The sequence below is a fragment of the Bradyrhizobium sp. Cp5.3 genome (assembly GCF_000426265.1).
Taxonomy (GTDB): domain Bacteria; phylum Pseudomonadota; class Alphaproteobacteria; order Rhizobiales; family Xanthobacteraceae; genus Bradyrhizobium; species Bradyrhizobium neotropicale.
The window spans coordinates 112,951-205,533 of the sequence record NZ_AUFA01000014.1; the positions used below are offsets into that span (position 1 = coordinate 112,951).

Below are 92,583 nucleotides of genomic sequence, written 5' to 3' on the forward strand. Positions count from 1 at the left end.
CGGCCCATGTCACCGCATCCGGCGAGCGTCGTGCCCAGCAAAAGGCATAGCGCGGCCGGCGCAGCTCGAAGGCCGCGGCGTTCGCTCTTTCCGTGCCGTTCTAGCACCCCGTTCACGTCGCTTAACCCGTGCCTGGCCCGCTTTAAGGCCTTACCCCTGCCGGCTCGCTTGCGCCCAGCAACTCAACCTGTCCCACGAGGCGCAATTCGATACGCGGCCCCGTATTCCCCTCGACCCAGCCTCGGACTCGAATCCGTCGATTCTCCAGAGACTTAAGGGCGATTCCGGCGCCCTCAAAGGCCGGTGCGATGCGCCTTGAAATAGTCGCGGTAAAGCCGCGTGTCCAGTTCCGTCCGAAGTTGAGGTAGGTCATTGCCCCAGCTTGCCGGACCGACAGGACTTTGCCTTCGACCACCATAAAGCGCCCAATCCCGGCCAAAATATCGTCCGGACTTTCCGCGTTTTTTATGGCCAACGGGTCAGCCCAGCTGCCCTTTCTTTGGCGCCGCGCCTCGGCTTCCGCCGCCATCAGGGCGGCCGCGCATTCCCTGTCCGCGATCTCGGCCGAGACGATCGCCTCGCCCTGGGCGAGCAGGAGCGCCTGCGCCGACGTTTCGCTGTCCCGGATGAAGATGAGCGCGGACTGGCGTCCATAACGATCGGGCGTGTCGTCGTTGGCGTGGAGCGTCACGTCGCGCCCGACGAGCAGCGATGTCAGCGCCTGCTTCGTCGTTGCGGTCGGCTCGATGCCGGTGAGACGCACCTCGCGGCCGTCATCGAGACGCAGGCTGCGTGCGTCCGTGATCGCAGCAACGCGGCCCTCGCCTTGAGACTCGAACTGGCAGGCCGCCGCGAACGCGGCGTCGCGCGATCCGATGAGGAGTGCCGCAGTGGCGATGAAAGTGAGCGGTCGCTTCACGTTGCCCGGAGAGGTTGCGTTGCGCGACACTTTTAACTCAAACGTGGCCGACGACGAAGGGAATTTGGCCGGGCGCCGCTGCCATAGGGTAGGCAAAGCGAAGCGTGCCCACCACTTTGCCGAGCGAAACAGATTGGTGGGCACGGCGCGCAAAGGGCGCGCCTTTGCCCACCCTACAACTGTCGTGCTCGGCCGCTTCCACATCCTCGGTCATTGCGAGCGCTGCGAAGCAATCCAGAGTCTTTCCTCGGTGACAGTCTGGATTGCTTCGCTGCGCTCGCAATGACGAATGTGGAAAGAGACTAGCCAATCGCGCCATTCCGTTTTGCGGAAAACGTGCGCTGCTCGCGTGGCGCTTCTGCTTGCTGCGCTCTCGCGCATGCGGCATGATTGCGGCAATAGCGATAACCAAGAGCAATAACCAAGCCGCCATTAGACTAAGGCGATCAAGGGAGGATTTTAATGAGGAAAATTTTGTCCGGCATTTTTGCCGCCGCGTTCGCGATCGGTGCGAGCGCCGTGCAGGCCCAGGACAAGCCACCCCTCAAGATCGGCGGCATCCTCGACATGTCGAGTCTCTACGCCGATATCACCGGGCCCGGCAGCGAGACCGCGGCCAAGATGGCGGTGGAGGATTTTGGCGGCGAGGTGCTGGGCCGCAAGATCCAGGTGCTCGCGGCCGACCACCTCAACAAGGCCGACCTTGCCGCCAACATCGCCCGCGACATGCTCGACAACCAGGGTGTCGAGATGATCTACGACGTTGCGGCCTCCGCAACCGCGCTCGCCGCCGGCGAGATCGCTAAAGCGCGCAACAAGATCATCATCTTCAACGGCCCCGGCTCGATCCGCCTCACCAACGAGGCCTGCGGTCCCTTGACCGTGCACTACGTGTTCGACACGTTCGCCCAGGCCAATGTGACTGGACTTGCCGCGGTGAAGTCGGGCCTCGACACGTGGTTCTTCCTGACCGCCGATTACGCCTTCGGGCAGGATCTGGAGAAGGACACCAGCGCCGTCGTGGTGAAGACCGGTGGCAAGGTGCTCGGCAATGTCCGTCATCCGCTCAATACGTCTGACTTCTCCTCCTTCCTGCTGCAGGCGCAGGCTTCCAAGGCCAAGGTGATTGGCCTTGCCAATGCCGGCGGCGACACCGTCAACGCCATCAAGCAGTCGGCGGAGTTCGGCCTCATGAAGGGCGGCCAGAAACTCTCGCCGCTGCTCGCCTTCGTCACCGACATCGACTCGATCGGGCTCGAGACCGCGCAGGGTCTGTTGCTTGCGGAGGCCTTCTACTGGGACCTCAACGACGACACCCGCGCATTCTCGAAGCGCTTCACCGAGCGCATGAAGCGCCCGCCGACCTCGGCGCAGGCCGGCGTCTATTCTTCGGTCACGCATTATCTCAAGGCCGTGAAGGCAGCCGGCACGACGGACTCTGCTGCTGTCATGAAGGTGATGAAGGAGACGCCGATCAACGACTTCTTCGCCCGCGATGGCAAGATCCGTGACGACGGCCGCATGATCCACGACATGTACCTGTTCGAGGTGAAGAAGCCGTCGGAATCGAAGGGCCGCTGGGACGACTACAAGCTGCTCGCCACCGTGCCCGGCAACGAGGCGTTCCAGTCGCTGGAGCAGTCACGCTGCCCGCTGGTGAAGAAGTGACGGCGTGAGCCGTCGTGGCGACAAGCAAGCGATGCGGCAGGTCGTCATCCCGGGGCGCGACGAAGTCGCGAGCCCGGGATCCATCGGGCCGCACTGACAGTTGAGAAATGGATTCCGGGCTCGCGCCAGGAGGCGCGCCCCGGAATGACGGAGCAAAACAACAACAACAAGGGAAACGTCTCATGAGCAACGACATGGTCCTGCAAAAGCTCGAAGACGGGCTGCTCACCATCACCATGAACCGCCCCGAGCGGAAGAATGCGCTCAACCCCGACATGGTGCGCGGTCTGGTCGAGGCCGCGCGGCGCGCGGCCGATGATCCCGAGGTGCGCGCGGTGCTGTTCAAGGGCGCCGGTGGCTCGTTCTGTGTCGGCGGCGACGTCAAATCGATGGCCGAGGGACGCGCGCCGCTGCCGTTCGAGACCAAGCTCGCCAACCTGCGCCGCGGCATGGAAGTTTCGCGCATCCTGCACCAGATGCCAAAGCCCGTGGTAGCGCAGCTCGATGGCGCAGCGGCCGGTGCCGGGCTTTCGATGGCGCTGTCCTGCGATCTGCGCGTTGCCTCTGAGTCCTGCAAGATCACGACCGCCTTCGCCAAGGTCGGTTTCTCCGGCGACTATGGCGGCACATATTTCCTCACCCAGCTGCTCGGCAGCGCGCGGGCGCGCGAGCTCTATCTGATGTCGCCGGTGCTGAGCGCGAAGGAGGCGCATGCGATCGGCATGGTGACGAAGGTCGTGCCCGACGCCGAGATCGATGCGGCAGCCCATGAGCTCGCGCTGTCGCTGGCCCAGGGCCCGTCGATCGCGCTCGGCTACATCAAGCGCAACATCAACAATGCCGAGCATCTGGCGCTGGAGGACTGCTTCGACGGCGAGGCGATCCATCACACCCGCTGCGGCGACACCGCGGATCACAAGGAGGCCGCAAAGGCCTTCGTCGAGAAGCGCAAGCCCGCTTTCAAGGGCGCGTGACGATGGCCGCCTATATGCGGCTGCGGCAGATCTGCCTGGTCGCGCCGCAGCTCGGCCCGGTGATCTCTGACATCGCCGAGATCATGGGCCTCGCCGTCTGCTATCGCGACGGCAATGTCGCAAAATACGGCCTGGAGAACGCGCTGCTCCCGGTCGACACGATCCTGCTCGAGGTGGTGGCGCCGTTCAGGGACGGCACCGCGGCCGGCCGCTTCATCGAGAAGACCGGCGGCCGCGGCGGCTACATGGCGATCTTCTGCTGCAACGATCCGGACGAGCGCGGCCGCAACGCCAATGCCTTGGGCGTGCGCACCGCGAATGTGATCGACCACCCACCGTATCATGGCGTGCAGCTTCATCCACGCGACTGCCGCGCTGCCTTCATCGAGTTCAACCACACCAAGGGCAGCGACGACATTCTGGGTCCGTATCCGCCGGCGGGGCCGGACTGGCAGAAGTTTATCCGGAAAGAGACGACGCAGGCGCTGACGGGCGTGGAGATGCAGAGTCCGGACCCGGAAGGGCTGGCCGAGCATTGGGGCAGGATCATCGGCCTCGCACCGGGCAATACCGGTGACGGTACGGCCGAGCTGAAACTGCCCAACTCCAGCTTCCGCTTCGTGAAGGGGCCGAACGAGATCATGAGCGCCCTGGAATTTCGTGTCACTGATGCCGCGCACGTGCTTCATGTTGCGCGCGAGAAGGGACACGCGGTGGCGGGGAGCGAGTTCTTGCTGGGCGGGGTGACGTTCCGGCTTGCTTCGTGAGCTCTTGCGTTCGCGGCTCTCAATCCGTCATCCTGAGGTGCGCCGCGCGGTGCACGCACCGCGCGGGGAGCCTCGAAGGATGAGCGGCCCGGCTGGTGGCGTTCATCCTTCGAGAGCTCCGCTGCGCTCCGGCACCTCAGGATGACGGGCTGACATAAGAACAAGGGGTCAAACACATGCCGCATCCGCTCGACAGCTTCTTCGCGCCGGCCAGCATCGCGCTGATCGGGGCCTCGCGCGATCATGAGAAGATCCCGGGGCGGCTGCTCGCGATGCTGCGCAAGAACGAGTATCCCGGAAAGATCTATCCGGTGAATCCGAACTATGCCGAGATCGACGGGCTCGCCTGCTACAAATCGATCGCCGATGTCGGCGCGCCGGTCGATCTCGCCGTCATCATCATTCCCGCGCGGGCGGTTCTCCCTGCGCTCGAGCAATGCGCGAGCGCCGGCGTGAAGAACGCCGTCATCATCTCCTCCGGCTTTGCCGAGGAGGGCGGCGACAGCGCGGCGATGCAGGACGCGATCGCGGCGCTCGCAAAACGCACGGGCATGCGGATTTCCGGGCCGAACGCCGAGGGCTTTTTCAGCCAGGTGCAGCGGGTGGCGGCGACCTTCAGTCCTGCGGTCGATGTCAAGCCGGACGTGGTGCCGCTCATTGCCACCACGCGGCGGATCGGCATCGTCGCGCAGAGCGGAGGTATCGGCTTTGCCTATTATCACCGCGCCAAGGCGCTTGGCATTGCCGTGAGCTATGTCGTCAGCGCCGGCAATGAGTCGGACCTCGGCGCCGGCGAGTTCCTGGACTACATGGTGCAGGACTCTTCGACCGACGTGATCCTGCTGTTCATCGAGGGCATCCGCGACGTCGGCAAATTCCTTGCCGCCGCGCGGCGCGCCGCGGAGGCGAAGAAGCCGGTCATCGTCACCAAGGTCGGCCGCTCCGGCGCGGGGATGCGCGCCGCCGCCTCGCACACCGCCAGCATGGCCGGCTGGTCCGCGGCCTATGATGCGGTGTTCGCAAGATACGGCTTCATCGTCTCCAACGATCTCGACGAGGCGCTGACGATCGCGGCGGTACTCGCGAGCAATCCGCTGCCGAAAGGCGATCGCGTCGCTGTCGTCACCGTCTCCGGCGGTGCCGGCATCTGGGGCGCGGATGCCGTGGCGCTGCGCGGCCTGCAGGTGCCGGAGCTGTCCGAATCCATCCAGGCCGGGATCGCGACGCTGATGCCGTCCTACGGCAGCGCGCGCAATCCGATCGATGTGACAGCGCAGGGCGTGACCTCGGGCGGTTTGCAGAAGAGCGTCGATCTGCTCACGGTCTCCGACGAGGTTGATGCGATTTTGGTCGTGCTGTCGCTGTCGAGCGACGTGCGGATGCCCTTTAAGGAGGCCGAGCTGCAGCCGGTGCTGGCAGCGCAGCACAAGCCCGTGGTGTTCTATTCCTACACGCTGCCCTCGGAGTTTGCGCGGCGTGAGCTTGCCAAATCCGGTGTGGTCGTGCTCTCCGGCCTCACCCATGTCGGGGTCGCGATGCGGCGGCTCGTCGACTATGCCGGCTTCAGGCTGCCGAAGCTTGCCGATGAGACGCGGCTGCCGGCACGCGATCTCTCTGCGCATCTGACGTCGCCCGTTCTGTCTGAAGCCGACAGCAAGGCGCTGCTCCGTGCCGCCGGGATTGCGCTGCCGGACGAAGTGCTGGCGAAGGACAAAAGCGGGCTCGACGAGGCAATCGCGCGCACAGGCTTTCCGCTGGTGATGAAGATCCAGTCGCCGGACATCGCGCACAAGAGCGAGGTCGGTGGTGTGCGGGTCAACATCACGACCAAGGGCGAGGTGTTTCTGGCCTTCGAGGCCCTGCTGAACAATGCGCGCAAGCATCGGCCCGAGTCGGATATTCAAGGCGTGCTGGTCGGGCCGATGGCGAAGAAGGGCGTCGAGATCATCGTCGGCACGATGACGGATGAGACGTTTGGCCCGATGGTGATGGTGGGGCTCGGCGGCATCACCACGGAACTGTTCCGCGACGTCGTCTATCGCCCTGCGCCGGTGAGCGCGGAGGAGGCCTGCGCGATGCTGGCGGCGCTGAAAGCGGCGCCGCTGCTGAACGGTTTTCGCGGGGCAGCAAAGACGGATGTCGCGGCGCTGGCGCAACTGATCGCCGACATCTCCGTGCTCGCCGCGCGGCACGCGAGCGAGATCGCGGAGATCGAGCTCAACCCGGTACTGGTGCACGCCGAGGGGCAGGGCGTGACGATCGTCGATGCACTGGTGGCGGGGCGGGGTTAAACCTCTCCTTGTGGGAGAGGGTGGCTGCGCGAAGCGCAGCGGGGTGAGGGGTCTCTCTCCGCGAGCCAACTGCTTCAGTTGAATCTCCGGAAACAACCCCTCATCCGGCGCTTCGCGCCACCTTCTCCCACAAGGGGAGAACGAAGAAAAAGGTTACCGCCCCTTGAAATTCGCCGCGCGACGTTCCTCGGTCGCCTTCACGCCTTCCTTGAAATCCTCCGTCGCACGCAGCCTTGTCTGCTCGCCGAGCTCGTGGTTGGTTGCGGCCATCACGCGGTCGGCGAGGCCTTGGCGCATCGTCGCGCGGGTGGACACGAGGCCGAGCGGCGAGCATTCGGCGATCTCGCCGGCGAGCTTCATCGCGGCCGATTTCACCTGGTCCTGCGGCACCAGCTCGTTGGCGAGGCCCCATTTGTAGGCCTCTTCGCCGGTGACGCGGCGGCTGGTGTAGAACATCAGCTCGGCGTTGTTCTTGCCGATCAGCTCCGGCAACGTCACCGTCAGGCCGAAGCCGGGATGGAAGCCGAGTTTTGTGAAGTTCGCGGAGAAGCGCGCTTCGGGGCAGGTGACGCGAAAATCCGCGGAGACCGCGAGGCCGAGCCCTCCGCCGATGGCAGCGCCCTGCACGGCGGCGACGATCGGCTTCTTGGCGCGGAAGATGCGCACGGCCTGGATATAGAGGTGATTGATCGGGCCGAGGCTGTCGGCGGGATCGCCCTTTGCAGTTTTATCGGCTGCGCGTGCCTCCTGCTCCTGCCGTGCGGGATCGTTGAAATTGGCGCCGGCGCAGAATGCCTTGCCCTGTGCCGAAAGCACGGAAGCGCGGATCTCGATGTCGCGATCGAACTCGTCGAGCGCGTCCGCGATCTGGTTGATCAGCGAAATGTCGAAGAAGTTGAGCGGCGGCCGGCGGATCTCGATGGTGCCGACGTGCCCGACCTTCTCGACGCCGATATCTTTGTAGGTACTCATGATGTTCCTCGATAATTAGCGCAGACCAAGCCCGCGGGCGATGATGCCGCGCAGCACCTCGGTGGTGCCGCCCTGGATGGTGAGTTTCGGCGCGGTCTTGATGGCGAAATCGAGCTGCCGCTCCAGCGTCTCGCGGTTGGTCGCGGTCTCCTCGACGAAGGCGGCGAGATCGCGCACGCGATGCGGAAGCTGCTGCTCCCACACCGTGCCGATGTCCTTGACGATGGAGGCTTCCACCACAGGCTCTTTGCCGGCCTGGAGCATGCCGGCGACCGACACCGACATGCGCCGCATGGTGTGGAGCTGCGCCACGAGCCGGCCGATGCCTTCGGCGCTGCGCGTGTCCGGGTTGGGACCGACCGCGCGCACGAGCTCGGTCAGCACGTAGTAGGTCTCGAGGAAACGCTCGGGGCCGCTGCGCTCATAGGCGAGCTCCGATGTCGCCTGCTTCCAGGCGCCGTCGACCTCGCCGAGCACGTGATCGTCGGGAACGAAGAAGTCGGTGAAGACGACCTCGTTGAACTCGTACTGGCCGGTGATCTGGCCGATCGGGTTCACCTTGATGCCCGGCTGCTTCATCTTGACCAGGAACTGCGTCAGGCCGTGTCGGCGGTTTTCCTTGGTCGGCTGTGACGTGCGGAAGATCGCGATCATGTAGTCGGCGATATGCGCCGAGGAGGTCCAGATCTTGGTGCCATTGATGAGGTAGCCGCCGTCGGTCCTGGTCGCGCGCGTCTTTGCCGCGAACAGATCCGAGCCGGAATTCGGCTCGCTCATGCCGATCGCGAAGCAGATCTCGCCACGACAGATGCGCGGCAGGATCTCCATCTTGATATGCTCGGGCGCGTACTTCAGAAGCACCGGCCCGCTCTGGCGGTCGGCGACGAAGAAGCGACGCGTCGGCGCGTTGGCGACGCGCATCTCCTCCGTCACCACATAGCGCTCGAGGAAGGAGCGCTCCTGGCCGCCATACTTTTTCGGCCAGGTCATCCCGAGCCAGCCTTTGGCGCCGACCCGGCGGGAAAATTCCGGCGCGTCGGTGTCCTCACGGTTAGGCTTGTGCGGATCGAAGGTGCCGGCGGCGATTTCTTCCGCGAGGAAGGCGCGCACTTCCTTGCGCAATTGCTCGCATTCGGGCGGCAGGCGGATCGGATCGAAACGGAGGGCAGCGGTCATAGATCTCGTCCCCTGATCAGCGCGAAGCCACGAGCGGCCACAATTCATCGGCGCCGCGACCCGCAACCAGCTTGCCGAGCTCGACGGCCCAGTGGCTCTCCGAGCCGAAATCGTCACGCCAGGCCAGCGCCCGCAGCGAATAGCGGTGCAGGATGTGTTCCATGGTGAAGCCGATCGCACCATGCACCTGATGCGCGATGGCCCCGCCCTTTTCCGCGGCTTCGGCGCAGCGGATCTTTGCCGAGGCGGCTTCGAGATAAACTTCGTCGTCGAAGGCCTTGGCGTTCGCGATGGCATCGGCGGCCGAGGTTGCGGCCGCGAGCGCGGCGGCGGATTCACCCGCGAGCCTCGCGAGATTGTGCTGCACCGCCTGGAATTTCGAGATCTTCTTCTCGAAGGCGACGCGCTCGTTGGAATAGCGCACAGAAATGTCGAGCATCGCTTCCAGCGCGCCGGCGATCTGAAGGCTGCGCGCAACGCCGCCCATCAGCATCAAGTTGGTCTGGTCAAAGCCCTTTGGCGCCGGCTTGATGGTGACGGGCTGGACCTTGTCGAGCGTGATGGTGTCGCTGTGGTCGTAGCCGACATTGAGCCCGGATTCGATCCGCGCCTTGGCGGCGTCGACCTGCGCGATCGAGATGCCGTCCTTGCCGTGCGCCAGCACCGCAAAATGCTTGGCCGCTTTTGCGAACGGCACGCCGCGGGCGCGGCCGGAGAGCGAGCCGTCAGGGTTGAGCGTGATGCGATCCTTCGGGCTTGCCGGCACGACCGTCATCTCGCCGTCGGGCGAGGCGATCTTCGCCTGCGCGAGCAGCCAGCCCGCGAGCATGGTTTCGGCGAGGGGAACCGCGACCGCAAAACGGCCGGCGGCGTTGAGCAGGGCGAAGCCGTCGGCGAGGCTGGCGCCGGAGCCGCCGAGGTCATCAGGCACCCAGGACAGCGGCAGGCCGGCTTCGCTCAGCGCCTGCCACAGCGGCGCTCTCCACGCGTCCTTCTTGTCGTTGTTGATGGTTTGCGGATCGGCAAGATCGGCGAAGATCTTCTCCGCGGTCTCGACGACGATATTGTCACTCTCCGCCACAGCGTTCCCCGTGTTTTTCCATTGGCGCGACCGGCCCGTGGGCAGGCGCGCGGGTTCTTCTTGCGCCCGATGATCGGAAAAAGCCATGGCCGTGACAAGCGTTGATCGCAGGTCCATCTGCGGCGGCGACATGGGCGAAGGGCTAATTCCGCTTAGCGGAGTTTGCTCGATTTGCAGGGCGCGGCAAACTCGCTAAACAGAGCCCGGTGCATCGAAGAGCTTGCATTCAAGACAGGGGAAGGAAATCCGGATGGCAAAGGACGGCTTGTGCGCAATCGTGACGGGGTCCGCATCCGGGCTGGGCGCGGCGACCGCGGAAATTCTCGCGCGGAGTGGGGCGCGGCTCGTCATCAACTATTCCTCGAGCCAGAAGGAAGCCGAGGCCACCGCGGAAGCCTGCCGCAAGGCGGGCGCGGCTGAGGTTGTGGTCGCGCAGGGCGACGTCTCGCGCGATGAGGATTGCCGCAAGATCGTCGGGGCGGCCGCGCCCTGGGGCCGGCTCGACGTGCTCATCAACAATGCCGGCACCACCAAGCATGTCGCTCACGGCAATCTCGAAGGGCTGTCGTCGGAGGATTTCCAGCGGCTGTTCGGGGTCAACACCATCGGCCCGTTCCAGATGGTGCGCGCTGCGCGCAGCCTGCTCGAGGCCGGCGCGAATGCGTCAGGACGTCCGTCGGCGGTGGTGAACGTGTCTTCGGTCGCCGGCATCAGCGGTGTCGGCTCGTCGATCGCCTATGCCGCGAGCAAGGGCGCGCTCAACACCATCACGCTCTCGCTGGCGCGCGCGCTTGCGCCGCTGATCCGCGTCAACACGGTATGTCCCGGCTATATCGATACGCCCTGGTTCACCAAGGGCCGCGGCGAGGATGCGGCGAAGCAGGTGCGCGACAACGTGGTGGCGAAGGTGCCGCTGAAGGTCGCGTCAACGGCCGAGGATATCGCGCAGCTCGTCTGCTTCCTCGCGACGCCGGCGTCGAGCAACATGACCGGCGAGATCGTGCGCATGGATGCCGGGCTGCATTTGATTACTTAGCTCGTCATTGCGAGCCAACGGGTCCGCGCGGAGCGCGGCCCGATGACGGGCTCCGCGAAGCAATCCAGAAAGCGTCCGCGGTGATAGTCTGGATTGCTTCGTCGCAAGAGCTCCTCGCAATGACGGAGCATGAGGGCTTCTGCGGAGAACAAGACGTAGATGCCCGGGTCAAGCCCGGGCATGACGATGGGGAGGCCGTGCGCCTCTCTTCGGCGACGCTTTGAAGCGTCACCCCTTGATCACGCCGCTCGCGACCAGCCGGTGCCAGATGAACAGCACCACCACCGCGCCGATCGTTGCCATGATGAAGCCGGCGCCTTGGTCGGGGCTGTAATGGCCGATGGCCTGGCCGACGAAGGTGGCGAGGAATGCGCCGGCAATGCCGAGGATGGTGGTGAGGATGAAGCCGCTCGGATTGTTTGGTCCCGGCGCCAGAAAGCGCGCGATGAGGCCGGCAATGAAGCCGACGACGATGATCCACAACAGGCCGCCCATGCTCATGTCAGTGCTCCCCTTCCTGAAGGCGTAGATCAGAGTTCGATTAAATTCTGCCCGAGATCTCGTCCTCGGTCGGTACTCGTCCGTCCGGCGTCAGATGGTCGACCACCTGCGGCAGGTACTGGCTGAGGCCCGAGAGCAGCTCCTCGCGCGACAGGCCGCTCTGGGCGGAGAGGCTCTCGATCTGATCGGCGCCGAGCGCATTGGCGAGATCGCCGGGCGCGATCGGCTTGTTCTGGCCCTTGCCGACCCAGGAATTCGCGGTCTCGCCGTGACCGCCCTGCTGGAGCTGGTTGAGGAGATCGCCGAGGCCGCCGCTGAGCACGGTGCCGGCCGCACCACCCGCAAGCAGGCCGCCGAGGCCGCCCTTGAGCAGATCGCTGAGACCGCCGCTACCACCGGGCCCGCCGGGAAGAACTGCGCCGCCCGCATTCGCAGGGGTCGGAGGCGGCAACGGTGAGCGCTGCTGTGGCGCCGGTGCCGCATCAGGTTGACCGGCTGTCAAATGCTTGAATGCCTTCCAGGCGAGCAGGCCGAGGATCGCCATGGTCATCGGCGACATGCCGCCGGAGGATTCTTGTGAGCTTGGCGTGCTCGGACCGCGTGGGCCGTTCTGCATGCCGTTGAGGACGTCGAGTAGACCCATGGTGCTCTCCTTTGGCGTTCACCTTCGGCGAGCTCTCGCCGGTGACAGGCCCCCCGGGGCAAAAACATATGGGGCTCTCATGACGGTTACAAGGCAGATGCGGCGCAACCCGCGATGGGCAGCCGGCCTCGCCTCTGCTATCGAGACGGCGGTTCATGGGGGAGCAGGGCGTGGTTACGGATCGACCGATCGTGGTGGCAGGCGCGGGCGCCATCGGCTGTTTTGTCGGCGGCATGCTTGCGGCCGGCGACCGCCGCGTCGCGCTGCTGGTGCGGCCACGGGTGAAGACCGAGATCGAGCGGTTCGGCCTGCGGCTGACCGATTTCGACGGGTCCGAGAACAGGCTCGGTGCGGGCCAGCTCGCGCTGTCGGAGGATCCGTCGATTTTCCACAGCGCCGGCATCGTGCTGGTCACGGTGAAGAGCGCCGACACCGCTGACGTGGCCGATCAGATCGCGCAACATGCGCCGCAGGATGCCGTCATCGTCTCGCTTCAGAACGGCGTCGGCAACGTCGCGGTTTTGCGACAGCGCCTGGCTGGCCGGCGTGTGCTCGCCGGTATGGTGCCGTTCAACGTGATCGCGATGGGTGAGGGGCGTTTCCACCGTTCGACCTCCGGCGACATCCATGTCGAAGCGGACGAGGCCAATACGGCTCTCGAACTAGCGGTGCCCGGCCTCGCCATGCGCGCCAACAGCGACATCACCGGCGTGCAATGGGGCAAGCTGATCATCAACCTGAACAACGCGCTCAGCGCGCTGTCCGACTTGCCGCTCGCCGCGCAACTGGCTAGCCGCGAATGGCGGCGGCTGTTTGCCGATCAGATGGCGGAGGGGCTGGCCGCGATGAAGGCCGCCGGCATCACGCCGGTGTCGGCGACGCCGATCCCGCCGAACTGGACGCCGATCTTGCTGCGGCTGCCGGATACCATCTTCAATCTGATCCTGGGACGAACCATGAAGATCGATCCCGAGGCGCGTTCCTCGATGTGGCAGGATCTGAAGCAGGGGCGAAAGACCGAGATCGACTATCTCCAGGGCGCGATCATCGCGCTGGCCGAGCAGAACGGCGTCAACGTGCCGCTGTCGCGCCGCATTGTTGCGTTGATCAGGGAAGCCGAAAGCGCAGGCCAGGGCCCGCCGAGGCTGACGCCGCAACAGATCAGGGGCGCGGCGTGATCTCGAGCGGGCCGACAGGGGGAGCGCGATGAAACCTTGTTTGATGACTGGTCTCGCGCTGGCCGCGCTCTGCGGCGCGTCGACCTTCGCTCAGGCCCGGCCACCGACCGTCACGCCATCACCTGGTTATGACAGACGATTGCAGGAGAGCCGGTCGGCACCGAGTGGCACGACGACGGCGCCGGTGAATCCGCCGGTGACTACACCCAAGCACAAAAACAAAAAGAAGAAGCGGACGAACTGAGGCGCCGCATCCTCAGTCGTCGTCCTGGCGAACGCCAGGACCGCGGAATCTATCGATAGCGCCCGCGTTGACGGAGCAACAGCTCAGCCCTTCTTCGCCGGCTTGCTCGGTGTTGTCGGGTTGAACAGCTTTTTCAGCTCGTTCAATCCCTCGGACAGCCGTGGCCATTCGCAGGAGAACGAGCCCTTGGTGCAGGCTGCGCCCTTTGGTCGCGGCCCGCCGACGGTCTGCTGGACCTTCGGCCGCTCGACGGGGACCGGCACCCGCTCAGCCTCGCTGCGCAGCGCGATCCGCTGGAGCTGTTGTTCCTGCTGCTCGAGCTGTTGGCGCGCCGTGACTTCCGCCACGGCATTTTTGCGGCGCTCGTTGGCGAGATAGGTTGTGTAGGATTGGTCGATCTTCTTCTGCTCCTCCGGAGTCGGGTTGGGCCCGGCGATGTCGAAGGTGCGGTCCTGCAGGAAGTCGTAATAGGTGTAGCCGCCGCCCGCCTTGCGGCGCCCGGCGAACTTCGCGTTGCAATCGGCAAGCGCTGCCGTCTTCTCCGCCTTGGTGGCGGACTTCTCGGCGGCGTCGGCGCATTCCTCGAAGTCGATCGGCGCGCGCTTCCACCATTGGGCATGGCCATGCGACATCGGCAGGACCAGTCCTGCCGAAGCAGCGGCGAGCAGCGCCGCACGACGCCATGCAATCACAGACGACATTCTTACAAGGGTAATCTCTAGGGGACTCAACCCGAACTGAATCGGACCGGATTTTTGCCCGTTTATTGCCGCCTTGTCACCCATGGAACCCGGGAATTTCGCGTCTGCGTTGCTGACATTTTTTGCTTGACGTGGCCGAGGAGTCACAGCTCGCGGCATGCGATGCGCTTAGAGTTCTATGGATCTGAATTCGAAGGGAAACGTCGGACATGAGAGCGTTGGCCCGTCTCGCAGCAATCGCGATGGCGTTGATTTGCGGCCATGCGTTTGCCGCGGACGAGGATGCGCTCAACCGCAAGCCGGTGCGGGCGATCGCCGACGCGCGGCTCTCGGTCGGCGGCCAGGGCATTCTGCCGCTCTATCTCTCCAGTGACTGGTCGATGCCGCTGCCGGCGATCTCGCGCGCGATCATCGTGCTGCACGGACGCCTGCGCAACGCCGACGAATATTACATATCAGCCCATAACGCGCAGCTCGCTGCGGGCGACGTCGGCAAGAGCGCGCTCATGATCGTGCCGCAGTTCTTGGCAGAGATCGATATTGAAGCGCATAAGCTGCCCGCGGACACGCTGCGCTGGTCGCTGTCGGGATGGGAAGGCGGCGACGCTGCGCTCGCGCCGAACCCGCTATCTTCCTTCGAAGCGCTCGATGCGATCCTGGCCAAACTCTCCGACCGGCGCATCTTCCCGAACCTGAAGCAGGTCGTGGTCGCCGGACATTCCGGCGGCGGGCAGGTCGCGCAGCGCTACGCCATCGCCGGCAGGGGCGAAGCGGCGCTGTCGCGTCAACATATCGATGTCCGCTATGTCATCGCCAATCCCTCGTCCTACGCCTATTTCGGCGCCGAGCGGCCGAAGCCGTCCATCGCAGCATCCTGCCCCGGCTACAACAATTGGAAATACGGCATGGGCGATCGTCCGTCCTATCTTGCGGACGCGACCCCGGCCGCGCTCGAGCAGCGTTATGTCGAACGTGAGGTGATCTATCTGCTCGGCACCCTCGATACCAATCCCGAGCATTCCGCGCTCGACAAGAGCTGCATGGCCGAGGCGCAAGGCGCCAATCGCTACGCCCGCGGCCACGCCTATGCGGACATCATGGCCAAGCGCGACAATGGCACGCCCAATCATCGCGTGTGGGACGTCGCCGGCGTCGGCCATGACGGCGAGAAAATGCTGACCTCGAAATGCGGCCTCGAAGCCCTGTTCGATCTACCGGGCTGCGCGGCGGAGCGTTGATGCGGATGGCTTGAAGCAGCCGCCGCGGCTGCTACACTTCGGCTCGTGGCGCCTCGCCCTGGAGCGACACCAACAAGAAGACGAAGTGGAAACGCCTGATGCTGCTCGCAGCGCAATGATTCCGGAAAAGTTCGCCGCACGCTGTTGCGCGACGAGCGCGCGGCGTGGATGAAGGAGGGGCGCTCGTTCCGGATTCTGGCCGTCGAAGGCGCGGGCGCACGCCGACTGAGAAAAATCACGGAAGGGACCGCACTTTCATGACCATTACCATCGCTGCGAACGGCGTGCCGAAGCCGCCGGCCGACATCATCGAGGGATTCAGGAGTGCGCCGACCTCGATCATTTCGGACAATCTCGGCCGCCTGCCTGGAGCGGTCGGGCTGAAGCCGTTTCATCGCGGCGGCAAGCTGGTGGGGACGGCCTTCACGGTGCGCACCCGGCCCGGCGACAATCTCGCCATCCACCGCGCGCTCGAACTGGTCGGGCCGGGGGATGTCATCGTGGTCGACGGCGGCGGCGACGAGACGCGGGCCCTCGTCGGCGAAATCATGAAGAACATCGCCGAATGGCGCAAAGCGGAAGGTTACGTCATCGACGGGGCGATCCGTGACGTCGCGGCTTTCGCCGCGTCCGACTTTCCCTGCTTCGCCCGCGCGGTGATCCATCGCGGCCCCTACAAGAACGGTCCCGGCGAGATCAACGTGCGGGTCTCGATCGGCGGCTCGGTGATCTCGCCCGGCGACATCGTGGTCGGTGACGAGGACGGCGTGGTGTCGTTTCCCGCCGCGACCGCCGCTGGGCTGCTCGAAGCGGTGCGCGCCCAGATCCTGCGCGAGGAGGAGACGTTGAAGGCGATCCGCGAGGGCCGCTACCAGGGCTCTTATGGGAAATCCTGATCAACAGGGGAAGACAGCGTGAGCCAGAAGGACGAATTCCACAATCTCGACACGACGAGCGACGGGCTGTTCCGCGAGCTCGGCCCGGGGCTGACCACACGGATCTTCTCCGGCGAGCAGGCGATGCTGTCGGTGGTGACACTGGCGCCGCATGTGCAAGGCACGCTGCATCATCATCCCGAAGAGCAATGGGGCGTGCTGCTCGAGGGCTCGGCGATCCGCGTCCAGGGCGGCGAGGAGATTGCGGTGAAGAAGGGCGATTTCTGGCGCACGCCCGGCAACGTGCCGCACACGATGCGCGCCGGCTCCGACGGCGCCCGCGTGCTGGACATTTTTAGTCCGCCGCGACCGGAATACAGAAAACCGGGGTCCGGCTTCGGGACGACGTAAAGCGCCAAAGAGCAAAAAGCCAGGCGCAAAACAGGGGAGGGAGACCATGAGCATCACACGACGTGCGCTGCTGGCCGCACCGGCCATCCTCGCGATGGCGCCGGCGGCAGCGCAAGCCGGCAAGATCACGCTGGTCGTGCCGTTTCCACCGGGCGGCTCGACCGACGCGATGGCGCGGCTGCTGCAGAGCAATCTGCAAACCAAGCTCAATCGCATCGTCGTGGTCGAGAACAAGTCGGGCGCCGCCGGGGCGCTCGGCGCGGCGCAGGTCGCAAAGAGCCCGCCGGACGGCTCGTCGTTCCTGGTGACCTTCGATTCGCATGCGGTGATCCCGTCGATCCTCGACAAGCCGCCGGTCGACGTCGAGCGCGAGCTGATGCCTGTCCTCCTGGTCGGCACCGCGCCGTACGTGATCGCCGCCAACGCCGGCCGCCCCTACAACAGCTTTGCCGACGTGGTCGCGGCCTGCAAGCAGACGCCGGGCGCAGTGAAATATGCCTCCGTCGGCATCGGCACGCTCGGCCATCTCGCGATGACCGTGCTGGGCAGCAAGGCCGGCGTCGAGATCACCCACGTGCCCTATCGCGGCGGCGGGCCTGCCATGAACGACGTGCTGGGCGGCCATGTCGATCTCATCGCGGGATCGGCGGCGCTGGTTGGCGCCCAGCTCGGCACCAACATGCTGCGGCCGATCCTGCAACTCGGCCGCGAGCGGCTGCCGCTCCTGCCGGACACCCCGACTGCGATCGAGGCCGGCTTTCCGGATTTCGAGACGCTGGCCTGGTGGGGCATCTTTGCGCCTGCCGGAACGCCTCCCGACATCGTCGCAGGCCTCGCGACGGCGTCCAAGGAGATCCTGAGCGAGCCCGCGACCGCCGCGCAACTCAAGGAGACACAGCAGATGACGCTGCTGCTCGAGGATGGTGCCGCATTCAAGACCTTCTTCGACAAGCAGGTCGCCTATTGGGGCAAGGTGGTGCGCGAGAATAATATCAGGGCATGAGAAGCCTCCTCCCGGGATTGCCATCCCGGGTCCGGCGCCCTCGCGCGTGCCTTAAGCGTCAGAGCATCTTGCCGACGATCTTCGTCATGTCTGCAGCCGAAAACGCGCGCAGCGTTTCGGTGCGGACATTGCCGAGTGCGCTGAGACTGAGGCTGAGCGACATCGCGGCAGCCTCGTCTGGAGCCTCGAGAACGGTCACAACGTCATATCGTCCCTGCGTCCAGACGATCTCTTTCACGGTCACGCCGAACGTTTTGGCCATCTCCTTGTAGGCGTCGGCCCGCTTCGGCGAGTCCTTGACGTTGCGGACTCCCTGATCGGTGAAATTCGCCAGCACGACATAGGTTACCATGGTCGTCCTCCCTGGTTACTCGCATGAGGAAACCGCGCCGAGTTTGCCACGGCGGCCGAGACCGCGCCACTTGCGCGTTGGGAACGTCAGCGGATGCGACTTATCCGGTCAGGACAACGGCCGCGCGAAACTGAGCTCGTGGCCATCGGGGTCGGTAAGATGGAAGTAGCGCTCGCCCCATTCCGCATCGCGCGGTGTGGTCGACGGCTGCCACCCGGCCGCGCGCGCCTGCTCGTAGATCGCGTCGACATCGGCAACATGGAAGATGACGCGGCCCCACCAGGACCAGCGCTTGTCGTCCGGCTGCGCGGTCAAATTCAGATAGCCGGTGCCGGCGCGAAAGCTGGTGAATGCAGCGGCATCGCCGCCATACAGGAGCTCGAACCCCAGCGAATGGTAGAAGTGCACGGCGCGCCCCATGTCATGCGTGCCGAGCGTGATGGCGCTGATGCTTTCGATCATGTGAACTGCTCCGCCGGGAGGGACCTAGACACGATTGTACAGCCGCCTTGCTTGGGTTGACGATGGTCCGGGCCGCCTTGCGGCTGGCGAACCGTATCCTGCTCTGCTATGAGGAGGCCGAGCCCGCCCCGCGGGTTCCGCGGTCCCGTAGCTCAGCCGGATAGAGCGGCGGTTTCCTAAACCGTAGGTCGGATGTTCGAGTCATCCCGGGATCGCCATTTTGTCATGTGCCATCATCCCCATTGGCCACGCTCCGGCGCGAACTGGAGGTCATCGGCTGCCGCTGGTGGCATCCGACGTGACCGGGGTCAGGCCTGCTCGCGATAGAATTGCAGCAACCGCGTGCCGGCCGGCGAGAGCCAGTCGGGCGCGCCGGTGATGTAGCCCTCGAGGTGATTGCTCGTTCCGACGAGATAGGTGATGGGCATGCCGACGAGCCTGAAAATGGAGGCGGACGCCTCAGCCGTCGCGCCATACACATCGACGTAGCAGGCGAGGTTTTGCACGGCGAGGCCCCCGAGAAACGTGCGGATCTTTTTGAGGTCCTTCGTGTCCGTGCAGATCGCGACGATGTCGAGCCGGTCCGGCCGCGATCCGGCAAGGCTGGCGAGCGCAGGCAGGTCGAGCCGGCAGGCGGCGCACCATGTCGCCCAGAAATTGGCCAGCGTGATGCGGCCCGGTTTCGCCGTCACGACGACGTCCTTGCCATGCAGGTCCTGAAGCCGGAGCTGCGGCATCGGCGCGCGCGGCCGCACGACCGTGAACTGGCTGCGGCCGGTTTCGAACATCGGCGGCCAGGTCGGCTCGGCTTGCGCGCCGCTTGCGCGTAAGGACGTAACGAGCGCCGGCGCGGCGATCAGGAGCGATCGCCGCGACAAGGCCGGGCCCTTCTCGCGAAATCTCTCATGCATGGATGTAGGCCCAGCCCTTGAGCTGCAGCTCGACCACACGTCCGATGCCGAAGGGCACAAGGCTCGCGCCGGCAATCAGCGGGATCGAGATCTGCTCCTTGGCCTCCGCGATCGCCTTGGATGACGCGCACATGCTGTAGCTGAGGTTGGGCAGCGACTGGCGCAGCGTTGCGAGCGGCTCGATGATTGAACTCTTGTCCGCCCGGAAGACGTCGATGCCCTTGCCGTTGGCAACGACCTCGATCAGCAGTTTCGTGCCCTTCTCGGCAAAATGCCGGGCGAGATTGGCCGAGTAGCTGACGGCGTGTCCCATGACATAGGGCTCGTTGCTGTCGATCAGGATGACGACGCCGTCGACGAGACGATCCTCCTTGGCCGCGGTGGTGCCGCCGGCCGTGAGGATCGAGGCGCCGGCGAGCAAGCCCCGGCGCGACAATCGGTTGGAAAGTGTCGTCACGGTTGGCGTGCCCGCGTATCAGACCTGACGCGGTGCGATCGGCGCCTTGCCGTTGCGTCCCCACAGCACGAACAGGGCGAGCGCCAGCAGGACGACGTTGAGCGGGGTGACCGCAGCCTCGCCGCGCGAGATGTGGAAGACCAGCGCAAGGACCTGCAATACGGCGCAGCCAAGCGCGGCCAGCACGGTCAGCCGTGGCAGGATCCGGGTCAGCGCCGGCAGCAGAATGCCGATACCGCCGGTGAGATCGACCAGGGCGACGAAGCGCACGAAGGTTTCGGAATACTCGCCCGCCCAGGGCATCATCGCGGCAAGCTGCGGGATGGGCGTGAGCAGCTTGACCAGACCGGCCGAGATGAAGACGAAGGAAATCAGGATTTGCGCGATCCAGAGGCCGATGCGGAGGGCGCGGCCGGGCGTGGCGGTTTCGAGGGCGGTGATGGACATGGTGGTCTCCGGTTGTTGACGGCCGCCACCATTTGATGATTTCACCAGATTTAATCATTATATGTTCTGGGATGGGTTCCTTTCCTGAATGTTGATGATCTTATGGATTCGCTGATCAGTATGCGGGTGTTCTGCCTGGTCGCGGAGCTGAAGAGCTTTGCGGCCGCGGCCCAGCGCCTGCGCATCTCGCCCGCCATGGCGAGCAAGCATGTAATGCAGCTCGAGAAGCGGCTGGGCACGCGGCTCCTCAATCGGACCAGCCGGCGCGTGAGCCTGAGCGAGAGCGGGACGCTCTATTTCGAGCAGACGCGGCAGATGCTCGATTCGCTCGACGAGGTCGAAGCCGCCGTGAGCAAGGCGACTGTCGTTCCGCGCGGCACGCTGCGGCTGACCGCGCCGGTGTGGATGGCGAATGCGATCTTCGCAGGCGTACTGGCCGACTATCAGGCCCGCTATCCGGAGGTGTGCCTGGATGTCGACCTCAGCGGGCGGTTGGTCAATCTGGTCGAAGAGGGGTTCGATCTCGCCTTGCGCGCAACCGGCGCGCCCGACGAGGCCCTGATCGCGCGGCCGATCACCAGGGTCGCATTCTACCTGGTCGCCGCCCCCGCGTTTCTCGATCGCGCCAGCCGCCCGACCAAGCCGGCCGACCTCGCCGGTCAGGCGCTGTTGCACTATGCGCTCTATCCTGGCGATAGCTTCTCATTCACCAGCGAGCGCGGCGTCGAAACCGTCAAGCTCAATCCGGTCTTGCGCAGCGGCAACGAAACGCTGCTTCACATGGCAGCGCTGGAGGGGATGGGCTTCGCCTTCCTGCCGAAGTGGCTGGTCGCCGACGACATCGCCGCCGGCCGTCTCGAGCACATTCTGCCCGACGATGTCATCTTCGAGGGGCGCCTGTTCGCGGTCTATCCGAGCCGCAAATATCTCTCCGCGAAGGTGAGGACCTTCATCGACTTCATCGCCGCCGACAAGCGGATGAGATAGCAGGCTACAATGACCGCGCGATCAGGAGCTTCATGATCTCGTTGGTGCCGCCATAGATCTTCTGGATGCGGGAATCGATGAAGATGCGCGAGATCGGATACTCCTGCATGTAGCCATAGCCGCCGAACAGCTGGAGGCATTCGTCGGCCGTCTCGACCTGCTTCTCCGAGCACCAGTATTTCGCCATCGAGGCGGTGACGGTGTCGAGGTCCTTGGCGACCAGGCGCTCGATGCACCAATCGACGAAGACGCGCGCGATCATCGCCTCGGTCTTGCGCTCGGCGAGCTTGAAGGCGGTGTTCTGGAAATCCATCAGCGGCTTGCCGAAGGCGGTCCGCTCCTTGGTGTAGTCGGTGGTGAGCTTGACCGCCCGTTCCATCGAGGCGACGGCACCGACCGCGAGCGCCAGTCGCTCCTGCGGCAATTGCTGCATCAACTGGACGAAACCCTGGCCTTCCTCCCGGCCGAGCAGGTTTTCCGGCGGCACCACGACGTTGTCGAAGAACAGCTCGGATGTGTCGGAGGCGTGCAGGCCGATCTTGTCGAGGTTGCGCCCGCGCTTGTAGCCATCCGCGCCCGCGGTGTCGACCACGATCAGCGAAATGCCCTTGGCGCCGACCTCGCCGGTGCGCGCGACGACGATGACGAGATCGGCGGCCTGGCCGTTGGTGATGAACGTCTTCTGGCCATTGATGACGTAGGAATTGCCCTGCTTCTTCGCGGTGGTCTTGACGCTTTGCAGGTCCGAGCCGGTGCCGGGTTCGGTCATGGCAATGGCGCCGACCATCTCGCCCGATGCCATCTTCGGCAGCCAGCGCGTCTTCTGCTCCTCCGAGCCGTAGTTGAGGATGTAGTGGGCGACGATGGCGCTGTGCACGGAGACGCCGGTCGTCAGCTCCGGCACCGTGCTTTCGAGGTCTTCCAGCACGGCGGCATCGTAGGCGAAGGTCGCACCCAGGCCGCCATAGGCCTCGGGCACGCTCGCCAGCAGCGCGCCCATCTCGCCGAGCCCGCGCCAGGCGAACCGGTCGACCATCTTCTGCTCGCGCCATTTCTCGGCGTGCGGCGCCAGGTCCTTGGCAAGATATTTCCGGAACTGGTCGCGGAAGACGTCGAGCTCTTCGGTCATCCAGGAGGAGCGGTAGGGCATGGAAACCTCGGTTGATGCGGCTGCCGGCTTGGTAGTCCAGCGCACGGCGACAATTATTGTGTTTTCAGGCTGCGCCGGTGACGCTACCAAGGCGGCCGGATACGCGTCTTGTTGGGATGTCTGATTTTGGCCGTCAAAACCCAAACCGTCAAAACCCAAACCGTTAAAACCCAAGAGCTCAAGCTCGACATCGAGCGCATCGGCACTGTCTCCGCCATTCTGATGCGGCCGGACAATGCGCGCGCCTGTTACGTCCTGGCGCACGGTGCGGGCGCCGATATGCGGCATGCGTTCATGGACAAGGTCGCCGCGGGCCTCGCGGACCGCGGCATCGCGTCGCTTCGCTTCAATTTTCCCTATATGGAGAACGGCAAGGGGCGTCCAGACCAGCCGGCCGTTGCACACGCCACCATCCGCGCGGCTGTCGAGGAGGCGGCGCGGCTCTGCCCGGGATTGAAGCTCATCGCCGGCGGAAAATCGTTCGGTGGTCGCATGACCTCGCAGGCGCAGTCCAAGGTGCCGTTGCCGGGCGTAGAAGGGCTCGCCTTTCTCGGCTTTCCCCTGCATGCCGACAAGAAGCCATCGACCGAGCGCGCCGAGCACCTTGGCGGCGTCGCCATTCCCATGCTGTTCCTCCAAGGCACGCGAGACGGGCTCGCCGATCGCAGCTACCTCAAGCCCGTGATCGAGACGCTCGGCCCAAAGGCCAGGCTGCATGAGGTCGCCGGCGGCGATCACTCCTTCGCCGTGCTGCGAAAGTCCGGCCGCAGCAATGAGGAAGCGCTTGCGGAGGTGCTCGACACGCTCACGGCCTGGATCGACGAGATTGCCTGAGGTTCAGGCCGCGTAGAGGCCCTTGTCGCGCGCCTTCTGGATCGCGAGCGCGGCGATCAGGTCGAGCGTCGGCGTCGACAGGCCGCCTGCGCGGGCGAAGGCCGCGGGGGCCTTCACCAGCACGTCGATCTCCATGGCGCGGCCGAGCTCGTAATCCTGGAGCAGCGACGGCTTGTGGTTGGGGGCGGGGCCACTGCGCGTCACGCGCTTGACCTCGGGAATGAAGTGCTGCGCGATCTCGTTGGCCTCGTTCAGCATGCGCGGGATGACGTCGGTGAAAGCGGGGTCGTCGCGCACGCCGCGCGCGGTCTGGCCGGTCAGCAGGCACAGCACCGACAGCGACATGTTGGTCAGCAGCTTTGACCAGATCGCCTCGCGGATCTCCGCCACCGGCGGCGATTCCAGCCGCGCGTCGTTCAGGACGCCGCGGAGTTTCGTGATGCGCTCGCAATTGCGGTCGTCGCATTCGCCGATCAGCAGGCGGTTGCGGTCCGGCGTGAGGTTTTGAACCACGCCGGGTGCGACCACCTCGTTGGAGGAGAAGACCACCCCGCCGACGATCCGCTCTTTCGGGATGCAGGCGCGCAGCCGCCCGCCCGGATCGAGGAAGGTAATATCGGGCGGTGTCGGGTGTCGTGGCGGCAGGCCGATCCCGTACCACCAGGGAATGCCGTTCTGCGCGAAGACGATCGCGGTGTCCTCGCCGAGCAGCGGTTTGATGCTGCTGACCAGTCCCGGAAGCGCGGTGGCTTTCAGTGTGCTGATCACGACGTCCTGCGGACCGAGCTGGGCCGGATCGCCGGAGGCGTTCACCTTGGCGCCCACCTCGGAATCGCCGACGCGCAGCTTGAGGCCGCCCGCGCGCACCGCTTCGAGATGCGCGCCGCGCATCACGCATGAGACCTCGTGGCCGGCGCGTGCGAGGCGTACCGCAAGATGACTGCCGACGGCGCCCGCGCCGAAAATGCAAATGCGCATGGTGTGATGTCCCGTCCCTGGAATCCCGTGCCTGCTGCCCGACCCCAGCATGGCACAACCCGCCATGCGATGGGCGCGACCGCCCCACCACGGAAAGATATGGATCAGGACGCGCGGCCTCGGCCATAGTGCGCGGCAAACAAACGACCGGAGGATCACCGATGACCGCCAGCCCCGTCCTGTGGACCCTCGATGCGCGCGGCGTCGCGACCGTCACCTTGAACCGGCCCGAGGTCAACAACGCCTATGACGGCGCGCTGATCGCGGGCGTGCTCGCGGCCATGGACGATCTCGGCAAGAAGCCCGGCCTTCGCGTCGTCGTGCTGCGGGGCAACGGGAAGCACTTCCAGGCCGGCGCGGACCTCAAATGGATCAACGGCGTGCGGCCGCAATCGCCTGAGGCGAACGAGGCGGCGTCCCGGGCGACGTTCGAGGCAGTGCAGCGGCTCAACACGCTGCCGATTCCGACGGTCGCGCTGGTGCAGGGCGGCTGCTTTGGTGGCGGTACCGGCGTGATCGCGGCCTGCGACGTCGTGGTCGCGGCCGACAACGCGCTGTTCTCCATCACCGAAGTGCGCTGGGGCCTGACCGCCGCGATCATCATCCCGCAGCTTTGCGACGCCATCGGCGTGCGGCAGGTGCGCCGTTACGCACTCACCGGCGAGCGTTTCGGCGCCGAGGACGCCCGCCGCATCGGCCTCGTCCATGACGTGGTGCCGCTTGCCGATCTCGATGCCGCCGGCGCCAAGGTGGTCGAGCAGTTGCTCGCCAACGGACCGGAGGCGATGGCCGAGACCAAGCGGCTGGCGCTGGAGAGCTCGTTCGGCGGAATGGCCGTGGATGATGCGGCTTACAAGCGGCTCGTGCACCTGCATTCAGTGAAACGCCAGAGCGCGGAAGCGGCGGAAGGGCTGGCGTCGTTCGCCGAGAAACGCGCGGGTAATTGGGGGCCGCGCAAGGCGTAACCGCGTCGGCTGCTCAGCAGCCGCGGCAGATGCCGTGGATGCTGCGATATACGGCCTCGTCGTCCTGGCGCATCTGCCGCACCGATTCGAGCGTCTTGCTCTCGTCGGTCGGCGTCGCGGGTTTGCGCCGCGCGGCCAGTTCTTCCTCCTGGCGCTTGTAGCAGGCTTCGCGATCGGCCTTGGCCTGGATGAAGCGGCAGTTCTGCTCCAGCGCCGAGGAGGGACCGGCAGACATCAGGACGGCGATCAGGGCAGGAAGAGCGAATTTCAAAAGCGTCGAATCCATGGCGCCTCTTCTCTCAGGTCCGATGGCCTGGAGCAACCGTCATGTTGTGACAGCAGCGCGACGGTATCACAGCGCCGCAAGCGACGTCTTGAGCTGGGTGAGCAGCGCCTGCACCGCGGCCGCATTGCGCCGCCGCTCGGGGACGGCGGCCTTCACCCACAGCTCGGGAATCGGAAAGTCGCGCAGCACCGGCTTGAGCGTGCCGGCGCGCAGGGCATCCGCAACGAGATAATGCGAGATCAGCGCGATGCCATTGCCGGCGATCGCACTGCGCGCCAGCACATGTCCCTCGTTGGAGGCGAGCAGCGGACTGACCTGGATGCTGATGCGGCCCCGCGGTCCGTCAAAAATCCATTCGGGGCCGGTCGGCAGAAAACTGAGGCAGCGATGATCGACGAGGTCGCGCGGATGCTTTGGCGTGCCGTGTTTCTTCAAGTAGGCGGGTGAAGCGCAGAGCAACCGCTTCAGCGGACATAGCGGTTCGTCGACGACACCTCCGAATGAATGCGGGAAGGCGCCGATGGCGATGTCGAAGCCCTCTGTCACTGGATCGACCGGGCGATCGATCAGCACGATCTCGAGTTTCAGTCGCGGGTTCTTGGTCTGGAAGGTGCTGAAGGCGTCGGCGAGCCGTGCCACGGTGAGCGAGGTCGGCGCCTTGATGCGCAGGTGATCGACGAGGTCGTGGCCTTTCTCGCCCATCCGCGACAGCAGGTCGGTGGCGTCGGCGACGACGCCGCGTGCGCGGTGGACATAGCGTTGACCGGCCTCGGTGAGCCGCAATTGCCGCGTCGAGCGGTGGAATAGCGGCGTGCCGATCCGCGCCTCCAACTGCGTGACGCGCTTGGCGACCACCGAGGTCGAGACGTTGAGCTTTCGCGCGGCGGCGGAAAAGCCGGCCGCATCAGCGGTGGCGAGGAAGGCCTGAAGGTTCACCAGTATGTCCATTCGACCTTTCTCGATTCACGAAAACTGATCGCGTATTTTGGTGGATTGTAGCCTCACCCGCGTTAATTCATAGTCGGGCGCAAGCAAAGGATTTTCAGGGATGGGACGCGCCATGCGGGCCACGACGATCGAGGAACCAGCACGCCAGGTGCCGCTCTACGGCGAGTATGAAGTCGTCGTGCTCGGCGGCGGACCGGCCGGCATCGTGGCGGCGGCATCAGCCGCGCGCGCGGGGCGGCGGACGCTGCTGATCGAGCGCTACGGCTTTCTCGGCGGCATGGGCACCGCAGCCGGCGTCACCAATTTCTGCGGCCTGCATGGCAATGTCTACGGCAAGGCCCACCGCCTGGTGCAGGGCATGGCCTCCGAGCTGCTCGCCCGGATCGATCGGTTGAACGGCCTGAACGCTCCGCATCTGATCCTCGGCAAGGTCTTCGCGCAGGCCTATGACACCGCCGCCTACAAGATCGCGGCCGACGAACTTCTTGCAAGCCACAAGGTGCACATCCTCTTCCACGCCCTCGGCGCCGGCGTGGTGATGGGTGACGACCGCCGCATCGACGCGCTGATGGTCGAGACCAAGGCCGGGCGGCAGGCGGTTCGCGCTGAAATCTTCATCGACTGCTCCGGCGATGGCGATCTCGCCGTCTGGGCGGGCGCGCCGTTCGAGGTCGGCGACGCGCATGGCCATCCGCTCTACCCGTCGATGATGCTCCGTCTCAACGGCATAGATCCCGAGCGGGCGGGCGAGGCCTGGCGGACCATCCCGCAATTGATGGAAAAGGCCATCGCCGCCGGCACCCACAAATTCCCGCGCAAAAGCGCGATCGTGCGGCCGCAGAAATCAGGGATCGAATGGCGGGTGAATTTCACGCAAGTAGCGCGCGAGGACGGCCACGCCATCAACGGCATCGAGCCCGACGACCTCACCCGCGGCGAGATCGAGGGCCGCAAGCAGGCGCTCGCCGCGTTCGAATTCCTGCGCACCGTGCCGGGCTTTGAAAAATCCTACATCGTCGACCTGCCGCCTCAGCTCGGCATCCGCGAGACCCGCCGCATCAAGGGTGGCTATCAGCTCAGCGGCGAGGACGTGCTGACTTGCGCCTCGTTCGAGGATTCCATCGGCGTCAATGGCTGGCCGATCGAGGCTCATGTTCCCGGCGATGTCGTGTTCACCTTCCCGCCGATCCCGGAGTCGCGTGGCTATAACGAGCTGCCCTATCGCATGCTGGTGCCCGAAGGCGTCGACAATCTCCTGGTCGCCGGCCGCTGCGCCTCGATGACCCATGAGGGGCAGTCGGCGGCGCGGGTCTCCGGTGCCTGTTTCGTCATGGGTGAGGCGGCCGGTTCCGCCGCCGCGCTGGCGCTCGACGGAAACCGGATCCCGCGTGACATCCCGGTTGAAAAATTGCAGGAAACGTTGAAACAACAGGGCGCCTTCATCGGGCGGGACCAGACCGTGCCCGAAGGGCTGTAAGAAACGACGGAGAAGCCGGATGGGTTGGGTTGCGCGGTTCGCAGTAGTTGTTCTGTTGGCGCTGACGACGATTGGATCGGCGCAGGCCGAGGAGGCGCTGAAGGCCAAGATCGGCGTGCTCAGGCTGTCTTCGTCCGCGCCCGTCTTCATCGCGCAGGACAAGGGCTACTTTCGCGAGGCCGGCCTGGAGGTCGAGCTGAAATTTTTCGATGCGGCGCAGCCGATTGCGGTTGCCACCACCTCGGGCGACGTCGATTTCGGCATCACCGCCTTCACCGCAGGTCTCTATAATCTCGCCGGCAAGGGCACGCTGAAGGTGATCGGCGGCATGAGCCGGGAGAAGGCCGGCTATCCCCTGATCGGCTATTTCGCCAGCAACAACGCCTATGCCGCCGGGCTGAAGTCGCCGAAGGACCTCGCCGGAAAACGGGTCGCGGTGACGCAGGTCGGCTCCTCCTTCCACTATTCGCTCGGCCTGCTCGCGGACAAATACGGCTTCAAGCTCGCCGACGTGAAGATCGTGCCGCTGCAATCGCTGTCGAATGCGGCGGCGGCGCTGAAGGGCGAGACGGTCGATGCCGCGCTGCTTCCGGTCTCGACCGCGCGAAAGCTGATGGACGAGGGCGGCGCGAAATTCCTGGGCTGGGTCGGCGACGAGACGCCCTGGCAATTGGGCGCGATATTCGCTTCGCCGAAGACGCTCACCAACAAGGTACTCGTCACAAAGCTGCTCGGCGCGCTCGCCAAGGCTGACCGCGAATATCACGACGTGATCCTCGCCGCCATGAAGGACGGCGTCGTGCCGATCAACGAGCGGACAAAACCGCTGCTGGAGATCATCGCGAAATACACCAATCTGCCGCTCGAGCAGGTGGTCGGCAACTGCGCCTATATCGATCCGGACGGCAAGCTCGATGTGAAGAACGTCGACAACCAGATCAAGTGGCTGCAGGAGCAGGGCTTTGCCGACAAGGGCTTTGATGCCAACGCGATCATCGCCAAGGATTTTGTGAAGGCGGATTGATGCCTCAGGCGAATAACCATCCCCGTCATCCTGAGGTGCTCGCGAAGCGAGCCTCGAAGGATGCACGGCCGGGATGCAGCGCGGCCGTCGCCCTTCGAGGCCTCCGCTTCGCTCCGGCACCTCCAGCGACAACGGCTTCGCCGTTGCGCGGGGGTGACGGATCAGGGAGCAGCGTGTGACATGGACCTGATCGCCAACCACATCACCCACCGCTTCGGCGACCTCGCCGTGCTCGACGACGTCTCCTTCACGGTCGGTGCGGGCGAGGTGGTGGCGATCGTCGGGCCGTCCGGCTGCGGCAAGAGTACGCTGCTGTCGATCCTCGGCGGGCTGCTGCAGCCGACGTCAGGCGCGCCCGAGCTGCGCGGGGCGCCGCCGGCGGACAGTCTCAATCCGCTGACCTTCGTGTTCCAGGACTTTGCGCTGCTGCCTTGGGCCACGGTGGAGGAGAATGTCGAATTCCCGCTGCTGCACACCCATCTCTCGTCGGCCGAGCGCCGCGCGCTGGTCGACGATGCCCTGCGGCGCACGGGTCTGACCGATTTCCGCAAGACCTATCCGAAGCAGCTTTCCGGCGGCATGCGCCAGCGCGTCGGCATTTCGCGCGCGCTCGCCGTCAAGCCCGCCATTCTCCTGATGGACGAGCCGCTCTCGGCGCTGGATTCGCAGACCCGCGAGCTGTTGATGGAAGATTTTGTCCGCCTGCTCGCCGACGGCGGCATGGGCGCAGTCTACGTCACGCACAATCTCGAAGAGGCGGCGCGGCTCGCCGACCGCATCGTCGTGCTGTCGCGGCGGCCGGGGCGTATTCGCGAAGTCGTGACCGTGCCGATGACGCGCGCGGCGCGTGGTGAGACGTCGGCGCGGGAAAAGCTGCTCGCGCTCCAGAACCAGATCTGGTCGCTGATCCGTAACGAGGCCATCGATGCCGAGCGCGAGGTCCAGCATGCTTGATCGTGCGGCAACGGAAACATCGGCGAAGGACGAAACGACCCGGCGCGTCCGCTTCCGCGGCGCGGGGTTCGTGCCCGCGAGCAGCCGTTTCGGCGGCTGGATCGCGCTCGCGCTCGTCATCGCGGTGTGGCAGGCGGCCGGCAGTGCCGGTCTCGTCAATCCGCTGTTCCTGCCAGCCCCGTCGGCGATCGCGCGCGCGATCTATGAGCTCGCGATTTCGGGGGCGCTCTGGCAGCACCTTTCCGCTTCGCTGCTGCGCATCGGTGTCGGCTGGCTGCTGGGAACGGCGGCGGGCGTGGCCGTCGGCTTCGCCATCGGCCTGTCGCGCCTTGCGCGCAGTGTCGGCATCACGTTCATCTCCGCCTTGTTCCCGATCCCGAAGATCGCGCTGCTGCCGCTGCTGATCCTCTGGCTCGGCATCGGCGAAGAGCCGAAGATCGCGACCATTGCACTCGGCGTGTTCTTCTCGACCGCGATCTCGGTCTATAGCGGCGTCGATGCCGTGCCGCGCAATCTCATCCGCATGGCGCAGAGTTTCAATGTGCCGTTCGCCACCATCGTTCGGAAGGTGATCTGGCCGGGCGCGCTGCCCTCGATCCTCGCCGGCTTCCGCATCACCGCCTCGGTCGCGCTGCTGCTGGTCGTCAGTGCCGAGATGATCGGCGCCCAGTACGGCATCGGCGCCTTCGTGCTCCAGGCCGGCAATCTCATGCAGACGGATCAGTTGCTTGCGGGCGTCGTGATCCTGTCGGTGTTCGGGCTGGCGGTCGGGAAGGTGATCAATCTGCTCGAGACGAAGCTGTTGCACTGGCGATAGCTTCGCCGGGAGGACGGAGCCGTAGGGTGGGCAAAGCGCAGCGTGCCCACCGCGTCCACCTCATTCGCAGGGAATGGTGGGCACGGCGCAGGTGCGCCTTTGCCCACCCTACGAAGGTAAGCCCTCACGCATTCCCGCGATCCTCGCGGAACAGATCGAGCTTCTGCTGCACGGGGCGGTCGGAGAAGCTGAACAACACGGCGTCCGCGTCGGCCTCATGCGTGACCCAGTGCCAGCTTGGCACCACGAACAGATCGCGCGGGCCCCACTCGAACGTCGCCTCGCCGATGCGGGTGCGACCCTTGCCTTCGATCGGACAGAACACGGTCGCGTCGGTCGAGCGGTAGCGTGCGGTCGTAAAACCCTTCGGCAGCAGCTGGATGAAAGTGCCGATGGTCGGCATCGCGAAATCGCCAGTCTCGGGATTGCTGAATTTCAGCTTCAGGCCATGGCAGGCATCCCACTCCTCGCGCGCCTTGGCGCTTTCCAGCGCCTCGCGGGTGTAGGCATAGGGATAGCTGAAGATCGGCGAGGTCTTCGAACTCCGCTTCCCGTCGACGGGCAAGAGATTGTGGCCGTAGCGGGCAAAGCTGTCGCCGGCCGGCTTCGTGATCTTCTGCTGGTCCTCCTTGGAGCCTTCCGCAAAGGAGCAGTCGAAGAACTGCACCAGGGGGATGTCGAGGCCGTCGAGCCAGAACATCGGCTCGTTGGTTTCGTTGGAATGATCGTGCCAGGTCATCGACGGCGTGATGATGAAGTCGCCGGGCTCCATCGCGGTGCGCTCGCCGTCGACCGCGGTGTGCGCGCCCTTGCCCTCGAGCACGAAGCGCAGCGCCGACTGGCTGTGCCGGTGCGCGGGCGCGACGTCGCCGGGCACCACCATCTGCACGCCGGCATAGAGCGACGTCGTGATCTTGGATTGCCCGCGCAGGCCCGGATTTTCCAGGACCAGCACGCGCCGCTCGGCTTCCTTGGCGGTGATTAGCTTGCCGGCTTCTGTCATGTAGTCGCGGATGACGTCGAACTTCCAGAGATGCGGCCGGCAGGCGCTCCTCGGCTCCGGCGTGATCAGGTCGCTCATGACAGTCCAGAGCGCGGTGAGATTTTCGCCGTCGATCTTCCGGTAGAACGCCTCGCGTTCCGGCGTCTTGGTCACGGCTTCCATGGCGCGCCTCCTGTTTGTTTTCTAATTTGACAGTATACTTACGATCTGGGTAGCGTCAATCAGTGATGAATGCTAGACGCCGTCATTCCGGGGCGCGCCGCAAGGCGCGAGCCCGGAATCCATACTCCCGATGGTGGTTATGGATTCCGGGCTCGACGCTGGCGCGTCGCCCCGGAATGACAGACTAAAAAGAGAGGGAGGGTTCCGATGAAGCTGCACGGCTATTTCCGCTCCAGCGCCGCCTATCGCGTGCGGATCGCGCTGAACCTGAAGGGGCTCGGCGCCGAGCATCTGCCGCATCATTTGCGCAAGGGCGAGCAATGCGCGCCCGCCTATCTCGCCATCAACCCGCAGGGGCTTGTGCCGGCACTGGAGAGCGATGCGGGTGCGGTGCTGACCCAGTCGGTCGCCATCATCGAATGGCTCGATGAGACCCATCCGAACCCGCCGCTGCTGCCGAAGGATCCGCTGCAACGTGCCAAGGTGAGGGCGTTCGCGCTAGCGATCGCCTGCGACACCCATCCGGTCCAGAACCTGAAAGTGCTGGCACGGCTGCGTGAGCTCGGTTTGCCCGAGGAGAAGGTCCAGGACTGGGCGGCCTGGGTCAACCGCGAGGGCCTGTCAGCTTGCGAAACGCTGATCAAGGACGAGCCGGGGCCGTTCTGCTTCGGCGACGCGCCGACGCTCGCCGATCTCTGCCTCGTGCCGCAGCTCGGCAACGCGCGCCGCTTCGGCGTCGACGTCTCAGCCTATCCGCGCCTGCTCCAGGCGGAGGCTGCCGCGAAGGCGCTGCCGGCCTTCGCCAGCGCCGCGCCGGAGAAGCAGCCCGATGCCGAGTAAGCCGCCGCTGCCGATCACCATGGACGCGGTCTATGCCGCGCCGGGCTATCTGTTCCGGCGCATGCAGCAGATCGCGGTCTCGATCTTCATGGAGGAGTGCCGAAGCTTCGATCTCACGCCGGTGCAATATGCGGCGCTGATCGCGATCCACACCCACCCCGGGATCGACGCGACGCGGCTCTCGGCGGTGATCGCCTTCGACCGCTCCACGCTCGGCAGCGTGATCGAGCGGCTTCAGGCCAAAGACTATATCGAGCGCAAGCCGGCGCCCGAGGACAAGCGGATCAAGCTGCTTTATCTGACCAAGCCAGGTGCCGCCATCCTGCGTGACATCATCCCCGCCGTCGAGCGCGCTCAGGCGCGCATGCTGGAGCCGCTGAAGCCCGCCGACCGCAAGGCGCTGATGGGACTTTTGGTGCAGCTCGTCGACCTCAACAACGAGGCCTCGCGCGTGCCGTTGCGCGCCGAGGATGCACTGGAGCATCTGGGGAAGTCGGGGTGAGGGGGAGTGTGGAGATGTGGTGACGCTGTCGCCCTTATCTCCGCCGTCATTCCCCGCGAAAGCGGGGAATCCAGTACGCCGCGGCTTCTCCGTATCCTCACCGTCTCTGGAATGCTGGATCGCCCGCCTTCGCGAACGATGACACTGCGAGTGTCGTTACGCGTCGCGTACCTTACTGTCGCCCTCACATCCTCAGCAATGCCTGCCGATCAATCTTCCCCGTGCCCGTTTTCGGCAGTTCGTCGATGAAGATCACCTCGCGCGGATATTTGTACGGCAGCAGCTTGCCCTTCACATAGTCCTGGAGCCGTCGCGTCGTCTCGCTCTGGTCGACGCCCCGCCGGTTCATCACCACGACTGCCTTCAATGTCATGCGCCGGTCGGGTAGCTCGGCCGCGAAAACGGCGCATTCGCGAATCTCGGGGTGATCGGCCAGGCACAGCTCGACCTCGAGCGGATAGACCCACTGGCCGGAGATTTTTACGAGATCATCGGCGCGGCCGCGGAAGAAGTGGAAGCCGTCGGAATCGCGCACGAAGCGGTCGCCGGTGTAGATCCAGCCGCCCTCGCGGATGGTCTCGGCGGATTTGTCCGGCCTGTTCCAGTACAGCGGCGTGTTGGAATCGCCGCGCACCCACAAGATGCCTTCCTCGTCGTCGCCGACCTCGCGGCCGTCCTTGTCCAGAAGCGCAACCTCGTAGCCGGGCACGCGCAAGCCCGCGGCGCCGAGCTTCTTCTGCTCCGCCCGGTTGGAGAGATAGATGTGCAGCACCTCGGTCGAGCCGAGGCCCTCGACGATTTCGAGGCCGGTGAGCTTCTTCCAGCCGTTGAAGACCTCGGCCGAGAGCACCTCGGCCGCGGAGAGCGCCATGCGCAGCGACGAGAAGTTCGTCTCGTCCGCGCCCTCGGCCTTGGTCAGCGAGGTGTAGAGCGTCGGCAGGCCGAAGAACACCGTCGGCTTGTACTGTTCGATCGCCGCGAAGATCGCCGCGGGCTTCGGCTGGCCCGGGAGGAGCAGCGTCGCGGCACCGGCCGAGAACGGGAAGGTAATGGAATTGCCGAAGCCATAGGCGAAGAAGATTTTTGGCACCGAGAAGCAGATGTCGTCCGGCGTCAGCTTCAGCACGTTCTGCGCGAAGGCGAGGTCGCTATAGGCCATGTCGTGCTGGAGATGCACGATGCCCTTGGGCCGGCCGGTCGACCCCGAGGAGTACATCCAGAACGCCATCTCGTTGCGTTCCGTTGCGGCTTCCGCGAGCTCGGCCGGGAATTGCGCGAGCCAGCCTGCAGCAGCGATCGCTCTCGGCGCGGCCGTGTCGCCCGCCTCGCCATTGACGACGATCAGCGTGCGCAGAGAGGTGTCCTTGCAGGCCTCCGCGTTGAAACGCGCCGCGAATTCGGCATCCGCCACCGCAACGCTCGCGCCGGAATCGGCGAGATAGAATTGCAGCAGGTCCGGCGGCGTCAGCGTATTGATCAGCAGCGGCACGAAGCCGGCGCGCACCGCGCCAAAGAAGGCGGCGGGATAACACGGCGTGTCATCGAGGAACAGCAGCACGCGATCGCCGCGGTGCAATCCCAGCGAGGCGAAGCCGTTGCCCCACCGGCCAGCTTCCGAGCAGAGCTCGGCATAGGTGCGCGTGCCGGCAGGGCCGATTAGCGCGACCTTGTCGCCGCGTCCCCTCGCGAGGTTGTCGAACAGCACGCGGCTCGCATTATAGATTTGCGGAACGGCAAAGCCGATCTCGCGCGCGCCCGGGCTGTCGCCGGGCACCTGGTCACGGATCTCGCTGCTCATGCCGCATCTCCACCGTTCTTGGCGGCCTCATACTGGGCCATGAACGCCGGCGACATCGCGCGCAGCCTGGAATCGTCGATGCGCCCGGACCGGGTGATGTAGCTGTAGGCAAAGTCCATCAGGTCGAGCTTCATGTGGTCGGCGAAATGCTCGTACCAGCCGGCCGAGGTGCGTGCGGCATCGACGAGCTTCTGCACGACCGGCTTGCGTTCGGCCTGATAGCGCTGCAGCGCGGTCGCGAGGTGCGCATCCGATTCCAGCGCCTTGACCAATGCAATCGCGTCCTCGATCGCGAGCCGCGTGCCCGAGCCGATCGAGAAATGCGCCGAGTGCAGGGCATCGCCGATCAGAACCATGTTCTTGAACGACCAGTGCTCGTTCCAGACCCACGGGAAATTGCGCCAGACCGACTTGTTGGAGACCAGGCAGTGGCCGCCGAGCGTATCCGCAAAGACCTCCTCGCAGACGCCTTTGGACTGCTCAAGGTCCTTGTAGGCGAAACCGTAGGCGTGCCAGGTCGCGTGGTCGCACTCGACCAGGAAGGTGCTCATGGTCGGCGAATAGCGGTAGTGGTGGGCGTTGAAGGTACCGCGGTCGGTCCTCACGAAGGTCTGCGACAGCGTGTCGAAGCGCTTTGAGGTTCCGTACCAGACGAACTTGTTGGAGGAATAGGACAGCGAGGTGCCGAAATCGCCTTCGAAGGCGCGGCGCACCAGCGAGTTCAGGCCGTCGGCGGCGACGATCAGATCGTGGCCGTTGAGCTGGTCGATCGCCTGAACTGGCGTGTCGAAGCGCGAGGTGACGCCGGCATCGAGCGCGCGTTGCTGCAGGAGCTTCAGGAGATCGAGCCGCCCGATCGAGGAGAAGCCGACGCCGTCGATGGCGACGCTGTCGCCGCGCAGGTTCAGCGTGATGTTCTCCCAGCTCTCCATATGCGGTGCGATCGCATCGACCGTCTCGGGGTCATCAGCGCGCAGGAAGTCCAGCGCCTGGTCGGAGAACACGACGCCGAAGCCCCAGGTCGCGTCGGCCGGGTTCTGTTCGAACAGGTCGACTTGATCGTCGGGGTGACGCTTTTTCCAGAGATAGGCGAAGTAGAGCCCTCCCGGCCCCCCGCCAATCACGGCGATCCGCAACGTCTGCCTCCCTAATTGACAGTATACTTACTATCTCGAGCTAGACTAATCTGCTCCGGCCTCCCGCGCCAGAGGAATTATCGGCAAGCCGTGGCACGCCGGAACATGATCCGGCCGCGCGTATGACGCGATTCCGAAACCATCATCGGGCGAGCATAGCCAAAGTGGGATGGCTTGAACACCCGGGGCGTCAGACGCAGCGCTTCGCCCAGATTCCGTTCACCAGCCCGGTCGTGCACCGGACCGCCGGTACTGGCTTGCGGACGACGACGGCGCCTCTCGCTCCGGCAGTTCCGGTGGTGTCGACGCGGGCGTGCGAAATCGCTTCGCGCACGCCGCCAGATTTTGCGCGCTGCCGCGCGTACGGTCCTATCGTGCCGCGAACGGCGCGAGAACCTGCTTGCACGCGGGCGACAGCGATGCCGCGTTGGATGCAAGGCATTGCGCGATGCGGCCGCCGCCGGGTGCAATGCCGGCGCACAGCGAGTTGATGTCGCCGCCGCAGGCGGAGCGCACGATGAACAGTTCTTCGCGCAAGCGCAGGGGCCGCAGCACGATCACCGTCGGAGCTGCCGCAGGTGCCGCCGCCGGAGCCGCGCCAGTGGCGCCTGCCGGCGCGGCCGCCGTTGCGCCGCCGCCGGCCGCGGCGCTCACGGCCTTCTCGCAGGCCGGCGACACCTTGGCCTCGTTCTTCTCCAGGCATTCGAGCGCCGCCGCGCCGCCCGGCTGAACGCCGGCGCAGACCTTGGGATAGTCGCCGCGGCAGGCGCTCCTGATCGCCGCGACTTGTGCGCTGCTCGGCTGCTTGGCCGCCGTGGTCTTGGGAGCCTCGGTCTTGGATGCGGCCCTCGGAGCCTCCGTTGCCGCTTCAGTCTTTGCTGGTTCAGATTTGGCAGGTTCGGATTTGGCAGGTTCGGATTTAGCCGGCTCGGCTTCGGTTTTGGGCGCGGCCGAAGGCTCGACCGCGCGGACCGCGGTCTGGCATCCCGATGACAGGCTGGACATGTTCTTATGGAGACATTGGTATGCTTCCACGCCACCGGGCGTTACGCTCGAGCAGTGCGCCATGAAGTCCGAGCGGCATGCGGACCGGATGGCGCTCTTCTGCGCCTCGGTCGGCGCTTGCGCGAATGCGCTTGTTGCGGTTGCGAACAGTGCCGCCGCCAGCAACGCCTTGCGCGTTGAGACATGTTTCAACGTGTTGAACATCTGACTGAATTCCTGCCCTGTCGGTGACGCCGACGATTTTTTGAAAGGTAATGCAATCGCAATCATCGCGAGTGATACCTCGCAAGCGGTATCATTGGTCGCTTCGGCCTCTACCGCAAGTAGATTGTGCCGGTGAAATTGCGACGTAACGACGTCGTCAGAGCCTGACCATGCGCTTGCCGCGGTTCTCGCCCGCGAGCAATCCGATCAGCGCCCTCGGCGTGTTCTCCAGCCCATCGATGATGTCCTCCTGGACTTTCAGCTTGCCGGATTTGACCCAGGCCTGGAGATCGGCGAGCGCGCGCTGGCTCTGCTTCATGTAGTCCATCACGATGAAGCCCTGCATCACGAGCCGTTTCACCACGATCAGCCCGGGCACGCCGCGCGGGCCATGCGCGGAGGGTGTGCCGTCATATTGCGAGATCGCCCCGCAGCAGGCGATGCGGCCGTAATTGTTCATTTGCGGCAGGCAGGCTTCCAGAATGTCGCCGCCGACATTGTCGAAATAAACGTCGATGCCGTTGGGGGCGGCCGCGCGCAGCGCCTTGAACACCGCACCGTCCTTGTAATCGACCGCGGCATCGAAGCCGAGTTCCGAGGTCAGCCAGTTGCACTTGTCCGCGCCGCCGGCGATGCCGATCACGCGACATCCCTTGATCTTGGCGATCTGCCCGACGATCGAGCCGACCGAGCCCGCGGCGGCCGAGACCACGACGGTCTCGCCCTCCTTGGGCTTGCCGATCTCCAGCAGGCCGAAATAGGCGGTGAGGCCGGCGATGCCGAACACGCTGAGAAGATGCGTGAGCGGCTCGAGCTTCGGCATTTTCGTCAGATGCTTTGCGGAAACTGCGGCATACTCCTGCCAGCCGGTGTCGCCGAACACGATGTCGCCGGGCGCAAGCCCCGGCGCCTTCGAGTTCACGACCTCGGCGATGGCGCCGCCCGCCATGACGCTGTTGGCCTCGACCGCGGAGCGGTAGGTCGCGCCGTGCATCCAGGCGCGGTTGGCGGCGTCGAGCGAGATGTATCGCACGCGCAGCAGGGCCTCGCCGTCGTTCGGCTCCGGCACCGCGTTCTCCACCATCTTGAAATGTTCGGGACCGAGCTTGCCGCTCGGCTTTTCCACCAGAAGAATCTGACGATTGACGTTCGCGCTCATGGTGTTCCCCTCTTCAATTGTCTGACGATTATTGGTGCAGCTGCCGCAAGGAAAAGGTGCAAGCCGCATTCGTTGTGCGCTGCATGAAGGCTAGAGCGCGGACTTCCGTTTCGCAACGGGAACATCGAGGCGTCGCAACCGCACGCCAAGCGTGTTGCGGAGTCGTCATAACTGCGACATCATGAAGCGCCGGTGTACGTGGGGGTAAGCGATGTCGAACAGGTTTACGCAATACATTCTGGCCGCGATGGTGCTGGGCATCGTCATGGGTTCGGCAATCTACAACTTCCTGCCCGACACGCGCGCCGAGTGGGCGTCGTCCATCAACCTGATCGCCATGATGTTCCTGCGCCTGATCAAGATGATCATCGCGCCTTTGGTGTTCGCGACCCTGGTCGGCGGCATCGCCCATATGGGCTCGGGCTCCAAGCTCGGGCGCATCTTCGCCAAGACCATGGGCTGGTTCGTCAGCGCCTCCTTCGTGTCGCTGATGCTGGGCCTCGTCATGGTCAATCTGCTTCAGCCTGGCGCGAACTTCCCCGGTACGCTGCCGGACAAGGCGCAGTCCACCGGCCTGCCGGTCTCTGCCTTCTCGATCGAGAAATTCCTGACCCATCTGATCCCGACCTCGATCGCGGACGCGATGGCGCAGAACGAGATCCTGCAGATCGTGATCTTCGCCGTGTTCTTCTCGGTGGCAATGGGCGCGATGCCCGAGCGTTCCAAGCCGATCCTGGCGCTGATCGACGACATCTCCCACATCATGCTCAAGGTCACGAGCTATGTGATGCTTTTCGCGCCGCTCGCGGTCTGGGCCGCCATCACCGCAACGGTGGCCAGGAACGGCCTCCTGGTGCTGTGGAAGCTGGTCGTCTTCATGGGCGGCTTCTATCTGTCGCTACTGATCCTGTGGGGCATCCTGGTGGTCGTCGGCTTCATCGTGATCGGGCCGCGCTACAGCCATCTGCTGCGGCTGATCCGCGAGCCGCTGATGATCGCGTTCTCGACCGCGAGCTCGGAGGCGGCGTACCCGAAGACGCTGGAGGGCCTGACCAGGTTCGGCGCCTCCTCGCGGATCTCGAGCTTCGTGCTGCCGCTCGGCTACTCCTTCAACCTCGACGGCACGATGATGTACTGCACCTTCGCGAGCATCTTCATTGCGCAGACCTACCACATCGAGATGTCGCTTGCGACGCAGCTCGCGATGCTGGCGACGTTGATGATCACCTCGAAGGGCGTCGCCGGCGTGCCGCGCGCCTCGCTGGTGGTGATCGCATCCACGCTCGCCCAGTTCGGCATTCCCGAGGCAGGCCTGTTGATGATCATGGGCATCGACACCTTCCTCGACATGGGCCGTAGCGCCACCAACGTGATCGGCAACTCGCTCGCCACCGCGGTGGTGGCGAAGTGGGAAGGCGAGCTCGGGCCCGAGCATGCGCTCGGACCCGATGAGGCCGTACCGGGCGACATGGTGCCCGGCGAGGTGCCGGCGATGGCCGGCCATTGATGGGAGTGCCTCATGCGCCCTTCAACGATGATCGCGGGCGGACTGTTGCTGGCGGCGAGTCTGCTGGCAACCGGCGCCTGCGCCCAGAGCGGCGGCAGCGAAGGACTTAGCCCGACGCTGTCGGCGATCAAGAACGCGCACACCGTGCGGCTCGGTTACCGCGAGAGCTCGCTGCCGTTCTCCTTCCTCGACCAGGCGGGCCGTCCGATCGGCTACAGCCTCGAGCTCTGCGAGGCCATCGTCGAGGAGATCGGCACCGAGGTCGACGATCCCAACCTGAAGATCGAATACGTCAAGGTCACTTCCGACGACCGCATCGACGCGGTGCTTCAGAACAAGATCGATCTGGAATGCGGCTCGACCACGGCCAATGCCGAGCGCGGCAAGCGCGTCGCTTTCTCGCCTTTGATGTTCGTCGCCGGCACCAAGCTGATGGTGCCGAAGGCATCCAACGTCGCCGCGATCACTGACCTGAAGGGCAAGACCGTGGTGGTGACGAAAGGCACCACCAACGAGCAGGCGATGCATGCGGCCGACAAGAAGTTCTCGCTCGGCCTGAACATCGTGACCTCGCCGGACCATGAGCAGTCGTTCCAGATGCTCGCCGACGGCAAGGCGGACGCGTTCGCGACCGACGACATCCTGCTCTATGGCCTGATCGTGCGTCACAAGGCGCAGGACAAGTTCCGCGTCACCGGCGACTACCTCTCCTACGATCCCTACGGCATCATGTTCCGCAAGGGCGAGCCGCAGCTCTCCGCCGTGGTCGAGCGCACCTTCCGCAAGCTCGGCTCCAACCACGATCTGGTGCCGCTCTACAACAAATGGTTCATCGCACGGCTTCCCACCGGCGAGCGTCTGAACGTGCCGATCTCGCTGCAACTGGAAGAGGCGTTCAAGGCGATGGACGATTCGGCCAGCGCGAATAATTAGCTTGCTTGCGTTGCTGTGATCGCGCCGCGATCTCGCTGCTATCCCTTCTGCCCTTGTGGGAGAAGGTGGCGCGAAGCGCCGGATGAGGGGTTGCTTCCGCAAGTTCTGTTGCGAGAAGCTCCCGCGCGGAGAGAGACCCCTCACCCGGCTTCGCCGCATGAATTCAACCAGTACTCTCGCCAAACACCCGATCCAGCGCCGCATCATACGTCGCCTGCACGAGGTCCGGATACAGCTTCGCCAGCGCCTCCATCATCACGCCGGAATTGATCTCGAGCACCTGCCAGGCGCCATCGACACGGACCACGTCGACCGATGCGAAGGCGATGCCGATGGCGCTTGCGGCGTCGATGGCGAGTTTCACGCAAGCTGCCCGCACTTCGTCGTCATTGACTAGCACCGGCTGCGCGCCGGCGTCGAGATTGTGCCGCCACGTCAGGACGCGCCGCTCGCCCCTGGGCGCGACCGCGTCCAGTGCCGCTGCATCGAGTTGGTTGAGTTGCTCCTCTTGTCCTGTCGCACGCGCCAAATCGCGCACGCTGTGCACACCGTCGCCGACGACCGACGGCCGCTCCTTGCGGTAGACGATCAGCGGCGTCCGATCGAGCAGGATCACGCGGATCTCCTGTTCGATCTCGACATAGGGCGAGATGACGAGGCCGAGGCTCGACGCAAAGACTTCGCTGACGGCGCGATCGAGTTGATCGGGGCTCGTCGCCCAAAACACGGAGCGGCCCGACGTCCCCTCATTGGGCTTCACCACCACGCCCCGTGGATTTTGCGCCAGCAGCGCCAGCATCGCCTCGCGCCAGCCGGTCTCCGCAACATGCTCGCCCAGGCTGGGATTGAGGAAGAGGCGATGGGCAATGCAGGGCACGCCGCTGAGCGACAGCACCTCCGCGGTTGCGGATTTGTCGTTGGCAAGGCGATGCGCGATGGCGCTGTTGAGGCCGATATCGTACCCAAAGGCGAAGTGGCGCCGCTCGCCTCGGCGCATCGCGATCAGCCAGCCGCCGGAGCGGACATCGACTGTGATGCCATGGTTCGCGCAATAGCGCCTGATCGCCTGAACGAAGATCCGCTCGCCGCCTGCCATGTGTCCAAGTCGTTCCTGTCGCCAGAAGCCGCAAAAATGCGGGAAACGGCGCCAAAGGGAGTGAAAATCAGAGCTATTCTTAATGAAATTCTCGCGAGCGAAACGGAAATTATCTGCTGCGCGGAAGGTCCTTTGAGCAAAGAAATTGCCGCAATGCAGCTATCCAGAGGAAATCGTTAATTTTCCTGTCAAATCAACGGCCAATGCCGGTTTGACCGGCGTCAATTACAGCCGGATCGAGGTTGATTATTAGCCTCAATGGCGTAGATCACACACGCGAAATCCTCCGCCATGGCAAGTGGTGTTCGCCTCGCTTGCAGAGGCCGGGCAACGCTTTTGTCCAAAACCCGCAAATATTCGGAATGTCGAAAAAATGAGCGCGTTTTACCGAGAGAAGGTTCTTTCCGTCCATCACTGGACCGACACGCTGTTCAGCTTCCGTGCCACCCGCGACACCGGCTTCCGCTTCCAGAACGGCCAGTTCGCGATGATCGGCCTCGAGGTCGATGGCCGCCCGCTGCTGCGCGCCTACAGCATGGCGAGCGCCAATCACGAGGAAGAGCTCGAGTTCTTCTCGATCAAGGTCCAGGACGGCCCGCTGACCTCGCGCCTGCAGAAGATCAAGGAAGGCGACACCATCCTGGTCGGCCGCAAGGCGACCGGCACGCTCGTGACCGACAACCTCATTCCCGGCAAGCGGCTGCTGCTGCTGTCGACCGGCACCGGCCTCGCGCCGTTCGCCAGCCTGATCAAGGACCCTGACGTCTATGACCAGTACGAGACCATCGTCCTGGTGCATGGCTGCCGCCAGGTCTCAGAGCTCGCCTATGGCGAGCAGCTCGTCGCAGGCCTTCGCGATGACGAATTGTTCGGGCCGCTGCTCTCCGAGAAGCTGGTCTATTACCCGACCGTGACCCGCGAGCCGTTCCGCAATCGCGGCCGCATCACCGATCTCATCAACTCCGAGCAGCTCTTCAACGATATCGGCCAGTCCCCGCTCGACATCGCCACCGACCGCATCATGATGTGCGGCAGCCCGGCGATGCTGGAGGAGCTGCGCGTCATGTTCGAAGGCCGCAGCTTCATCGAAGGTGCGGGCAACAAGCCCGGCCATTTCGTGATCGAGAAGGCGTTCGTGGAGCGGTGATCGCCGCTCCAGCGAGGGCCCTTCTTCACCTTCCTCCCCCGACTTTGTTATTGGCCCCCGTCGCGGGGGCCTTGTTATAAGCTCGCTCCAAAATCTCGCGCCGATGTTGCGCCGCGAGAGGGGGAGCTGCGCACGTCTTGTCCGTGACCGATCATGATCGTTCGGCAAAGCCGACCGCCTTCGTGCTGGCGGGCGGTGGCAGCTTTGGGGCGATCCAGGTCGGCATGATGCATTCGCTGGCCAAGCACGGGGTCGTCGCGGATTTCGTGGTCGGCTCCAGCGTCGGCGCGATCAACGGCGCCTACTACGCCGGCGATCCCTCGCTCAAGGGCGTCCTCCGCCTGGAGGCGCTGTGGCGCGGCCTGAAGCGCCGCGACGTCTTCCCGGTCACCTGGCGGACCCTGCTCGGCTTCGTGTGGCGGCGGGATTTTCTGATCCCCCATGACGGCATCCGCAGGCTCGTCGAGGATCACCTGCCTTATCGCAATCTCCAGGAGGCCCGGCTTCCCATCCACATCGTCACCACTGATTTCATCTCCGGCGAGAGCGTGGTGCTGTCGGAGGGCCCGGCGGTGGAGGCGATCCTGGCGTCGACCGCGATCCCCGGCGCCTTCACGCCGGTGCATTACCGCAACCGTTTCCTCGCCGACGGCGCGATCTCCTCGAACACGCCGATTCGGGTCGCGATTCAGAAGGGCGCAAAGCGGCTGATCGTGTTGCCGACCGGGCATGCCTGCGCGACCGAGAATCCCCCGGTGGGCGCCGTTGCCAACGCCTTGCACGCCCTGACGCTGCTGATCGCGCGGCAACTGGTCAGCGAGCTGGAAGGGCTGGCTTCCGACATCGAGTATGTCGTGGTGCCGCCGCTCTGTCCGCTGGTGGGCTCGCCTTACGATTTTTCGCGGACCGACGACCATATCGAGCGCGCCATCAAGAGCACCGACGCCTGGCTCGCACAGGATGGCCTCGATCGGCACGGCCATATTCCCCACGAGGCGATGCCGCATGGTCACTGACCTGTCATCTTTTGCAGCGCAAAAGCCCTGCCCATCGGATGGATTGATTTGCGCCGGCCGAATTCGGTAGCCTGAAACCTCAGCCGCGTCACAACCGCAAGAGGGCGTCGGCAATAATGTATCCCGTCATTTTCGACGAGAGGATGTAATCGTGGCCGACAATAACAAAGCGCAAACCTCGCCGCAGGCGGAAGAGAGTGTCGTGGAGACTCTGCTGCTCCCATTCTCGCCGCGCTTCATCGTCCTGACGATCTGCGCGGTCGTCACCGCGCTGCTGATCGGCATCGGCATCGCCGACCACAAGATCTTCGACATCCTGCTGATCCCGATCCTGATCTTCGGCGCGCTGACGCTGCTCGGCATTCGCGATCTGCTCCAGAAGAGCCACGCGGTCCTGCGCAACTACCCGATCTCGGCGCATATCCGGTTCCTGCTCGAGGAGATCCGGCCCGAGATGCGGCAGTATTTCTTCGAGAGCGAGAAGGACGGCATGCCGTTCTCGCGTGACACCCGCGCGGTGGTCTATCAGCGCGCCAAGATGGAGCTCGACAAGCGTCCGTTCGGCACCCAGGAGGACGTCTATCGCGAGGGCTACGAGTGGATGCACCATTCGGTCTCGCCCAAGGCGCATGCCGAGGAGAAATTCCGCATCACCATCGGCGGCCCCGACTGCAAGAAGCCCTACTCGGCGTCGGTGTTCAACATTTCCGCGATGAGCTTCGGTGCGCTCAGTCCGAACGCCGTGCGCGCGCTGAACGCCGGCGCGAAGAAGGGCGGCTTCGCGCATGACACCGGGGAGGGCGGCTTCAGCCCCTATCACCGCGAGATGGGCGGCGACATCATCTGGGAGATCGGCTCGGGCTATTTCGGTTGCCGTCATAGCGACGGCAGCTTCGATCCGGAGGCGTTCGCGCGCGTATCGAGCGAAGACCAGATCAAGATGGTCGAGCTCAAGATCAGCCAGGGCGCCAAGCCGGGCCATGGCGGCGTGCTGCCGGCCGCCAAGGTTTCCGAGGAGATTTCCAAGATTCGCGGCGTCTCGATGGGCGAGGACTGCATCTCGCCGGCCTCGCACCGCGCGTTCTCGACCCCGGTCGGCATGATGCAGTTCGTCGCCGAGATGCGCAGGCTGTCTGGCGGCAAGCCGGCCGGCTTTAAGCTGTGCATCGGTCACCCCTGGGAATTCCTGGCGATCTGCAAGGCGATGCAGGAGACCGGCATCTATCCGGATTTCATCGTCGTCGACGGCAATGAGGGCGGCACCGGCGCCGCGCCGCTGGAGTTCATGGATCATCTGGGCATGCCGATGCGCGAGGGCGTCAATTTCGTCCACAACGCGCTGGTCGGCATCAATGCGCGCGACCGCATCAAGATCGGCGCGTCCGGCAAGATCGCCACCGCCTTCGACATGGCGCGCGCGATGGCGATCGGCGCCGATTGGTGCAATTCGGCGCGTGGCTTCATGTTCTCGCTCGGCTGCATCCAGTCGCTGAGCTGCCACACCGACCGCTGCCCGACGGGCGTGGCGACGCAGGATCCGACCCGGGCGCGCGCGCTCTATGTGCCGCTGAAGATCGACCGCGTGCACAATTATCACCACGCGACGTTGCATTCGCTGGCCGAGCTGATCGCCGCAGCCGGCCTCGACCATCCGCAGCAGTTGCGCCCGATCCACTTCACCCAGCGCAACTCGACGACCGAGGTGCGGTCCTTCGCGCAGCTCTATCCATCGCTGCGCCCGGGCGAGCTGCTCGAAGGCACGGAAGATGCGCGCTTCCGCGACGCCTGGCGGATGGCGCGGGCCGAGACCTTCCAGCCGGCGCTCTGAGGCGCCGGCCCCACCACAGATGCCGGTGAGCTTTCGGCGGGGTAAACTTGCCGCGAGCGGCGCGGGGGCTTAACGTCCGATTCAACTTTAGGTATAGATTCGCCCCATGGATGAACGCCGCGACAAAGCCAGGCACCGTGTGCTGAAGGCCGGAACGATCGAGTTCGGCGGCGGCGCGATCGATTGCACGGTGCGCAACCTCTCCGACACCGGCGCCGCGCTCGACGTCACCAGTCCAGTCGGCATCCCCGAGCATTTCACACTGGTTGTTCCCGCCGACGGCAGGCATCTGGCCTGCCATGTCGTCTGGCGCAAGGAGAAGCGGATCGGGGTGAAATTCGACTGAGGGGTTTGCGTTTGGCCTGAGCTCGAACCCAAGCTGTCGTCCCGGATCTGCGCTCCGCTTCGCTGCGCTTGTCCGGGACGACGAGCGGAGATCGGTGCGGCGCCTTACTCTACGCCCACCTCACGCGGCCGCCTGCGCATCCCTCCGGCTCGCCAGAATCTTGTCGATCCTCCGGCCGTCCAGATCGACCACCTCGACATGCCAGTTGCCGAGGTCGAAGGCATCGCCGACATTCGGCAGCACGTTGAAATGTTGCAGCACGAGGCCCGCGACGGTGTTGTAGCGGTGTGGCGGCAGCTCGATGCCGAGGAGCTCGCCGAATTCGTCGACCGGCATCCAGCCGGAGATCAGCAGCGAGGAGTCCGCCCGCTGGACATAGGCCGGCTCCGGCGGGCCCTCCTCGGAATGAAACGCGCCGACGATCGATTCGAGAATGTCGGCCGCCGTCACCACGCCCTCGAAGGCGCCATACTCGTCATGCACGAGACCGATATGCACCGGCGCAGCCTTCAGGATTGCGAGAACGTCGCGCGCATCTGCTGAGGCCGGAATGATCGGCGTCTCGCGCACCAGCGCGCGTAGATCGGGCGCGCGCTCGCGCATGTAGGCGACGAGCAGATCCTTGGCCTGAAGCACGCCGATCGGCTTGTCGCGGTCGCCGTCGCAGACTGGAAAGCGCGAATGCGGACTTTTGGTAATGAGCGCCTGGATCGCCTCCTGATCGTCGTTGAGATCGATCTCGTCGACCTCCGTGCGCGGCGTCATGACAGCGCCGACCGGACGGTCGCCGAGCCGCATCACGCCGGCGATCATCTCCTTCTCGCCGGGCTCCAGCACGCCCGCGCTTTCGGCCTCGCTGACGAGATGATGGATCTCGTCCTCCGACACCTTCTCCTCCGCCTTGCCGCCGCGGCCGAGCAGCGTGAGGATCAGCCTGCCGGAGAGATCGAGCAGAACGACGAGCGGCAGCGAGATCCGCGCCAGCCAGTGCATTGCCGGCGCGACCTTGACCGCGATGCTCTCGGGGTCGCGCAGCGCCACCTGCTTCGGCACGAGCTCACCGACGATCAGCGTCGCATAGGTGATGAGGGTAACGACGATACCGACGCCGACGATGTCGGCAATGCCGGACGACATGCCGAGCTCGACCAGCCATTGCGTCAGCCGCTGCCCGAGCGTCGCACCCGAGAAGGCGCCCGAGAGCACGCCGACCAGCGTGATGCCGATCTGCACCGTCGAGAGGAATTTTCCGGGATCGGCGGCGAGCGTCAGTGCCCGCTCGGCGCCGCGCACGCCCTTGGCGGCCAACAGCGAGAGCCGGGCAGGGCGGGACGAGACGACCGCCAGCTCGGACATGGACAACAGTCCGTTGATGACGATCAGGACGACGACGATGATGAGTTCGACAGAGAGCATCGAGCGCAATGGGTTGAGGTCCGGTCAGGCGGACGCCCGGCCGAGGGCCTAATATAGCCAATCACTGCGCGGTTTGCCCGGTTCCGATCAAATTGTCGCAGGCGAAATTCAGACGCTCTCGCCGGGGTTTTCCAGGCTGAACGTCTCGGACTGCTCGTCATAGGCGAACAGCTCGGCGTAACGGCCCCAGGACACCACCGTCTTCAGCGTCTCGTCTGCATAGTCTTCGGACATATAGTCCTCGAGCTCGTTGCGGAAGCGCGCCGCGGGTGCGGTGTGCGAGGGGCGCTCGTCGAGCACGCGGCGGATCAGCCCCATCACCGGAACGTAAGTGACGAGGTGTTCGGCGAACAGCCTCTTGCGCGCGTCGGTCTCGAGATGGGCGAAGCGTTTGCCCGCCTCGGTGAGCATCAGGTCGCCTTCGCTCAGCTGAGCGAACCGCAACAGCTGCAGGGACTCGCCGAGATGCAGGATCTCGTCGGCCTCGAGCTGAAGCTGGCTCGCGAGCACCGGCAGGTCAGCGTGTCCGTGATAGGGCGCCCCCGCCAGTGTCTCGATCAGGCCGGACAGCACGTTGGAGGACACGTGGTGCAGGGTCATGCCGACGCCGGAGCCGGGGATGCCTTCGATGGCGGGCGCCTTGGGCTCCGCCCGCTGGGTCATGCGTGCGTAGATGCTGTCGACGAGCTGGCGAAAATGCGGATCGAGCCGGTTGCGCGGATGCGTGAGATCCACCTTGATCTCGGCGGCGACGCGACCTGGATTCGATGAGAACACCAGGATGCGATCGCACATCAAGACTGCTTCCTCGATATTGTGCGTCACCATGAGGATCGACTTGATCGGCAGCCGGCCCTCGATCCAGAGATCGATCAGATCCGTACGCAGCGTCTCGGCGGTGAGCACGTCGAGTGCCGAGAACGGCTCGTCCATCAAGAGCAGGTCCGGATGTACGACCAGCGCCCGGGCAAAGCCGACGCGCTGGCGCATGCCGCCCGAGAGTTCCTTGGGGTAGGCCGATTCGAACCCATCGAGGCCGATCAGGTCGATTGCCGCCAGCGCGCGCGTGCGGCGCTCGGTGGCATCCACGCCGAGCGCTTCGAGCCCAAGCTCGACGTTTTGCAGCACCGTCAGCCAGGGAAATAGCGCGAATGACTGGAACACCATGGCGACGCCGTTCGGCGGCCCGATGATGCTCTCGCCCCGACAGGTTGCTTGTCCCGAGGACGGAGCCACCAGACCGGCGATGATCCGCAGCAATGTAGACTTGCCGGAGCCGGAACGGCCAAGCAGGCCGACGATCTCGCCCGAGCGGATGGTCAGATCGACCTTCTCCAGCACCAACAGCTCCTCGCCGCTGCCCTTCGGAAAGGACCGGCAGACACCACGAATATCGATAAGGGCAGAAGCTTTATCGAGCATGATGGCCTCCTCCTCACCCGAGCCGCAGGCGGCGCTCGCCGAAGGCGTAGAGCGGCCGCCAGACCAGACGATTGAACAACGTCACCAAGATGCACATCGTGGCGATTCCGAGAACGACGCGTGGGAAGTCGCCGGCCTCCGTCGCGGAAGCGATATAGGCGCCGAGCCCGGTTGCCTTCAGATGCGTGTCGCCCCAACTCGCGACCTCCGCGACAATCGACGCATTCCAGGAGCCGCCGGAAGCGGTGATCGCGCCGGTGACGTAATAGGGGAAGATTCCGGGAATGATCACCTTGAACCACCACCGCCATCCACCAAGGTGGAGACTGCTGGCGGCCTCGCGCAGATCGCTCGGAAAGGCGCTGGCGCCCGCGATGACGTTGAACAGGATGTACCATTGTGTGCCCAGGATCATCAGCGGGCTCAACCAGAAATTGGGGTTGAGCCTGAAGCTGACGATGGCGACGACGAAGACGGGAAAGGCGAGATTGGCCGGAAACGCGGCGAGAAACTGTGCCAGCGGTTGGATGCGTTCGGCCAGTTTCGGACGCAGACCGATCCAGACGCCGACCGGCACCCAGATCAGCGTTGCGAGGCTGATCAGGACGACGACGCGCAACAGCGTGATCAGCCCGTCACGGATCACGATGAGGACGTCGGGCAGGCCGAGACTTGCCGAGAGGTAATGATAGGTCAGCCAGCCCGCGTAGGCGGTCCCGGCGAGAATGAGCGCGATCCAGACCCCGTCGATCAGCCGCGATGGCCGGCCTTTGGCTTTGGTCGCCGGCCGCTGTTTTGGCAGCGGAATGCGGAAGTTCGAGATCGCGCGGTTGACCGCCGAAAAGGGAAGCGTGAGAGCGCGCAGCGCCCGGGTCCGGCGAAACAGGTCGAGCACCCAGGAAGCTGGCGCCTCGCCGGACGCCGTCTGCTCGAAGCGGAATTTGTCGGCCCAGGCGACGATGGGGCGGAACAGCAATTGATCGTAGGCGATGATGACGAGCAGCATCGCCAGGATGGCGTAGAAGATCGCGGGCAAATCTTGCTGCTGGATGCCCAGCGCGACATAGGAGCCGATTCCCGGCAAGGTCACCGTGGTATTGCCGACCGTGATCGCTTCCGAAGCGACGACGAAGAACCAGCCTCCCGACATCGACATCATTGCGTTCCAGATCAGTCCGGGCATCGCGAAGGGCACATCGAGGCGCCAGAAGCGTTGCCAGCCCGACAAGTGAAAGCTCTGCGTGGCCTCTTCCAGATCCTTCGGCACGTTGCGCATGGACTGATACATGCTGAACGTCATGTTCCAGGCCTGACTGGTGAAGATTGCGAACACCGAGGCAAGCTCGGCGCCGAGCACCTGACTCGGAAACAAGTTCATGAAGAAGACGACGGTGAAAGTCAGGAACCCCAGGATTGGCACCGACTGGAGGATGTCCAGCACCGGGATCATGACCATTTCCGCGCGCCGGCTCTTGGCGGCGATCGCCGCGTAGATGAAGGTGAAAACCGTCGAACAAACGATCGCCAGCAGCATCCTCAGGACCGTGCGTAGCGCATAGAGCGGCAGGTTTGCCGGATCGAGCGAGACCGGCGTGCGTTCGAGCTCGGACAGGGGCGCGGTGGTCTGCTCGCCGCCATAGACGATCAGCACCATGGCGCCGATCACCAGGACCAGTGCCACAACGTCCCAGACATTGGGGCGCAGCGCCCGGCCGATCGAGGCCGCACGTAAATCTCGTGGCTTCATACGGCCCATCCCTGGGCTAGAACTCCGCGTGCAGGCGGCCCGAGAAGATCGAGACCGGGCCACGGTCGGCATTGTAGGCGGGATTGACGACGAGCTGATAGTCGGCCGTCAGGGTGACGTTCTTGATCACCGAATAGGCGTAGTAGGCTTCGAGAATGCTTTCGTTGCGATAGTTGAGCTGCCCGTCGCCGATCAGCAGACCTAAGCCGCCCGCGGCCAGGAAATCGCGATGCGAGGGCGAGAGCCCGTTGATCGCGCCGCCGATGCCGACGGTGTCGTCCGGCCGTCCCCAGCGGCTGCCCTTGATCGAGACACCGCCGGAGAGACTGCGATCGATGTCGGTGAAGGACAGGATCTGGTTGTGGCCGTCGTTCCAGCTTGCGCGCGCGAACAGTCCGACGTCCTTGACGATCTGCTGCTCGAGATTGACGTAGAAGCCGTATTTGGGCCGGGTGCGCTGGGTCGCGGTGGCGATGTCGTTGATGTCGAGCGCCGGATTTGCCGCAGCAAGGTCCAGCACGTCGCGGTAGTTGGCGGTGTTGCCGCTGTTGGCAAAGACGCCGACGCGCAGTTTGCCGGGCTGCTCGAAGATCGCATGGCGTTCTTCGAACTCGACCACCGTGCCGCCTGTCTTGAAGGTGAGCACGTCGCTGTTGGGCGCGGCCGGCACCTGGAACAGGCCGGCGCGGATCGCCCAGTCCTTGCGGTTCAGCTCGACCACGGCGCCGCGGGTATAGCCGGGAAGATCGGCCGGGAAGTCGTAAGCCGCCGACGCCCACATCGCCCAGTTCATGAAGTCGGCGCGCGGATCCTTGGCGTAAGCATTGCCGTCGAAGAAATCGCCGACGGCAAAACGGCCGACGATCAGCGTGACGCGGTCGATGTCGCGCTTGCCTGCGAGCTGGTTCGGCGCGTCGGCGACCTCTTCCTGCTCGCCGCCGAGGCCGAAGGTCTGCTTGAGGTAGTAGCGTTGCGGCCGGATCTTCGGGAATGCCGCGCCGGCCTTCTGCGCTTCGCCGTTGGAAAAGCCGCCAAGGCCGAGCGTGCCGGCGAGGCCAAAGCCCTGTGCCAGCTCGGGGTTGAAGTAGAACTCGCCGCCGTCCCACAGGCGCGCGCCCAGGAAGGCAGTCGTCGTCCACGTCGCTTGCAGCTGGCCGCCGCCGGGAAGGCTTTGCGGACCTGCATAGGGCGAGTGGATCGGCCCATAGCCCTGCGGCAGGAACGTCGTTTGCGCGTGGACATTCCAGTCGTTGGATTCGGGCAGTTTCGTCTTGCCGTCGACGGACGGCACCCACGGCGTGTCGCCGAACTGATAGTTCAGGCCGAGCTTGAACAGGTGGATGCGTGGCTCGACGTTGACATTGTTGAAGCCGAAGCTGCTCAGATCGTAAGTGTGGCGCGACAGATCGACATATTCGTACTCGGCCTTTGCGGTCCAGTTGCCGCTGACGGCGTATTCGAGACCAAGTCCGGCCGTCCAACCCGCCTGGTAGTGTCCGGAGCGCGCGATGATGTTGGCGCCGCCGGGGTCGTTGATGTCGACATGGGTGTGTCCCCAGGCGACGCCGCCGGTGACATAGGGCATCAAGCGGCCGAACGCGTAACCGATGCGGCCGCGCACGGTGCCGACATAGTCGATCGTGGTGTTGAAAGGTTGAGGGTCCCGGCCCAGCGCCGGCGTATCCAGCGGGCCGGGGAACGTGGCATCCGCCTCGATGCCGAGAACGACGTTGTTGGCGAATTGGCGATTGTAGCCGAGCTGATAGCCGCCGTTCAGTCCGGTCGCGCTGTGCGGCAGGAACACGCCCTGCTCCGGCAGCGGATGGGTGCTCTGCCCGAAGCTCGCATCGCCATAGCCGAAATGGCCGCCGACATAGAAACCGGTCCAGTCATAGAGAGTTCTTGCCGCCCGGGCTTTCAGCGGCAGGTCAGCTGCAAGACCTGTGGCGGGCAGGATCAGTACGCTGATTGCGGCGGCTGTTCCCAAGACCCGCTGTCGGTGACCTCTCAACGTCAAACGCACGTCCCCCAGACGCAAATGTGCCCCACCGCTCGGACATCCCTGCCGATTCGCGGCCATCCTGTCATCAGGTTCTGGTTGTTCACCCGAACCGAGCAAATGATCCTGGCTCGGCGCGATTTCTTCCCAAGTCCCTGCGCTTGTTGTGGACCTTATTGCGAGTAATTCGCAATAGCAACTGGCAGGGATTGCCGCAGACGATGGTTCGCATCCTTGTGTGACAGCGCTGCAACAAACTCCGGGCCCGAAAATGGATGACCCGCCCGGGGGGGACAACCGGGCGGGTCGGGGGCACGACACGGGGTGGATGAGGCGCCCGTGTCGGACGCAGGATCCACTTAAGATCGGCCTCAGGTCCTCAAATCAGTAGCAGGTACGAACGCGGCCGACGTACTGGCCGAAGGCGTTGTACTGGGCGACCCAGCCGCAGCGGCGATAGCCGTAGTAATAGGGCTCGTTGCTGGCGGCGATCGCGGTGCCGACGATGGCGGCGGTGGCGATGCCGGCGCCGACACCCCAGCCCCAGCCGAGCGGCTTGGCTTCGGCCTGCGAGGTGGTGGTGACGATGCTGCCGGTGACGGCGAGGGCAGCGAGAGCGACTGCGGCAATTTTGGTCTTGATCGACATGTGAAACTCCATCCGGGTTGAGGCGGTTCGTTGTGGCCCGCGTGCCCAATTGGACGGGGGCTTGCCGCGTCCGGTTCGAAGCCGCCCGATGCGACCATCGAGACCAACGCTTTCCTGAATGTTTCCAGATGGATGCGGGCTAGCCGAGCGGGCCCTTGGCGAGCCTGCTCACGTCGAAGTTATCGACCTCGGCAAGCAGCTCGCAGAAGGCGCGCGCGCCCTGGCCGAGAAGCCTTTCGCCTTTCTCCGGCGTGGCCAGCGTCGCATTGCCGACGGCACCACTCGTGTTGAGGTCTTGCGCCTGCCAGGCGAACGGCGCGGGGCGCTGCGTCGACAGCCAGCGATACTGCTTTTCCATCGCGATGCTGCTCGCGGGAAAATCCGCGATCGCATCCTCGCGCACCTGATCGGGATAGCGCGCCAGCATGATCGAGGTCTCGACCGCGCCGCCATGGATGCCGTGGCGTACTTCCTCGGCCGGGAACAACGTGTCCGCGCCAGATAGCCGCGACCACGATGTCGTCACCACGAACAGCTTCTGATGCGCGCGAAGATCCTGCGCCACCAGCATCATTGCCGCGCTGTTGCCGCCATGGCTGGTGATGATGACGAGCTTCTTCACGCCGCGCCGCGCGACGTCTTCGCCAAGTCCGGTCCAGGCCTTGAGCGCAACGTCGGTCGGCAGCGTCAACGTGCCCGGATAGTCGATATGTTCGGTGGAAATTCCGACCGGTTGAACGGGCAGGAAAGTCGCCGGGATATTCGCGGGCAACAGCTCCCGCACGCGCGCCAGATAAGCGTCCGCGATCAGGACGTCGGTCTCAAACGGCAGATGCGGGCCGTGCTGCTCGGTCGCCGCCAGCGGCAGCACCGCGATCCAGCGGGCAACCTCCGCTGGGCTGGCGTCTGCCCAGGAGATTTCGGTCCAGTCGCGGGAAGGCGTCATAGCGTTTTCTTTGGAGGTTTCTTTGCGCGAATTTGTCACGTAGTTTGGTGTTATCAGGGGACGCGGGCCGGGCCGGCTCGCGTCCCCGAACTTCTTGCGGTTTTATCGCGTTGGTTTGGCATCGGCTAGAAGCGATCGACGGAGTGCCATTATGACCCCCTCTCATCTGCGGCGAGCGTTAACGGCGGGCTTGCTGGCCGCTTTCGCGTCGCTTCTCCCGGCGCGCGCCGAGACCCTGGACAAGGTCACCTTCGGCACCAACTGGGTCGCCGAGGCCGAGCATGGCGGCTTCTTCCAGGCGGTTGCCGACGGCACCTACAAGCGCTACGGCCTCGACGTCACCATCGTTCCCGGCGGGCCCAACGAGAACAACCGGATGCTGCTGATCGCCGGCAAGATCGATTTCTTCATGGCTGCGAACACGCTGATGTCGTTCGATGCGATCACCAACAACGTTCCGGTGGTCACGATCGCCGCGATCTTCCAGAAGGATCCGCAGGTGATGCTGACGCATCCGGATGCGAAGGTCGCAAAGATCGAGGACCTCAAGCCGCTGACGCTGTTCGTCTCCAAGGAGGGCATGACCAGCTACTTCCAGTGGCTGAAATCCGAATACGGCTTCAGCGAGAAGAACGTCCGCCCCTATAATTTCAATCCGCAGCCCTTCATCGCCAATCCGAAGAGCGCGATGCAGGGCTACGTGACGTCCGAGCCCTTCGCGGTGGAGAAGGCGGCCGGCTTCAAGCCCAACGTGCTCCTGCTCGCCGATTACGGCTTCAACACCTATTCGACCCTGATCGAGACTCGCCACGACATGGTCGAGAAGAAGCCCGATCTGGTGCAGCGCTTCGTCGATGCCTCCATCGTCGGCTGGAACAATTACATCTACGGCGACAACTCCGCCGGCAATGCCATGATCAAGAAGCTCAATCCGGAGATGACCGACGAGCTGCTCGCCTATTCCGTTGCCAAGATGAAGGAGTACGGCATCGTCGACTCCGGCGACTCCCTGAAGAACGGGATCGGCGCAATGAGCGACGAGCGCTACACCTCGTTCTTCGACAAGATGGTCAAGGCCGGTGTCGTGAAGCGCGATATCGACTATCGCAAGTCCTATACGCTGCGCTTCGTCAACAAGGGCGTCGGCGTCGAGTTGCGCCCCGCCAAGCCGTAACGCAAGGTCCATGTCAGACGTCAAAATTTCGTCCGGGGTCGAGGCCGGCCTGACGGCGCTGGCCGTCAGCCTGCGCGACGTGACGAAGACCTACGACAACGGCGTCATGGCGCTCGGCCCGTTCGATCTCGCCGTGCGCAAGGGCGAGTTCATCTCGCTGCTCGGACCGTCCGGCTGCGGCAAGTCCACCGCGCTGCGCCTGATCGCGGGGTTAGGTGCGCCCTCGTCCGGCACGGTGCGGGTGTCGCGCCATGAGGGCGCGGCGCAGCCGGGCCACGGCATCGGCTTCGTGTTCCAGGAGCCGACCCTGATGCCCTGGACCAGCGTGCGCGAAAACGTACGCCTGCCGCTGAAGCTCGCGCGCGTGCCGAAGGCCGAGGCCCGCGCCCGTGTCGATGAGGCGCTCGCAAGCGTCGGGCTTGCCGAATTCACCGATGCCTTTCCGCGCGAACTCTCCGGCGGCATGAAGATGCGGGTGTCGCTGGCGCGCGCGCTGGTCACCGATCCCGACATTCTCCTGATGGACGAGCCTTTCGCCGCGCTCGACGAGATCACGCGCTTTCGCCTCAACAACGATTTGCTCGCGCTGTGGCGGGGCCTGGGCAAGACCATCATCTTCGTCACCCATTCGGTGTTCGAGTCCGTCTACCTGTCGCAGCGCGTCGTGGTGATGACGGCGCGGCCCGGTCGCATCCAGGCCGACATCCGCATCGAGACGGTCGAACCGCGCGGCGAGGAATTCCGCACCTCGTCGGCTTATGCCGATTATTGCCGCAAGGTGTCGGCGGCGCTTGCGCCGTCCTATTCGGGACAGTCGATGCTATGAGCGCGCAGTCCTCCGCCCCCGCAAAGCCGTCGGCCGCGCAGCGCGCGGTCCGCTTCGTGCTTCCCGTCATCGTCTTTGCCGCGGGCTTGGCTGCCTGGGAACTTGTGGTTCGCGTCAAGGAGGTCCCGCCTTACGTGCTGCCGGCACCGTCGGCCATCTTCCTGACGCTGATCAACGATTGGGCGGTGCTGTCACAATCGCTCGCCACCACGCTGCTCACCACGCTTGAGGGTTTTGTGGCGGCGAGCATCGGCGGCATTGCGCTGGCGCTGTTGTTCAACCAGTCGAAATGGGTTGAATATTCGCTGTTCCCCTACGCCGTCGTGCTCCAGGTCACGCCGGTGATCGCGATTGCGCCGCTGCTCCTGATCTATCTGGAGCAGCAGACCGCGGTCGTCGTCTGCGCCTTCATTGTCGCCTTCTTCCCGGTGCTGTCGAACACCACGCTGGGGCTGAACTCGGTCGATCGCAACCTTGCCGGCTTGTTCCACCTCTATGAGGCATCCGGGCCGCAGACCCTGCGGTTTCTGAAACTGCCATCGGCGCTGCCCTATATCCTCGGCGGTCTGCGCATCGCCGGCGGACTGTCGCTGATCGGTGCCGTCGTGGCCGAAATTGCGGCGGGCACCGCCGGGGCAGGGTCCGGGCTCGCCTATCGGATCGCCGAATCCGGCTACCGTCTCAACATACCCCGCATGTTCGCAGCGCTGCTTTTGCTGTCGCTTGCCGGGATTGTCATTTATGGGTTGCTGGCGCTAATTTCGCACCTCGTTTTACGGCGCTGGCATGAAAGCGCGCTTGGAAAGGAAAGCTGATGACGACCGGTTCGATTTCGTCCGAAAAGATCGACCTCCTGATCTATGGGCCGGTGCGGCCGATCCTCGACAACGGTTTTTCCGATCATTTCGTCGTGCACAAGGCCGAGACGCGGGCCGATCTGGAACGGCTGACGCCGGCGGTTCGCGAAAAGATCCGCGGCGTCGCGGTGACCTATCACACCGTGCGTGCCGACAAGGATTCGCTGTCGCACTTCCCGAAGCTGGAGATGGTGGCGAGCTTCGGTGTCGGTTATGACCACATCGATACGGCCTATGCGCGCGAGCACAACGTCATCGTCACCAACACGCCGGACGTGCTGACGGAAGAAGTCGCCGACGTCGCGATGGGCCTTCTGCTCGCGACCTTGCGTGAGTTCATCAAGGCCGACCGCTACGTGCGCTCCGGCCTGTGGCAGACGCAGAATTATCCCCTCAGCGTCGGTTCGCTGCGCGACCGCAAGGTCGGCATCGTCGGCATGGGGCGGATCGGCCAGGCCATTGCGCGCCGGCTCGACGCCTCGCTGGTGCCGGTGGTCTATCATTCGCGCAATCCGGCAAAAGACGTCTCCTACAAGCACTATCCCGACCTGATCGAGATGGCGAAGGCCGTGGACACGCTGATGGTCATCGTGCCCGGCGGCGCCAGCACCAACAAGATGATCAATGCCGAAGTGCTCAAGGCGCTCGGGCCGCGCGGCGTGCTGGTCAACGTTGCGCGCGGCTCGGTGGTCGACGAGCCGGCGCTGATCCAGGCGCTGAAGTCCGGCATCATCCTCGCCGCCGGCCTCGACGTGTTCGCGGCCGAGCCGAACGTGCCCGACGAGCTCAAGGCGATGCAGAACGTCGTGCTGCTGCCACATATCGGCTCGGCGTCGGTGGTCACGCGCAATGCGATGGACCAGCTCGTGGTCGACAATCTCAAGACCTGGTTTGCCGGCAAGGCGCCGTTGACGCCGGTGGCGGAAACTCCGGCGAAGGGCCGCTGATGACAGCTCTTCGGGTCGCTGCATTGGCCATCGCGGCATGTATCGCCGCGATGAGCCCTGCGCGGGCGCAGGATGCGACGACCCTGAAGAAAGACATGGTCGGGCAGTGGGAGCTCTCGACCACCGAGCGCAGCAAGACCTGCGTCGTCACGCTCAAGGGCGATGCCGCTGGTCACGGCTTCAAGCTCGAGCTGGAGCCGGCCTGCAGGACCGCGCTGCCGTTCACCAAGGACATCGTCGCCTGGAGCGTCAAGGGCCTCGATATCGTTCGCCTGCAGGATGCGACCGGTGAAGCCGTGATCGACTTCACCGAGGTCGAGGCCGGGATCTTCGAAGGCCTGCGGCAGGGCGAGGGCGTCTACATCCTGCAAGACCTCGCCGCAGCCCGCTCGATGGCCAAGTCGATGGACCAGATGATCGGCGACTGGGCCATGGTGCGTGGCAACGGCCAGCCGGTTTGCGGCCTGACGCTGACCAACACCGAAGCGGGCCCGGATAATTTCCAGGTCTTCCTCAAGCCGAAATGCGATCCCGCCATCGCGCAGTTCAATCCGACGCAATGGCGGCTCGAGCGCGGCCAGATCATCCTGATGTCGAAGGCCGGCGAGACCTGGCAGTTCGAGGCCGATGACAACGCGCAATGGCGCCGCGTCCCCGACACCGCCGATCCCCTGATCATGCTGCGGCAATAATTTTCCCCGCGGATGTCGATTCGGCTGGGGTTCGATCGTCACATCCATAGCGAGCCGGTTTGCGGCCGGAGCGGCTGCTGCTCGCGCCAAGGGAGTTTTTCATGCGCTTCATGTACATCGTCACCTCCAGCCAGCCGATGGCTGCCCCGACCCCGGCGCTGATGGAGGCCATGCAGAAAATATCCGAGCGGGAGATCAAGGCCGGTCGAATGATCGACAATGGCGGCCTGATGCCGCTTTCGACCGGCGCACGGGTGCGGATCGTCGACGGCGAGCTCAGCGTCATCGACGGTCCCTTCGTCGAGGCCAAGGAGGTGATCGGCGGCTACGCCATCTTCGAGCTGCGTGACAAGGAGGAAGCCTTGGCCATGGCGAAGGAATTCATGCAGCTGCACCTCGACCACATGCCGGGCTGGGACGGTACCTGCGAATTGCGGGCATTCGCCACGCCGGACATGGACGAGGCCTGCCGGATCGACGCGCGGTCCAGGGCGGCCGCCCACGCCTGATGGGTGCCATCGCTCGTCTCAGTCGGCGGCGATGACGGCCGCCGACACCGATCGTGCGATCCGTGCCGCCTGGCGCGTCGTGCAGCCGCGGCTGATCACGACGCTGTCGCGCATGCTGCGCGACGTGCCGCTTGCGGAGGAATTGACCCAGGACGCACTGGTTGCCGCGCTGGAAGCCTGGCCGCTCAGCGGAGTGCCGGACAATCCCGGCGCCTGGCTGGTTGCGACAGCCAAGCGCCGTGCGCTCGACCATTTGCGCCGGGCCAAAATGCTCACCCGCAAGCAGGAGGTGCTGACGCGCGACCTGATGCAGGAGCAGGAAGCGATGCCGGATTTCGACGCCGCCCTCGACGACGACATCGATGACGAATGGCTGCGGTTGATCTTCACCGCCTGTCATCCGCTGCTGCCGCGGCAGGCCCGCGCGGCGCTGGCGCTGCGCATGATATGCGGCCTGACCACCGATGAGATCGCACGCGCCTTCCTGGTCACGGAGGCAACCATCGCCCAGCGCATCGTCCGCGCCAAGCGCACGCTCTCGCGGTCGGGCCTCGCCTACGAGACCCCGAGCGGCGAGGCGCTTTCCGAGCGTCTCGCCTCGGTGCTCGAGGTCGTCTATCTCATCTTCAACGAGGGCTACGCGGCCTCACGCGGCGAGGAATGGTTGCGGCCGCAGCTCTGCGACGAGGCTCTGCGCATGGGGCGGGTGCTGGTTGGGCTCGCGCCGCTCGAGCCGGAGGTGCACGGTCTCACGGCGCTGATGGAGCTGAATGCCGCGCGGACGCGGGCCCGCACCGGCATCGATGGCGAGCCCATCCTGCTGATGGACCAGGATCGCAGGCTCTGGGACAGGCTCCAGATCGGCCGCGGCCTTCGCGCGCTCGATCGCGCGCGCGAGCTCGGCGGTGCCGGCGGGTTCTACACGCTGCAGGCCATGATCGTCGCGTGTCACACTACGGCCGAGAGCGCCGCAGCCACCGATTGGCGACGCATCGCGGAGCTCTATGGTCAGCTTGCGGCGCTGGTGCGCTCGCCCGTGATCGAGCTCAACCGGGCGGTCGCGCTTGGCATGGCCGAAGGGCCACAGGCCGGGCTCGATCTCGTGGACCTGATCGCGGATGAGCCGGCACTCAGGGCGTATCACCATCTCCAGGCTGTCCGCGGCGACCTCCTGCAAAGGCTCGGCCGCTTCGCCGAGGCGCGCGTATCGTTCGAGACCGCTGCCCGTCTTGCGACCAATGCGCGCGAGCGCGTGTTGATGGAACGACGCGCGGCAGCCATGGCCGATGTCGACGGCACGGCTTGAGCCTCGCCGGAGCCGCTGCGATGACAACGCGCAATGGCGGCGCGTTCCCGACACCGCCGATCCGCTGATCATGCTGCGTCAGTAGGCGCGCCGCCTCGCGCGGGTCGGCGCTTTAGGTCACCGGCTTGGGCGGCGGCGCGGTGCCCTGTGCCCATTTCTCCAGCTTGCCGAGCACGCCCCAGGCCGAGAGCGCCAGGAAGATCGGCATGGCGAACTGGCCGAGGCCCGGCACGGCCGACACGATCGTTCCGAACAGTCCGGCGAGGCCTCCCGCATCGGGGCTTGCCGTCACCGCCGAGAGCAGCGCGGTGATGAGCGTGCCGCCGACGCCGAGCGCGGTCTTCCTGCCGTCGAGGAGCTTGCCGATCGTCTCGCCGAGCGCGCCATTGACCTGGCCGAGCACGGGCTTGCCGTTGTTGTTGAGCAATGTGCCGAGCATCTCGACGACCTGCTTCAACTGGTCGACGGGAGCGGGGTTGGTCGGAGTGACTGTTCCAGGCATGGGAGCCTGCTTGTTGATGAGGGAGAAGAGGCGTTCGAACAGGCTGATCGGATCGTTGGTCGCCGTTGTGACGCCGCCCGGTGCCGTGCCTCCTGTCGGTGGCCGCACCAGCTGCGCGAGGTCCTCCAGCCGCATCAGGATCTGCGACATATCCACGGGTGGCATCACGGTGACCGGCTGGGACGCCCGCGTGATGGCGGCAATGGTGGCGGCATCGAGCAAGCCGGAATCCTTGATGCCGTTCTGCTGCTGAAATCGCGAGACCGCTGCCTTGGTTCTCGGCCCGCTGATGCCGTCCTCGGCGAGCGGCGGATTGGCGCCGAGCCGGTTCAGCGCCTGCTGCATCAGAAGAACCGTCGCCGCCATTTCGTCATCGGGCTCGGGATTGCCCGCGCCCGGCGGGCTGCCGTTAAGGGTGATCGAGGGATCGAGCGTCATCATCGCGTGCAGGATCACGGCGGTGCCGAGTTGCGAGTCGACGTTGCTCGGATCGAACACGTGGTCGCGGACGAACTTGCCGGGCCTCGCCTCGGGCGGGCCGTAGAGCGTTGAGCCGCCATAGAGATAAGGCGAGTTGACGCCCTTGGCGTGATAGCCGAAGCCGTTGAAGGCCTCGAGCCGGAACAGGGTGCGCGCGGCGCTCCAGTCCGTTGCGCCGACGAAGTCCTGGATTCTCAGCGCGTCCACGGCGCCGTCGACGAACGAGCTGAACGGGCCGCGCCCCTTCGGCACGATGGTGGTCACGCGGTTGAGCGACTGGCCGTTGCCGAGATAGGTGTCGAAATCGAAATTGGACTCGCGATAGTGGCAGAGGGCAACGAAATGCCAGGGTACACCGGTGCGTTGCTCGATCTGCTGATAGGCCGTCTTACCGTTAATCGCCCGATGCGCCACCGCGTTCGCATCGTCGAGGCGTGAGGGCCGGATCTGAAGATTGGTCCAATTCCTCTCATATTCGCTTTTCAAGCTCTGAAATGATACCATTTCCCGCTCCCGCGAAATGCTAAAATTGTATGGGTCTATGTGCCGTCTGAGCTGCGGACCGTCGTCACGGCCGGAGCTCTCGGCGTAATGGGCGCAATGTTGCAGGCTGCCTGCGCGAGTGCGTGTGAAATGGCTTACACGTCCGGCGCGAAATCGCTGATATCGCTGCGATCAAAAGCCGCAATCTGCCGCGCGACCAAAGCCGGGAAGATGCCGGAATCCGGGAACCGGCCGAACCCGTCATCTGTTATCGACGGAGATGATCCCGCCGGGAGCCCCGCATGGCCAAGCGCGTTCTTGCGATCGGCATCGAGCCGGGCAGCGTCGACTACAGCGCATTCCCGCAGTTCACGCCCGAGCTCGTCCGCAACTACATCGAGGCGCAATTGCTGCGGCTACGCGGTCTCGGCTTCGAGGTCACGAGCTGCCTGATCGATTTCGATGCCACCGCGGAAGCCGCCGTCACGGCGGCGTTGCGCGACGAGAGTTTTGATTGCGTCGTCATCGGCGCCGGCCTGCGCGAGCCGAGGGAGCGGCTCCTGCTGTTCGAGAAGGTGCTCAACCTCGTGCATGGGCTCGCGCCGGGCGCCGCGATCTGCTTCAACACGACCCCCGCCGACACGGCCGAAGCCGTGCAACGCTGGATCAGTCCCTGAACGGGAATTCCGCCCCGCCGGACCGCATCTGCTCTGAGCCCTCCGGCGACACCGCGTGGCGCGTCAGTCCTCAAATGGCGATGATTGTTCTGGCTGGAACCCGCGTCGGACGCTATGACTGGCGTCAGCACAGGGAGAGCTCAAAATGCTTCGTGGTCTTGGAATTGCGGCGTGTCTGACGGTTGCCATGGCGATGCCGGTCCACGAGGCCGCGGCGCAGGATGCCGTCGGCGGCGCCATCATCGGCGGCGTCGGCGGAGCGATCCTCGGCGGCGCGCTTGGCGGCGGCCGCGGAGCCGCAATCGGCGCCGTTGTCGGCGCCGGCACGGGTGCTGCGATCGCCTCCGAAGGCGAGCGGCGCCGCTCAGGCTACTACGCCTACCAGCGCGGCTGCTACATGCAGCGTCCCGACGGTTACTACGTCCGCGTCGATTCCCGGTATTGCTACTGAGCGGCTACGAGCCTTTGCGCTCTAGTTCCTTGCCGTTGCGTCCGGCATGATCTGCAACAGCGGCTCCGGATGGATCGAGACCTGACCGGCAAACGGCCGGTCATGCGCGGCGATCAAGAGCACCGAGGTGGCGACGCCGGTCGCGAACAGCCCCATTGCGATTGCCCCTCCGAGGCGGTTGTCGCAATGAACCAGGCCGATCGCCAGCAGCGCGCAGGCCGCCTGGAGGTACAGGCACCACCATTTGACCGAATTCACCGCGGCGAGGCTGACGATGATCCGTTGCCGTCGCGCATCCAGCGCCTGCTGGAGCGCGGCGATGATCTCGCGCTGAACGGTCTCCTGACCCTGGCCCTGCGGCGTCATGGTGACGACGAGCTGCAACGCTTCGGCGAGCGCCGGCGGTGTCTCCTTCAGCGATATCGCCTGATGCGCCATCATCGGCCACTCCACCGTCGCGGCCTGCCCGATATAGTCGCGCACCAGCCTGCGTAACCGTCCCTCCTGCTCGGCCGGCAGGCCCGCTGCCAGCAGCACGGCGCTTCTGAGCGTGCTGGCCTCGCGGCTCACTGCCGCGCTGGCGCGGTCGCTGTCACCCCAGACCTGCGCCGCGGTGAAGGCGACGAACAGGCCGAAGATGATGCCGAGCACCGGCAGCATGCCGGGCGAGATCGCCTTCAGCGATTTCGCACGCTCCTCCGTCGCGATCATCGCGACGGCGGCGAAGATGGCCGCGGCCAGCAGAAAGGTGAATCCGAAGATCACCAGCGCCATCCACGGCACCGGCAAATTGTGCAGCCAGTCGCTCATTGTGTCCTTGTCACTTGATTCGGAGCCCTAGATCAGCCGCATCCCGCGCAGGCTGGCGTGCCCGCTCTTGCCGACGATGATGTGGTCGTGCACGGCGATGCCGAGCGGTTTTGCGATGTCGATGATGGCCTTGGTCATCTGGATGTCGGCCTGGGACGGCGAGGGATCGCCGGAAGGATGGTTGTGCACCAGGATCAGCGCGGTTGCCGAGAGTTCAAGCGCGCGCTTGATCACCTCGCGCGGATAGACCGGGGTGTGGTCGACGGTGCCGGTCTGCTGCACCTCGTCGGCGATGAGCTGGTTGCGCTTGTCGAGGAAGAGCAGACGGAATTGCTCCTTGTCGGCAAACGCCATGCTGGAGCGGCAATAGTCGATCACCTCGTTCCACGACGACAGCGCGTTGCGGCTGTTGACCTCGCCCTTGGTCACGCGGCTCGCCGCAGCTGCGATCAGCTTGAGCTGGTTGATGGCGGATTCGCCGACGCCTTCGACCTCGCGCAGCCGCGCGACAGGCGCATGAACGACCTCGGCGAACGAGCCGAACGTCTTGATCAGCGTCTTTGCGAGCGGCTTGGTGTCGCGACGTGGCAGCGCCGGAAACAGCGCCATCTCCAGCAGCTCGTAATCGCTCAGCGCATCCGGGCCTGCGCTATAGAAGCGCTCGCGCAGCCGCTCGCGGTGGCCGTGATAGTGCGGCGGCTCGGCAGGCTCGGGCGACTTGGGCGGGGCGCTGGATTTGGCGGACATCGCGCGCCAGCATCGCCGCGGGTCATTTCTTTTGCAACCGCCAATTGCGGCGATGCGGTTCTAGCGGCGCGGCTTCAACCCCGGCACCAGCGCGGCGAGCCGGTCCTTGATCGGGCGTCCGAACATCGGTCCGCCCATGCCTGACGGCGGTGGGCCAGGCGGAGGTCCACCGCGCATGCCCGGCGGGGGTGGCGGCGGACCGGCGTGCCCGACGGTCGCGTCAGTGCGGCGGTCGACGCCGAGCGTCAGTGTCGCGACGTAGCGGTCGCGCTCCTCCTTCACGGCGCAGAAGGCGCGATGCTCGGGATCGGAGCGCTCGATCACGTGGTCATTAGCGTTGATGATCGTGCGCTGCCGGGCGCGGTCCTTGTAGGCGGGGACGTTGGTGTAGATGAACTCGTTCAGCGCGTCGGGCAGGAAGGTCTGCCCGGTCAGCACCGTGCGATCGTCGAGAAACACCTTGAAATGGATGTGCGTGGTGCGGCCGTCATACCAGCCGGGATAGATGGTGTTGAACAGGGCCCAGCCGGCCTCGTCGGTCATCTGCGTGCCACGCAGGAATGTCTTGCCGGTCGCATCGATATTGTGGCCGTCGCCCTGACCGGGATAGGCGGAGTAGAGGCCCTTCGCGTCGCAATGCCAGATATCGACCCGGGCGCCCTTGATTGCCGTGCAGGGCCCCGCCTCGATCACGCGCAGCCGCAGCGTCAGCGGCACGCCGCGCCTGCCTTCCGTGATGTCGGAACGAACGAGTTTCGGGTCGGCATAGAACGGCCCTTCCTCCGCCTGCGGCGTCAGGATGCAGGCCGGCTCGCTGGAGCTGACGGCGGGCTCGGAAGCCGCTTGCGCGCGGGTTTGCAGCAGGCCCGCAGCGCTGGCCGACACGAATCCAAGGAAGCCGCGACGCGTTGACTTGCCCAATCGTCTCTCCTGTCCGCCCCAACGAGAGATCGTGATCGGCAGGCAGGATGGCAAGATCAGGCCGCGATGATGGCGGCAATCAGATCGACGGTTTCCCGGCGTTTCGCTTCCGCGAAGGTGCTGTGACAGCCACCACCCCGGCCACAATGAGCGCCATTCCGGCCAGACCAGACCAGGTCAAGCGCTCGCCAAGCAGAGCGATGCCGAGCGCCACCGCGAACCCCGCGCGCAGGTAGCTGCCGCTGGTCGTGCCGAGCGGGCCTAGCGTGTGGATCAGCCGGAAATAGATCACCATCGCGAGCGCGGTGCAGACGACCGCGAGAGCGATGACCGCTGCGATCGCCTGTGCCGTCGGCGCCAGCCTCCACGGCTGCTCGAGAGCGGCGGCCGCGGGGAGCATCAGGATCGCGGCGCAGCTCATGGCGCCGGCCGCCGTGACGATTGCCGGAAGGTTCGAGAACCGTTGGCCCCAAATCGGCGCGAGCGCGTAGCTCAGGCTTGCGCCGAGCACCGCCGCTTGCGCCAGCGGCGCCGCCGTGCCGATCCCGGACAGCGCATCGATGCCCATCGTCATTGCGACGCCCGCAAGGCCAAGACCGATGCCAATGATCTTTTGGCCGCTGATCGTTCGGTGCCCGCGTCCGGTGAACATCGCGATCGCGAGCACGAACATCGGCGGGGTTGCATTGAGCACGCCGGCGAGCCCGCTCGCGATATGCATCTCGCCCCAACTGATCAGGGTGAACGGCAATGCGCTTTGCAGCAGCCCTTGCACGAGGAAAGCGGCCCACACCGATCTCTGGCGCGGAAGGAAGTGCCCCTGCGCGCTCGCTATCAGGATCAGGAGAATTGCTGCGATCGTCACGCGCGCGGCGACCATGGTGAACGGCGGAATCGTGGGGATCGCCACCTTGATCAGCGTGAACGAGCTGCCCCAGATCAGCGACAGGAGCAGCAGGAGCCCGATCTCGCGTGTGAGAAAGGTTTGCTCCGACGTTGCCTGCTGCGCCTGCGTGTTCATGCGATCTGCTCCGGGATGTGTCGGCACCATGATCCGGAGCGGCGGCGCAGGCTGGCTGAATTCGGACCTCATCGACCGATCGAGTCCGATTTCAGCTACTCGGCCGCATGGGTTGAGACTACCTTTTCGTTCATGGCGAGAATTCCGGCCCATCCGCAAGTGCTGCCACCGCATCTCGATTGGGAGACCTGCGATCGGGCGAGACTGGCGCGTGCCCGCGCGTTCGACGGCCTGTTCTTCTCTGGCGTTCGCTCGACGCGGATCTATTGCCGGCCGGTCTGTCCGGTTCGCCCGGCGCGCTCCGAGAACGTCACCTTCTACGCGACCGCCGCCGCCGCCGAGCGGGCCGGCTTTCGTCCCTGCCTCCGCTGCCGGCCGGAAGCTGCGCCGGGATCGCCGGCCTGGATGGGCACGGCCACCACCGTTGCGCGCGGGATGCGCCTGATCAATGACGGCCTTCTGGATCGTGCATCCATGGCGGAGCTTGCCGTGACCCTTGGCATCGGCCCGCGCCATCTCCTGCGCCTGTTCATGCGCCATGCCGGCGCAAGTCCCAGCGAGATTGCGGCGACACGGCGCGTGCAGGAAGCCAAGCGCCTGATCGACCAGACCGATATGACATTGGCCGAGATCGCCTTTGCGGCGGGCTTCGGCAGCGTTCGCCGCTTCAACGATGCCTTTGCCGCGACTTACAAGCGGCCACCATCGTCATTTCGCCGTCGGCGATAGGCGTCGCGAAGGTGCAAGTCAGCGCCGAAGAGATCAGCCGATCTGCTTCTCGCCGTGCCGCTCCGACAGCGTGAAGATTTCGACGCCCGTGGCGGTGACGCCGACGGAGTGCTCGAATTGCGCCGACAGCGAGCGGTCGCGAGTCACCGCGGTCCAGCCGTCGGACAGGATCTTCACATGCGGCTTGCCGAGATTGATCATCGGCTCGATGGTGAAGAACATGCCGGGCTTGAGCTGCACGCCTTCGCCGGGGCGGCCGATATGGATGATGTTGGGCTCGTCGTGGAACATGCGGCCGAGGCCGTGGCCGCAGAAATCACGCACCACGCTCATGCCCTGCGGCTCGACGAAGCTCTGGATGGCGTGGCCGATGTCGCCGGTGGTGGCGCCGGGCTTCACGGCGGCGATGCCGCGCATCATCGCCTCATAGGTCACCTCGATCAGCCGCTCGGCCTTGCGCGCGATCGGGCCGATCGCATACATCCGGCTGGAATCGCCGTACCAGCCGTCGACGATGAAGGTGACGTCGATGTTGACGATGTCGCCTTCCTTCAGCGGCCGGTCGCCGGGCATGCCGTGGCAAACCACGTGGTTGAGCGAGGTACAGGTCGAGTAGCGATAGCCGCGATACATCAGCGTCGCCGGATAGGCGCCGTGGCTGAAGGCGAACTCGCGGACGAACTCGTCGATGCGCGAGGTCGGCACGCCGGGGCCGACGATGTCGGTGAGCTCGTCCAGGCACTTCGCCACCAGCGCTCCCGCCTTGCGCATGCCGGCAAAGGCGCTCGGGCCATGCAGCTTGATCTGTCCGGTCTTGCGGAGGGAGGTGTCGGTGGCTTCGACGTAGCTCATCTGGTTGCGATCTTTGGGCTCGAGGCTGCTCGCGATGCGGCGGAAGGGCTTGATTTCATGCCCTAATCTAATGATCGCGGGCCTTCATGCAAGCCAAGCTTGGGCCCTGCGCCGGAAAGGCGGCTCAATTCGGGACTTCTACGGTGGTTTCGACCGGCAGGGCGCCGCCGCGGACGCGGATTTCGCGGACGGGGTAGGGAACCCGGATGCCCTCGCGCTTGAAGGCGTCCCACAGCGCCAGCATGACGTCGCTCCTGACGTTGTCCATACCGTCGGGGTCGGCCAGCCAGAGAGTCAGCGAGAACTTCATCCCGGCCTCGGCAAACTCGGTCAGGATGCAGTTCGGCGGCTTGCCCTTCTGCGCGCGCGGATGGGCGGCGGCGGTCTCGATCGCGAGCTTGCAGACGAGCCTTGGGTCGGCGTCGTAATTGGTGCTGAAGGTGATCTTCACCAGCGTATTCTTGTCGGTATAGGTCCAGTTGACGACCTTCTGCGTCACCAGATCCTCGTTTGGCACCAGGAATTCACGGCCGTCGCCGGCGGCAACGGAAATATAGCGCGTCTTCATCGCGCTGATGCGGCCGGTATTGTCGCCGATCGTGACGAGGTCACCGGGCTTCACCGACTTGTCGGCGAGCAGGATGATGCCTGAGATGAAGTTGGCGACGATCTTCTGCAGGCCGATACCGATGCCGACGCCGACCGCGCCGGAGAACACGGCGAGCGCCGAGAGGTCGATGCCGACCGCGCCGAGCGCAATCACGATGGCGACGGCGAGGAGGCCGATCCGGATGATCTTGACCAGCAGCACCTGCACCGACGGCGTCAGATCGGTCGTCGAGTTGATCCGGCTCTCGGCGAAATTGCTCGCGATGTTGGTGAGCCAGAGCGCGATGATCAGAAGCGCCCCGGCCTTGATCAGCAGCAGTGGCGTCAGCCGCAGACCGCCGAGCACAATCGCGTAGGAGTCGAGCAGGTCCACCGTCGCATCGAGCTCGCCGATGATGGAGAGGGCCGCGACGAACCACGCCGCGACCGACACCAGCTGGACGATGAAGGCGTTGCGCAGCACCGAGGTCACGAGCCGGATCGCGAGCCAGGCCAGCCCCAGCTTCGCGGCGACCATCAACAGATAGCTCCGGCTCGGCCAGGTCGCATGATACATCACCACGCGGGAGATGATTACGAGCAGGGTGAACACCGCCGTGGAGGCACTGGACACCATCACACGGGCAAAGTGACGGAGCGGCAGCGGCCAGCGTATTGCGAGGCGCGTCATGTCGACGCGGTTACGGATGCCGGCTTCCGCGGCATAGGCGATGCCGGCTGCGGCAAGGATCAGTCCAAACTGCAGGTAGAACCAGGGCGATAAGATCTCGGCCCCGACGCCGCGCGCGGTGGTCTGCGCGAACTCCATGAGGTCTTTGAGGTCCATGTCCATTCAGGCGGTTCTCGTCGGCGATCAGGCGGGAAGGATGATTCGAGGGCGCCGCAGAATCCCACAAAGGGCGCGGCCGGACCATCGATACACCGCCATGTGATACGAGTTAAGGCCGCAAAATACGGGCAGATTGCCGCGAGCGGTCGAAAATGGGTTGGCGCGGCAGTGCGACGACGATAAGGATGCATGAGCAGGATGGTTGCTGGTCTTCACCTCGCCCCGCTTGCGGGGAGAGGTCGGATTGCATCGAAAGATGCGATCCGGGTGAGGGGGACTCTCCGCGAGTCCGTCTGTCACCGTCCCTGCGGAGACTCCCCCTCACCCCACCCTCTCCCCGCAAGCGGGGCGAGGGAGCGCCCAGCCAGTGCCCTCTGATCTGAATCGCGTCGATCTCTTGGAGTAACCCGCAGCACCGCATGGCTTCTCTCGACTCGGTCAGCATCGCCATTCTGCTCGGCGCCGTCCTGGTGATGGCCGGCATTCTCTCGAGCCTGCTCGCGCTGCGCTTCGGCGCACCGCTGCTGCTCGTCTTCCTCGCGATCGGCATGCTGGCCGGCGATTCCGGCCCCGGGCAGCTCCAGTTCGACGACGTGCGCACGACCTATCTGGTCGGTTCGGTGGCGCTCGCCCTGATCCTGTTCGACGGCGGCCTGCGGACGCGGTTTGCGAGCATCCGCACCGTGCTCGCGCCTTCGGTGGTGCTGGCGACCGGCGGCGTGCTGCTCACCGCGCTGATTACCGCTCCCTTCGCCAAATACGCGCTCGATCTGAACTGGTCGGAGTCGCTCCTGGTCGGCGCCGTGGTCGCCTCGACCGACGCCGCCGCGGTGTTCCTTCTGGTGCACACCCAGGGCCTGCGCCTGCGCCCGCGCGTCGGCGCGACGCTGGAGGCGGAGTCCGGCACCAACGATCCTTTCGCGATCTTTCTCACGCTCATGCTGGTGGAATACATCTCGCTGGGGTCGGGCACGGCGAGCCATGTGCTGTTCGAATTCATCCAGGAGGCCGTGCTGGGTGCCGTCGTCGGCGTGATCGGCGGACGCCTGGTGGTCATCGCTCTCAATCAGGTGGCGCTGCCGCAGGGCCTGCATGCGCCATTCGTCACCACGGCGGCGCTCGTCATCTTCGGCGGCTCGCAGATCATGCACGCTTCCGGTTTCCTCGCGGTCTATCTCGCCGGTATCATCATCGGCAACCGTCCGACGCGCGCCCATAATTCGGTGGTGACCTTCCTCGACGCAGCGACCTGGCTCGCGCAGATCGTGATGTTCGTTCTCCTCGGCCTCCTGGTCTCGCCGCAACGGCTCGGCGCAAGTGCGTTGCCGGCCGTCGAGGTCGCCTTCGTGCTGATGCTGATCGCGCGGCCGCTGGCGGTCTTTCTCTGCCTTGCGCCCTTTCGCTTCAACTGGCGCGAAAAGATCTTCATCGCCTGGACGGGCTTGCGCGGTGCAGTCGCGATCTTCCTTGCGTCCATTCCGATGCTGGTCGGGCTGTCGAAGGCCTATCTCTATTTCGACGTCGCCTTCGTCGTCGTCATCATTTCGCTGCTGCTGCAGGGCTGGACGTTGGCGCCCGCCGCGCGGAAGCTGCACGTGGCGCTGCCGCGCGCCGAGCGTGGTCCACGCCGCGTCGAGCTGGACTTGCCCGGCCAGCTCGAGCAGCAGCTCGTCGGCTATTCCGTCAGGTCCAAGAGTCTCTATTTCCGCCGCGGCCTGATTCCGTCCTGGTCCAAGCCGACACTCGTGATCCGCAACCAGAGCATTTTGACGCCCACCGAAGCCGATCCGATCGCGCCGGGCGACTATATTTATCTGCTCGCCCCGCCGGAAAAGGCCGAATCCCTCGACCGCTTCTTCGTCGACATGCAGCCGAGCTCGGCGCCGGATCCGCATCTGCTGGGTGACTTCATGGTCTCCGGCGAGCACACGCTCGCCGAGCTCGCCGAGATCTACGGCGTGAAGGTGAGCGAGGATGAGGGCAGGCTGACCCTGGCCGATTATTTCGACGTTCACCTCGACCGCGCACCGAAGGAGGGCGCGGAGCTCGCGCTCGGCGAGATCGTGCTGGTGGCCCGCTCGATCTCCGGTGGCCGCGTCAACGTCGTCGGCCTGCGCCTGCCGGAGGACGAGGAGAAGCCCGAACCCGTGACGCGCGCACAGGCCCTGCGGCGCAAGCTCGCCGACCTTTGGACGTCGGTGGCAGGGATTTAGTCCGCTCTTTGTCATTCCGGGGCGCGCGTAGCGCGAACCCGGAATCCATTTCATCGCGGAATAGCCGATGAAATAGATTCCGGGCTCGCCCTTCGGCCGCCCCGGAATGACGAGTGTAGGAACGCGGGAACCTGCCACCAAATCGCCGCAACCGCCGAAAGTTTCCGCTGTTCCCTGAGGGTTGCAACCGGAACGCATGCCCGTGCCGCTCGTTCTTAGCCGCATAACGGTCAACCTATGTGACAGGAGCAGTCCATGCGAAAACTCGTCTTGCCGGCCATTGTCGCGATCGGCCTCGGATCGGCCGTGCCGGCGATGGCCTATGACACAGGCGACCAGATCTCGATGCAGGTCGCGCTCGATGTCGCGACCGACATCGGCGTTGTGACGGTCTCGCACACGAACTTTCTCGGCGACGAATGGGAGATCGACGGCCGCGACCGCACCGGTCGCTGGATGGAGGTCTATGTCGACGCCAGGACCGGCGACGTGCGCAACGTCGAGCGCGGGTGGTAGGCCCTCATGATCGCGGAATGATGCGATGAAATAGCGTCATTCTCACCTGTCGTCCCGGGGCGTGCGAAGCGCGAGCCCGGGACCCATAACCACAGGGAGTAGTTGGACGAAGGCTCGTGGTTACCAGTCTCGCGCCACAACTTTTCCCTGTGGTTATGGGTCCCCGCGTTCGCGGGGACGACGGCCGCGAGTGGGGCCCGCAGATTGCCTCTAGCCAGCCACCGCCCTCACGACAATACCTTCACCCCGCCGAACGAGGTCACCCGACCCTGCTTCAGCATCACGATCTGCGTCGCGAGCTGGCGCAGCTCGGCGACGTCGTGGCTGACATAGACCATCGGCACATTGGCCTCGTCGCGCAGCCGCACCAGGTAGGGCAGGATCTCGAGCTTGCGGCCTTCGTCCAGCGCGCCGAGCGGCTCATCGAGCAGCAGCAGGCGCGGCTTTGACAGCAGCGCGCGTCCGAGCGCAACGCGCTGGCGTTCGCCGCCGGAGAGTTTTCCGGGGCGGCGATCGAGCAGGGCGCCGATGTCGAGCAGGTCGACGATGCGCTTGTGCTGCGCGGGATCGGGCGCAAGGCCGTTCATGCGACGGCCGTAGTCGAGGTTCTGCGCGACGTCGAGATGCGGAAACAGCCGCGCGTCCTGGAAAACATAGCCGATGCGACGGCGATAGGTCGGGACATGGATGCCCGCCGCGGTATCGTCGATGACGTCGCCGTCGATCGCGATGGTGCCGCGGTCCGGACGCAAGAGGCCGGCGATCATGTTGACGAGCGAGCTCTTGCCGGCGCCGGAAGCGCCGAACAGGCCGGTGACGCGTCCCTCGCTGGTGAAGGATGCGTGCAGCGAGAACTCACCAAGTTGTTTTTCGACGTCGACGCGCAGCATGGTCAGTTTCCATGCAGCCGCGCGGTGGCGCGGCGGGCGAACCATTCGGCGGCGATCAGCGCACCGAGCGCGAGCACGATCGAGATGATGACGAGCCGGCCCGCGGCCGCGTCGCCATCGGGCGTCTGGATCAGCGAATAGATCGCCGACGAAATCGTCTGGGTCTCGCCGGGAATGTTGGAGACGAAGGTGATGGTGGCGCCGAACTCGCCGATCGCCTTGGCGAAGCCGAGCACCATGCCGGCCAGCACGCCGGGCAGCGCGAGCGGCAGCGTCACCGTGAAGAAGACCTTCCAGGGCGCGGCGCCCAGGGTCTCGGCCGCCTGCTCGAGCCGGCGATCGATCGCCTCGATCGACAGCCGCATCGGCCGCACCAGCAGCGGAAACGCCATCACGCCGCAGGCAAGCGCCGCGCCGGTCCAGCGGAAGGCGAAGACGATGCCGAGATAATCGGCGAGAAAGCCGCCGACGAGACCGCGGCGGCCGAAGGTGAGAAGCAGGAGATAGCCGGTGACCACCGGCGGCAGCACCAACGGCAGGTGCACCAGCGCATCGATGACCGATTTGCCCCAGAAGTCGCGGCGGGCGAGCAGCCATGCCAGCGCAATGCCGAACGGTGTCGCCACCAGCGTCGCGATGACGGCGACCCTGAGCGAGAGCAGGATCGCCGTCCATTCCGCAGGCGTGATCTCGGACATCAAGCCGCAAACATCAAGTCGTGGGGCTGACCAGGAACTTGAAGCCGTATTTCTCCAGAATGGTCTTTGCCGCCGACGAGCGCAGGAAGGCGAGATAGTCGCTGGTCTCCGGCCTCGCGGTCGTGGTCGCCGCGACCGGATAGATGATCGCGGGATGCGAGTCCGCCGGGAAAGTGCCGACGATCTTGACGCCGGGCTCGACCTTGGCGTCGGTCGAATAGACGATGCCGAGCACGGCCTCGCCGCGCGCCACCAGCGTCAGCGCGGCGCGCACGCTCTCGGCCATCGCGAATTTCGGCTCCGCGGCCTGCCAGGCGCCGAGCTTCTCCAGCGCCGCCTTGGCATATTTGCCGACCGGCACCGACTTCACGTCGCCGGTCGCGATCTTGCCGTCGCCGGCGAGCTTTGCGAGGTCGAAGCCCTGCGCGATCGTGACGTTGTTGATCTCTGAGTCCTTCGGCGCGATCAGCACGATGCTGTTGCCGAGCAGGTTGACGCGGGTCGGCTCGTTGATGGTCTTCTTGCTGATGGCGTAGTCCATCCAGTCGGTGTCGGCGGAGACGAACACGTCGGCCGGCGCGCCCTGCTCGATCTGCTTGGCAAGCACCGAGCTCGCGGCATAGCTGACGCTGAACTTGACGCCGGTCTTGGCAGTATAGGCGGCGCCGAGCTCGTCGAGCGCGTTCTTCATCGAGGCGGCGGCGAACACGGTGATGGTCTTGTCCTCGGCGGCGGCGGGCGAAAGGCTCGCGCCCGCGAGGATCACGAAAGCGGTGAAAAGTCCGGCAATACGAAACATGGGGTGCGCTCCGTGCGAGATCGCGCGCAATCGCACGCGCAGATCTAGCGTTGGGTGGGTCATGCATTGCGACGGGCGGAAGCGCTGTTCCACGGGTCCCCGCAACGGCTTACGGCCGACGGGGATATCGCATATGCGAAGATAGCAGGCCGAGGCTTTAGGGCAAAGGCGACCCTTTGTCTAACGCATGATCCGCACCCGAAGGGGCCGCGTGCGCGCAAAGTGCGCGGCGGTTTTCCGAAAAGATCATGCGCAAACAACAGCGTAACGGGCCTATTGCGTCGGCAGGATCGCGATCGAGACCGCATTGTCCTTGGCCCCGCTGATCTGAAGCACGAAGGGCTGCGCCGCAAGCTCGTATTTCATGGTTTTGCGGATGCCGTCGCAATCGGTCGCGCCGCTGAACGCTACGGGCTTGAGGAAATGCCCATCCTGCACCAGGTCGACCCAGGCGCCGGCCGAGAGGCTGACCGTGTAAAGCCCCGCTTTGGGCGCGGTCTTGAAGCTCGCAAAGCCGGCAAAGGTGCCCTCCTTCGGCGCACGCTCCGGGGGCGTCGGCAGCTTGGCGTCCGCGGGTGCGACCAGCGTCAGCGTGACGGCGGAAGAGGAAGACGGAAGCGCCACCTGTTCGCTCCCTGACGCCAGCTTTGCACGGTCGGGCGCGGTGAGCGCGGCGCGCTCGCGCTCGATCGGCCATTTGAATTTGTCGCAGCCGCTCGGTTCTTCGGCCGCCAGAGCGGAGGTCGCACCGAGCGAGAGCGCAGCGAGGATGGTGAGGGCGCGCATGTCAGGTCTCATCGTTGGCCGCGCGAAAGACGCGGGGCTTGCGGTCGGGCTCGTTGAACAGCGGGATGCGCATCCCGACAGGCCCGCCCGGCTTACGGCGGAGCGGCAAGCCGATCCTAGCGCATTCGCGCGGTGCGAACCAACTCTCTAGTTCGTCATCCCGGATCTGCGCTTACGCTCGTCCGGGACGACAGCCGTGGGTTGGCGGCAGCGTGCAGATGTATGCTACGGCTTCGCATCCGGCGCGCGCAGCACGGCTTTGCAGGCGGCGGGCATCTGCGCCAGCGTCATCGGCGGCTTTGGTTTGGGCGGGATCGGTGGCGGTTTCGGGTGCAGCACCGAGTCCTTGAACCAGTAGTCGAGGTCGGCGGGCTTGCAGCCTTCGTCCTCGGACTGTGGCTTCTGTCCCTCGCATTCGGTCGCGCCCGGCGGACAGCGCATGCGGATGTGGAAGTGATAGTCGTGACCCCACCAGGGCCTGATCTTCGACAGCCAGGAGCGGTCGCCCTTGGCCTCGCGGCACAGCGCCTTCTTGATCGCGGCATTGACGAAGATGCGCTGCACGGCGGGCTCCTGCGCTGCGTCGCGCAGCACCTGCACATGTCCGGGCGTAAACACGCGCGGATCGATGTCGAGCCGGTCCTCGCGCACCATCATCACCGCCGACATCTCCTCGCGCTCCTCGCGCGAGAGCCGGCGGTCGGGCATCGGCGTCAGCCAGATGTCGGCATCGAGGCCGATCTGGTGGCTGGCATGGCCTGACAATGCAGGGCCGCCGCGCGGCTGGCCGATGTCACCGACAAGGATGCCGGGCCAACCGGCATCCTTGTGCGCCCTGGCCGCGAGTCGCTTGATCAGTGCGATCATGTCGGGATGGCCCCAGTTGCGATTGCGCGACAGCCGCATCACCTGCCAATTGTCGCCGTTGAGCGGCATCTGCGCGGCGCCGCCGATGCAGCCCTTGGCGTAGTTTCCGATCACATGCGCGGGGCCGGTCGAGGGCAGGAGTTTGCGCGCGAACAGCTCCTTGGCGCCGAGCTTGGGATCGTTGGGGTTGGCGAGCGGCGGCAATGGCTTCGGAGCGACGCTGCCCTTGTCCTGGGCCAGCGCGGCGCCGGCGTGCAGGAGAGCCAACAGGAGCAGGAGAGGGGTGATGCGGCGGGGACTCATGCTGATGCTCTTATAGCCCATCGCAACGTCAGGGTTAAGAATTAGCCTTTCGGGCCGGCGCAACCTCACACTGTCTTTACAGCCGCCGGCTCGCCGCGACATCATCCGCCGGGATAACAGGCTGCGGGGCTTGTGATGATCTTGTATTCGGCACGGCTCGCCGGGCGGGCCGTCGTGGCGGCGTTTGTGCTGGCGGGGCTTGGGGCGACGCCGGCGCTAGCCGATATCAGGGTGAACATCGACAAATCGTCGCAACGCATGTCGGTGCGCGTCGACGGTGCGCCACGCTACGACTGGCCGGTGTCGACGGGCCGCAGAGGCTACGGCACGCCGAGCGGCACCTTCCATCCGCAGGCGATGATGCGCAGCTATTTCTCGCGGAAATACTATAACGCGCCGATGCCGCACGCGATCTTCTTCCATCACGGCTTCGCCATCCATGGCACATCAGACATTTACCGCCTCGGAGGTCGGGCCTCGCATGGCTGCGTCAGGCTGCATCCGGCGCATGCCGCGATTCTGTTCGCGCTGATCCTGCGCGAGGGCGCGCGCAACACCACGATCCACATTTCCAACTAGTCCCGCCGAAAGTCGTAGCCTGCAGGACCGCATCTTAACGTCGCGATAACCCTATCCTGCGCTGACCAAAATTGGTGCGTTGGACGAGAAGCGGCCGCGTTCTGCATACAAGCGGGCGCCTCTTCGGAATTGATTCATGTGAAGAGCGTGTTTTTGCGTCATCTCGCTCTCCGATCGCGGCGAAGGGATCAGCTTCGCGCGCTGGATGAGGCTGCCGAGCCTCGCAAACGGGCAAAGAGCTGCCGCCTCGTCACCGTAAGAGCACGCGCACCGTTGCCGAGGCTGCCGAACATTACTGTTTTTTCAGACACTTGCCTGAAGACTTGCGGCCGCTGGGCGCAAGTGGGGCGTGTGACGTTGAGTTTGGGGTCTCGAAAAGCAAGAAAACGAAAGCGGTCGGCCTGGACCGGCAGGCGCACGCGCACGTCCGGCGCGATTGCGACAACTCCGCAAAGCTCATCCGTCGAGATCGACGAACTCATGCACAGCCGCGCGGAGACCGCGATCGCGGACGCGCGCAAGTCCCATGAGCGCCTGCGCCAGGCGATCGACATCCTGCCGCAGGGCATCGTCTTTCTCGATGCCGAAGGCCGCTACGTTCTCTGGAACAGGAAATACGCCGAGATCTACAGCAAGACCGCCGATCTCTTCGAACAAGGCGCGCGCCTCGAAGATACGCTGCGCATCGGCGTCGCGCGCGGCGACTATCCCGAGGCGATCGGCCACGAGAACGAGTGGATCGCCGAGCGGTTGCTGAAGCTCTATCAACCGGGCGGGCGCCATGAGCAGAAGCTGGCCGATGGCCGCGTCATCCTGATCGAGGAGCGGCTGACCGACGACGGAGGTGTCGTCGGCCTGCGCGTCGACATCACCGAATTGAAGCGGCGCGAGGCCTCGTTCCGTCTGCTGTTCGATGGCAATCCCGTTCCCATGATCGTCTGCGCACGCGACGACGAGCGCATCCTCGGCGTCAACGATGCCGCGGTCGCCCATTACGGCTACAGCCGCGCCGAGTTCGAGAAGCTCACGATCCGGTCCTTGCAGGCGTTCGACAGCCAGCCGCCCTGGACCGCCGACCGCTCCAGCGAGGAGCAGGCCGCCCGCACCTGGAAGCACGTCAAGGCCGACGGCGCGCTGATCGACCTTGCGATCTATTCGCGCGAGCTGACCTATGCCGAGCGGCCCGCGGTGCTGCTGGCGCTGATGGACATCACCGAGCGCAAGCGCGCCGAGGCGCGGCTCGCCTTCATGGCCCAGCATGACGGGCTGACCGGCCTGCCGAACCGCAACCTGCTGCGCCAGCAGATGGACGAGATGCTGCTGCACACGCGCCGCAGCGCCGAGAAGGTCGCGGTGCTGATGCTGGGGCTCGACAATTTCAAGGCGGTCAACGACACGCTGGGACATGCGATCGGCGACAAGCTGCTGCGCGGCGTATCCAAGCGGCTGCGCTCGACGCTGCGCGAGGAGGATGCGCTGGCACGGCTGAACTCGGACGAGTTCGCGATCGTGCAGAGCGGGCTGCCGCGCCCCGAGGACGCGGTGATGCTGGCGAAGCGCCTCCTCGAGGCCATCGCCGATCCCTATCTGCTCGACGGTCATTCCGTGGTGATCGGCGCCTCCATCGGCATTGCGATGGCGCCCGGCGACGGCGATGATTCGGAGAAGCTGCTCAAGAGCGCCGACATGGCGCTGTCGCGTGCCAAGACCGATGCCCGCGGCACATTCGCGTTCTTCGAGGCCGCGCTCGATGCCAGGGCGCAAAGCCGCCGCAAGATCGAGGTCGAGCTGCGCGATGCGATCCAGAACGACGTGCTGCGGCCCTATTACCAGCCGCTGGTCGATCTCTCGAGCGGACGCATCACCGGCTTCGAGGCGCTGGTGCGCTGGCCGCATCCGGAGCGCGGAATGGTCTCGCCGGCCGAGTTCATTCCGGTCGCCGAGGACACCGGGCTGATCAATCCGCTCGGCGGATTGATGCTGCGCCGCGCCTGCCTGGATGCTGCGACCTGGCCGGACGACGTCCGCGTCGCCGTCAATCTGTCGCCGCTCCAGTTCCGCAGCGGCAATCTGCTCTCGATCGTGACCGACGCCCTGAAGCAGTCCGGCCTGCCGCCGCGGCGGCTCGAGCTCGAGATCACCGAGACGCTGCTGCTCGAGAAGAGTGCCCAGGTGCTGGCGACGCTGCATGCGCTGCGCGCGCTCGGCGTGCGCATCTCGATGGATGATTTCGGCACCGGCTATTCCAGCCTCAGCTATTTGCGCAGCTTCCCCTTCGACAAGATCAAGGTCGACCAGTCCTTCGTGCGCGATCTCGGCGCCAACCGCGAGGCGCAGGCGATCATCCGCTCGATCGTCAGCCTCGGCAAAGGCCTGGGGGTCACCATCACCGCCGAAGGCGTCGAGACCGAGGCCGAGCTGAGCTGCCTCCGCGCCGAAGGCTGTGACGAGGGACAGGGTTTTCTGTTCAGCAAGGCCCGGCCCAACGCCGAGATCATCAGCTTGCTGGCAGCGCAGCGCGGGATCGACGGCGACGACGCAGCCTTAGTGGCCTAGCGTCTGGACGTCCACTTCCAGGACGTTGACGCGCGCACTTGCAATTGTAATTGGCTTTTTCGGGCTCTTTATCACGGCTGTCGTAGCGGGAATTGCGGTCCACGCCATGCGCTCCGCGCCAACCGATGGCGGGAGTGACGGTGAGCGATCCCAGTAGCGACGAGGTGATCGAGTAAGTGTGGTCAAGCGTCGGAATTAACCACCAACTCTGATTCAATTTTAATAAGACAATAATGCTGCTTGTTAGCGTAAACCGCGCAGATCAACGTTGCAGCGCGGCCATTTTCTGGACGTCGGCGGGACCGGGAAACTGACTCCGTAAAGCGCGATCGCAATCGCTGCGGTCGTTCGATGGGAAGTTGCCTTCTCATTTGGAGCGTCTCGTCATGATCGAACGTCGTGCAATGAAGCGCATACCGATCAACCGGGCGGCGCTGCTGTCATTTGATGAAATTCGTGGGACTCATCCATGCATGGTGCGCGATATGAACGCCTTGGGGGCCTGCATCTCCGCGCCGTACTACATATTTGCCAACGAATTTGTGCTGTCGTTCGACGGTCATTCCGGAATCTTCATCTGCCGTGTCGTGTGGAGAAAGGGGACGCTTTGCGGTGTTTCCTTCCTCCTGCGTCGTCGCGCGCCGAGATTGGCGAACGATTCCGGCGAGCCCACAAATGTGCTGCGACTTGATCGCCAGATCGCGTACCGCGGCGGGCGTCCTTAGCTTGGAAGCGTCCGCATAACTCTCGCGCGCCGACGCGCGCCGCTAGGCTGCGTCGCGCAGACCCGCCAGAAACGTATCCACGCTCTTCATCAGCGCCGACGCGTGCTGGCCGAGCTCACCCGATGCGACCATGACATTGCCGGCGAGCGCACGCGATTGATCTGCGGCCTGGCTGGCGCCGGCGACATTGGCCGAGACGTCGGTCGTGCCGGCGGAGGCCTGCTGCACGCTGCGGGCGATCTCCCGTGTCGCCGAGCCCTGCTCCTCGACGGCCGCCGCGATGGTGGTGGCGATGCCACTGATCTCGCGGATGGTGTCGCTGATGCCGGAGATGGCGGTGACGCAGTTGCCGGTCGCCGCCTGGATCGCCGTGACCTGGCTCGCGATCTCGTCGGTCGCCTTCGCGGTCTGGCTGGCCAGTTCTTTCACTTCGGACGCAACGACCGCAAAGCCGCGGCCGGCTTCGCCGGCGCGGGCCGCCTCGATCGTGGCGTTGAGCGCCAGCAGATTGGTCTGGCTTGCGATCTCGCTGATCAGGCGCAGCACGTCGCCGATGCGCTCGGCGGCGGTGGCTAGGCTCGTGACCATCTCCGTCGTCTCGGTGGCCTTGACCACCGCGCCGCTCGCGACCTGGCTGGAATGGGTGACCTGACGGCCGATCTCGCTGACCGACGACGCCAGTTCCTCGGTCGCCGCAGCGACGGCGCTGACGCTGGTCGAGGCTTCCTCGGAGGCCGTTGCCGCGGCGGATGCGCGCTGTGAGGTGCCGTTGACGCTCGTGGTGATCTCGCCGGCGACATTTTGCATCCCCTCGGTCGCCCTGGCCACCGCTGCAACGACGCCTTTGACGTCGGCTTCGAAGCGATCGGCCATCTGACGCTGCAGCGCCTGCTTCTCGATCTCCGCCTTGGCCTTGGCAGCCTCTTGCGCCTCGCGCAGCGTGCCCGCCTCGAGCATGTTGCGGCGGAACACGTCGACCGCCTTGGCCATGGTGCCGAGCTCATCCGGGCGCTCGCTGCCGGGAATGGTGACGCTGGTGTCGCCGCTCGAGAGCTGGTTCATGACGGCGGTGATTGCTGTGAGGGGCCGCGACAGGCCACGTCCGAGCAGCAGCGCCAGCAGGATCGCGACCGCAAGGATCGCGACCGTGCCGAGGATCAGATTGCGCTCCGCCGCGGCGAACGCGGCCTCATATTCCGTCGTGTCCTTGATGATTTCGAGCACGCCGACCGGCTGACCGGCGTAGTTCTTGATCGGTCCGGCATAGACCTCGACAGGATGGCCGTCGAGCTCGGCCTCCCGCAGCAGCGGCGGACCGTCGATCGCGGCCCTCAATTCGTCCGGCCTGGCGATTGCGTTGTCGCCGAAAGTCGAAGACAGCTTGTTCAGCGACTGGCCGTCGACGGAGTAGACGGCGAGATCGATGCCGAAACGCTTCTTGGCGCGGTCGACGAATTCCTTGCCGAAGGCGACACCGATGTCGACATTGGCGAGGTTTTTTCCGTCGCGGACGATCGGCGTCATGCCGAAGATGCCGAGGGCTTCCCGGCCCGGCTCGACGCCGACGATCGGGCGACCGGTCTTGAGGGCCTCGACCACGGTGGCGCGGCGGGCGGAGACGTCGTCACCAAAGCTCTTGGGGGTGTGGACGCGGAAGAAGGAGATCGCCGGGGGAAGCTGGAAGGTGATGAGCGGAATGCCCTGCGCCTTCAGCGCCTTGTTGGCGTCGCCGAGCAGCGCGAGCAGGCTGTCGCGGTCGCCCTTGGCGATGGCGTCGCCGACCGGCGGCAGCGCCGCGATCGCGGACGAGACCGCCAGCGCGGCGCGCCCCTCATAGTCGATCGCCGCGATCACGCTTTCATATTGCAGCTTGAGCTGCTGATCGAGCGCGAGCCGTGTCAACGCCCGCTGCTGGGTGATCGAAAAGCCGGAGAGGATGGCGCAGGCAACCGCAACGGTGAGCGCGATGGCGAGAATCAGGCGAGCGGCAATCGACTTGATCTTGGGCATCGAAAATTCCCGGCATTCCAGATCTTGATCTTGGTTTTGCGGAAAGGTCTCAGAAAATGCTTAACAACAAACGCGGCACGGCCCCCGTGATTTAACGGAGCCGCTACCATCCTTTTGCATGACTCAATGCAGTAATGCGCATGGAGAAGTTGATCATTCCGCGTATCGCGAGACAAAGCGCCGCAGTTTCATCCGCCCGGATCAACGGCCCTCGGCAAGGATCAACTTGCCGACATCCTCGTAATGCGTGTCGCGCGCCTGGATCTGCTGGGCGATCGCGTGCATGTCACGAAATCGTCGCTCGAACGGATTGCTGCGGAACACGGCGGTCGCGCCCGCCATGTGATAGGCGGCGTCGACCACCCTGGCCGACTGATGGATGGTCCAGGTCGCGGCCAGCCGGACCGCGGTGCGGTGTGCATTGCTGAACTCGCCGGTCGCGCTGAGGTCACGCCACATCGCGTTCGCCGTCGCGTAGAGATAGGCGCGGGCCGCGCGAAGATCGCCTTCGGTGCGTCCGATCAGGCCCTGGACGGCCTGATTGTCGCGCATCGCGCTTGCGGCGAGCGACTGATGCTTTCCGCGCGCCAGCGCAATGGCGGCCTCGAGGGTGGCGCGTGCCACCCCGAGCGAGACCGCGGCAAAGCCGAGGCTGAAGGCCGAACCGGTCCCGAGCCTGTAGATCGGGCCCGGCTCACGCAAAGCCTGGGGCACATCACGAAACGTCGCGAAGCGCTCGGGGATGAAGAGGTTACGCACTTCATAGGAATCAGTCCCGGTGCCGGCGAGCCCAATCGCGTTCCAGACGTCGTGGAGCGTCGCGCCCGCAACCGGAAACAGGATAGTGCGCACCTCCGGCGAGCCGTCGGCATGCCTGCGCGGCGTGCCGTCCCCGCTGAGGATGCGGACGTGGGCGCCCAGCCAGCTCGCCTGGCGCGAGCCCGAGGCAAAATCCCAGCGCGCGGTGGCGCGATAGCCGCCCTCGACCGCGCGCGCCTCATGCGCGATCGCGCCCCAGGCGAGGATGCCGGGCGGCGTATTGAAAATCTCATGTGCGGTGTCGTGGTCGAGCGAAGCGGCGATCATCGCGCAGACGCTGCACTGGCCGAGACACCACGCGGTCGACGCATCCGCCTTCGCGATCTCCTCCAGCATCTGCATGAAAACGTCGGGCGCAGCCTCGGCGCCGCCGAGGCTCTGCGGCAGCAGCGCGCGATAAAGCCCGTTCTCGACCAGCGCTGAAACGACGGCTGGCGTCAGCCGCCGCGTCCGCTCGATCTCATCCGCCTCGCCCGCAATCAGCGGCGCAAGTGCCCGTGCCCGCTCGACGATGCTAACCCCCGGAGCTGCGTCCATGCGCGCGTTTCCTCGCCCATTCTGTCGCGAGCGGTAAGAAGCACGATGGTGGTCTATTTGGCGGGGAGGATCAAGGTGGCGCCCCGTCATTCCGGGCTCGCGCCAAACTGACGCGCCGGGATCGCTGCAGCATCGTTGAAGCGCAGCGAAATCCGGGGCTCTGGTTTCAGCGAATGCAATCATCCCGGATTGCGCCCCGCTCCATCCGGGCTACACGCAAGTTTTGGAGCAAAGCGGGCACAGCCAGCTCGCACTCCCTATGGATCCATCGAGAACGACCCAAAGCCGATGTCACCCCGCGCACTCTGGTCGGTGCATACGCGGCAAACCGGCCTTGGGCCTTGGGAACGGAACTGCCTTGCGTCAGTCCTCGTCCTCGGACAGCGCACGACGCCGATCTACGGCCTCACTCATATCGTGCAGTACAAAGATCGCGAGGGCCGCCAAGCGCTGCCTCTGTTCTTGACCAAGCGTTTTGTAGAGTGGCTGCCACGCCTCGGCGAGCTTATCCAGATCGGCTGATCGTTGAGCCAATGCTTCGGACCGTCGCTGCAAAAAGGCGATGGGGTCACGATTGCGCATCGCTTCGACACGGCTTTCGTCGGCCCGTCGACCCACCGTTTCCTGAATTTTTGCAATACGCGCCTTTCGATCCTCCGCCCTCGCACGAATAGCGCTCTCTACAGGCGGCCAAAGCTTTTCCTGGTCAGGTGTCAACTGCAGCGCGGCCTTCACGAGATCAATCCTCATGTCAGTCAGATTGTTCCGGTCGGTCGCATTTAAGCGTTCCGGAGACGCGGGAGCAGCGGTTTGCGCGTTTTGCGCGTTGGCAATCGAGGATGCGGTAAGGAAGAGTGCGGTTGTACCGGCCACGACGATCTTCAACATCGGCGATCTCCCTGGATAAGAGGCCCCCAAAGCAAACCGCAAAGTGGTCACGCACCGTATGGTTCAGTTGACTTAAATCAAAGGAGCCGGAGAAGTTTTTTGGCGCGTACTGACGGAGCTTCTGGACGCCCGCAGTAGCTTGCGCGCGCGGTGTCAGGCGGCGCGCTGGTTGTGTCGCGACGAGAGATTCGGGCACAACACGAGCTTGCCCTCGAGGCCGCCGGCCTCGAGGCGGCGGTGAGCATCGGTGACCTGGTCGAAGGAGATCCGCTCGGCGATGCGCGGCCGGATGGCGCCTTTTGCCAAAAGCCCGAACAGCCGCTCGAGGTCCTCCTTGAACCAGGTGGGATGCCGCGCCCGCATTGCATTTACGGAGTAGAAGCGGGCCCGCTTGCCGCCGGGCAGCAATCTCCACAAGTAAAGGCGCGCGATCTCCATCACGATGGGAAGCATGCGACGCCGTGCCTGCACGCTCGCCGAGAAGCCGATGGCACAGAGCAGACCGCCTGGCTTGAGCGCCGCGTATGAGCGGCGATAGCCGTCTTCGCCAACGCCGTCGACGATGACGTCGAACCCTCCCGGCAGGACCCGCGTGAAGTCCTCATGCTCGTAGTCGATCGGCGTTGCCCCTAGCTCTCGGACGAGCGCCATGTGCTCGCCGCGCGCGGTGCCCCACAGCTCGAGGCCGGCCAGTCTCCCGAGCACGAGCAGCGCCTGGCCGACGGCGCCGGCGGCGCCGTGCACGAGCACGCGCTGATCTCGCTGGACTCGGGCCGCGCGGTAAAGAAGCTGATATGCGGTCGTCCAGCTCAAGATGAGTGTGGCCGCCTCCGCGGCGTCTACGCCCACCGGCACGCGAGCCACGTCGTTCGCCCGCAGCGTGCGATAGTCGGCGTTTGACCCGACCACCGTCATGTCGGCCACGCGCTCGCCAATCTGAAAGTCGCGTACGCCTTCGCCGAGCTGATCGATCTCCCCGACCACATCGTAGCCCATGACGAACGGAGGCCGGAGGCGCATCGTTTGCGGGTATAGATGACGCCTGATCAACACCTCGGTGTAGTTGAGGCTCGACGCGAGGACCCGCACCCGCACCTCGCCCCGGCCGGCGGTCGGCAGGGGAGCGTCGACCACCTCCAGCCTCTCGGGATCACCGAAGCGGCTGACTTGAACAACGCGATTGCGCGGCTCCATCATGGGCGATCACCTTGCAATGTCGCAATCCAGCGCAAGGAGCGGGCACACTTCCTCGACATCTTTACATCGCCACGTCGGCAAACATCTAGAATATGGCCAGCCTGAAGTTCCACCTTGACCTGGCTCAAATCTGCTAGGCCCCCAGCAGACTGCGAAATCGCCGCGGCGTTTGCCACGTCCCGGAAATTGGAACTCCCTATGGTGTTACCCATGCGCATTTTGCAATTGTGCCGCGGCGCGCCTGAATCTAAGTCCCCGATGATCCCCGAGACGAGAATTCGGATCGCGGATCGCGTTTGGAGATTTGTTTTTGAGATTGAGAGCTTCTGCGGCTGAATTGGATTTCGGAGCGCGTAGCGTCGGCGGATTTAAACAAAGTTTGAGGCTGCCGCCCTATGCCGCTCGAAATGCGATGCGTCGGATGGAGCGCGGCGGGCCACAGTGACGCTTCCCAGCGGAATTGGTAATCGACTTCTGGCAGCATTACCGGCGGCGGACTTCGATCTGCTGGCGCCAGAGCTGGAGACGGTCGCGCTCGAGCGGGATTCGGTCGTGTCGCAGGCGGGTGACCAGACCGAGCACCTCTTCTTCCCTCATAGTGGCGCCATCTCGGTGATGGTCGACATGGCGAACGGGCAGACGGTCGCCAGCGCCGCAATCGGGCGCGAGGGAGCGGTCGGCACTCTTTCCGTGCTGGGGCCGTCCCCTGTGGCCGTTACCGCCATCGTTCGTGCCGCGGGCACCGCCTCGCGGATCCCTGCATCGCGGTTCCACACCGCTTTCGGCCGGAGTCCCGCGATCCGCCACGCAGTCCAGATTCACTTCAAGGCGATGCTGATACAGTTTCAAATCGGCGGGGCCTGCAATGCGCTGCATCCGGTCCAAGCTCGCATGGCACGCTGGCTGCTCCAGCTTCGCGATCGCATCGACGATGACGTCCTCCCGCTCACCCAGGAGGCGCTGTCGCAAATACTGGGTGTGCGTCGACCGACGGTGACGCTCCTGATGCGCAATCTGCGCGCTTCCGGAGCGATCAGATCCGAACGGCGAGGCGAGATCGAGATCGACCAATTGCGGCTCGCAGAGGCGGCGTGCGAATGCCGCGATACCATGCGTCTCGAACTCGAAGATATCTTCTCGACGAACCTCGCCTGATCTCTTATCCGCCTCCAGGTGCGTTCCTGTCGATCAGACCAAAGACGATCATGACGAGGCTGATGGCGCCGACAGCTCCCGAGGCCTACCCGACGGTCCGCATCAGGGCGACAGGATTATTGGACCACGGCGTCATGTCCCACATGGACAGGAAGTACAAGACGGCGAGCACCAGCAGCACCGTGCCGAAGGCGATCAAACGCCAGTTTCGATTGAAGCTCGCGTCCTGCGACTGACGCCGGGTTGCGGGCTGTGAGATCGCTCGGCACGCCGTGAGCGTCATTCTAAAGGCAGAATTGCTGTCCCAATTTTTAATGGCGGTGTCGTCGCTCAGTGATATAGATTTTCGTGCTCGGTTGCTAAACCGCGCGGTGCATTCGTTGACGAAAATTTAGACGACATTCGGTTGCTCCGAGCCCCAGCCATTGGCATGCCGGACTTGGTCGAGACGCGCTCGGCACGCCTATCGGTGCGAGATCATCGCGTGACATTAAACCCAAATCGACAGCCTGATCCTTCGAGCCGTCACCGAAATGCGGTGAGGACCCTGGCGCACGGAGGCGTTTTTCAAGGGAAGGAAAGCTCATGAACATCAAGCGAACTGCTATCGGCTTCCTCACATTCGCGTGCCTCATCGGGGCCGCGATGCTTCTGCCAAACGTTGGCAAGGCTCAGGATGCAAAAGTAAAGACAGCAATGGAGCTGCTGGAGTCAAAGGCGAATAAGCTAGGTCCACCTAAGATCGATGGGACCGATGCTGTCGCCGGCAAGCAAGTCCCTGCAATCTATTTTGGCTCTACAAAGATGAACAACAATTACGATTTGGTCGATGAAGTGGTTAAGGAAGCTCAGGGAACGGCCACCATATTTGTGAAGAACGGCGAGGAATATGTTCGCGTCGCCACTAACGTCAAGAAGGACGACGGCTCGCGAGCAGTCGGAACCATTCTCGACCCCAAAGGCAAAGCGATCGAATCCATCAAGAAAGGTGAAGCGTTTTACGGAGAGGTGGACATTCTGGGTAAGCCCTACATCGCGGGCTACAAGCCGATCCAGGACGCATCGAAGAGTGTGATCGGTGTCTACTACGTGGGATACATGAAGTAGAAGCGCCGCTGCTTCTCGAAGCATCAGCCGCTGCGCGGATTTTGGAACTTGCTGGGATCGCAATTCGGTGCGCCGCTGAAGCCCGCTGTCAAGGGCAGATCTGACGTGTCTCGTGCTATCCGCGATCGCCTTTTAGCCGCAGCTCTACAGCGTGTCCGGCGTCTTGAGTTCGTGGCGAACCAGCTCTTCCTTCAGCTGTCGCTCTGCTTCCAAATAGAACTCTTGGTCTCGCCCCTCGGGCATTCCAGCTTGCTGCCAGAGCTGATATGCGCGTTGCTCAATGTCGTCTTGGGTCGGAAGATATACCATGTGCGTTACTCCCGATGAGACCAACGGCATGCTCTTGAGGGCCCGACCGCTCCGAGCGTGAAGTTTGCAGTCGCTGCCTTCAGCGATGATGCCCAGGTTCAATCAATCCCAACTGCGAGCCCGCTTGCGTCCTTGCGCTCCTTGCAGAGCAGATCGATACGCTGCGGTGCGCTGCAGCTATGACCCGAACACGGACAATGTGATCGACGTGCCGACCATGCAGCGCCAAACACCGGAACAGCAGCTTAGTTCAATTCGTTTGGCGTCTAACGCAAAGGAGAAAGATTATGCTTGCTAACAGGCTTATGATCTTAGGGTCGGTGCTAGCCTTCAGCGCCAGCTCCGTGTATGCGGCTCCCTGCAACATGGCGAGCCGCGATGCAGGATCGGGGAATGTCCCGGGCTATACCGGGCAAACCACTGGTTCCACAGCAGCTGATTCCGGACGGCATCCGCCGACATCTGCGATGAACAAAGCCAGCGAGAATATCGCAACATCGTCGCAGGACGCGCAGCGCCAGATGCAGAACGAGCCCACCGTGGCCGAGCAATCAAAGAGGATCGAGCCCGCACCCTCCTCGGAGTCACCGGATCGGACGGCAGGCACGGTCGAGCAGACCCGTCCCGCCCCCACTGAACAGTCAAAGAAAATGACGGCCGGTGAGGCCGAGCAAGCACCATCCCAGCAAAAGGTGGGGCAGGACTGCGACTAAGCGCGGGGACAATGATTTCGGTTTGCGGTTAGGGGGCCGAAAGGCCCCCTTTGAGAGTCCAATCGCGCTCCCCAAAGAGACCAAGAGGGAGGCCGCAAGCGGCCTGCCTGAGAGCCTTCACTTAAGCTTTGTTCCGGCGTCGTTCCGGGTGCATACTGGTTCCATCACCGTACACGGCACCGTTGCCTCGATCGGTGATGAGAACGCCGGTTGCGCTCCCGCCCAATTCACGTAGGGAAAGGAGAGTGCCATGGGACGACGCTCACACTCCCACACATTTGACGACAATCTGAATGCGGAGAGAGCTCGCATCATCGCGGAACTGGAAAACACACAGCCAGGACCGCAACGTGATCTTCTAGAAAGCAAACTGCGCCAGCTCGAAACCGCTTCTAATATAGACGAGTGGCTGACGTCGCCGGGCCTGCAACCTCCTGAAGAATAGGGCCGCCTCAGTTGGTGGCCTCTCGTTTGTGAAAGGGGGTCGGCAGATGCAAGAGTACCGCGCACATGTCATGGACCTCGACGGGCATATCGAGCTTATCATCCAACTGGTTTGCGAGGACGAAACCGCGGCCAAGAAGCGCGCCCGAGCCTTGGCTGACGGGTACGACGTAGAGCTATGGAGCCAAGATCGAAAGGTCGCGGAATTTAAGAGTGAGTAAGGTCGCCTCAGTTGGCAGCTTCTTCCTGCTCGACGACCTCTACGTCGACGTGCGCGATGCCAAGTCCGACCAGGCCAAGCTCGCGTGCCGGCGCCAGCGCCAGGTCGAGGACGCGCCCACGGACGAAAGGGCCGCGATCATTGACAGTGACCACGACCGACCGGCCGCCGCGCGACACCCGCAACTTGGTGCCGAACGGCAGGCAGCGATGCGCCGCTGTCGGCAGTCGATCGTCGAAGCGCCCGCCGGAGGACGTGCGACTGCCACTTTCGTTGGAATAGTAGGAAGCCAAACCGGAAAAGGAGCGCTCGCACAGGGCGCCAGGGCTGACAAACAGGCATAGCAGCGCCATCGCTGCCAACGGCGTTTTCATAAGACCTCTCGGGTTTGGAATTAGCAGCCGCCGTCTCTCGAGGCGCAGGTCGGGGCGCCCTCGAGCACGATACGGCCGATGGTCCAGACGTTCGGGCCAGCTATCACAGCCGCGGTGACAGCAACGCCCGCCGCGACCATGCAGCCAATGGTCTCAAACAAGTAATGTTCCTAGCAGCCCCAATGGGAATGGGTTGGAAGTTCGTGGCTGGCATCGAGTACCGAGGCATCCACCTCGCGCGTGCCCGCTTGGTGATCGAATAGAGCGTCCCCGCTGCGCTGCATGAGTCCGTTTGTGGCCCGGAGCGGACTTGATCAATATTGAAGTGAATTCTTAAACGCCCGCGAACAACGGGATGTTAAAGGCAGGGCATCTAGACAAGGGCATACTTAGATGACAGGTCGTGTGTTAGCGCTCGCCGTTGCGATATCAGCCGTCGTCTTCGGCTTTGCTGCCGCGACACTGGGATTTTCAGCCGCGACCAATGTCGAGCGCAGGGCCTGCGCGGACCGGAACGCAACCGCGCGCGACGAGGTTGCGGCCTGCACGATCGTGTTGAACGATTCCTCCGATCCGTCGCAGCACGCAAATGCATACCACTACCGCGGTATAGGCTACCTCCGACTTTGGAGTTTGGATCGCGCTATCGCCGACTTTGACGCGGCAATCCAGTTGGATCCGAAGTTCACTTACGCCTACGCAGCGCGCGCTTTGGCTTATTGCTCGAAGGGCGAGCACGGCCGCGGGATAGAGGATGTGGAGCAGGCGATCAGGCTGGAGCCGCAGTCCGCCGAGATGGTTGCGACCCGCGGCACTTGCAACGAGAGCAAGGGCGCGTGGGGAGAGGCCCTTGCGGATTTTACCGCGGCCATCAGGCTGAACCCGAGCAACTATCAGTACTACAATTCCAGGGCCGACATCTATCGGGATCACGACAATGAGCGTGCCGCCCTGGCGGATTACGCCACGGCTATTCGACTGAGCCCCGACAACGTTGCGTCTTACCGCAAACGCGGCAGTCTTTTCTTCGATAAGAACGAGTTCGACAGCGCGCTTGCAGATTACGATATGGTGATCAAGTTGGATCCAAAGGACAAGACCGCTTACGCGGCGCGAGCCTATCTTTACGAGCAGAAGGGGGACATCGCCCGCGCGGTGGCTGACCTCGAACAGGCCAAAAAGCTGGGCTGGAAAAACTAGACGCGGGAGGCATCGTCCACCCGGCGTTACAATAGAGCATGGAATCCCTGTCGGCGTGGATCGCGGCATATCTAATCGGCGAGTCCGATGATTGGATACCGCGAACACTATTGGGCTGGACCAGAGTCGGGCTGCTTGCCGGTCTCATCGGGCAGGTTATTTACCTGATCCACGCATGCATCGCGTTGTCGGTCCCGACGATCCTTTGGTTTGGCCTCCCAGCAAATGTATTGGCGCTGGTTGTCATCCGCCGCGCTCTGCGTTGGCGCTACCCCGTCTAGCAAAACTTGAGTGACGGACGGCTTATTGTCCGCTTGTGATGCTGTGGACGGCTCCTCCACCGGCACGAGAGTGCCAAGGAGTGGGCGCCGTTTGAGGCTCCCACGATTCGGAGGAGCAGCCTATGCAGTCAATTTCGACGATCGGTCTGGATATTGCGAAGTCGGTCTTCCAAGTACACGGCGTTGATGCAGCCTGCCAAGTGGTCGTACGCCGTCAGTTGAGGCGCCGGCACGTCTTGGCATTTTTCCAGAAGCTGCCGCCATGCCTGGTGGGGATCGAGGCGTGCGCCTCATCGCACCACTGGTCCCGCGAGCTGCAGGCGCTGGGGCATACGGTGCGGTTGATGCCGCCGGCCTATGTGAAGCCCTACGTCAAGCGGCAGAAGAA

The 92,583-nt window shown here is 64.7% G+C and carries 93 protein-coding genes, 1 tRNA gene and 3 pseudogenes (1 of these 97 only partly in view); 49 read left to right on the forward strand and 48 right to left on the reverse strand.

All coding sequences use genetic code 11. From position 1 onward, the window contains the following. Positions 1 to 8 (reverse strand): annotated as a pseudogene (locus K289_RS44845) (M48 family metalloprotease) (it extends 1,382 nt beyond the left edge of the window). Positions 9 to 142: 134 nt separating this feature from the next. Beyond that, positions 143 to 949: a thermonuclease family protein gene (locus K289_RS0121695; protein WP_156918103.1), complete on the reverse strand. Its 807-nt coding sequence runs from the start codon at positions 947 to 949 to the stop codon at positions 143 to 145. On the opposite strand from K289_RS0121695, the gene K289_RS52385 reads away from it, so the two are divergent. From K289_RS52385 to K289_RS0121720, 5 genes are all read left to right on the forward strand, one after another. After that, entirely contained in the window at positions 939 to 1,205 is a 267-nt protein-coding gene (locus K289_RS52385) for a hypothetical protein (RefSeq protein WP_156918104.1), read from the forward strand. The two genes, K289_RS0121695 and K289_RS52385, sit on opposite strands and share 11 nt — an antisense overlap. Positions 1,206 to 1,381: 176 nt before the next feature. Next, positions 1,382 to 2,587, forward strand: coding sequence for an ABC transporter substrate-binding protein (locus tag K289_RS0121705; RefSeq protein WP_027553460.1), 1,206 nt, complete (start codon positions 1,382 to 1,384; stop codon positions 2,585 to 2,587). 182 nt (positions 2,588 to 2,769) lie between these two features. Next, positions 2,770 to 3,561 (forward strand): enoyl-CoA hydratase, encoded by a 792-nt coding sequence (locus K289_RS0121710; protein ID WP_027553461.1) that lies wholly within the window; start codon positions 2,770 to 2,772, stop codon positions 3,559 to 3,561. A gap of 2 nt (positions 3,562 to 3,563) precedes the next feature. Next, positions 3,564 to 4,328: a hypothetical protein gene (locus tag K289_RS0121715; RefSeq protein WP_027553462.1), complete on the forward strand. Its 765-nt coding sequence runs from the start codon at positions 3,564 to 3,566 to the stop codon at positions 4,326 to 4,328. Between the two features lie 176 nt (positions 4,329 to 4,504). After that, positions 4,505 to 6,619, forward strand: a complete 2,115-nt coding sequence (locus K289_RS0121720) for an acetate--CoA ligase family protein (protein WP_027553463.1) — start codon at positions 4,505 to 4,507, stop codon at positions 6,617 to 6,619. A gap of 153 nt (positions 6,620 to 6,772) precedes the next feature. Here the strand turns inward: K289_RS0121720 and K289_RS0121725 are convergent, their stop codons facing one another. From K289_RS0121725 to K289_RS0121735, 3 genes are read right to left on the reverse strand one after another with little or no spacing between them, the layout of a single operon-like run. After that, positions 6,773 to 7,591 (reverse strand): enoyl-CoA hydratase/isomerase family protein, encoded by an 819-nt coding sequence (locus tag K289_RS0121725; protein WP_027553464.1) that lies wholly within the window; start codon positions 7,589 to 7,591, stop codon positions 6,773 to 6,775. 15 nt (positions 7,592 to 7,606) lie between these two features. Continuing rightward, positions 7,607 to 8,767 carry an acyl-CoA dehydrogenase family protein gene (locus K289_RS0121730; protein ID WP_027553465.1) on the reverse strand — a complete coding sequence of 387 codons (1,161 nt, stop codon included), beginning with the start codon at positions 8,765 to 8,767 and terminating at the stop codon, positions 7,607 to 7,609. Positions 8,768 to 8,783: 16 nt separating this feature from the next. After that, positions 8,784 to 9,848, reverse strand: coding sequence for an acyl-CoA dehydrogenase family protein (locus K289_RS0121735; RefSeq protein WP_027553466.1), 1,065 nt, complete (start codon positions 9,846 to 9,848; stop codon positions 8,784 to 8,786). A gap of 250 nt (positions 9,849 to 10,098) precedes the next feature. Between K289_RS0121735 and K289_RS0121740 the strand changes: the two genes are divergently transcribed. Further along, positions 10,099 to 10,884: an SDR family NAD(P)-dependent oxidoreductase gene (locus tag K289_RS0121740; RefSeq protein ID WP_027553467.1), complete on the forward strand. Its 786-nt coding sequence runs from the start codon at positions 10,099 to 10,101 to the stop codon at positions 10,882 to 10,884. A gap of 228 nt (positions 10,885 to 11,112) precedes the next feature. Here K289_RS0121740 and K289_RS0121750 read toward each other — a convergent pair whose 3' ends face one another. Then, complete coding sequence (locus tag K289_RS0121750; RefSeq protein WP_082907900.1) at positions 11,113 to 11,385, reverse strand: GlsB/YeaQ/YmgE family stress response membrane protein; 273 nt, start codon at positions 11,383 to 11,385, stop codon at positions 11,113 to 11,115. 40 nt (positions 11,386 to 11,425) lie between these two features. Next, positions 11,426 to 12,028, reverse strand: a complete 603-nt coding sequence (locus K289_RS0121755; RefSeq protein ID WP_027553470.1) for a YidB family protein — start codon at positions 12,026 to 12,028, stop codon at positions 11,426 to 11,428. A gap of 170 nt (positions 12,029 to 12,198) precedes the next feature. On the opposite strand from K289_RS0121755, the gene K289_RS0121760 reads away from it, so the two are divergent. Further along, positions 12,199 to 13,206: a 2-dehydropantoate 2-reductase gene (locus tag K289_RS0121760; protein ID WP_027553471.1), complete on the forward strand. Its 1,008-nt coding sequence runs from the start codon at positions 12,199 to 12,201 to the stop codon at positions 13,204 to 13,206. Between the two features lie 327 nt (positions 13,207 to 13,533). On the opposite strand, the gene K289_RS0121765 is transcribed toward K289_RS0121760, so the two are convergent. Further along, complete coding sequence (locus K289_RS0121765; protein ID WP_027553472.1) at positions 13,534 to 14,151, reverse strand: hypothetical protein; 618 nt, start codon at positions 14,149 to 14,151, stop codon at positions 13,534 to 13,536. Positions 14,152 to 14,360: 209 nt separating this feature from the next. Here K289_RS0121765 and K289_RS0121770 point away from each other — a divergent pair, with 209 nt between their 5' ends. The 4 genes from K289_RS0121770 (at position 14,361) to K289_RS0121785 (ending at position 17,678) form a co-directional block, all read left to right on the forward strand. Further along, positions 14,361 to 15,389, forward strand: a complete 1,029-nt coding sequence (locus K289_RS0121770) for an alpha/beta fold hydrolase (protein WP_027553473.1) — start codon at positions 14,361 to 14,363, stop codon at positions 15,387 to 15,389. A gap of 257 nt (positions 15,390 to 15,646) precedes the next feature. Continuing rightward, positions 15,647 to 16,285 (forward strand): RraA family protein, encoded by a 639-nt coding sequence (locus tag K289_RS0121775; RefSeq protein WP_027553474.1) that lies wholly within the window; start codon positions 15,647 to 15,649, stop codon positions 16,283 to 16,285. A gap of 18 nt (positions 16,286 to 16,303) precedes the next feature. Next, a complete protein-coding gene (locus K289_RS0121780; protein ID WP_027553475.1) occupies positions 16,304 to 16,675 on the forward strand; it encodes a cupin domain-containing protein in 372 nt (123 codons plus the stop codon). A gap of 46 nt (positions 16,676 to 16,721) precedes the next feature. Then, positions 16,722 to 17,678: a tripartite tricarboxylate transporter substrate-binding protein gene (locus tag K289_RS0121785; protein ID WP_027553476.1), complete on the forward strand. Its 957-nt coding sequence runs from the start codon at positions 16,722 to 16,724 to the stop codon at positions 17,676 to 17,678. A gap of 58 nt (positions 17,679 to 17,736) precedes the next feature. Here K289_RS0121785 and K289_RS0121790 read toward each other — a convergent pair whose 3' ends face one another. Then, positions 17,737 to 18,030 carry a GYD domain-containing protein gene (locus K289_RS0121790; protein WP_027553477.1) on the reverse strand — a complete coding sequence of 98 codons (294 nt, stop codon included), beginning with the start codon at positions 18,028 to 18,030 and terminating at the stop codon, positions 17,737 to 17,739. Positions 18,031 to 18,138: 108 nt separating this feature from the next. Further along, entirely contained in the window at positions 18,139 to 18,492 is a 354-nt protein-coding gene (locus K289_RS0121795; RefSeq protein ID WP_027553478.1) for a glyoxalase/bleomycin resistance/extradiol dioxygenase family protein, read from the reverse strand. A gap of 141 nt (positions 18,493 to 18,633) precedes the next feature. On the opposite strand from K289_RS0121795, the gene K289_RS0121800 reads away from it, so the two are divergent. Further along, positions 18,634 to 18,710 (forward strand) — tRNA-Arg (locus tag K289_RS0121800). 90 nt (positions 18,711 to 18,800) lie between these two features. On the opposite strand, the gene K289_RS0121805 is transcribed toward K289_RS0121800, so the two are convergent. From K289_RS0121805 to K289_RS0121815, 3 genes are read right to left on the reverse strand one after another with little or no spacing between them, the layout of a single operon-like run. Then, on the reverse strand, positions 18,801 to 19,403 hold the full coding sequence (locus K289_RS0121805) for a TlpA disulfide reductase family protein (protein ID WP_027553479.1): 603 nt from the start codon (positions 19,401 to 19,403) through the stop codon (positions 18,801 to 18,803). Further along, on the reverse strand, positions 19,396 to 19,860 hold the full coding sequence (locus tag K289_RS0121810) for a DsrE family protein (protein WP_027553480.1): 465 nt from the start codon (positions 19,858 to 19,860) through the stop codon (positions 19,396 to 19,398). Before K289_RS0121810 ends, K289_RS0121805 begins: the two co-directional genes overlap by 8 nt. Before the next feature lie 18 nt (positions 19,861 to 19,878). Continuing rightward, positions 19,879 to 20,307 carry a DoxX family protein gene (locus K289_RS0121815; RefSeq protein WP_027553481.1) on the reverse strand — a complete coding sequence of 143 codons (429 nt, stop codon included), beginning with the start codon at positions 20,305 to 20,307 and terminating at the stop codon, positions 19,879 to 19,881. A gap of 102 nt (positions 20,308 to 20,409) precedes the next feature. Between K289_RS0121815 and K289_RS0121820 the strand changes: the two genes are divergently transcribed. Further along, complete coding sequence (locus tag K289_RS0121820; RefSeq protein WP_027553482.1) at positions 20,410 to 21,294, forward strand: LysR family transcriptional regulator; 885 nt, start codon at positions 20,410 to 20,412, stop codon at positions 21,292 to 21,294. A gap of 4 nt (positions 21,295 to 21,298) precedes the next feature. Here the strand turns inward: K289_RS0121820 and K289_RS0121825 are convergent, their stop codons facing one another. Further along, positions 21,299 to 22,444 carry an acyl-CoA dehydrogenase family protein gene (locus tag K289_RS0121825; RefSeq protein ID WP_027553483.1) on the reverse strand — a complete coding sequence of 382 codons (1,146 nt, stop codon included), beginning with the start codon at positions 22,442 to 22,444 and terminating at the stop codon, positions 21,299 to 21,301. Positions 22,445 to 22,570: 126 nt separating this feature from the next. Between K289_RS0121825 and K289_RS0121830 the strand changes: the two genes are divergently transcribed. Next, positions 22,571 to 23,278 carry an alpha/beta family hydrolase gene (locus K289_RS0121830; RefSeq protein ID WP_084788675.1) on the forward strand — a complete coding sequence of 236 codons (708 nt, stop codon included), beginning with the start codon at positions 22,571 to 22,573 and terminating at the stop codon, positions 23,276 to 23,278. 3 nt (positions 23,279 to 23,281) lie between these two features. Here K289_RS0121830 and K289_RS0121835 read toward each other — a convergent pair whose 3' ends face one another. Then, positions 23,282 to 24,256: a ketopantoate reductase family protein gene (locus K289_RS0121835; RefSeq protein ID WP_027553485.1), complete on the reverse strand. Its 975-nt coding sequence runs from the start codon at positions 24,254 to 24,256 to the stop codon at positions 23,282 to 23,284. A gap of 161 nt (positions 24,257 to 24,417) precedes the next feature. Between K289_RS0121835 and K289_RS0121840 the strand changes: the two genes are divergently transcribed. Then, a complete protein-coding gene (locus K289_RS0121840) occupies positions 24,418 to 25,221 on the forward strand; it encodes an enoyl-CoA hydratase-related protein (RefSeq protein WP_027553486.1) in 804 nt (267 codons plus the stop codon). Positions 25,222 to 25,234: 13 nt separating this feature from the next. On the opposite strand, the gene K289_RS0121845 is transcribed toward K289_RS0121840, so the two are convergent. After that, positions 25,235 to 25,507 (reverse strand): hypothetical protein, encoded by a 273-nt coding sequence (locus K289_RS0121845; RefSeq protein WP_051310726.1) that lies wholly within the window; start codon positions 25,505 to 25,507, stop codon positions 25,235 to 25,237. Positions 25,508 to 25,573: 66 nt separating this feature from the next. Then, positions 25,574 to 26,455 (reverse strand): LysR family transcriptional regulator, encoded by an 882-nt coding sequence (locus K289_RS0121850; protein WP_027553488.1) that lies wholly within the window; start codon positions 26,453 to 26,455, stop codon positions 25,574 to 25,576. Positions 26,456 to 26,567: 112 nt separating this feature from the next. On the opposite strand from K289_RS0121850, the gene K289_RS0121855 reads away from it, so the two are divergent. From K289_RS0121855 to K289_RS0121870, 4 genes are all read left to right on the forward strand, one after another. After that, on the forward strand, positions 26,568 to 27,932 hold the full coding sequence (locus K289_RS0121855; protein WP_027553489.1) for an FAD-dependent oxidoreductase: 1,365 nt from the start codon (positions 26,568 to 26,570) through the stop codon (positions 27,930 to 27,932). Between the two features lie 19 nt (positions 27,933 to 27,951). Next, positions 27,952 to 28,956, forward strand: coding sequence for an ABC transporter substrate-binding protein (locus tag K289_RS0121860; protein ID WP_027553490.1), 1,005 nt, complete (start codon positions 27,952 to 27,954; stop codon positions 28,954 to 28,956). Between the two features lie 180 nt (positions 28,957 to 29,136). Continuing rightward, a complete protein-coding gene (locus K289_RS0121865) occupies positions 29,137 to 29,910 on the forward strand; it encodes an ABC transporter ATP-binding protein (RefSeq protein ID WP_027553491.1) in 774 nt (257 codons plus the stop codon). Then, positions 29,903 to 30,727 (forward strand): ABC transporter permease, encoded by an 825-nt coding sequence (locus tag K289_RS0121870; RefSeq protein WP_027553492.1) that lies wholly within the window; start codon positions 29,903 to 29,905, stop codon positions 30,725 to 30,727. Before K289_RS0121865 ends, K289_RS0121870 begins: the two co-directional genes overlap by 8 nt. Before the next feature lie 124 nt (positions 30,728 to 30,851). Here the strand turns inward: K289_RS0121870 and gtdA are convergent, their stop codons facing one another. Then, positions 30,852 to 31,892, reverse strand: a complete 1,041-nt coding sequence (gtdA, locus tag K289_RS0121875) for a gentisate 1,2-dioxygenase (RefSeq protein WP_027553493.1) — start codon at positions 31,890 to 31,892, stop codon at positions 30,852 to 30,854. A gap of 207 nt (positions 31,893 to 32,099) precedes the next feature. Here gtdA and maiA point away from each other — a divergent pair, with 207 nt between their 5' ends. Continuing rightward, the gene (gene maiA, locus K289_RS0121880; protein WP_027553494.1) at positions 32,100 to 32,732 is read left to right on the forward strand and encodes a maleylacetoacetate isomerase; all 633 of its coding nucleotides are present in this window, start codon (positions 32,100 to 32,102) and stop codon (positions 32,730 to 32,732) included. After that, the gene (locus K289_RS0121885; protein ID WP_027553495.1) at positions 32,722 to 33,234 is read left to right on the forward strand and encodes a MarR family winged helix-turn-helix transcriptional regulator; all 513 of its coding nucleotides are present in this window, start codon (positions 32,722 to 32,724) and stop codon (positions 33,232 to 33,234) included. Before maiA ends, K289_RS0121885 begins: the two co-directional genes overlap by 11 nt. A gap of 184 nt (positions 33,235 to 33,418) precedes the next feature. On the opposite strand, the gene K289_RS0121890 is transcribed toward K289_RS0121885, so the two are convergent. The 4 genes from K289_RS0121890 to K289_RS0121905 all read right to left on the reverse strand — a co-directional run bounded on the left by K289_RS0121890 (position 33,419) and on the right by K289_RS0121905 (position 38,536). Then, positions 33,419 to 35,032 carry a benzoate-CoA ligase family protein gene (locus K289_RS0121890; RefSeq protein WP_027553496.1) on the reverse strand — a complete coding sequence of 538 codons (1,614 nt, stop codon included), beginning with the start codon at positions 35,030 to 35,032 and terminating at the stop codon, positions 33,419 to 33,421. Continuing rightward, positions 35,029 to 36,168 (reverse strand): FAD-dependent monooxygenase, encoded by a 1,140-nt coding sequence (locus K289_RS0121895; RefSeq protein ID WP_027553497.1) that lies wholly within the window; start codon positions 36,166 to 36,168, stop codon positions 35,029 to 35,031. The genes K289_RS0121890 and K289_RS0121895 overlap by 4 nt, the downstream gene beginning before the upstream one ends. Before the next feature lie 369 nt (positions 36,169 to 36,537). Beyond that, entirely contained in the window at positions 36,538 to 37,377 is an 840-nt protein-coding gene (locus K289_RS0121900) for a cysteine rich repeat-containing protein (protein WP_027553498.1), read from the reverse strand. 157 nt (positions 37,378 to 37,534) lie between these two features. Continuing rightward, positions 37,535 to 38,536: an NADP-dependent oxidoreductase gene (locus tag K289_RS0121905; RefSeq protein ID WP_027553499.1), complete on the reverse strand. Its 1,002-nt coding sequence runs from the start codon at positions 38,534 to 38,536 to the stop codon at positions 37,535 to 37,537. A gap of 211 nt (positions 38,537 to 38,747) precedes the next feature. On the opposite strand from K289_RS0121905, the gene K289_RS0121910 reads away from it, so the two are divergent. Next, positions 38,748 to 40,043, forward strand: coding sequence for a dicarboxylate/amino acid:cation symporter (locus K289_RS0121910; RefSeq protein WP_027553500.1), 1,296 nt, complete (start codon positions 38,748 to 38,750; stop codon positions 40,041 to 40,043). Positions 40,044 to 40,055: 12 nt separating this feature from the next. Then, positions 40,056 to 40,976 (forward strand): amino acid ABC transporter substrate-binding protein, encoded by a 921-nt coding sequence (locus K289_RS0121915; protein WP_027553501.1) that lies wholly within the window; start codon positions 40,056 to 40,058, stop codon positions 40,974 to 40,976. Between the two features lie 163 nt (positions 40,977 to 41,139). Here the strand turns inward: K289_RS0121915 and K289_RS0121920 are convergent, their stop codons facing one another. Then, positions 41,140 to 42,072 (reverse strand): RimK family alpha-L-glutamate ligase, encoded by a 933-nt coding sequence (locus K289_RS0121920; RefSeq protein WP_027553502.1) that lies wholly within the window; start codon positions 42,070 to 42,072, stop codon positions 41,140 to 41,142. Positions 42,073 to 42,445: 373 nt separating this feature from the next. Between K289_RS0121920 and K289_RS0121925 the strand changes: the two genes are divergently transcribed. The 4 genes from K289_RS0121925 to K289_RS0121940 all read left to right on the forward strand — a co-directional run bounded on the left by K289_RS0121925 (position 42,446) and on the right by K289_RS0121940 (position 46,409). Then, positions 42,446 to 43,219 carry a ferredoxin--NADP reductase gene (locus K289_RS0121925; RefSeq protein ID WP_027553503.1) on the forward strand — a complete coding sequence of 258 codons (774 nt, stop codon included), beginning with the start codon at positions 42,446 to 42,448 and terminating at the stop codon, positions 43,217 to 43,219. A gap of 137 nt (positions 43,220 to 43,356) precedes the next feature. Further along, positions 43,357 to 44,235 (forward strand): patatin-like phospholipase family protein, encoded by an 879-nt coding sequence (locus K289_RS0121930; protein ID WP_027553504.1) that lies wholly within the window; start codon positions 43,357 to 43,359, stop codon positions 44,233 to 44,235. Between the two features lie 151 nt (positions 44,236 to 44,386). Further along, positions 44,387 to 46,063 (forward strand): FMN-binding glutamate synthase family protein, encoded by a 1,677-nt coding sequence (locus tag K289_RS0121935; RefSeq protein ID WP_027553505.1) that lies wholly within the window; start codon positions 44,387 to 44,389, stop codon positions 46,061 to 46,063. Between the two features lie 106 nt (positions 46,064 to 46,169). Then, complete coding sequence (locus K289_RS0121940; protein ID WP_027553506.1) at positions 46,170 to 46,409, forward strand: PilZ domain-containing protein; 240 nt, start codon at positions 46,170 to 46,172, stop codon at positions 46,407 to 46,409. A 120-nt stretch (positions 46,410 to 46,529) separates the two neighbouring features. Here K289_RS0121940 and K289_RS0121945 read toward each other — a convergent pair whose 3' ends face one another. The 6 genes from K289_RS0121945 to K289_RS0121970 form a co-directional block, all read right to left on the reverse strand. After that, complete coding sequence (locus K289_RS0121945) at positions 46,530 to 47,825, reverse strand: hemolysin family protein (protein ID WP_027553507.1); 1,296 nt, start codon at positions 47,823 to 47,825, stop codon at positions 46,530 to 46,532. Positions 47,826 to 47,933: 108 nt separating this feature from the next. After that, entirely contained in the window at positions 47,934 to 49,247 is a 1,314-nt protein-coding gene (locus K289_RS0121950; protein ID WP_027553508.1) for an AAA-associated domain-containing protein, read from the reverse strand. Between the two features lie 13 nt (positions 49,248 to 49,260). Continuing rightward, positions 49,261 to 50,994: an ABC transporter permease subunit gene (locus K289_RS0121955; protein WP_027553509.1), complete on the reverse strand. Its 1,734-nt coding sequence runs from the start codon at positions 50,992 to 50,994 to the stop codon at positions 49,261 to 49,263. A 16-nt stretch (positions 50,995 to 51,010) separates the two neighbouring features. After that, positions 51,011 to 53,074, reverse strand: a complete 2,064-nt coding sequence (locus K289_RS0121960) for a carbohydrate porin (RefSeq protein WP_084788676.1) — start codon at positions 53,072 to 53,074, stop codon at positions 51,011 to 51,013. A 303-nt stretch (positions 53,075 to 53,377) separates the two neighbouring features. Next, complete coding sequence (locus tag K289_RS0121965; RefSeq protein WP_027553511.1) at positions 53,378 to 53,641, reverse strand: hypothetical protein; 264 nt, start codon at positions 53,639 to 53,641, stop codon at positions 53,378 to 53,380. Positions 53,642 to 53,780: 139 nt separating this feature from the next. After that, a complete protein-coding gene (locus K289_RS0121970; protein WP_027553512.1) occupies positions 53,781 to 54,587 on the reverse strand; it encodes a creatininase family protein in 807 nt (268 codons plus the stop codon). Between the two features lie 151 nt (positions 54,588 to 54,738). Here K289_RS0121970 and K289_RS0121975 point away from each other — a divergent pair, with 151 nt between their 5' ends. The 7 genes from K289_RS0121975 (at position 54,739) to K289_RS0122005 (ending at position 60,898) form a co-directional block, all read left to right on the forward strand. After that, on the forward strand, positions 54,739 to 55,761 hold the full coding sequence (locus K289_RS0121975) for an ABC transporter substrate-binding protein (RefSeq protein ID WP_027553513.1): 1,023 nt from the start codon (positions 54,739 to 54,741) through the stop codon (positions 55,759 to 55,761). 10 nt (positions 55,762 to 55,771) lie between these two features. Further along, positions 55,772 to 56,587: an ABC transporter ATP-binding protein gene (locus tag K289_RS0121980; RefSeq protein WP_027553514.1), complete on the forward strand. Its 816-nt coding sequence runs from the start codon at positions 55,772 to 55,774 to the stop codon at positions 56,585 to 56,587. Further along, on the forward strand, positions 56,584 to 57,402 hold the full coding sequence (locus tag K289_RS0121985) for an ABC transporter permease (RefSeq protein WP_027553515.1): 819 nt from the start codon (positions 56,584 to 56,586) through the stop codon (positions 57,400 to 57,402). The genes K289_RS0121980 and K289_RS0121985 overlap by 4 nt, the downstream gene beginning before the upstream one ends. Beyond that, entirely contained in the window at positions 57,402 to 58,391 is a 990-nt protein-coding gene (locus K289_RS0121990; RefSeq protein WP_027553516.1) for a 2-hydroxyacid dehydrogenase, read from the forward strand. Before K289_RS0121985 ends, K289_RS0121990 begins: the two co-directional genes overlap by 1 nt. Beyond that, on the forward strand, positions 58,391 to 59,083 hold the full coding sequence (locus K289_RS0121995; RefSeq protein WP_027553517.1) for an AprI/Inh family metalloprotease inhibitor: 693 nt from the start codon (positions 58,391 to 58,393) through the stop codon (positions 59,081 to 59,083). The genes K289_RS0121990 and K289_RS0121995 overlap by 1 nt, the downstream gene beginning before the upstream one ends. A gap of 101 nt (positions 59,084 to 59,184) precedes the next feature. Further along, entirely contained in the window at positions 59,185 to 59,592 is a 408-nt protein-coding gene (locus tag K289_RS0122000; RefSeq protein ID WP_027553518.1) for a YciI family protein, read from the forward strand. A 31-nt stretch (positions 59,593 to 59,623) separates the two neighbouring features. Continuing rightward, a complete protein-coding gene (locus K289_RS0122005; protein ID WP_027553519.1) occupies positions 59,624 to 60,898 on the forward strand; it encodes an RNA polymerase sigma factor in 1,275 nt (424 codons plus the stop codon). Between the two features lie 112 nt (positions 60,899 to 61,010). On the opposite strand, the gene K289_RS0122015 is transcribed toward K289_RS0122005, so the two are convergent. Next, on the reverse strand, positions 61,011 to 62,384 hold the full coding sequence (locus K289_RS0122015; protein ID WP_027553520.1) for a peptidoglycan-binding protein: 1,374 nt from the start codon (positions 62,382 to 62,384) through the stop codon (positions 61,011 to 61,013). A 281-nt stretch (positions 62,385 to 62,665) separates the two neighbouring features. Here K289_RS0122015 and K289_RS0122020 point away from each other — a divergent pair, with 281 nt between their 5' ends. Then, positions 62,666 to 63,040: a hypothetical protein gene (locus K289_RS0122020; protein WP_027553521.1), complete on the forward strand. Its 375-nt coding sequence runs from the start codon at positions 62,666 to 62,668 to the stop codon at positions 63,038 to 63,040. Positions 63,041 to 63,185: 145 nt separating this feature from the next. After that, positions 63,186 to 63,491: a YMGG-like glycine zipper-containing protein gene (locus tag K289_RS0122025; protein ID WP_027553522.1), complete on the forward strand. Its 306-nt coding sequence runs from the start codon at positions 63,186 to 63,188 to the stop codon at positions 63,489 to 63,491. Positions 63,492 to 63,512: 21 nt separating this feature from the next. On the opposite strand, the gene K289_RS0122030 is transcribed toward K289_RS0122025, so the two are convergent. The 4 genes from K289_RS0122030 to K289_RS0122045 all read right to left on the reverse strand — a co-directional run bounded on the left by K289_RS0122030 (position 63,513) and on the right by K289_RS0122045 (position 67,062). Next, positions 63,513 to 64,301, reverse strand: coding sequence for a DUF4239 domain-containing protein (locus K289_RS0122030; RefSeq protein WP_027553523.1), 789 nt, complete (start codon positions 64,299 to 64,301; stop codon positions 63,513 to 63,515). A 27-nt stretch (positions 64,302 to 64,328) separates the two neighbouring features. After that, positions 64,329 to 65,048, reverse strand: a complete 720-nt coding sequence (gene radC, locus K289_RS0122035; RefSeq protein ID WP_027553524.1) for a DNA repair protein RadC — start codon at positions 65,046 to 65,048, stop codon at positions 64,329 to 64,331. 60 nt (positions 65,049 to 65,108) lie between these two features. Then, on the reverse strand, positions 65,109 to 65,969 hold the full coding sequence (locus K289_RS0122040; RefSeq protein ID WP_027553525.1) for an intradiol ring-cleavage dioxygenase: 861 nt from the start codon (positions 65,967 to 65,969) through the stop codon (positions 65,109 to 65,111). Between the two features lie 79 nt (positions 65,970 to 66,048). Continuing rightward, positions 66,049 to 67,062, reverse strand: a complete 1,014-nt coding sequence (locus K289_RS0122045) for a DMT family transporter (RefSeq protein ID WP_245283974.1) — start codon at positions 67,060 to 67,062, stop codon at positions 66,049 to 66,051. Positions 67,063 to 67,122: 60 nt separating this feature from the next. On the opposite strand from K289_RS0122045, the gene K289_RS0122050 reads away from it, so the two are divergent. Continuing rightward, positions 67,123 to 67,719: an Ada metal-binding domain-containing protein gene (locus K289_RS0122050; RefSeq protein WP_035685413.1), complete on the forward strand. Its 597-nt coding sequence runs from the start codon at positions 67,123 to 67,125 to the stop codon at positions 67,717 to 67,719. Between the two features lie 33 nt (positions 67,720 to 67,752). Here the strand turns inward: K289_RS0122050 and map are convergent, their stop codons facing one another. Both map and K289_RS0122060 read right to left on the reverse strand, forming a co-directional pair. Further along, complete coding sequence (gene map / locus K289_RS0122055) at positions 67,753 to 68,571, reverse strand: type I methionyl aminopeptidase (protein ID WP_027553528.1); 819 nt, start codon at positions 68,569 to 68,571, stop codon at positions 67,753 to 67,755. Positions 68,572 to 68,695: 124 nt separating this feature from the next. Further along, positions 68,696 to 70,012 carry a mechanosensitive ion channel family protein gene (locus K289_RS0122060; protein WP_027553529.1) on the reverse strand — a complete coding sequence of 439 codons (1,317 nt, stop codon included), beginning with the start codon at positions 70,010 to 70,012 and terminating at the stop codon, positions 68,696 to 68,698. 416 nt (positions 70,013 to 70,428) lie between these two features. Here K289_RS0122060 and K289_RS0122065 point away from each other — a divergent pair, with 416 nt between their 5' ends. Continuing rightward, positions 70,429 to 72,222, forward strand: a complete 1,794-nt coding sequence (locus K289_RS0122065; RefSeq protein ID WP_027553530.1) for a potassium/proton antiporter — start codon at positions 70,429 to 70,431, stop codon at positions 72,220 to 72,222. A gap of 255 nt (positions 72,223 to 72,477) precedes the next feature. Beyond that, positions 72,478 to 72,738 carry a PepSY domain-containing protein gene (locus K289_RS0122070; protein WP_027553531.1) on the forward strand — a complete coding sequence of 87 codons (261 nt, stop codon included), beginning with the start codon at positions 72,478 to 72,480 and terminating at the stop codon, positions 72,736 to 72,738. A gap of 227 nt (positions 72,739 to 72,965) precedes the next feature. On the opposite strand, the gene modC is transcribed toward K289_RS0122070, so the two are convergent. The 5 genes from modC to mepA form a co-directional block, all read right to left on the reverse strand. Further along, positions 72,966 to 73,628 (reverse strand): molybdenum ABC transporter ATP-binding protein, encoded by a 663-nt coding sequence (gene modC / locus K289_RS0122075; protein WP_027553532.1) that lies wholly within the window; start codon positions 73,626 to 73,628, stop codon positions 72,966 to 72,968. Positions 73,629 to 73,630: 2 nt separating this feature from the next. After that, the gene (modB, locus tag K289_RS0122080; protein WP_027553533.1) at positions 73,631 to 74,326 is read right to left on the reverse strand and encodes a molybdate ABC transporter permease subunit; all 696 of its coding nucleotides are present in this window, start codon (positions 74,324 to 74,326) and stop codon (positions 73,631 to 73,633) included. Between the two features lie 13 nt (positions 74,327 to 74,339). Beyond that, positions 74,340 to 75,125 carry a molybdate ABC transporter substrate-binding protein gene (gene modA / locus K289_RS0122085; protein WP_027553534.1) on the reverse strand — a complete coding sequence of 262 codons (786 nt, stop codon included), beginning with the start codon at positions 75,123 to 75,125 and terminating at the stop codon, positions 74,340 to 74,342. A 273-nt stretch (positions 75,126 to 75,398) separates the two neighbouring features. Continuing rightward, a complete protein-coding gene (locus tag K289_RS0122090; RefSeq protein ID WP_027553535.1) occupies positions 75,399 to 75,911 on the reverse strand; it encodes a hypothetical protein in 513 nt (170 codons plus the stop codon). A 225-nt stretch (positions 75,912 to 76,136) separates the two neighbouring features. Continuing rightward, positions 76,137 to 77,081, reverse strand: coding sequence for a penicillin-insensitive murein endopeptidase (gene mepA, locus K289_RS0122100; RefSeq protein WP_027553536.1), 945 nt, complete (start codon positions 77,079 to 77,081; stop codon positions 76,137 to 76,139). A gap of 135 nt (positions 77,082 to 77,216) precedes the next feature. Here mepA and K289_RS0122105 point away from each other — a divergent pair, with 135 nt between their 5' ends. The 3 genes from K289_RS0122105 (at position 77,217) to K289_RS0122115 (ending at position 80,941) form a co-directional block, all read left to right on the forward strand. Next, complete coding sequence (locus K289_RS0122105) at positions 77,217 to 77,660, forward strand: L,D-transpeptidase (protein WP_084788677.1); 444 nt, start codon at positions 77,217 to 77,219, stop codon at positions 77,658 to 77,660. Positions 77,661 to 78,095: 435 nt separating this feature from the next. Continuing rightward, entirely contained in the window at positions 78,096 to 80,216 is a 2,121-nt protein-coding gene (locus K289_RS0122110; protein ID WP_051310731.1) for an EAL domain-containing protein, read from the forward strand. Between the two features lie 386 nt (positions 80,217 to 80,602). Then, the gene (locus tag K289_RS0122115; RefSeq protein ID WP_027553539.1) at positions 80,603 to 80,941 is read left to right on the forward strand and encodes a hypothetical protein; all 339 of its coding nucleotides are present in this window, start codon (positions 80,603 to 80,605) and stop codon (positions 80,939 to 80,941) included. 42 nt (positions 80,942 to 80,983) lie between these two features. On the opposite strand, the gene K289_RS0122120 is transcribed toward K289_RS0122115, so the two are convergent. From K289_RS0122120 to K289_RS0122135, 4 genes are all read right to left on the reverse strand, one after another. Next, positions 80,984 to 82,951 carry a methyl-accepting chemotaxis protein gene (locus tag K289_RS0122120; RefSeq protein WP_027553540.1) on the reverse strand — a complete coding sequence of 656 codons (1,968 nt, stop codon included), beginning with the start codon at positions 82,949 to 82,951 and terminating at the stop codon, positions 80,984 to 80,986. 201 nt (positions 82,952 to 83,152) lie between these two features. Further along, entirely contained in the window at positions 83,153 to 84,307 is a 1,155-nt protein-coding gene (locus K289_RS0122125; protein WP_027553541.1) for an acyl-CoA dehydrogenase family protein, read from the reverse strand. 363 nt (positions 84,308 to 84,670) lie between these two features. Further along, complete coding sequence (locus tag K289_RS0122130; RefSeq protein WP_027553542.1) at positions 84,671 to 85,195, reverse strand: Spy/CpxP family protein refolding chaperone; 525 nt, start codon at positions 85,193 to 85,195, stop codon at positions 84,671 to 84,673. A 153-nt stretch (positions 85,196 to 85,348) separates the two neighbouring features. Next, positions 85,349 to 86,392: a medium chain dehydrogenase/reductase family protein gene (locus K289_RS0122135; RefSeq protein ID WP_027553543.1), complete on the reverse strand. Its 1,044-nt coding sequence runs from the start codon at positions 86,390 to 86,392 to the stop codon at positions 85,349 to 85,351. Between the two features lie 441 nt (positions 86,393 to 86,833). Here K289_RS0122135 and K289_RS0122140 point away from each other — a divergent pair, with 441 nt between their 5' ends. The 3 genes from K289_RS0122140 (at position 86,834) to K289_RS0122150 (ending at position 88,654) form a co-directional block, all read left to right on the forward strand. Further along, complete coding sequence (locus K289_RS0122140; protein WP_027553544.1) at positions 86,834 to 87,547, forward strand: Crp/Fnr family transcriptional regulator; 714 nt, start codon at positions 86,834 to 86,836, stop codon at positions 87,545 to 87,547. Between the two features lie 50 nt (positions 87,548 to 87,597). Then, positions 87,598 to 87,783 carry a hypothetical protein gene (locus K289_RS50620; protein ID WP_156918111.1) on the forward strand — a complete coding sequence of 62 codons (186 nt, stop codon included), beginning with the start codon at positions 87,598 to 87,600 and terminating at the stop codon, positions 87,781 to 87,783. A 349-nt stretch (positions 87,784 to 88,132) separates the two neighbouring features. Continuing rightward, positions 88,133 to 88,654, forward strand: a complete 522-nt coding sequence (locus K289_RS0122150) for a Cache 3/Cache 2 fusion domain-containing protein (RefSeq protein WP_084788678.1) — start codon at positions 88,133 to 88,135, stop codon at positions 88,652 to 88,654. Between the two features lie 144 nt (positions 88,655 to 88,798). Here K289_RS0122150 and K289_RS48820 read toward each other — a convergent pair whose 3' ends face one another. After that, positions 88,799 to 88,963: a DUF2934 domain-containing protein gene (locus K289_RS48820; RefSeq protein ID WP_084788680.1), complete on the reverse strand. Its 165-nt coding sequence runs from the start codon at positions 88,961 to 88,963 to the stop codon at positions 88,799 to 88,801. 467 nt (positions 88,964 to 89,430) lie between these two features. Between K289_RS48820 and K289_RS51670 the strand changes: the two genes are divergently transcribed. Together K289_RS51670 and K289_RS48830 are read left to right on the forward strand one after the other, a co-directional pair. Continuing rightward, a complete protein-coding gene (locus K289_RS51670; protein ID WP_063614162.1) occupies positions 89,431 to 89,676 on the forward strand; it encodes a hypothetical protein in 246 nt (81 codons plus the stop codon). Between the two features lie 250 nt (positions 89,677 to 89,926). Next, on the forward strand, positions 89,927 to 90,121 hold the full coding sequence (locus tag K289_RS48830; RefSeq protein ID WP_082907896.1) for a hypothetical protein: 195 nt from the start codon (positions 89,927 to 89,929) through the stop codon (positions 90,119 to 90,121). A gap of 227 nt (positions 90,122 to 90,348) precedes the next feature. Here K289_RS48830 and K289_RS44860 read toward each other — a convergent pair. Beyond that, a pseudogene (locus K289_RS44860) lies at positions 90,349 to 90,672 on the reverse strand (septal ring lytic transglycosylase RlpA family protein); the annotation flags it as partial. 62 nt (positions 90,673 to 90,734) lie between these two features. Continuing rightward, positions 90,735 to 90,875, reverse strand: a complete 141-nt coding sequence (locus tag K289_RS50625) for a hypothetical protein (protein WP_156918112.1) — start codon at positions 90,873 to 90,875, stop codon at positions 90,735 to 90,737. Between the two features lie 232 nt (positions 90,876 to 91,107). On the opposite strand from K289_RS50625, the gene K289_RS0122185 reads away from it, so the two are divergent. Next, on the forward strand, positions 91,108 to 91,914 hold the full coding sequence (locus tag K289_RS0122185) for a tetratricopeptide repeat protein (protein WP_027553547.1): 807 nt from the start codon (positions 91,108 to 91,110) through the stop codon (positions 91,912 to 91,914). 403 nt (positions 91,915 to 92,317) lie between these two features. Then, positions 92,318 to 92,583 (forward strand): annotated as a pseudogene (locus K289_RS0122195) (IS110 family transposase); the annotation flags it as partial.

Excerpts from the sequence above, each read along its gene's own strand:
- K289_RS0121870 (WP_027553492.1), top strand. The coding sequence starts at position 29,903 with ATGCTTGATCGTGCGGCAACGGAAACATCGGCGAAGGACGAAACGACC.
- K289_RS0121855 (WP_027553489.1), top strand. The coding sequence starts at position 26,568 with ATGCGGGCCACGACGATCGAGGAACCAGCACGCCAGGTGCCGCTCTAC.
- K289_RS0121965 (WP_027553511.1), bottom strand. The coding sequence starts at position 53,641 with ATGTCGATCAAGACCAAAATTGCCGCAGTCGCTCTCGCTGCCCTCGCC.
- K289_RS0122000 (WP_027553518.1), top strand. The coding sequence starts at position 59,185 with ATGCGCTTCATGTACATCGTCACCTCCAGCCAGCCGATGGCTGCCCCG.
- K289_RS0122070 (WP_027553531.1), top strand. The coding sequence starts at position 72,478 with ATGCGAAAACTCGTCTTGCCGGCCATTGTCGCGATCGGCCTCGGATCG.
- map (WP_027553528.1), bottom strand. The coding sequence starts at position 68,571 with ATGAGCTACGTCGAAGCCACCGACACCTCCCTCCGCAAGACCGGACAG.
- K289_RS0121860 (WP_027553490.1), top strand. The coding sequence starts at position 27,952 with ATGGGTTGGGTTGCGCGGTTCGCAGTAGTTGTTCTGTTGGCGCTGACG.
- K289_RS0121730 (WP_027553465.1), bottom strand. The coding sequence starts at position 8,767 with ATGACCGCTGCCCTCCGTTTCGATCCGATCCGCCTGCCGCCCGAATGC.
- mepA (WP_027553536.1), bottom strand. The coding sequence starts at position 77,081 with ATGAGTCCCCGCCGCATCACCCCTCTCCTGCTCCTGTTGGCTCTCCTG.
- K289_RS0121910 (WP_027553500.1), top strand. The coding sequence starts at position 38,748 with ATGTCGAACAGGTTTACGCAATACATTCTGGCCGCGATGGTGCTGGGC.
- K289_RS0122150 (WP_084788678.1), top strand. The coding sequence starts at position 88,133 with ATGAACATCAAGCGAACTGCTATCGGCTTCCTCACATTCGCGTGCCTC.
- K289_RS0121940 (WP_027553506.1), top strand. The coding sequence starts at position 46,170 with ATGGATGAACGCCGCGACAAAGCCAGGCACCGTGTGCTGAAGGCCGGA.
- K289_RS0121740 (WP_027553467.1), top strand. The coding sequence starts at position 10,099 with ATGGCAAAGGACGGCTTGTGCGCAATCGTGACGGGGTCCGCATCCGGG.
- K289_RS0121785 (WP_027553476.1), top strand. The coding sequence starts at position 16,722 with ATGAGCATCACACGACGTGCGCTGCTGGCCGCACCGGCCATCCTCGCG.
- K289_RS0121995 (WP_027553517.1), top strand. The coding sequence starts at position 58,391 with ATGACAGCTCTTCGGGTCGCTGCATTGGCCATCGCGGCATGTATCGCC.
- K289_RS0121750 (WP_082907900.1), bottom strand. The coding sequence starts at position 11,385 with ATGAGCATGGGCGGCCTGTTGTGGATCATCGTCGTCGGCTTCATTGCC.
- K289_RS0122005 (WP_027553519.1), top strand. The coding sequence starts at position 59,624 with ATGACGGCCGCCGACACCGATCGTGCGATCCGTGCCGCCTGGCGCGTC.
- K289_RS0121905 (WP_027553499.1), bottom strand. The coding sequence starts at position 38,536 with ATGAGCGCGAACGTCAATCGTCAGATTCTTCTGGTGGAAAAGCCGAGC.
- K289_RS0122125 (WP_027553541.1), bottom strand. The coding sequence starts at position 84,307 with ATGGACGCAGCTCCGGGGGTTAGCATCGTCGAGCGGGCACGGGCACTT.
- K289_RS0121720 (WP_027553463.1), top strand. The coding sequence starts at position 4,505 with ATGCCGCATCCGCTCGACAGCTTCTTCGCGCCGGCCAGCATCGCGCTG.
- K289_RS0121985 (WP_027553515.1), top strand. The coding sequence starts at position 56,584 with ATGAGCGCGCAGTCCTCCGCCCCCGCAAAGCCGTCGGCCGCGCAGCGC.
- K289_RS0121980 (WP_027553514.1), top strand. The coding sequence starts at position 55,772 with ATGTCAGACGTCAAAATTTCGTCCGGGGTCGAGGCCGGCCTGACGGCG.
- modB (WP_027553533.1), bottom strand. The coding sequence starts at position 74,326 with ATGTCCGAGATCACGCCTGCGGAATGGACGGCGATCCTGCTCTCGCTC.
- K289_RS0121815 (WP_027553481.1), bottom strand. The coding sequence starts at position 20,307 with ATGTCCATCACCGCCCTCGAAACCGCCACGCCCGGCCGCGCCCTCCGC.
- K289_RS48820 (WP_084788680.1), bottom strand. The coding sequence starts at position 88,963 with ATGGTATATCTTCCGACCCAAGACGACATTGAGCAACGCGCATATCAG.
- K289_RS0121990 (WP_027553516.1), top strand. The coding sequence starts at position 57,402 with ATGACGACCGGTTCGATTTCGTCCGAAAAGATCGACCTCCTGATCTAT.
- K289_RS0121715 (WP_027553462.1), top strand. The coding sequence starts at position 3,564 with ATGGCCGCCTATATGCGGCTGCGGCAGATCTGCCTGGTCGCGCCGCAG.
- gtdA (WP_027553493.1), bottom strand. The coding sequence starts at position 31,892 with ATGGAAGCCGTGACCAAGACGCCGGAACGCGAGGCGTTCTACCGGAAG.
- K289_RS0122130 (WP_027553542.1), bottom strand. The coding sequence starts at position 85,195 with ATGTTGAAGATCGTCGTGGCCGGTACAACCGCACTCTTCCTTACCGCA.
- K289_RS0121960 (WP_084788676.1), bottom strand. The coding sequence starts at position 53,074 with ATGGCCGCGAATCGGCAGGGATGTCCGAGCGGTGGGGCACATTTGCGT.
- K289_RS0121805 (WP_027553479.1), bottom strand. The coding sequence starts at position 19,403 with ATGCATGAGAGATTTCGCGAGAAGGGCCCGGCCTTGTCGCGGCGATCG.
- K289_RS50620 (WP_156918111.1), top strand. The coding sequence starts at position 87,598 with ATGACGAGGCTGATGGCGCCGACAGCTCCCGAGGCCTACCCGACGGTC.
- modC (WP_027553532.1), bottom strand. The coding sequence starts at position 73,628 with ATGCTGCGCGTCGACGTCGAAAAACAACTTGGTGAGTTCTCGCTGCAC.
- K289_RS0122135 (WP_027553543.1), bottom strand. The coding sequence starts at position 86,392 with ATGATGGAGCCGCGCAATCGCGTTGTTCAAGTCAGCCGCTTCGGTGAT.
- K289_RS0121825 (WP_027553483.1), bottom strand. The coding sequence starts at position 22,444 with ATGCCCTACCGCTCCTCCTGGATGACCGAAGAGCTCGACGTCTTCCGC.
- K289_RS0122090 (WP_027553535.1), bottom strand. The coding sequence starts at position 75,911 with ATGCGCGCCCTCACCATCCTCGCTGCGCTCTCGCTCGGTGCGACCTCC.
- K289_RS0122050 (WP_035685413.1), top strand. The coding sequence starts at position 67,123 with ATGGCGAGAATTCCGGCCCATCCGCAAGTGCTGCCACCGCATCTCGAT.
- K289_RS0121845 (WP_051310726.1), bottom strand. The coding sequence starts at position 25,507 with ATGGATTCGACGCTTTTGAAATTCGCTCTTCCTGCCCTGATCGCCGTC.
- K289_RS0121850 (WP_027553488.1), bottom strand. The coding sequence starts at position 26,455 with ATGGACATACTGGTGAACCTTCAGGCCTTCCTCGCCACCGCTGATGCG.
- maiA (WP_027553494.1), top strand. The coding sequence starts at position 32,100 with ATGAAGCTGCACGGCTATTTCCGCTCCAGCGCCGCCTATCGCGTGCGG.
- K289_RS0121900 (WP_027553498.1), bottom strand. The coding sequence starts at position 37,377 with ATGTTCAACACGTTGAAACATGTCTCAACGCGCAAGGCGTTGCTGGCG.
- K289_RS0121820 (WP_027553482.1), top strand. The coding sequence starts at position 20,410 with ATGGATTCGCTGATCAGTATGCGGGTGTTCTGCCTGGTCGCGGAGCTG.
- K289_RS0121865 (WP_027553491.1), top strand. The coding sequence starts at position 29,137 with ATGGACCTGATCGCCAACCACATCACCCACCGCTTCGGCGACCTCGCC.
- K289_RS0122060 (WP_027553529.1), bottom strand. The coding sequence starts at position 70,012 with ATGGACATGGACCTCAAAGACCTCATGGAGTTCGCGCAGACCACCGCG.
- K289_RS0121975 (WP_027553513.1), top strand. The coding sequence starts at position 54,739 with ATGACCCCCTCTCATCTGCGGCGAGCGTTAACGGCGGGCTTGCTGGCC.
- K289_RS0121885 (WP_027553495.1), top strand. The coding sequence starts at position 32,722 with ATGCCGAGTAAGCCGCCGCTGCCGATCACCATGGACGCGGTCTATGCC.
- K289_RS0121840 (WP_027553486.1), top strand. The coding sequence starts at position 24,418 with ATGACCGCCAGCCCCGTCCTGTGGACCCTCGATGCGCGCGGCGTCGCG.
- K289_RS0121790 (WP_027553477.1), bottom strand. The coding sequence starts at position 18,030 with ATGGTAACCTATGTCGTGCTGGCGAATTTCACCGATCAGGGAGTCCGC.
- K289_RS0122025 (WP_027553522.1), top strand. The coding sequence starts at position 63,186 with ATGCTTCGTGGTCTTGGAATTGCGGCGTGTCTGACGGTTGCCATGGCG.
- K289_RS0122185 (WP_027553547.1), top strand. The coding sequence starts at position 91,108 with ATGACAGGTCGTGTGTTAGCGCTCGCCGTTGCGATATCAGCCGTCGTC.
- K289_RS0121920 (WP_027553502.1), bottom strand. The coding sequence starts at position 42,072 with ATGGCAGGCGGCGAGCGGATCTTCGTTCAGGCGATCAGGCGCTATTGC.
- K289_RS0121835 (WP_027553485.1), bottom strand. The coding sequence starts at position 24,256 with ATGCGCATTTGCATTTTCGGCGCGGGCGCCGTCGGCAGTCATCTTGCG.
- K289_RS0121725 (WP_027553464.1), bottom strand. The coding sequence starts at position 7,591 with ATGAGTACCTACAAAGATATCGGCGTCGAGAAGGTCGGGCACGTCGGC.
- K289_RS0121765 (WP_027553472.1), bottom strand. The coding sequence starts at position 14,151 with ATGTCGTCTGTGATTGCATGGCGTCGTGCGGCGCTGCTCGCCGCTGCT.
- K289_RS0122115 (WP_027553539.1), top strand. The coding sequence starts at position 80,603 with ATGATCGAACGTCGTGCAATGAAGCGCATACCGATCAACCGGGCGGCG.
- K289_RS0121955 (WP_027553509.1), bottom strand. The coding sequence starts at position 50,994 with ATGAAGCCACGAGATTTACGTGCGGCCTCGATCGGCCGGGCGCTGCGC.
- K289_RS0121795 (WP_027553478.1), bottom strand. The coding sequence starts at position 18,492 with ATGATCGAAAGCATCAGCGCCATCACGCTCGGCACGCATGACATGGGG.
- K289_RS0121970 (WP_027553512.1), bottom strand. The coding sequence starts at position 54,587 with ATGACGCCTTCCCGCGACTGGACCGAAATCTCCTGGGCAGACGCCAGC.
- K289_RS0121755 (WP_027553470.1), bottom strand. The coding sequence starts at position 12,028 with ATGGGTCTACTCGACGTCCTCAACGGCATGCAGAACGGCCCACGCGGT.
- K289_RS0122065 (WP_027553530.1), top strand. The coding sequence starts at position 70,429 with ATGGCTTCTCTCGACTCGGTCAGCATCGCCATTCTGCTCGGCGCCGTC.
- K289_RS0121950 (WP_027553508.1), bottom strand. The coding sequence starts at position 49,247 with ATGCTCGATAAAGCTTCTGCCCTTATCGATATTCGTGGTGTCTGCCGG.
- K289_RS0121775 (WP_027553474.1), top strand. The coding sequence starts at position 15,647 with ATGACCATTACCATCGCTGCGAACGGCGTGCCGAAGCCGCCGGCCGAC.
- K289_RS0122015 (WP_027553520.1), bottom strand. The coding sequence starts at position 62,384 with ATGGTATCATTTCAGAGCTTGAAAAGCGAATATGAGAGGAATTGGACC.
- K289_RS51670 (WP_063614162.1), top strand. The coding sequence starts at position 89,431 with ATGAACAAAGCCAGCGAGAATATCGCAACATCGTCGCAGGACGCGCAG.
- K289_RS0122020 (WP_027553521.1), top strand. The coding sequence starts at position 62,666 with ATGGCCAAGCGCGTTCTTGCGATCGGCATCGAGCCGGGCAGCGTCGAC.
- K289_RS0121945 (WP_027553507.1), bottom strand. The coding sequence starts at position 47,825 with ATGCTCTCTGTCGAACTCATCATCGTCGTCGTCCTGATCGTCATCAAC.
- K289_RS0122105 (WP_084788677.1), top strand. The coding sequence starts at position 77,217 with ATGATCTTGTATTCGGCACGGCTCGCCGGGCGGGCCGTCGTGGCGGCG.
- K289_RS0122045 (WP_245283974.1), bottom strand. The coding sequence starts at position 67,062 with ATGAGGTCCGAATTCAGCCAGCCTGCGCCGCCGCTCCGGATCATGGTG.
- K289_RS48830 (WP_082907896.1), top strand. The coding sequence starts at position 89,927 with ATGGGACGACGCTCACACTCCCACACATTTGACGACAATCTGAATGCG.
- modA (WP_027553534.1), bottom strand. The coding sequence starts at position 75,125 with ATGTTTCGTATTGCCGGACTTTTCACCGCTTTCGTGATCCTCGCGGGC.
- K289_RS0122030 (WP_027553523.1), bottom strand. The coding sequence starts at position 64,301 with ATGAGCGACTGGCTGCACAATTTGCCGGTGCCGTGGATGGCGCTGGTG.
- K289_RS0121705 (WP_027553460.1), top strand. The coding sequence starts at position 1,382 with ATGAGGAAAATTTTGTCCGGCATTTTTGCCGCCGCGTTCGCGATCGGT.
- K289_RS0122120 (WP_027553540.1), bottom strand. The coding sequence starts at position 82,951 with ATGCCCAAGATCAAGTCGATTGCCGCTCGCCTGATTCTCGCCATCGCG.
- K289_RS0121890 (WP_027553496.1), bottom strand. The coding sequence starts at position 35,032 with ATGAGCAGCGAGATCCGTGACCAGGTGCCCGGCGACAGCCCGGGCGCG.
- radC (WP_027553524.1), bottom strand. The coding sequence starts at position 65,048 with ATGTCCGCCAAATCCAGCGCCCCGCCCAAGTCGCCCGAGCCTGCCGAG.
- K289_RS0121770 (WP_027553473.1), top strand. The coding sequence starts at position 14,361 with ATGAGAGCGTTGGCCCGTCTCGCAGCAATCGCGATGGCGTTGATTTGC.
- K289_RS0121925 (WP_027553503.1), top strand. The coding sequence starts at position 42,446 with ATGAGCGCGTTTTACCGAGAGAAGGTTCTTTCCGTCCATCACTGGACC.
- K289_RS0121915 (WP_027553501.1), top strand. The coding sequence starts at position 40,056 with ATGCGCCCTTCAACGATGATCGCGGGCGGACTGTTGCTGGCGGCGAGT.
- K289_RS0121710 (WP_027553461.1), top strand. The coding sequence starts at position 2,770 with ATGAGCAACGACATGGTCCTGCAAAAGCTCGAAGACGGGCTGCTCACC.